Source organism: Bacillus sp. FJAT-42376 (assembly GCF_003816055.1).
Taxonomy (GTDB): Bacteria; Bacillota; Bacilli; order Bacillales; family Bacillaceae; genus Metabacillus_B.
Window position 1 is genome coordinate 3,723,801 of sequence record NZ_CP033906.1, and the last position, 113,007, is coordinate 3,836,807.

The window sequence follows — 113,007 nt, forward strand, 5'->3', positions numbered from 1 at the left end:
TTACTTTACCATCTTTAATTGCGGTTCCTACTCCAATGTACGGGTAATTATAATTAATATATGAAAAGTAAAAAGTCATTAAGAAACTAATACCCACTATAAGTAGAAACAACTTGTTGTAACTTCTATTCATATCTACACCCTTTATTTATTATAGCCAGTACAGATTGAGAGTCCTTCCAGAGTTAATTAAACCTTCCACTAAGCCTAAAGCCTCATCAAGCTTATCCAACCCTATAACACTGGCCTCTCCGTTTACAACCTTTTCCAATACATCTGGATTCTCTATTAAATAGTTTACGATTTCTTGCATTCTTTTTCATCTCCTAAATGACTTATTTTATCAAATGAGATTTAATTATCTCAATTCGATCAGCTGATAACGGCAGCCTGTTCATAGTTGTAATCGCTTTTTGGATGGCTATTTGTTTAATAACATTTAAGTAGTGGATAACCCCCGATTTAAAGAGGATATCTTTATACATCTTCATATCGCTATATTGTTCTTCGAAAGGTATACCTTTATCAATAAACTGAAGGATTTCTTGCGAAGCTTCATTAAATTCTCTCTTAAGGTATAAAAGTGCAAGAGTGTTTTTCTTAGTGGTTAAATCACTTTTATGTAATTGAAATAAGTCTCGGAAATCATTCTCAGTCTGCGCAGCAATTCCAATTTGCAGGGTATATTCATGCACTTCAGGTACTTTGCTTCCATATGAATGCACCGTTCCTAACATAGAAGACATCGCAAGCATTGAGCCGGATTTTCTCTTCATCATTTCCAAGCAAGCTTCTTCCGTAACGGCCGAACCCGTTAAGTCCTCATGCTGCCCTTCCATTGCGCGAATGGAGTAGTCATTTACCATCCTGGTGAGTTCGCCGCTGCGGTCCATTTCGGCAATCATTTGCAGACTGATGCTGTACATCATGGTAGCCAGGTTCAAGGCTTCTCCCATCGGAATCTGCATCCATGGTTCCGAAAGATTGTCCTGATCTTCCAGATCATCGAAAATGTCAAATGATAGCGCATAAAGTTCAACTGCGGCCGCAAGTTTATGCAGTTCGTCACTTAGATGCTCTGTTCGGTTATCCGGATCTGCAAAAATCATCCCATGCAAATAGGTCAGCTGCCCGAAAAAGGCCTGCTCCTTCGTACTGATAAACGACATAATTCGACCTCTTGCGTTTTCGTTTATTACTTTAGAGGTTACCGATTGCGTGGATGCCTTTCTTACTGCGTCTAAGTTCAAGTGTAATTGGTCACTAATTGCAATCACCCCTTTAAAAGTAATATTACTATATATGCATTTTTTTTAATAGATAATTATAAAATTTTTACATTCCTATAAAATAACTTCATATTTTTTCAAAAAAAAGCAGCCCCTATTCTCGGAGGCTGCTCTCTGTCTCATTCTATTATTTATACTGTCTGCAAAGAAAAAAGCTCTATTGGGTAAGAGCTCAAGAAACCTTTACATAAGCGTATTTGTCATATTTATCAATGCTTTTGTTAATGGACTGCAAGGATTGTTTGGTTTCCCGAATTTCCTTTTCAAGCTGGTGAAGAATCTGTGTCAGTTCCTCGATCTTGTGCTGTGTCATCGCTTCCACACTCCTTCTTTTGTAAAAGACCGGTACAAATGAAACCGTATGTCCTTTGTTAATTTCATTCTATAGGAGTGCAGACTGTTTGTAACCGAAAATAAGGCGAAATTCTTAGTGCGTGATACCGCAATTGTTTCAATAGTCCATTATGTTTATATTTTCCTGAAATCGAATAAGATTTTTATCCTATAAAAAATGCTTTTTTGACATTGATTCCCCGTTTTACTCTGTTTTATTAGTTATATGGTCCTTGATGAGCTCATTGGCATATATTTCGGCTTTCGAACGAACCAATGCTAATTCAGCAGGACCTTTGTATCGAACGGCTAAATCCTCTATCAGGTTTTCCGTGCAAACAAATTCTGCTTCTACCGCACTTCCTTCATAATGGAAGACAAAGAGGAACACCAGCTTATTCTCCAATTCAAAGATTTTCGGTTTAAGCAAAATTGACCCCTCCTAAAATTTGTATAATTCATAAAATTCGCTATTTTACAGCAAAATTCCTTTTTAATCAGCTAAAGGAATTTTCTCTAAAAGGATAACGGACAAATTCTATGACATATACATCATTGATAAAGATCGGAGGTGAAGCTGCTTGCCACTGCAGCCCCCTATTTCAGTGACCGGCTACACAGATATGTTTCACTTAAGCGCAAGAGAGGCACTTTCTTTATTTGGAGATATGCAAAAAGTGCTCACCGCTATTTCTTCCTCATCCCAGTACGCTTATCAAATTCGAAGGAATGCTGAACATTCAAATACAAAGGAAGTTACAAGGCTAATCCGCCAATCGGGACTTTCCTCTGCTTTTGAGGTCACTTATACACCTGATGGAATTAATCTATCTCTTATAAAACCACACGGACATCTAACAGCACACCTCAGATGGTGATGGATCTATTTTTACCTTGGAGATCTATGTGTGACCCTGTTCATTTCCGGTGAGTTTCTTCTATTATTGTTCCCGCATGATAGGTTCTGGCACAGTTTCCTTTCCTCGAAAGGAGAGTATACCGTTTTTGCAAAAATAAAAAAACCGGCTCCTCAGAACCGGTTTTTTTGTTTAAGGTACTTCATGCCCCATTGAAGCATGAAGAATGTCAAACCATTCCTGTCTATCGATTTTTAAATCCAGGGCGTTTACCGCTGACTGAATGCGGTTCACTTTTCCTGAACCGACGATTGGCATAATGTTTGAAGGGTGCGCCAGCAGCCAGGCATATAGTACTTCATCAATGCCCTTCGCTCCAATTTGTTCGCCGATTTTGTCCAGGACCGGATGGAGACGTTTTGCTTTCTCATCTTCGCCTTTAAAAATCTGGCCTCCTGCAAGAGGTGACCATGCCATTGGAGGTATTCTCATTTCCTGGCATAAATCCAGCGTACCGTCTTCAAAATTTTCAAGCTGGTAGGCAGACAGTTCAATTTGATTCGTTACAAGCGGAAAGTCAAGATAGGACTGAAGCATATGGAACTGGGAATGCTTAAAGTTCGAAACACCGAAGTGACGGACTTTTCCTTCCTGTTTCAGTTTCGTAAATGCCTCCGCAACTTCTGCCGGATCCATAAATGGATCTGGACGGTGAATTAAAAGGACATCTATGTAATCGGTTTGGAGATTTTTCAGAGACTGCTCTGCTGATGCTACAATGTGTTTCTTGCTCGTATCGTAGTGTTTAATACGATTTTCAGGACGGTTCTCCGAAATAAGGGCAATGCCTGCTTTCGTAACAATCTCCATTTTATCTCTCAAGGAAGGTTTGAGCGCGAGCCCTTCCCCAAATAAAATATCACTTGTATAAGAACCATAAATGTCTGCGTGGTCAAAAGTTGTAATACCAAGCTCAAGACATTGTTCGATTAGTTCTAAACGTTCTTCCTTACTCATATTCCAGTCTGCAAGACGCCATAATCCATGGATAATGCGCGTAAAGGATAAGTCTTCTGCGATTTGTATGCGTTCCATTGATCATTCTCCTTTCATCGTATATTGTACTTCAATTTTGAGCGCTTTCACAGAACTTTGCTTATAGTCGCTTATTCTGTGCCCTCCATTAAATTCTCTGCCCAATGAATCGAATTTATGTAGCAATCATAAGCTTCTTCCTCTGAAAGACCGCTTTCAGGAAGATCATATTCCCCAAGCTCGATTTTTCTTGACCATTTAAAGACAGCCAGCAAATCGTTTTCTGTTCCGGACAGGGCATCTTTTATAGGCTGTGTGAGAGGAAGATCATCAAGAATATCCTTCATCTCCCGGTGAAGAAGCGTATCAATCATCGAAAACATTCCGGTAAGCATGTAGGAAGAAGAGTGGCTTCTATCGGTTTGAACAGCAATCTGTTCACAAATTTTGGCCCGAATCAGCGATAATTTAATGACTTCATTCATCATTGGATCGTTTTTCCTGTAAAAGCTTCTTACGGACATAATATAAATCCATTTTCTGATTTCTGTCAGTCCTAATAGGACAATTGCCTGCTGAATCGATTGTATGGACAGTGATGGGCGAAACGCGGGAGAGTTCATAAGTTTAAGGAGTTTATAGGAGAGAGATAAGTCCTGCTCTATATGATGAGCAACATAATCAATCCTCGGCTCTTCCTCATTTAATTCTTTAATAATTTTAAAATAAGACAGGAGATTAAGCGGCATATCATGGCTCAACAGGATGACCGGCTTACTGAAAAAATAGCCCTGAAATAGTTCGCAGCCCAATTCCTTCGTTTCCATAAACTGTTCTTGAGTTTCTACTTTTTCCGCAATATATTTGAGATTGTACTTTTTTAAATAGTTCATCATTTCTCTCAGCTCTGACAGACTGGTTTTCTGCAAATCTACTTTTATGTAATCAGCCAAATACAAAATCTCCTGCGCTTCGCGGTTGATCAGTTCCTGATGAATAAAAAAGTCATCCAGCGCAACGGTGTAGCCCTTGCCTTTTAAGCTTTTGCAAATCTCGGCAAGCTCAGCTGAAACAGGAATATTTTCTAAAATTTCAATGACCACCGATTTCGGATCCAGATAATCAGGAATCCCCAGCCGGAGAAGATCTTCGGTAAAATTGATGAAACACGGCTTTCCTTCTGATAACTCGTTTATCCCCATATTTAAAAAGCTATCCAATATTAAGTTCAATGTTGCTTCGTTTCCGTCTATGTCCGGAAAATAATTATTTTTGCTGTTTCGATACAGCAGCTCGTACCCTTCCAAATTCCCCTTGCGGTCAAAAATCGGCTGCCTTCCAATAAATACTTTCATTTTACACTTTCCACCCCTGAACACGTGACTATTTTCCCTTACTATATTACCTCAAAAAGCCTCATGTTAATGTCGAAATTTGTAAAAAATTAAAGAATCTTTTATTTCCCTCCAGATTGTTCACTCAGCCAGGCTTCACCCTGCCTCTGCTCAGCAGGATGAAGTCAGCAGGAAAAATGCTGCAGAAATAAAGAGAAGATGGTCAAGCTTTTATAACGTGCAAAATCAGCTTGATCCATCCATACAGGGCCACCCACAGCGGAACACTTAAGAGAGTTGCCCAGAGCATTCCTTTAAAAAAATTCCCTTCCCGGTTCATGGAAATACCTCCCTTATAACCGTTAAAGGATAGCCATTCTATCCGTTTTTTATACTCTTATTATTCCTTTTCTCATTTCATGACAAAAGACTACATGATGACTCCTGCGCTGCCCCCTCACGTTCTTTTATGCACTGCATATAGTGAAAAGGGATTTAGGTATTTTCGTTCGATCAAACCTCTGTCGGGAGTGAAAACATTGCCGGTCATTACTGGAAAACAATACATCGATCGGTTGAATCAGCTGCATCCTGCAATATGGTACAAAGGAGAAAAAATGAAAAGCCCCGTTTCTGAGCACCCGGCTTATAAGGGCGCGATCCGGACAAAAGCGGAGTTATATGATTTGCAGCATCAGCCTGATCTAACAGACAGAATGACATACACTTGTCCGGATACGAAAGAAAAAACGGGTATGTCCTATTTAACACCAAAGACAAAGGAAGATTTGATCAGACGCCGGCTCATGATGACGGAGTGGGCGCGAAAAACACACGGGATGATGGGGCGCACTCCAGATTATATGAACACGGCTGTAATGGCTCTTACAGCTTCTTCTTCCATTCTAAAGGACCAGGATGAAGAATTTTCCCAAAATCTCATCCGGCACTACAACCGGGCTAAACAGGAGGATTTATCCTTCACGCACAGTTTTATTAATCCGCAAATGAACCGAGCTTCTTCCTATTATGACTCTAATCATCAGCCTGTCGCAGCGAAAGTCGTAAAGAAGACTTCCAGTGGCTTAGTGATAAAGGGAGCCAGGCTCCTCGCGACTGAAGGCGGCATGACAGATGAAGTTCTTGTCTTCCCGTCAGGGGGAGGAGCCCAGTCAAAAGAGTTCGCTTTTTCATTCTCCATCCCAAGCAATACAAAAGGATTGTCCTTTTTATGCCGGGAATCCTTCAGTCAGGGAGAATCTTCCTTTAATTACCCTTTGTCCTCCCGGTTTGAGGAAATGGACACCGTCATTATGTTTGATAATGTGCTTGTTCCATGGGACCGGGTCTTCTTTTATCACCGCCCGGATCTGGCAGGGAAAATGTTTAGTGAGAGTTCCTTCGCCCCTCAGGCTTTGCATCAAGTGATTAACCGGCAGCTGGTCAAACTTGAGTTTTTGCTTGGTCTTGCGCAGCTTCTCGTTTCCACGCTGAACGTGAGCGAATATCAGCATATTCAAGAGAAAATCGCAGACTTGATTATCGGAGTGGAAGTGCTGGAGGCCCTTCACCGGAAGTCGGAGAACACTGCTGAATTGGACCGGTGGGGAACCATGTGCCCTAACCTTCAGCCTCTTTATGCAGCCATCTGTCTTCATTCAAAGCTCTATCCCCGTTTTATTGAAATTCTCCAGCTGATTGGAGCGGGAGGGTTTATGACCATTGCTTCCGAAGAGGATTTTCATTCTGAAATCGGTGAACAGGCAGAACACTATTTGCAGGGAACCGCGGTAGACGGAAAGATGAAGACCGCTCTATTCCGGCTTGCCTGGGACGCAACGATGAGCTCGTTTGGCGGAAGACAAACCCAATATGAGCGATTCTTTTTCGGTGATCCAGTCCGCCTTAAATCAAACCTTTATTCTTTTTATCCGCGCCAGCATATGATGGACGAAGTGTTAAACTTTTTGGATTACAGGAATTAAAACAGGCGCTCATGCAGAGCGCCTGTTTTACATTTCAGTTCTCCATTGCCTGATTTTACCCGCAAGCAGACTCGCCTCTTCCGGATCCGCCGCTTTTTGCAGAGATTGAAGAATCCTCTCGTCCACTTTTTCAAAAGGTTCGTCATAGCCTATCTTAATCGACCAATGGTTATCCGGTATCGCAATCAAGTGATATTCTTCTTTTTTATTCTCATAGATATAAACTTTATCTGTATTCGCCATATGGGCTCTTCTAATTTTCATGCCAGATCCTTTCCGGTAAAGGTCTTCGCTTGTTCTTAAAAATTATTACTCCTTCAAAGCAGAGATGGGTTTCAATGTTTCTGCAGCCTGTAGGATTTTTAAAGTCACCTGATTTTTTTCGGGAGATTTTCTTTTCGAATGAAGCACTTTTTTCACTTCATCCTCATGGACACCGGCAAGCTTTGCGATACATATCGTATCATGCATTCCGAATCACCTCTCTCCTCTAAATCGTACAAAAAATTCAGTATGGAATCAATCGATATGCTGTACAATCACCATGGCTCACCGTCTATTTTCTTTTTCTCTTTACATGTTCAGCCAGCAGCAAACGCGCCTTGCCAAAGGCAAGACGCACAATAATTCAAGTCAGGCATTTAAAGCATCTGATTGATCATTTACATCCGAATCATAATCATTGGTTATGTTCCGGCTGTTGTAAACTTGATTTCCGTCTCCATTCGAAAGAGCACCGGACCCCACCGCTGACTTTGACACACTTTTTGGAGAAATAGTGAAGGTATCTCCGACTTTAAATACTCCCGTCACACTTTCAATTTCCATTGGACCGACAAATGCAGGCATCTGCTCACCCCTTTTTGCTGATAGCCTATGCGTATTCCCTCTAAACGGTTCTAATGAACAATTGGGCTTGAGCGGGCATACACTGTAAAAGCGAACGGAAGAAGGTGACAACGTGCCGACGACGATCAACTTGTTTAATCTCAAAGTCAACAGCATCTCATGCAACGGTTCAGTCAACATCGGGGAGACCGTGCATAACAGCCACGTGGCCAGTTCAAAATCCACTGGTATGAACTCTTCCTTCGGCGATTTCTCACCTACTGATTCACTTATGGAAAACATTTATATTGATCCAGACCAAAATGATCAAGCGAATATTGCCAACCTTGACGAATTTATCGCCAGCCAGACATGAGGAGGTTCTTTCATGCCCTATCAAATTAACATATTTAATATAAAGGTTAATGGAGTCGCTCAAAATGCCAATATCGATTTTGGAAACATCACGCAAAACAGCCATACGGCAAATATTAAGTCCGTTGGAGCAAGCTTTACAGCAGGAGACTTTTCACCCAACGCCTCTATAATGGGAAATGCGAACGCAGACCCGGATATTAGTGACCAGGATCAGATTGCGAACCCGTCTCTTCCGGTAACTACACAAATTTGATCCCTTCCCCGCTGCCTAAGGCGGGGTACGGAATTTTAAGGGAGGGATAAAAAGATGGACAAAGAAAAAATTCAAAAATGGCTCGACATGACGGAGAAATGTCAAAAAAATGATTTTTGGAAATCGATTTTCGAGACGGATTCAGACAATGGTTCGGCTTCCGGCCAGTCCCGCAGCAGCGAAACTTCTCTTTTCCCGAAGTATGATCTTTATTCCCATGAAGGGATCCTGTCGGTTCTGATTGAAATACCGGGTTTCAAGAAAGAAGATTTTTCAGTTACCCTCGACTCAACTAAAACCAAAATTTTATTTAAAGGAGCCCTTCATCCTCCCTATTCCTTTCAGTACCGGGTCTCCCATGAGAGGCATTATGGAGAAGTGGAACGGGTGATTCCGCTTCCCTTCCAAGTCGAAAAAGAAACGGTCAAAAGCCAGTATGCATTCGGAGTCCTCGAACTGACCTTTAATAAGGCAGCAGAAGAGGCGGCTGTTTCCATAAATTTTGATGAAAGTCATACAGACGGGCAATAGTTCCATATACTTAAGTAACTTCTCAATTGTGTGGGATCAGCCATGAAATTCTGGAAAAAAAAACAAAAAGCTAAAGACAAAGCTTTTCAGGAAAGACTGCTTAAATTGGACGAATCCATCCGGAACATGAAGGAAATCCTGACAAACATGGAGAGCCGCCCGGAACCAAAATCCCCCTTCCATTCTGATTCAAGCATCATAAAGAAAAAACAGGCAGAACTGGGCAACACTCTATCCGTTTTGCAAAACGAGCTCTCCTTTATTAAACATCATTTGCTTCATCATAAAGAAGACAGTCCCCCCTCATCGTCCGGACACATCCCTGTCATTTATATTCAAAGTCTTCATATTGAAAACGTGGATATGAAGGAAGTGGATTTAAGCAACAATCTTGGACAGCTCGGAATAAAGGACCTGCCTGGGCAGTTGAATATCGGAACGGTCTACGGGAAGACCAAACCGGAAGAAACGAAAGAACCTGAAGACGAAAAGAAAAAAGACCATAAAGACAATCCCACGATCTTTATCCAGCGCAAAAAGGACTGACTCGATGAGCCAGTCCTTTCTTTAATCTTTCCGATTTCGGTTCTTTTCCTCCCTTTTTTCTGCCTGATACCTCATTCTGAGACGAATCAGCCTGGTGAGATTTAAAATCGTCGCCTTCAGCACGGCATACGTCGGGACAGCAAGAATCATCCCGATCACTCCGCCAAAGCTTCCTGCTCCAATTAAGAGCAGGATAATCGTGAGCGGATGGGTATTAATTCTTTTTCCGATAATGAGCGGCGACAGAAGGTTTCCGTCTATTTGCTGGACGACCAGGACAACCAGCCCTGCTAGCAGTCCTTTTGTCGGGGTTTCAAGCATTCCGATCACGACAGCAGGCGCAGCTCCTAAAAATGGACCCAGGTAAGGGATGATGTTGGAAACCGATACGATAATTCCGAGTATCAGCGCATAATCAAGCCCGATAATGGAAAATCCGATAAAACAGCCGGTTCCCACAAAAATGGAGACAAGCAGCTGTCCTTGAATATACGCAGCGAGCGTATCATATAAATCATGGAAAATTTTAATGCCTTCATGACGGTATGTATTCGGAAGCACCTTAACGGCCTGAACGGGAAACCTATGGCCATCCTTAAGCATGAAGAAAAGAATAAAAGGAACCGTTACAATGGTCAGGGTAATATTTGTTACAACCCCAAGGACCGCGGTCACACTGGCCGTTACATTTTGTGGAATCTGAGTGGTGAAATCCGTCAGCGCCTGTTCAATTTTATTAATGGAAACATACTCCTGCGTCATGATCCATTTAAACCAGCCGGATTGGGAGAGATTTTGAATAAACTGTGTAAGCTCTGTGACATAATTCGGGAAGTTGTTGAATAGGTCGGTAATCTGCTGAGAAAGCATAGGACCGGCTATTGCGCCAAGCATGACAATCAAACCAATGAAAATCAAATAAATGATTAAAATGGCAAGCGTTCTCGGCACCCGGTTTTTCTCTAAGAAACGGACAATCGGACTGAAGATAAAGAACAGCACACCCGCAATCAGCATCGGAAAAAAGAGGGTTGTCGTAAATGATACAATCGGTGCAAACAGGAAGGAAACTTTTGTACAAACGTAGATAATTAAAAGAATTAATAATACTTCGAGTGTCCAGAAATGCACTTTAGACTTCAGCAACGCGCACCTGCCTCCTAAACCATATTCTTTACCTTCAACCTACTACCCCTCTCCACCTATGTCAATGAAATTTACAAAATTAAAACGTGGCGGTCCAAGAAGTATTCACAGATGTCCCACTTGCTATTTAACTTAGATACATGGCTGATTTCCGCTTAGTGCTCCCTTATCCACGGGCTCGCGGGTATCTTCAATTAAAAACAGAGAAACGCATAGCATGCATTTCCCTGTCTTTAATCTATGTGACCCAAGAAAGCCACACTTTGTCTTCAGCTATTGACGGGTTCTTCTTGTACCTTGTTTGAATGCACCTTTAAGACCTCGACGGATCTGATTAAATGCCCTTCAATTTCCCGGACGGTGAATTCATACCCTTCATGAAACACCGTTTCCCCTTCCTTTATATCAATATTTCTCGTCAAGAGCCATCCCCCGACTGTATCAATATCTTCTTCTTCAATCTCAAGGTGAAGCAAATTATTTACCTGGTGAAGAAGAACCTTTCCGTCAAAAATATAATGATGCTCTGCTTTCCTTTGAATCTCCGGAACTTCATCCTGATCAAACTCGTCTCTGATTTCCCCGACAATTTCTTCAACAATATCCTCTACCGTAACAAGACCCGCGGTTCCGCCGTACTCATCTACTAAAACAGCTAAATGGACCCGCTCCTTTTGCATTTTAATTAACAAATCATGAATCGGAATCGATTCAATGACTTCAATCACCGGACGAATGTACTTTTCGAGGGAAAGATTCCTTCGCATATCTTCCTCGTGCGCGAAAAGATCTGTGAAAATTTCTTTGCTGTTTACCAATCCTAAAATATGATCCTTGTCCCCATTTACAACAGGATAGCGCGTATATTTCTCTCTGCTCATCACACCAAGGTTTTCTTCAAACGAATCCTCCGAGTCGAGCGCAGCAATTTCTGTTCTCGGCACCATAATTTCCTTCGCTACACGGTCATCAAACTCAAAAATACGATTGACATATTTATATTCTGATTGATTGATTTCACCGTTTTCATAGCTTTCGGATAAGATAATTCTCAGCTCTTCTTCAGAATGGGCCATTTCATGCTCGGAAGCAGGCTTCAGCCCAAAAATACCCGTCACGAATCTGGCTGACGTATTCAATGCCCATATAAACGGAAAAGCCACCTTGTAAAACAGGATGAGTGGCCTTGCAAATGCAAGAGCGACCATTTCTGTTTTTTGAATCGCAACCGTCTTAGGGGCCAGTTCTCCGACCACTACATGCACGAACGTGATCACTGCAAAAGCAATCGTGACGGATATGATATGCGAAATGGATTCGCTTAACGGAAGCTGCTCAAAAAGGGGCTTAAGCAAATGAGCGACAGTCGGTTCCCCAAGCCACCCAAGGCCGAGTGCCGTTACGGTAATCCCCAGCTGACAAGCTGATAAATATTCATCAAGACTTGAAGTGACCTTTTTTGCTGCAATGGCATTTTTATTGCCTTCAGCAATAAGCTGATCAAGCCTTGAACTTCTGATTTTAACAATGGCAAACTCCGAGGTTACAAAAAATGCAGTTAAAGCAATAAGTATGGCGACAAGCACCAAGTTCACTATATCCAAAATTCCCTTATCCAAAAAAGGATAAGGAGTCACCTCCCATGGCTGCAGGTTAATGTTTAATTGCTTTCCCCTATCCGGGTACTTGCACAGCATTCTACTCTATACCCCATTTTCAGCAGGTTCTCACATGTATATATCTCACAATTAAGGAACAAAAAAGCCAGGTTCGCAGATGAACCGGCTTCCGGGGTCTAATCCTGTACAGGCATAATGGAAACGATTTGCTGAATGCGGATAAAAAACACAGCCTCTCCGCTTGCTTTCAAAACAATGTGATCCGGTTTTACATCTTCTAGTTTTCCTCTCACCGTATCCCTTACAGTCTGGATGACCAGATCCCTTCCAAGGACCGTTTGAAGTGTCTGATACACATAGGGGTCAATGATGGTAATCATCTGAGGAGCCTGGTTCTGCATGCGCGCGTTCATCTCCCTTATACAGTCTTCACACTTTTAAAGTATGAGACCGGACCCGGGGATATAACACTTTACCTGTACTTCCCCTTATACGGTTCTTTTTAAGGGATGATTCCTCTTTTCAATCTGCCGGTCCAGAGCCTGGATCTTCTTTCTGGCGGTCTGGTTGGAAATTTTCCGGTAATGATGCTTCCCATTTGGTTCTTCATCCAGTTCATCCGCCATTTTCACTACTTTTTGCAAAGGGTTCTGTGCCAATTTCCCATCCGGCAAATAGGAATCGGTATGAAGAAGAATGGCAAGGGCGATTTCTTTCGCTGCTACCCGGTCCTCTCCGAGCCGGACAAGCAGTTTATGAGCACGTTCGGCCCCTTTAATGGCATGAATATCATTTTTCTTATATTGTTCGAAGTCCCATTCACCGTCTGTATACCATTCATAGTGGCCAATATCATGAAGCAGGGCTGCTTTGGCAGCCAGGTCCGGATTGACGCCTTCTTTGGAAGCGAGTCTGTATGCGTGATAGGCTGCGGACACCGCATGGGCGAGTCCCGAACGCTGCAAATATTTCTGGGCAATTGGATGGTCAAAGATCTCAGTCAGGGTAACATTCCTCATCGATGAACCCTCCTTAACTCAATAATTTTCTTACCAAAATAGCATATCTAAAAAGCAATTTCAAATGAAACGTTATATTCTATGACAGACTTGCACACGCTGTCCATTTATATGTCCTAAGATTAAGAAAAAACGTTCATTCCGCAGGAGAACGTCTTAGACTGGAAAGTGAACATGAAAGGCCACTCCATTGTTTTCATTTTCGACGGTAATGCTTGCATGATGGAGGTCCGCAATCCTTTTGATAATCGCCAGACCAAGCCCGAAGTTCCCTTTCTCCCCTTTCACAAACGGCTGGAACATCTTAGACAGCAGCGTTTCGCTTAACGGGTCCCCATCGTTAAAACATCTGATATAGACAGAGTCCTGAGATGTTTTGACAGAGAGTTCAACGGTTGTTTCCGCAAATTTCAAGGCGTTTTCAAGCAAGTTTTCCAATAGCACCCTTATCTGCTCGCCGCTCCCGCTGACCGTTGCTTCTTCAAGATCTGTGCGGATTCTGACGGCTGGATTCGCCGCACTAAAACGAACAATGACATCTTCAGCCGTTTCATTAATAGAAACCGGTTTATTTTCCAGCTTCAGCTGCGAGATATAGTCGAGCTTTGTTAAATAAAGCAGATCTTTAATTTTCTTTTCAAGCAATAACGCTTCTTTTTCAATTATGTCAGCCGTTCCTTCAGGAGAACCGGTCGGATGAATTCCATCCTTCATCGCCTCAGAGTAGCTCCTGATCACCATAATAGGCGTTTTCAAATCATGGGAAACATTTTGAAGCATCGTTTGCTGAAATTCATCCTGCTTTTTCAGCTGATCTCTCATATCGTCAATCGATGCAGCCAATTTCCCGATCTCATCCTTCCGGTCAAGGAGAAGGGATTCATTAAGATTCCGTTTGGATATTTTGTTTACATGTGCGGTAATCAGATTGAGCGGCTTAACGAGCCATTTTGAAAAAATGAACGAGAGAATAATCCCGCCTACAATAATCAAGGCAAAAATAAAAAAGATCCGGGATAATAAAGTTTGAATGAGTTCGTTCCGGTAAGTGTCCTGGAGATAGGAAACAAGAATGACTTCACGGCCTGTTATAATATCACGGCCTTTTTTTATTACATATAAGTATTCATTTTTTCCAACGGACAGGGTATAGCGCTTGCTGCTCTCGTCCTGTGCTTTTGCCTGCATCCTGAAAAATTTAATAGTTTTATTCTGAAACCTTGATGCTTCGGAATTTCCATTTTCATAAATAAACACACTTTTCACCGTACGTGTTTGCTGATCGTTTACCGATTGTTCCAGGATATTATCCCGCGCTCCGAGTATAATTTGCTCCTGTCTTTCCTCAATTGTCCGAAAAAGCTCATTTGTAAAAAACGTCTTCAATGTGGAAGGGATGACAAGAAAAAATACAACGGCCATCACGACAATCAATCCCGTAAAAAGCGAAGCAATCTGTATAAAGAGCGGCTTATTTCTCAAGATATTTTACCGTCCGGTATCCGTAGCCGTAAATGGTTTCCACGTGAAGCTTCGGGCATTTTTTTCTCACCCTGCGCACCAAATCGTCTACTACACGGTCAGAGCCGAAATAATCCTCTCCCCAAACGTAAGCTAAAATCTGTTCACGGCTGAGCGCACTCCCGACATGTTTGACCAGATAGACAAACAAATCGAACTCTTTTGAAGTCAGCTGAATGATTTCATTATTTTCTGAGATCGTCCGCTCTCTCTCTTTAATTGTATAAGGACCGTAAATTAAGCTCGGCTCCTCTTGCTTTTCATACGTCCGTTTCATTATTTTTTTCGCCCGGATAATCAGTTCCTTCGGCAGAAACGGTTTCGATAAGTAATCATCCCCGCCAAGCTCGAGACCGATGATGCGGTCCAGATCCTCATCACGTGCACTGATAAAAATGACCGGCGTCTCTTCATTCATCTTTTTAATTTCTTTAATGACATCGTATCCATCAATATCCGGAAGCATAATATCGAGAATCCACAGATGCGGCTGTTCAGGAATGCTTTTGATAGCGTCCGAGCCGTTGTGGAAGCTTTTTACTTCCCAATTTTCCTGTTTCAGGTACGTCGTTAACACGGTATTTAAATGAGTTTCATCTTCTACTAAGTAAACTGTATAGGACATTTTACTCCTCCATTAATTTGCCATACGATGGCACGGCTTTCTCCATGCCCCGCTTTTTATAAGAAAAGGAGAGCCGGAATGCCCTCCTGATCCTTTTTATATTATTGTACCTTTTCGTTCAACCGGTTTTCCAGTTTTTCATATTCTTATTGTCTGCTCTTAAGAAGTTCATCCAGCAGCTTTTCAACTTGTGCTTCATTTTTATTTTCTATGGCTATTTTTAAAGCATGCCTCAAGTCTTGATGACCGCTTCGGCTTTCTTTCCTTTTTTCTTTCAATGCCCTGAATTTTGTTTTTTTCTCTTCGTTTGCTTCCTGACTTCTTCCCGGCTTCTGCTCACTCAAGCTTCTTTCTTTGAAATCAGTTTGTTGATTATCCATCCGTACAGAAGAATGCATACGGAGAACGGGCTTCCTGTTTGACCGCTGCTCTCCGCTTGATTGAGTTGCTCCTTGTTCGTATAAAACAGCGCCCTGCACCTTTTGTACATGTTTTTCTTCTGCACAGACCCATCCAGGTACGGCCGTCATAGCTGCTTCACTGGAAATCATCAGCTTTTTTCTCATTCATTATGCATCCTTTCCGCTCTATTCTGTGGTGGCTCGGTCCGATTTTTATTTTAGCGGGGAAATGACGCAGAAATATGAGAGATTTGAGGGGAATTGACTGAAAGACTCCATTTATTCGCTTAGGCGTTTCCTGATTTCTTCATTGCGGTTTTTGATTGTGATCAGCATCCTATTCAGCGAGTTTTTAATCTCTGCTTCATCTTTTGCGTTTAATACTCTTCGAAGTTCAATGACGAGCTGCTTTTTGTCCCTGGGCTGTGGATGTGTATTCCGCCTGCTACTTCTCCACTCCCTCATTTTCCTTTCCACTTCATCTTTTGATTGATTTTTATCCTTCAAATGCTTTTTTAACATGGACAGCTCTTGCCTGTCCTCTTCAAATTTCTGATGAAGCTTCACTCTCAGTTCTCTCCTCTCTTTAAGAGCAGCTTCCCACTCCCCTCCTTTTTCCGGGGTGTACGTTTTGACGAGCTGCAACAGCTCCTCCTGCCTGTCTATTCGAAATTTTTTTGATTGTGATTGGGGGTGTCCGCTTGTTTGTAAAGCGGACACTGTTGCACAGTCCGCCAGCAGGAGCAGAAGCAGGACACAAGATAAAAGGCATTTTTTCACGATGAACCATCCTTATCTCTTCAATTTGATTTCCTTATTAGAATGGCCTTTCTTTTAAAGAGAAATGATGCGGATTGAAAAAATCTTTACGTCCTGTGTTCCAAAATAGACGGACATTTCTCTTTCTTTTTGTTGATTTTTACAAAAAGGCTGCGCATACTTTTTTATAAAGCCCTTTACTATGACTGCGGATGGCAACCGCTCACTAAAACAACCGTATGCTGAAACATCCCTTTCTATAAAAGAACCGCCAGGAGTGACGATTATGACAGACCGGTATAAACATCCTTTTATCTACCATTTTGACCGGCTTGAGGACATTGCCGATAAAATTAGCGAAGTCTTATCCCTTCCTATTACAATTGAGGACGTCAATCATCGTCTGCTTGCCTATAGTACTCACGATGATTGCACGGATCCTGCCCGGATTTCCACCATTATAGGACGCAGAGTTCCAGAGAAGGTAATCAATAGCCTCTGGAAAGATGGAACCATACCAAGGCTGATGAAGACAAAAGACCCGATTCGTGTCAATCAGATTGAAGAAGTCGGCCTCGGAAGCAGGGTGGCCATTTCGATCTGGAAGAACGAAGAAGTGCTCGGTTTTGTCTGGGCGCTTGAGATTGAAAAAAAGCTGTCAGCCACTGAATTAGGGCTTCTAAAAGAAGCAGCGGAGGCGATTAAAAATAAGCTGTTGAACTTGCATGCCAGTAAAACAAAGAAGCAGGAGCACAGTCAGGAAATGTTTTGGAGGCTTTTAACGGGAAACGTCCAGTCCGCGGGAGAAATTGTGGAGGGTTTCGGGCAGCTCAATATTAAATTCCCTCATGCTTTTTCTGTTCTGCTGTTTACGTTCCCAGAGGAAATATCCCAAAATGCAGAAAAGCAGATTGACTACCTGCTGAAGACGACTCAGCAAGTTCATGTGTTATTGTCCACCACTGATTTTAAACAGCTCATTATTTTAGCGGAGCCCCGCGGAGACCAGGCTTTGACAGAGTTAAAGGACTTTTGCTCATCCACGCTGAAACAGCTGGATGAACGTTTTGGACTTCGTCATGTAGAAGCATGCATCGGGGGCGTATACAGCGAAATTTTGAACATTCACAAAAGCTACCGCGAGGCACTCGCAGTCGCAAAAATTAAACAGCGCTTCACTAAAGAAACAGCAGCTTTAACAAGTTTTTCTGAACTGGGGATCTACCAATACCTTGATATTCTGTTTGAGAAACGAAAACAGGATGGATTTGAGAACTATGCCCTGCAAAAGCTGAAGGATTACGATTCAGATCATAAAACTAATTTGACAGAGACCCTTGAGGTCTACATTGAATCGGACAGTTCTGTTCATGCAGCGTCTAAGATTCTGAACGTTCATGTCAACACCCTCAGCTACCGGCTAAAAAGGATTACACAAATAGCGGAAATCGACTTGTCCAATCCAAATGAAAAAATGACAATCTATTTGGATATAAAGCTTGACCGGATGTCTTTGTGAAATTTCACAAAACCTTGTAAACCCTTTCTATTTTTTAAACAAACCTTTTTTTTGGAGAAGCTATTATACTGAAAACATAACAAATCCAAGGAAAACCTGACTTTAAAAGGAGGAAGGGTTCATGATTATAGGGGTACCCAAAGAAATTAAAAACAACGAAAACCGAGTAGCTTTAACTCCGGGTGGCGCAGCTCAATTCATCGCAGCGGGCCACCGTGTCCTAGTAGAAAAAGGAGCAGGTCTCGGCAGCAGTTTTACAGATGAAGCCTACATTGAAGCAGGAGCTGAATCAATCGAGCGTGCTGCGGATGTATGGAATCAGGCTGAAATGATTATGAAAGTGAAAGAACCTTTAAAGGCGGAATACGGCTATTTCCGTGAAGAATTGGTGCTTTTCACGTACCTTCATCTTGCAGCAGAGCCCGATCTTGCCCTTGCGCTTAAAGAATCCGGAGTCATTTCCATTGCCTACGAAACCGTTTCAGCGGGCCGTACGCTTCCATTGCTCACTCCAATGAGTGAAGTGGCAGGTCGAATGTCTGCTCAAATTGGTGCACAATTCCTTGAGAAGCCAAAAGGAGGAAAAGGAATCCTGCTGGCCGGCGTTCCTGGTGTCGGCCGCGGAAAAGTGACCATCATAGGCGGCGGGGTTGTCGGGACAAACGCAGCAAAAATGGCGATTGGCCTTGGAGCTGATGTAACCATTATTGATTTAAGCGCAGACCGTCTCCGCGAACTTGATGACATTTTCGGCAATCAAATCAAGACGCTGATGTCGAATCCGATCAATATCGCTCAGGCAGTAGCTGAATCGGATCTACTAATCTGTGCGGTTCTAATTCCGGGTGCGAAGGCTCCGACACTTGTTACGGAGGAAATGGTAAAAAGCATGACGCCGGGTTCTGTTATCGTCGACGTAGCGATTGACCAGGGCGGTATTGTCGAAACCGTTGACCATATAACTACCCACGATCAGCCAACTTATGAAAAACACGGTGTCGTTCATTATGCGGTAGCCAATATGCCGGGGGCCGTTCCAAGAACCTCCACTATGGCGCTAACAAATGTTACGGTTCCTTATGCTCTTCAAATTGCCAATAAAGGTGTGTATAAAGCGATAGCTGAAAATGCTGCTCTTAAAGCCGGTTTGAATACAGCGAAGGGTGAAATCACCTATGCAGCTGTAGCAAGAGATCTCGGCTTCAATTACGTGCCGGCAGATGTTGCGCTTGATAAGGAAATGGCTGTATAAGTGATTTCAGCAAGGAAGGTGCCCTGTGAGCACCTTCCTTTTTGATTTGGGCAGAAATACGCTAAACTTGGATAAGGAGGCGATTTAATTGGCTGAGCATCGTTTTATTCTTCAGGCAAATTGGCCCGGCGGCAGAAACAGTACAGGCGACATCCAAGCCGGTCATTTAAAAACGGAAATATCCATTCCCCCGGAAATGGGCGGACCCGGAATCGGGACAAATCCGGATGAAATGCTCCTTGGAGCCGCCGCGACCTGCTATATCATTACACTTGCTGCGATGCTTGAGAGGAGTTCTATAGAAAAGGAGAGTCTGACGATGGAGTCAGAAGGAATTGTGGAGGAAATAAAAGGCGTCATCACTTATAAAAGAATCATTCACAAGCCTGTCCTCATCCTTCCCGCAGGAACAGACGAAAAGCATATTGAACTCTCACGGAAGCTTGCTGAAAAAGCGGAGAAGTCGTGTATGATATCACGTGCTTTACAAGGTAACGTAGTGATTGAGCTCGAACCCGCCATTTCCATCGGCACCAATTAAAAAGCGGCCATCCGGCCGCTTTTTATCTAAATCTTTTTTTAGCTTCTTCAATTGGATCGAGCGGGAGACGAATGGTGACCGTTGTTCCTTTACCCAATTCACTCTCAAATTGAATGCTGCCTCTGTGCTCCTCTTTTACAATTTTATAGCAGACAGTCAGTCCAAGACCGGTACCGCGCTCTTTTGTTGTAAAAAATGGTTCACCCAGCTTCTCAATCCGTTCTGGTTCAATCCCTGAACCCTCATCCTTTAATACGAACTGAGCGGCTCCATCTCCCGTCATGAAGCAGTCAATAGACATGGTTCCGCCGAACTCCATCGCTTCGATCGAGTTTTTAATTAAATTCATAAACACTTGTTTTAAATGATTTTTGTTGCACATGATTGACATTTCAGGGTCCGCTTGGACCATGAACTGAACATAGGAAGCTTTAGCGGATTCCTCCATCAGCAGGATGACATCCTCCAATATTTCTGCGGCTTTCTCTTCTTTAAACGATTTTCCCTGAGGCTTTGCAATGAGCAAAAGCTCATCGATTACCTCGTTAATCCGGTCAATCTCCTCCGCCATAACGCGGAGATGATTTTTATGCTTTGAATGATCATCTTCACCTAAAAACTGTACAAATCCTTTGAGAGAGGTAAGCGGATTTCGAATTTCGTGGGCCACTCCTGCTGCAAGCTCCCCCACAACACTCATCTTTTCCGCCTTTAGTATGAGTTCTTCATCGCGCTTTCTTTGACTGATATCTGTACCTATGCACAAGATCAGCTGCTTCCCGAGAAGTTTTACGGGGATTTTCAGCACCTCTATCCACCTTGTCTCACCTTTCAGATCTACAATTTTTTCAAGTTTTTCATATCTCGGCTTTATTCCGAGAAGCACCTTTTTCTCTTCCATCTCAATCTTTACAGCCTGAACACTTCGCGGATTTAACTCAAGGTCCGTTTTATAGAGGATTCCCTCCGCTTCTGTGTTATAAAGAGAGGCCATTGCATCATTTACGATTATAAATTGATGATCTTCATTTTTCACATAAATATAGTTGGGATTAAGGTTCATAATGGTATGAAGGAGGTTTTTCTGTTCCTTTAATCCCCGGTTCAAATTCTGGATTACTCCTATAAAGATAAGCAGAGAAAGCAGGACAGAAGAAAACCCCGAAATAAAAAGGGGGAGAATTTTATATCCGCTCAAAAGACCGATGCTGATTACCGTAAAAATGGTAATGCTCAAATAAAAACTGAATAGCCGATGTTCCTTCACTGTTAGAAAGAGGGATACAAAGATCAGAATAAAGGCCATCACAAGGGTGAACGACGTATTCAATAAAAACAGCCATTGCCCGTCTCCAAAGACGGGATAATAGTGGATTGGAAAATGCCTGCCCATTCTATATATTTCCAAACCTTTAATTCCCAGCTCTGTATTGCTTACCGCATATGCTGCGATGCTCACTAATAAGGAGAATGTAACTAAAAGCCGAAGCACCCAAACGGAATATTTGCCGGAGAGGAAATGGATTTTACTGTAGCGGGTAAGAAGAATATACAATAAATAACAAACGACTGGAAAGGTAAAGATCAGCCCGCATCGAAAGAGTGAAAAATAGCGTTGAGCTGTCTCGGGCGGAAACAGTCCCACTCCATATAGAATCGATAAATCAAATTGCCATATACCGAGCAGCAGCAGAAAACTGACAGCAACGGCAAATAGAGGAGTGCGATTGTGAAAAAGAATCACAACACCTAATACGAAAGGGATAATCGCAATAATGGCCAGTAACGTAAAATACATAGTTTACACTCCATGGAATCTTTAAGAATTAGATTGCTGGAAATATGCCAGCATAGTATTCATTATAACAATGTACGACATCTTTCGCGCCCTTTGAACAAAACTTTTTTAAAATTCAAGTATTAATTTTTACCAAATAAAAATCCGAATCATTAGTCCCAGGAAAACCTCTCTTCCTTCCATGGGTCTCCATTCATGTGATATCCATTCTTTTCCCAGAATCCCGGATGATTATGCTCTGTAAATTGAATTCCTCTCAGCCATTTGGCACTTTTCCAAAAATAAAGATGCGGGAAGACAGCCCGCAGCGGGTAGCCGTGCTCCGGAGTCAATGGCTTTCCATCATGCGAGAGAGCAAGCAAGCTTGTATCTTTTAAAAAATCTTCCAAGGGGAGATTAGCCGTCCAGCCTTCTTCAGCGTGAAGAATAACGAAACCTGCTTCCTTTTTCAATCCTGCCGCTTTTGCAACATCCCGTGTTCTTACACCTGTCCATAAATTATCCAATCTGGACCATCCGGTTACACAGTGAATGTCGTTTGCTGCTGTTGACTGCGGGAAATCCAGCAAATCCTGATAGGTGAGCAGCAATGGGGTGTCCACCAAGCCGTATACTTGCAGATTCCACTTTTCTATTTCCGGATAATAGGGTACCGAACCTGCGTGCAGCACTGGAAATGTTTTTGTTACATGCTGATTAGGGGGAATCCGGTCCGAATCAGCATGTACTTTAGGTTTTCCGAAATACATATTCCTCACCATCCTCTTATGTTAACCTTAAAATAAACATTGTTGACAATGATCTTTTCATCTATTAGTCTATATATAAAAGTCTATTGGTGTAAAGGAGATTGTTGGTATGGGTAGAAGATTTCAGACGGTTGATTTAGTTTATGCCGGTATGTTTGCCGCTTTAATGGCTGTTGGGGCAAACTTAACCTCATGGGTGCCTTTTCTGCAGGTTGCAGGAATTCCGCTTTCCATGGCTCCATTTTTCTGTGTCCTCGCAGGTCTTTTGCTCGGGAGCCGTCTCGGCGCTTTATCAATGACCGTTTATGCTTTAATTGGTGCAGCAGGGGCCCCGGTCTTTGCGGGATTTTCATCAGGATTGGGCGTACTATTTGGAAAATCCGGCGGATTTATTATTTCCTACATATTAGCGGCATATGCAGCAGGGAAAATTGTTGAATGGAATAAGAACCCGAAGCTTCCTGTCTTTATGGCCGCCGCTTTTGCTGGAATTGTTGTGATGTACGTTTTTGGAACGACTTATATGTATGCAATCATCAATTATGTCTTGGGAGCAAAACTTTCTTACCTGGCTTCATGGCAGATTATGGCGTGGTTTGCCGTAAAAGATATTGTATTTACGATTTTCGCTGCAATAATCACTCCCCGTATTTATCATCAGATTAAAAAAGGGTCAGGTCAAATAAAGCACAAGGCAGCATAAACCGGCAAGACTTTCAAAAAAGGGAGACGCATGCTAAGCGTTTCCCTTTTTACGTTTTGAAGTGTATGTCAAGCTAATGAAAACGGAATGAGGCGATCCTGCCGTAACCGGCAACAGGTGTGACCCCGCAGCTGGGAATCCAGGAGAAGGCTTACCGCCCGCAGCGCAGACTTAATAGAGCGCTGTCCAGAAATGAGGCTCATGACCCCTCTATCTCCCCCGATGTATTCAGAAGTGCATTTCATTCCTGAACTCTTCACCAGTGGAACTTGCTTTTGGCTGACTCACTTGAAAAACTCCCCCCCTACACTGATTAACAATGGCTCTATATAACGATTTGCTCTCCCCCCGCATAGAATAAAAAGACTTTCCCAAGCAAAATGGGTTGAATTACCTTGGAAATTGATGTACTCTATAAACTATTGCCGTGGAAGTATAAATAGATTTCCAACTTGGCATACTGCAAGTAAAGGATTAAAAAGAGGTGAAGATCATGTCTGGATTAGCGATTAAACGCTATTTTCTGAGTGAGCTGGACCGCGAACAATATGAAATTGAAGTATTAAATCACACCCCATCCGCAGCCGATTATTTGTTCGATTGGGACGACGCTGAACTCATCAGCGAATGGAAAAACATTCGCCCACAAGCACAATAATAAGATAGACTGCCGGAAATCCGGCAGTCTTTTATTTTGTCCATTTCCAAAATCAGCACAGGATCATCCGGCTTAAACAAAAGGCCCTGTTAAAGCCTGAAATTTTCTTTAACACCTGTCGATTAGAGCGGAAAGCGCGAGACTCCGGGCGATAGCAGCGGGACAGATGAAACCACGCAGGCCCGCCCAAGGATAAGCGAGTGCCTGCTAGCTGCAATCGACAGCCAAGTTTAACAAATGAAAAAAGAGCCCCTAGAGAAGGCTCTTTTTTCAACATGGCTTTACAGAGATTTATATAAAGTCTGGATGCCAGACCATATACCAAATTATAGAACCATGGCAGCGATCCATCCAAAGAGGATGAGTGGAACATTATATAAAATAAATGTCGGGACTACAGTATCCCAAATATGATCATGCTGCCCATCCGCATTGAGTCCGGATGTCGGTCCAAGCGTACTGTCCGATACCGGAGAACCGGCATCACCAAGTGCCCCTGCAGTACCAATAATCGCAATTGTTGCCAGAGGACTGAACCCAAGGCTAATGCATAGAGGTACGAAGAGCGAAGTAATAATGGGTACGGTAGAGAAAGAAGATCCTATTCCCATAGTGACCAGCAGACCGACTACTAACATAAGCAGCGCAGCCAAAGACTGATTATCACCGATTATTTCAGAGGCGCTTTTCACCATTGTTTCAATGTGCCCTGTCTTTTCCATTACACTGGCAAATCCAGAGGCAGCAAGCATGACGAATCCGATAAAGGCCATCATTTGCATTCCTTTTGTCAATACCTGATCCGCTTCTTTCCACTTCATTGCACCTGTTACATAAAGGACGGCTATTCCTGCAAGAGCCCCAAAAATCATACCGCCTTCAATTTCCAGCTTAGAAAGGTACAGCTGGACAGCAAGGGATATAACAATGGCTGCTGCAGCAAAGCTCAGCGTCTTTTTTGAATAAGCTACAGCCTCGGCTCCAGTTATTTCTTTATCCTCGTATACTCTTTTCTTTCGATAAATAATGAACGCAAGGATCAGACCCGTTACCATCCCTAAGGAAGGAATCATCATCGCCTCTGGAATCTGCGATAACTTAATAGAGAGACCTGCCTCCTTCATATTATCTCTCAAAATACCGTGGAAAATGGCACCGAATCCAGCTTGTACATACATATAAGGAGTGATTAATCCAAAGGTCATCACTGCCGCCACAAGCCTTCTGTCAATCTGCAGCTGGTTGAATATTTTTAATAATGGCGGTATCAGAACCGGTATAAAGGCAATGTGAACCGGCACTATATTTTGAGATGAGATTGAGATAAGCAAAATGATAAATAAGATCAAAACCTTGGATAATGTTTTTCGATTCGATTCGCCTTCTTTGCCGACAAGCTTGATCGCAAAATGCACCATGGCATCAGGCAGTCCTGTTTTCGTCAACGCCACCGCAAACGCTCCAAGAGAGGCATAGCTTAGAGCTACAGCAGCGTTTGCTCCCAATCCGCCGGTAAAGGCTTCCCCAATCGTTTTTATATCAAGCCCGCTTGCTAATCCGCCAGCCAGTGCTCCAATGATCAATGAAAAAACAACATTAACCCTGAACAGGCTTAACAGCAGCAGAACCACAACGGCTAAAATCACTGCATTCATTCCGTAAACCCCCAAAACACTTTAGTTTGCTAATATGGTAGAGCAATAAATAACATGCACTTAAATTATCACATTTTGACGAAACCTGTCAACGATTTGTTTTATCACATTAGCAGAGTAAAGTATTAATACACAGAAAAGGCTGAATCCCATTCGATTCAGCCTTTCCATTAATAATAGTAGGGGTATCCGTAATAGGGGTAATATGGATATCCATAACCATAACCATATCCATAATAAGGACTGAGAAGCGCTGAAGCAGCTAATCCGCCTGCCAATCCCAAGGGAAAGCCATAGCCATAGCCGAAAGGTCCAAATCCATAACCAAACGGTCTGCCAAACCCAAAGCCGAAGGGTCTGCCGAAACCAAATCCGAAAGGTCTCCCAAACCCTCCAAACCCAAATCCCGGTCTCCCGAATCCTCCAAATCCAAATCCCGGTCTCCCGAATCCTCCAAATCCAAAGGGCCGCCTCGTATCTTCATCTAAAATCAGCTGTTCACTCAATCACATAACCTCCATAACTCTTTCTGGGTATTCCTTCCTCCATATAAGTTATGCAGGCGGATCGTCCAGAGAGTTAGGCGGAAGTCCTGTTTTTATGCTTCAAAATTTTCCACAAATGTTGCAAGGGTTCTGGCCATAACGCCTGTGCCGCCTGAAGGCCCGAGGAGAGTTTCTTTCGCTGTAACGGATGTTCCTGCAATATCCAGGTGTACCCATGGAGTCTCCTCAGCAAATTCCTTTAAAAACGCAGCGGCCATAATGGCGTGTCCTTCTCTGCCGGGAGAATTGCTTAAATCGGCCATTTTACTGCTTTTTACCCTTTTCGTATCCTTTTCTGTAATCGGGAGCAGCCACATTGGTTCTCCACATTCTTTAGATGCTGATGATACTTGCTCAAAAAGCTTTTCGTTATTTGTCGTTGCTCCTGTCATCTCATTGCCAAGGGCGACGATGACTCCTCCTGTTAATGTTGCCACATCCACCAGATGAGTGGCTCCATGATGTTTCGCATATGTAATGGCATCTGCCAGTACCAGCCGGCCTTCTGCATCTGTATTCAGTATTTCAATGGTTTTTCCGTTCATGGACACAATCACATCATCTGGTTTGAAAGCCGTTCCTGAAATCACATTGTCGGTTGATGGAATAACGGCTACGACATTTTGTTCAGGCTTCAGCTCACCAATGATCTCCATTGCTCCTAAAACAGCTGCAGCTCCTCCCATATCGGTTTTCATTCCAACTATTCCTGATTTTGTTTTAATGGAATATCCGCCCGTGTCAAACGTGATTCCTTTTCCGACAAGACCAAGTGTTTCCTCGCGATCTTCACTCCCGGTGTACTTAAGGACAATCATTTTCGGCGGTTCAGCTGAACCCTGGCTGACCGCTAGCATGGCGCCCATCCCAAGCTTTTGCATCTCTTCTTTATCCAGTATTTCACATTCAAAGCCATACTGGTCTGAAAGACGTTTCGCATGCTCGGCAAGTTCAGTTGCTGTAAGAATGTTGGACGGCATATTAACGAGTGTCCTTGCCGAGTTTGTGCCTTTTCCATGCGCAGAACCGACAAACAATGCTGCCCTGATTTCTGCCGGATCTTCTTTGGTTATAATGGTCACCTGTGTAATGTTTTTCTCCGGTTCATTTGATTTGTGCTTATAGTCTTTAATCTTATAGGCTGCTAATTCAAGTGCTTCAGCAAGACTATGCGCAGCTTCCAGACTATTCAGATTTTCAGAGGTGAATGAATCTAAATCAACAGCTGCTTCCGTTTTTTTATCTGCAAGCAGACGTTTCACGATTTGGCCGAACGTTTCTCTTGCCGCTTCAAAGTTCCAGTCCTTCTCTCTGCCTAATCCTGAAATATACATCCTCTTCATGCCGGTTTTTCCAAGCGGGAAAATTTTAGAAAGAGACATAGCGTCTGAGCGGATGTCTCCCTCTTTAATAAGGGATGTAACTTGACCTTCAAGACTGCCGTCCAAGTCCGCAAGTGTCCCCTGCAAAGGCTGTGTTTTTTTAAATAAACCCGTAATGACGGTCTCTTCATTTCCTGTCAGTGCTTCATAAACGTTAAACATTCTGATTTCCTCCTTTAATGGTTTCCAAACATGTCATTCCAGGTATAAAAAGAGCATGGGAAGCCTGGGCAGACTATTCGTCATTTCAAACGGTATCTTATCAGGGACCTGTGGTATAATGAGTAAACAATTTTCCATGAAATGATGTACTTTTTCCAAATCCATTCCCCAGTGATGCGGACGGTAAGGCTGTATATATTGTCTGCCCGCAAGCATCATCGACCTTGTGCCTTTCAAATTGCCATAGCTGTAATGATAGAGGGCCACAGACATTTGCAGCAGTCCTTTTAAGAAAAGATTCGACTTGTCGGTCAGCCACATTTCCTCAAGGAGATCATGACAAGTGTAGTAATCACCTTCGTTAAAATGGATGAAGAACTGGTAGTACTCTTCCGGATAAGCATCCACAAAGCGATCCTCCTTCGCCTGATAGCTTTATTTTATCAGACCTGGGGAATTTAAACATAATGAAACCCTGATACATACGGAAGGCAGGAGAAGCCAATATGGATTTATTTTTTAATTTCCCCCTGATTGCAGCTCTGACCGCTATTTTCTTCGCACAGGTAGTCAAGGTCCCCATTCACTTTATAGCCATTAGAAAGTGGGATTGGTCTCTTGTCACCAGTACGGGCGGTATGCCCAGTTCGCATTCCGCTGCCGTCACTGCCCTAACAACCGCAGTTGCGATTGAAGACGGCCTTGGTTCCACTCTGTTTGCGGTCTCAGCCATCTTCGCCGTTATCACCATGTTTGATGCAACCGGAGTAAGGCGCCACGCAGGCGAACAGGCCACCGTTCTCAATAAACTGGTTATTGATTTTAACCGCTTTATGAAAGAAGCAAAAGACTGGCAGCAGACACAGGAGCAGGAGAAGCAGAAAAAACTGAAAGAATTGCTGGGCCACCAGCCGATTGAAGTATTTTTCGGAGGAATCACAGGAATCGTCCTTACACTTTTGATGCACTATCTTTTTTTCCAACTATAAACCGGAGGTGAACCGCGCTGAAGATTGTATCGATCTGTCCCAGCAATACAGAACTTGCTGTTTGCCTTGGCCTAACCGATCAATTAGCTGGAATTGATGACTTTTCAGATTGGCCGGAGGAAAAGATCAGCCACCTTCCGAGACTGGGTCCGGATTTATCCATTCGGATGGATGATTTGGAAAGGTGCGAACCGGATTTGGTGCTCGCTTCCCTAAGTGTTCCCGGCATGGAAAAAAACATCGAAGAATTAGAGCGGCGAAACTTGCCGTATATGATTTTTAATCCTCAGTCACTTGAAGAAATTAACGAAGATTTACTGAGGCTCGGAGCAAGAACGGGGCGTTTGGAACAGGCAGAGGAAAAAACGCATGCCTTCCGCTTGATTATGAAGAAATTCAAAATGAAATCAGATGAACTGTCTGTAAGGCCATCTGTATACTTTGAGTGGTGGCCGAAGCCGATTTTTACACCGGGCGGAATAAACTGGCTAACGGAAATGAGCCGCCTCGCCGGTGCTGAAAATATATTTGCCAAGACAAAGGATGCGAGCATTCAGACTAGCTGGGAAGAGGTCCTTTCAAGAGATCCTGACTACTTTTTTCTCGTGTGGGTTGGCGTAAAAGAGTCAAAAATGAGAATTGAATATGTCCAGAAGCGCAGCGGCTCTGCCAATCTGAAAGCATTAAGAAACGGGCGGGTTCTTTTGCTGAAAGAAGCACATTTTTGCAGACCCTCTCCAAGACTCTATGAAGGTCTTGCCGAACTTGCTTCCATTTTGCATCCGGCCTTCTTTAAAGAAGAAATCTCATACATACGGAATATATTCGATTAAAAAGGCAGCCGGATTGAACTCCAGCTGCCTTTTTCAATATTCCCGATTCGGATGGGTATACTGCTGCCTGAATACTTGAAGGGACTCGCTTTCATTCAGCTTGGCCAATTCTCGTTCAGTAAAGCTTCCATCCCCTTTTTTGACCACATAAACATCCAGTTCCTTCTTGCCCCAATGCTTATAAACATCCGCCACGGTATCAAAATATAAGTCAAGGCGATCTCCCTTAATCGCAGCCCCTTTATCGGTTACCACACCGTATCCATATTCAGGAATAAACAGCACAGTTCCAATTGGAAAAACAGTAAGGTCGGCGGCGATCGTAGAAAACAGATCTCTCTTTACTTTAACACCTGAGTATGTAATCCCATATTCCGGATGACCCGGATTTTTTCCTGTCGATTCGTAGCCTGCCGTATAGCCGGTAGCAACCACTTTATGCTTAGGATACTGTTCCCAGTTAAAAGCCGTTTCCAGCTTTTCATCTTTTTTCAATAACGAACCCGATATGGTCTGAACGGATGAAGCATGGCGGACAGGCAGCCATTTAAGTGACAATCCAAACAACCGGAAAGAATCGTTTTCTCCATTATGACTTGCATATGCATGATATAAATCCTGAGTCAGTTCTCTCGCTTTTACTCCAGACACAGCTTCAAACGTTGTTGCCAGGGCAGCTGCGAATAGCAGCGTCATCACCAAACGTCTTGCCCATATTCCAAAGAATCTCATTTTATGTTACACACTCCTCTCACTAAGCTATTTGTTCCCAATCAATGACAAAAGTATTCTTAAAGAGAGGAATTGAAATGTTTGTAACAAAAGACGGGTCGTGCGGACTTTACCCTGCCAAAATAAAAAAACTTCCGCATCAGCCGGAAGCTTCAGAACATCTGATATCCTTTTTTTCTTAATGCCTGTATGACAAATCCTGAACAGACCGCACCTGCAAGACCGCTTGCTAAAATGGTAATATCCACACCTTGAAGCGAGACGACCTTCTTTAAAAGTGCCGGAAAAGATTCTCCCGGTGCACTGAAATAAGAGGCGGCAGTTCCATCATCAATAATCAAAATACAAACGATCGGATAAATGACCGCCATGATCCATGACATTCTGAGCAGCATATTCAAGATAAATCCAATGCCAAAGAACAAGACAAAAAATAAGACAATGGAAATAATAAATACCGGCAATATCATATCTAAAACACCTCCAATACACCAATTTCAGTGTACTGAAAGCGCATTAGATACGTCAATATGAATTTCCCTGAATTTTCTATATTTCAAGACTTTTTTCCAGTTCCATTGCAGCAATCACATGTTTCTGTACCGCCAAGAAGCAACTGAAAATAACCTTTGCCTGAGCAATATGGACACTCTCTTTTTTCAGCTTTCAATGTCATCTGTGATCTCCCCTTTATGATCTGTTGTTAATTAAGATATCAGGTATCTTGTCAACAATAAAGGCAGATAAGATGACAAAAGAGCCAATGAAAGCGAATACATCAGGCTTAAACTCTTATTTTCTTTAATTTTCTTATTTTTTTGAAAATTATAAAAATAAGTTATATGCGGAGTAGTTAAATTGCTCCCCCGGATCAAGCTGGTCATATAACGTTAATTTAGGATCCATATCTTTGTCACCCAATGCGGTAATCAGCAAGGATGAGTCCGGATCAGCTTTTAACTGTTCATAAGGAATAAATGCCGCCTCAAAGAGCTCTTCTTCCTGAATCCGGATCACACTGCTTGCTGCTTTTAGCTTAAAAATAAGCATATTATCACTGACCTGGCCTTTTATAACGCCAGATCTCACCCCAACAATTCCATTGAGGACCGCCTTAATTCCCGTTTCTTCATATATTTCTCTGATTACTGCCTGATCAACTGTCTCATTTCCATCCACAAATCCAGCCGGCAGGGACCATTTGCCCTTCAGACCGCCATATTTCTTTTTTACAACAAGCCACCTATTTGATTCATCGGTTACAATCCCCGCAGCTGCCAGCCAGACATTTCCCCGTTTACTTGTCATGATGCCACTCCTCTACCTGTCATTCCATCAAATAATATAATGCTTTTATTATGTACCCAAAAATAAGAAAAGGCAAAAGCTATAAGCTTTTGCCTTTCCTTACTTATTGGTTCTGTTAAACTTTGCTGCTGATTTCCGCATCAAATGTTATAAATCAACAGCATGCTTTAACGCAGACTGCTTATTAAAAGAACTTGAATTTTCCTTTTTTCATGACCATACCAGGTCCGCCCACCATGTATAGTGCACGGTTATCGATCATCTTTTTCATGAATGATGCTTTCGTTCCAACAAGCTTTTTGCCGAAAACAGTTCCTACTGCATCATCTTCACCAAGAGAAGCAACTGTACCTTTAATGTCAGCTTTAAAGCCTTCCATTTCTCCCTGGCCTTTGATTAATACGGATAGGTTTTTCGCACAAGTCTCTCCCTGCTGCATCGCAATTTGTGCAGTTGGAGGGTATGGACGATTGATTTCTTCATTGATAATCAATGAGCAATCTCCAATGATGAATACATCTTTGTGGCCAGGTGCAAGAAGATCAGGAGTAACTTTAACGCGTCCGCGCATGTTCTCGAATCCAGCTTCTTCTACAACGCTGTTTCCGCGAACCCCTGCAGCCCATACAACTGTACCAGCTTTGATTTCTTCCATATGGTCATCTTTAGCAACGACGATTCCATCTTCCGTACATTCTTTAATCGCAGTACCGATTTTGAATTCTACACCTTTGCGCTCAAGATGGTTAACTGCATACTCAACAAGTTCCGGATCAAATCCTGGAAGAGCCGTCGGAGCAGCTTCCACACAGATGATGCGGACTTTCTTAGGATCAATATCATATTCGCGGCAAAGCTTCGGCACACGGTTGGAAAGTTCTCCAAGGAACTCGATACCTGTGAATCCGGCTCCACCGACAACAATTGTCAAACGGTCATCCTGCTTCACTTCTTCAGTCTGATACGTTGCGAACTGAAGTTCAATATGCTCACGCAATTGACGTGCAGCATTAATGTTCGTAATTCCGAAAGCATATTCCTTCAAGCCTTGAATTCCGAAGGTTTCCGGCTGAGATCCTAGAGATACAACAAGATAGTCATACTCAAGCTCGCCTTTTTCAAGAACGATTTTCTTTTCATCCGGCTTGATTGCTGTTACTGTATCCTGTACGAAGTTCACACGGCTGCTGATTACATCTTTAATTTGGTAACGGCATTTATCGTGATGAAGCGTACCGGCTGAAGCTTCATGCAGCCAAGTTGTTTCATAATGGTAATCGTTTTTGTTAACAAGCGTAATATCCGCATCGTTAACCCCTACTAATTTTGAAAGACGGTTAACTGTAATTAAACCGCCATAACCTGCACCTAAAACCACTACTTTTGGTTTTCTCAAGACGATCACATCACCTTTACTTAATTTGTCGGTAAAAGAACAAAAATGATACCTGTGTATATTTTCTGCTCTTTTCACCATTTTATTTTGTTTTTTGCCAAAAACTTTGTGAAATCCTTCACTATCTAGTGCGCAAAAAAATAAATCACCGAAAAAAAAATGGTTCACAAAAAATTAACAATTATGCCTATTACCCATATTAATCCTTTGTGAAGTGTTTTTCAAGCAATAATTAGCCTAAATCATCTGTTGCGAAAATTCAGAAAATAAGGTAGGATACTAAATTAAACTGCCCGCATCCCGCCCGATTTGCTCCATGAAAAAGCCGCTCTGATGCCGCTTAAGGAAAAACTTACCGTTTTTTATTGGAAGATGAGCTTCGAAAAGAAATATGATATGATATCAGTAAGAATAGTTATCATTTAGGGGGTTATATGGTGAAAGAAGATACAAAGGTTTATGACATAACCATTATAGGAGGAGGTCCTGTAGGACTGTTCACCGCTTTTTACGGAGGGATGAGACAAGCTAGTGTAAAGATCATCGAAAGTCTCCCTCAGCTCGGCGGTCAGCTATCTGCCCTCTATCCTGAAAAATACATATATGATGTAGCCGGTTTTCCAAAGGTACGTGCTCAAGAGTTAATCAATAACCTGAAAGAGCAAATGGCTATGTTTAATCCGGCAGTTGCCCTGGAACAGGCTGTAGAAGAAGTAGAGAAACAAGCGGACGGCGTATTCAAGCTGACCACCAACTCTGAAGTCCACTACACCAAAACGATTATCATTACGGCAGGAAATGGTGCATTCCAGCCCCGCCGCATTGAACTTGAAAATGCTGCACAATATGAAGGCAAAAACATGCACTATTTCATTGATGACCTGAATTCATTTGCGGGTAAGCGTGTCATGATCTGCGGAGGCGGAGATTCGGCTCTGGACTGGGCCCTCATGCTCGAGCCTATTGCGGAGAAAGTTACTCTTGTTCACCGCCGCGACAAATTCCGTGCCCACGAACACAGCGTTGAGCAGCTGATGAATTCAAAAGTAGAAGTCATGACACCATTTATTCCTGAGGAAATTATCGGCGAAGACCGCATCGAACAAGTCGTCCTTCAGGAAGTAAAAGGCGAGCGCAAAGAAGTCATCGACATTGATGACTTAATCGTCAACTTCGGATTCGTTTCATCTCTGGGACCAATCAAAAACTGGGATTTAAATATCGAAAAGAATAATATTGTGGTGAATTCAAAAATGGAAACAAACATCGAAGGCATCTACGCAGCCGGAGATATCTGTACGTATGACGGAAAAGTGAAGCTGATTGCCAGCGGATTCGGAGAAGCGCCGACTGCTGTCAATAACGCAAAAGCTTACATGGATCCTAAAGCGCGTGTACAGCCGCTTCACAGCACCAGTTTGTTTGAGAAATAAAAGATAAGGCCGGTCATGAGACTGGCCTCATTTTTTTACCCCATTTGTAAAAAAACAAATCCAAAACAAGCCGCCACAAGCAAAATGATGACTCCCGCTGCAATCAGCAGACCTTGCCCCACACGATTGTACCCGGCTCCAAAACTGACAAAAAGGGCGATTACGTGCAGAATGGGCCCTAAATATAAATTTTGAAATCCCATAATCGCAACAATATAGAAGAAAAAACTTAAGAAAAATCCTATCCCCGCATTATCCAGGACGCCTCTCTTCTTCTCTCCGCCCTTATGCTGATTTTCTTCACTCATAATCAGTCACCCCTATTAAAAAATCACCTCATAGCCTGACTCCCGTTTCAATCTCAGCCTGTATCTCTTTTAGCAATTGCTCCTTGTCATCCCTATAAAACAAATTGTATGTATCAAAAGGAATAATTCTCCCATCAGGATGCGCAATATGAACACAAGATTTCTTAACCGACCTGACATCAAAATCATATGCATCCAAAAATTGCATGATAATCACCCTGAAAACATTGTCATAACCGATCTGTCCGGGAAGCACGACCTTAGGCAGGCAGCACAGCAAATCTTTCAGTGACAGAGCAGTCGACTGAGGCGAATGATTTAAAGAAAACAATTTGTAAATCATATTCCGGATATTCTCATCCTGCTCAAACACAATCGTATTGCTCTCTCCCTGAAGCAAAATATCCGGATCAATCATCCCGGTAAGCGGTGTTACTTTTCCATTCAGCTTTAGCGCATATCCCATGGCCAGGGAATCCGGGTGGCACGGTACCGGAATAATATCCTCCTGATTAAACACTTCCGACTGATCAATTATCTGCCTGCGTACCTCACTGAGCGTCAGTCTGTCCGTTTCAGGGTTATACTGTTCCAGTCTTCCGGCAGCCTGAATTGGCTGAAACGTAACGCCCCTGACACAGCGCTGCTCAAGCCCATACTGAATCACCTTACCGATTTCATGATCATTCAGGCCCTTCTTCAGCGTCACCACCAAAGTCGTCGAAAGATTCCATGCATTCAAATGCTCAATGGCCTTCCGCCTTGTTTCCCTTAAATCCACCCCTCTTAGTTCCAAAAGAGCTTCTTCTTCAAAGCTGTCAAACTGAAGGTAAATTTCGAAACCAGGTGCATAGGAGGCAAGCCTCTCCGCAAAAGACGGATCATTCGCAATCCGCAGCCCATTTGTATTCAGCATAATGTGCTTAATCGGTTTGGATTTCACTAAATCCAAGATATCAAAAAACTGAGGATGAATCGTCGGTTCTCCGCCGCTGATCTGAACGATGTCAGGCTCCCGCTCATTTTTAATGATTGCATCCAGCATAAACTCGATCTCTTCCATAGAGCGAAAGCGCCCCTTATCAGGACCTGATTCCGCATAGCAAATCGGACACTTCAAATTGCACCGCTCCGTCACCTCAAGCACCGTCAAACAGCTGTGCTGCTCATGATCCGGACAAAGCCCGCAGTCATACGGACATCCATACTTAATCGGCGTATTCCAGCGATACGGCATTTCCGAAGGCTTTATAAATTCGCGGCACTTTTTGTAATACTCCACATCCGTTGAAATCAGCACTTTCTCCCGTCCATGCTTCATACAATGCTTCACCAGATACACCTTTTCATCTTGAATAATGACCTTTGCCTCTACTTTTCTTAAACATGTAGAACAAATACTGTTCGTCAAATCATAAAATAAATACGGCCTGTTAGGCATGAAACATTCCCCTCTCCGTCTGCGCCGATTTTCTCCTCATCAAGTTCGCATAATAAAGCATCCCGAAAAGACAAGCCCATTGCACATTGTTCATCATCAAAAACAAATCTGGCGTCGGTTTAATAAAATCAATCAAAAACCGGAATAGAAAGTACGAAAACATAAACACCTGAAAATAAAAACCTTCCCAATATCCGCCCCTCTTTTTTAAGGACCCATGCACACTAAGCAAAAGCAGCAAAAAAGCAATCTCATAAAGAGCCGTCGGATGGCGCCTGACCCCATCTCCCAAATCCATCCCTGTGATCCAAGACGTTTCCATTCCAAAAGTATGATCCTCCACCCCAGTCAGAAAGCAGCCAATCCGGCCAATCATCATCCCAACAATGAGAGGAAGAACAAAATCATCACCAGTCGAGGACTTCCATCCCACCAGCTTCTTTGTCAGCTCTACACCAATCAGTCCACCTATAAGCGCTCCCACGATCGTCTTCCCCTGTAAAAGGTATACAGGGTCATTCCAATGCTGGACAGTCGCTCCCGGGTCCTCCAGCCAATATAAAATTTTTGATCCGGCAGCAGCCCCCAAAACCACTCCCACTACAATCCACATCCCCGTATCCTTCGTCATCTCACTAGGACGCTTCGTCCAAAGATAAACCCGAAATCCGATAAAATATGCCAGACTCTCAAGGAGGAAATGAGGGTGAAGCCCAAATATGTATACCGGAAAATCCATAACGCCCTCCTTTGGATGATTCTGGTTTTATTATACTAGGTTTTATTGGTTAATTTGGTATTTTTTATAAAATAAGAGAAAGGCCGGGGGGTGATTCGGGACATCGCAGGATTTACTGGGGGTTTGGGGTATTGGAATATTTGGGGCGTTTCCGGACATCACCGGGTTTCCTGTGTCTTCCCGGACATCACAGGGTTGCGGCGGCCTTCCAGGACATTGTTCCTGGACATCCCAGGGTTGCGGCGGCCTTCCCGGACATCGCTGGGTTTCGCCGCCCTTCCCGGACATTGTTCCCGGACATCACCAGGTTTTGGGGCCTTCCCGGACATTGTTCCCGGACATCAAACGGTTTCGGGGCCTTCCCGGACATTGTTCCCGGACATCACCGGGTTGCGGCGGCCTTCCCGGACATTGTTCCCGGACATCACCGGGTTGCGGCGGCCTTCCCGGACATTGTTCCCGGACATCGCACGGTTTCGGCGGGCTTCCCGGACATTGTTCCCGGACATCACCGGGTTGCGGCGGCCTTCCCGGACATTGTTCCCGGACATCACCAGGTTTTGGGGCCTTCCCGGACATTGTTCCCGGACATCACACGGTTTCGGCGGCCTTCCCGGACATTGTTCCCGCACATCACACGGTTGCGGCGGGCTTCCCGGACATTGTTCCCGGACATCACCTGGTTTTGGGGCCTTCCCGGACATTGTTCCCGGACATCACAGGGTTGCGGCGGCCTTCCCGGACATTGTTCCCGGACATCACCGGGTTTCGGCGGCCTTCCCGGACATTGTTCCCGGACATCACAGGGTTGCGGCGGCCTTCCCGGACATTGTTCCCGGACATCACGGGGTTGCGGCGGCCTTCCCGGACATTGTTCCCGGACATCACCGGGTTGCGGCGGCCTTCCCGGACATTGTTCCCGGACATCACACGGTTTCGGGGCCTTCCCGGACATTGTTCCCGGACATCACAGGGTTTCGGCGGCCTTCCCGGACATTGTTCCCGGACATCACACGGTTTCGGGGCCTTCCCGGACATTGTTCCCGGGCATCACCTGGTTTTTGGGCCTTCCCAGACATTGTTCCCGCACATCACACGGATGCGGGGCCTTCCCGGACATTGTTCCCGGACATCAAACGGTTTCGGGGCCTTCCCGGACATTGTTCCCGGACATCACAGGGTTGCGGCGGCCTTCCCGGACATTGTTCCCGGACATCACAATGATTCCAGAGCGTTCCCTGCCATCGTTATGTTTCTAAGTTCGTTCAATTTTAATCGAAGCCGGGAAGGAGTTATCTTATTTTTGTAGAATTGTTGATGAGAATAATGCAGAAAGGTGGAGTTTTATGCCAAGAGCAAGAAATTGGAGTCAGTATAAGGATGGGACCTATCATATTATTTCAAGAGCTATTAGAAAATGGTCATTGTTTGAGGACTACCGTGATAAGGATCGCTATCTGACCATTTTGGAGGAAACTCAGCAGAAATATCCGTTCAAACTACATGCGTTTTGCTTAATGAAAAACCACGTTCATCTCCTCATTGAAGTAATGGATCACCAGCCAAATGTTATCATGAAGCAGATTAATTTCCGATATGCCCGGTACTTCAATTTCCGGCATAAGCACAAGGGGCATCTATTTGAAGGAAGGTATTTTGCTGAACCGATTAGTACCGTCTCTAAATTTTTAAACACTTCCCGATATATCCACTTAAATCCTTATAAAGCGCTGGCTGTTAAGCAGGCAGAAGATTATAAATGGAGCAGCTATCCTTATCTAGTAAAGAACCTTGTATGCCCCATCCTTTATAAAAACAAAACTCTAAGTCATTTTTCTCCTCCTTATGAAGAAAACTTCAAGCATTTCACAGAAGAATTAAAATGGCAGGATAAAGAAGAACTGCCTTCACTATGATCTCCCCATCCATTCCTTCCTCTTATCAGAAAACCTGCAAAGTGACCCTCCAACTTAAACACACTTTGAATCTTCCCATAAAAAAACCTTCTCATGTTCATGAGAAGGGAAAGTATTTGTTCAGCACTCTTCCGGAGTACCCTTATTCGTCGCGGTGACAAACGATGATCCGCAGCCGCAGCTTGCGATGGCGTTCGGGTTATCGATGGTGAACCCTCCGCCCATTAAGGATTGTTTGAAGTCGATGACTGTGCCCTTTAATGCCGGCGCGCTGTCTTTATCAATCAGAACAGGGATTCCGTAGAATTCAAGTTCTGTGTCGCCTTCTTGTTTTTCGTGGTCAAATCCCATGCCGTAGGAAAGGCCGCTGCAGCCTCCTCCTTTGATTCCGACGCGAAGGTAGGCATTTTCTTCTTCGTGTTCTTTCATCATATCTTTTATTTGAAAGGATGCTGCTTCTGTAATTGTGATAATGTCAGCCATGTGATCACTCCTTTGTAAAAGTGGCTATGGTTTCAGTATACATGGTCCGTCCGTTTCACTCAAATACCTGGTTCAGCGGATGTAGTAGGTGCCTTCTGCGATGACTTCTGCAGGGCCGGTCATGAGGACACTTCCGTGTTCTGTCCAGTTAATAATCAGATCCCCTCCTGCCAGGTGAACGGTTATGTCTTCTCCTCTCGGGGATTTGCCGTTTAGTACAGAAGCGACGGCAGCAGCGCATGCCCCGGTTCCGCATGCTTGTGTGATGCCGGATCCTCTTTCCCATACACGGAAGTTTAACTCTTTTTCCGTTAAAACCTCGATGAATTCTACGTTGATTCCATCATGGAATCTTGGATCTTTTTCAACGATGGGCCCGAGTGTTGTTAAAGGGGCTTTTTCTATATCTTCTATATAAAAAATGATATGAGGATTTCCCATGGAAAGTGCAGTAATTTCGTATTCGGTTCCCTGGAATTCCATTTGTTCCGCAATCGTTGTCTGTCCGGGATTTCCATCCATTGGAATATCCTTTTTGAACAGCCGCGGCTCCCCCATATCTATGGTAACTGCCTGTACTGTATTGTTTTCAACTTGGACTTTTGCTTCGACTAGTCCGGACAGGGTTTCAATTTTAAAAACCGGGTCTTTGACAAGCTGATGCTCGTATGCGTATTTTGCTACACACCTCAAGCCGTTTCCGCAGTTGAGCGCTTCCGATCCGTCATTATTAAAAATCCTCATTTTTACAGGGGCTTTTTCAGAAGGACAAATAAGGATCATCCCATCTGACCCTATTCCTGTAAAAGGATTGGCCACCTCTTTTGCAATTCGCGGAAGTTCGCCTTCTTTTAGACTTTCTTCAAACATATTTACATAGATATAATTATTCCCCAGACCATGCATCTTCGTGAATTTAAAGGTATTCATCCTGCAGCCTCCAAAAAAAAATGATTTCTATAAGTATAAAGTGTGCAAAGGCGGTCCACAATAGAAATATCCCCCGTTTGAATAGAACGTAAGAACTCCTTGCACATATGTAAGGAGTTTTTATTTTGTTCTTTTCTTATTCTCCTGTACATTTCATTTATAGATCGAATTTAATGGTATAATAGAACCATTAATTATCACCGATTTGGAGGAAGAGGAATGGAAACTCCATATTTATATGATAAAAATACTACGTGTACTCTTTGCAGTTTCCAGATTCGGACGAAAAAACTGCGTTCTTCTTTTATCAGAATCGATTACAGCGAATCAGACTTTTATTCTAAATACAAAGGGGATCACTGCAATCCGCTTTTATATTATGTTACCGTCTGCCCAAATTGCGGCTATTCTTTTTCCGATGAATTTACTCCTCGCTTGAGCGCGCCTGCCAGAAATCAGCTCATCAAGTACATTTGGGAGAAATGGTCAAAAAAGGATTATTGTCAGGAACGCACCCCCGAGATGGCCATCTCCGCTTATAAATTGGCGATTTACTGTGCAGGGCTGAAGAGCGAAAAGCATTCGGTAAAGGCCGGCCTGCACCACCGGCTTGCCTGGATGTACCGGGATGCAGAAAATAAGGAAGAGGAGCTCAGATTTTTAAAGCTTGCACTTGAGGAGTATTTGCAGTCTTATATGAAGGAAGATTATCTAGGAAGCAAACTGACGGAGATGAAGGTGCTGTATTTAATAGGAGAGCTTAGCCGGAGAACCGGTAAGGAAAACCAGGCCGTGCGTTATTTTTCCAGAATGATTGAAAACCAGAGCGTGACAAAGGAAAAGGGAATAATTGAAATGGCCAAAGACCGCTGGCAGGAAATGAGAGAGGAACGGGCTAAACAAAAGCTATTGATGTAAAAAGGATGACCATTTTTATACGGTCATCCCTTTTTATTAAAACATCGGGTTCTCTTCCAGATGCTGATAAATATTTTCAACGAGTTCGTCCGGAGTTTCTCCAGAAACCGCTTCTCCATTTACAAGTGCGTACATGGATTCAAAGCACTTTCCGCAATATCCAAGACAGCCGTATTCCACAATATCCAAATTCGGATCTTTTTCGAGTATTTCGAGTGCTCGCTGTGATCCGTTTGCCAGATTGCTTATGCAGAATTCAATGATCGGCTTCATCCTATCACCTCTCTAATTCTTTTTTATCCTACCCTTTTTCGATAAAAATCGTCAACGTTTATCGCTTATCCCCTTCCAAAAGCTCTGCTCATTTTGTTACAATTAACTTAACACATTTGTGTAATAAGGTTGTACTATTCAATGCTTTTACATATTAAGTGGATATTTTGAAGACATATATTGTGATTTTACAGCAAATTCGATATACTTTTTAGTGGCATTTTGAAAAGGTTTTCTTAAATTTTATCAGTTTAGAATACTATTTTTTTATTAATTCCCGTGGGGAGAAGGGGAAATCCGCATATGAAAAATCTAGTCATTCTTGGCGGCGGGTACGGGGGAATGAGAATTCTTCAAAGACTGCTTCCAAATAACCTTCCAAATGATGTTCAAATCACCCTGGTTGATAAAAATCCCTACCACTGCCTGAAAACGGAATATTACGCACTGGCAGCGGGAACGATTTCCGATCACCACATCCGGGTTGATTTTCCGGAACATGAAAAGCTGACACACAAGTATGGGGAAGTCGCTTCCATTAACCGGGACGGAAAAGAGATTGTTTTTACGAATGGGGAAACACTTGGATATGATGATCTTGTAGTGGGTCTTGGCTGTGAAGATAAGTATCACGCTGTGCCGGGTGCACAGGAATATTCCTACAGCATTCAAACGATTGACCAGTCCCGCAAAACGTATCGCGAGGTAAATGACCTGCCGGCAGGTGCAATTGTTTCCATAGTCGGTGCTGGATTAAGCGGCGTGGAACTTGCCAGTGAGCTTCGGGAAAGCCGCAAAGATTTAAAGATTAAATTGTTTGACCGGGGCGCTACCATTCTCTCTATGTTTCCTGAGCGGCTTAGCCGTTACGTGCAGAGCTGGTTTGAGGACCATGGAGTAGAGATTATCAACGGAGCGAACATAACGAAGGTTGAGCCGAATATCGTTTACAATCATGATGAACCTGTTCATAGTGATGTCATTGTCTGGACGGCTGGGATTCAGCCGAGTAAGATAGTCCGCGAAATGGATGTTGAAAAGGATACCCAAGGCCGGGTCGTGCTGACTCCGCAGCATTACCTTCCAAATGACAAGAGTGTTTTTGTGGTTGGAGATTGCGCCTCACTTCCGTATGCTCCAAGCGCTCAGCTTGCCGAAGCACAGGCTGAACAGATTGTTGTTGTTTTATTGAAACGGTGGAAAAATGAGCCGGAACCGGAATCATTCCCGCAGTTTAAGCTTAAAGGCATACTGGGATCTCTGGGCAAAAAGCACGGTTTCGGTCTGTTAAATGAGAAGCCGCTTATGGGCCGGGTACCGAGGCTTCTTAAATCGGGAATTTTATGGATGTACAAGTTTCATAGAGGATAAGGTTTGGGGCGGGAGTTCACTACCGCCTTTTTTATATGGGCTGATTGCTGCGGAGCAGACACAGAACTCTTTGCCTTCCCCTTGTAAAACAAAAAAAAGCACTCTTAACCAGAGTACTTCCTCAAGCTTCTATTCTGCTGCGAAGGAAGTACTGATTACATGCTCATCCATGTGTACTTCTTTATCGCTTTGCTGACTGCTTTTGATTTAGATGGATCTGCGGAACTTGTCTGAAAGATACCGCTATCGTCAGCTACGTATACTCTGTAGAGTAGCTTGCCTTTTCCATCCATTTCGAAATGAATGTCAATCATACAGTTGGTGTCATTAATTTTATACTCATACATGTGGTTTTTAATCACAGCATGTTTTTTGATGGTGCTTACCTTATTCATCCTATAGCCCCCTTTAGGAAACTATATCACGAAATAGGTCATTGTACTTAATATTTTTTCTAAATTAAGGTGTTTTCCTGATCATATTTTCCTCGTTCAACTAAACCTTAAGGCCTTCTTTAGGCGCCCTGCACCAATCCAAGTTTTTCGAGTTCTTCGCATATGGTTTTAAGGCGGGGGCTGCCTTCCCCGACAACTTTTCCATTCAGCACAACAAGAGGATAAAAGTATTCGTCATTGCGGACTTTTTCAGCGATCTCTTCTCTTTCCCCTTCCAGATTCGGAGCATCAATGTCTATATAATCCACATGAATGGGATGATTGGGAAATTTTCTTGCCAGTGCGGCACTCAGCCATTCCTGGGTTTCTTTTGATGATGGCATATTTACACAGCTTGGACACAATCTTTCAGCACCGTATACTTCAATGTTCATAATTTTCACCCTCCGCAGTCCGTTCTTTATTCCATTGTATTCGAACCAGGCTGTTTTTGCATTTGTTTTTAATGGGCATCATTTGCCGTATGTTTATCACAGCAAATATGGTACAATGGGAGAAAATATGGATATTTTCAAGTCTTGGCATTCGATTTTATTGTAGTGCCGGAATATAATAATAGCAGGAAGGAGACGATTGCTATGGAAGAAAATCAAAGAGAACAAGTACAGGAAGTACTAGATAAATTGCGACCTTTTTTACTTCGCGACGGCGGAGACTGTGAACTGGTGGATGTGGAGGACGGAATTGTAAAACTTCGTCTTTTAGGAGCTTGCGGAAGCTGCCCAAGTTCAACCATTACGCTTAAAGCCGGGATCGAGCGCGCTTTGCTTGAGGAAGTACCGGGAGTAGTGGAAGTAGAACAAGTATTTTAATGATACAGGAGCCCCCGGTTTTCACCGGAGGCTCTTTTTTTTGGCTGACTCCGAAAGCCCCGGTCGTTTTTCTGAACAGAGCTGTTCGCAGCAAAACCCTTACATATACTCGTTAAACCATTGGCGAATCGCATTCATTCTTTCAGCTCTCAGGAAAGGATGGCCGCTTCTGGACAGTTCATGATTTTGGTCGGGGAAACGGAGAAATTTGACAGTCTTTCCTTTCCTCTTCAGAACCATATAAAGCTGTTCTGCCTGTTCAATCGGGCATCTGTAGTCCTTTTCGCTGTGAAGGATAAGAAGCGGCGTTTCGATTTCATCCGCATATTTCAGCGGTGAGTGGTCCCAAAGCTTCATGGCGTCCTCCGGCATGGTTCCGCCTACTTCCCATTCTGTGAAGAAGGTGCCAATATCACTGACTCCGTAAAAGCTGAGCCAGTTGCTGATGGAGCGCTGGGTTACAGCTGCTTTAAACCGGTTTGTATGGCCGACCATCCAGTTTGTCATAAACCCGCCGTAGCTTCCTCCTGTTACACCAATTCTTTCCTCATCTATGAATGGATATTGTGCGATTGCCGCATCGACGGCACTCATTAAATCCTTATAATCACTTCCGCCATAATCACCCCGGTTGAGATTTGCAAAATCCTGTCCATACCCGTGGCTTCCTCTCGGGTTTACGTACAGAACGGCATACCCATCCGACGCGAGGACCTGGAATTCATGGAAATAAGTATTCGCATACATCATATGCGGCCCCCCATGAATTTCAAGGATTAAAGGGTACTTTTTCCCGTCCTCCATGGCGGCAGGCTTCATCAGCCACCCATGAATGGTCCAGCCATCTTCTGCTTCTGTTTCAATCGGTTCTGGTTCCGAAACCGTCACCTCTTCCAGCCAGCTCTGATTCAGTCGCGTAAGCTGATGGATCTCACCCGTCTGAAAGTTTACTTCGAACAGTTCAGATGGGGATACAGGAGTGCTGATGGAAAGAATTCCCCAGTGCTCTGATGGATGCATCGTTAAGCCATGGACATGCTCAGACTCCAATCGGACAGGATACATGAGTCCCTCAACAGATCCGTAATAGACACCTGTGCTTCCCCGGTCTGATACAAGCAGATAAAAGCCTTGTGAATCTGCTGTCCATTGGATTGATGGAGAAACGGCTCCATACAGAGAGTCGCTGACAGCCGCATCTCCTGCGTACATATCCCATTCAGCTGTCAGACATTGCAGTCTCTCAGTCTCCATTTCATAGATCCAAAGCTTTTGAAGGGTGGCGCTTTTATAATCTTTCTCATGTCCGAAGAATGCGAGAAAACGGCCGTCCGGAGAAAACTGCGGTTTGGAAAATTGCCCTTTTCCTGCTGTAAGGTTCTTCTCTTCCGCGGATTCTTTATTGATTAAAAGGACGTCTGAAACCAGTCCTTTTCCGGGTGATTCCGGAGGATAATGGATGCAGGCTATGTATTCACCTGATAACGCCGGACTTTCAGCACCGCCTTCACACGTTACCAGTTCTTTTGTTTCATTTGTCTTAAGATCAAGGAGAAAAAGCCTGCTTTTTCGGTTGCGTATAAATCCGTCCCGGTCTGATTTGTACTGCATTTCTGTTACTTCAAGCACTGCCGGCTGATCTGGTTTTTCCTTTGGAATATGCAGGGATTCGCCAGCCTGTAAATAAGATTGAAAGAGCAGCTGATCCTCGTTCACCCACACAGGATTCGCTGCCCCATGACCGGAAGAGGTGAGCTGTTTCGCCTCGCCCCCTCCAGACTTCATCAAATAAATCTGGGGGACGCCTGAACGGTCCGACACAAAGGCAAGATTTCCCGCTGGCGACCAGCGCGGTGTATGATTTTTACTTTCTCCAAATGTCCATTGTTCCACCGTATCATTTTGTCTGCTGATCACATGCAGGTGTGAATGGTATGTATAAGACGTTGCGTTAATGAAAGATTCTGTAAAAACAATCTGCTGGCCATCCGGTGATATACGCGGATCGGCCGGGATTTTTATATGATATAAATCGTTTGCGTCTATTTTCCTTTTCATATGCTGAACACTCCTCCTATCCCTATTATACTTAATTCGGCCACCGAGGTAATTTCCCTTTAATCTTTTAGCTCTTTTAGAGTTGTTCCGTTGCAGGCGCCCGCTTATCCTGCGGCGGGTTGTGAGCCTGCCATCCGCTTTGCGACTGCAGGGTCTAATCTGTACGCTCTAAGCAGGAGCCTCGCATTCTGCTCCAAGCAACAGGTATTAAAAAGCACCACCATGCATCAACTAGCCTTTTAATTTGGTGTTTTGCGCACGTGCAAAGGATACTCCCATCCTCTCCTTCTTCCCGCTTCTTCCGCCTAAGTGTCGTCCTTCCGGTTCAATCAGCTTGACTTGAAATTCAAACAAAAACAGGGAAACGCTTAGTATGCGTCTCCCTGTTTGAAATAAATAAGCCTTTTCAGATCGTCCCTTTTCCCATCATATACTCCCGGAATGATTATAGCTGGAAAACCGTTCGACTGTGCTGCCCTCGGCCGGAACATATAAAAGGTCAACTTGACAAGCTGTAAATTGGATACGGAGCCGTTCAGCAATCCTTGATCCGTCCCCTTGTTTTGCAAAACAGATAACAGCAGGGCCTGCTCCGCTCAGGGCTGTGCCGTATGCTCCGGCTTCCCTTGCAGCAGCTGCAACAAGTTCTAATTCTGGAGTCAGCGCGCCCCTATAAGGCTGGTGAAGGAGATCTTTCTCCATCATCTGTCCCGCCAGCGGCCAATTTGCTGTCATGAGGGCCGCAACTAGCATATTCCCAACAGCCCCTGCTTCTACGGCTGTTTTAAATGGCAATAACCCCGGCAGTACCTCTCTTGCATCCTTCGTAAAGATTTTATAAGAAGGGATGACGACTACCGGTTCCAATTTAAAATCAGGAACGCGGACAATATGGGTTTCATCTTTTTGATGGAGTCCAATAACCAGTCCCCCGTATACAGAGGCTCCAGCATTGTCAGGATGATCCTCTTCAAGACTCGCAAGCCTCGCCTTTTCCATCAATGTAAGAGAGAGGCCGCCTAATGCATCTGCAAGCTCCACTCCTGCCACAATAGCAGCAGCACTGCTCCCAAGTCCTCTTGCAACAGGAATGTCACTCCACACTTTTACATGACAGGGCGGAAGAACTGCGCCATATTTTGAAGCTGTCCGCACGGCAACCTGATAAATCAGATTCTCTTTTCCCTCCGGCAAACCGGCTGTCTCAGGACTTTCGGATTCAAAAAACCAGAAGTCTGACGGAGAAACAGTTAGAATAAGATACCGGCTGAGCGCCATGCCGATGGAGTCAAAACCCGGTCCAAGATTGGCCGTGCTGCCCGGAACTTTTATCTTCAGCATCTCCCCCTCTTTCATACCGGATGTACTCCTTCAAGACGCTCTAAAATGCTCATTTCATCGTTTGGCAGAAGGATTGGTTTCAATTCATTATAGTCAATGGCTGTATTCGGATCTTTGAGTCCATTTCCTGTCAGGACAGAAACGATTCGGATCCCTCCCGGAAGGTCCCCGTTCCGCAGCTGTTTAATGACTCCGGCAATGGAAGCGCAAGAGGCAGGCTCTGCAAAAATCCCTTCTTTTCGGGCAATCAGCTTATAAGCCTCAATAATTTCGTCATCGGTTACCTCATCTATTTTTCCGCCTGACTGCTTTGCAGCCTTAACAGCCAGTTCCCAGCTTGCCGGATTCCCGATTCGAATGGCTGTCGCAATGGTTTCGGGCTGATGAATAATCTGATTGCGCACGATAGCCGCTGACCCTTCCGCCTCAAATCCTCTCATTTGCGGCAATCCGGTTTGTTTTGCCTCGTGGTACTCGGTGAACCCTTTCCAATAGGCGGAGATATTGCCGGCATTGCCTACCGGAATCGATAATACATCCGGTGCGCTTCCAAGTGCATCACACACTTCAAAAGCAGCTGTCTTCTGGCCCTCCAGCCTGTAAGGGTTCACAGAGTTTACTAACGTAATAGGGAGCTTCGCACATACACTCCGCACCATTCTGAGCGCATCGTCAAAATTGCCGGCAATGGAGTATATTTCTGCTCCATACATGACTGCCTGCGCAAGTTTGCCAAATGCAATCTTCCCGTCAGGAATGACAACGATGCATTTCATTCCCGCTCTTGCCGCATAAGCAGCAGCCGCTGCGGATGTATTTCCTGTGGACGCACACATGATCACACGGCTTCCTTCTTCTTTCGCTTTCGCTGCAGCCATCACCATTCCCCGGTCTTTAAATGAGCCTGTCGGATTCGTTCCCTCCGTCTTCACATACCAGTCAACTCCAAACTCTTCGGACAGATTAGACAGGCGGATAAGCGGCGTGTTCCCCTCATTTAGGGAAAGAAAAGGTGTACGGTCATTAATCGGCAGGTACTCCTTATATTCCTTCAGCAGTCCGCCCCAGCTCATGCTCCGCCATTCCCTTCGACCCTGTATGTGCTTTTCACTTCGGAAACCACTTCCATGTGATCCAGCCTGTTCATAATTTCAGCAAAATCCTTTTGGGATGCGTGGTGTGTTACAATGACAATTTCCGCAAGTTCACTATTTTTAAGGGGCAGCTGGAGAATTTTCTCGAAGCTGACTCCGCGTTCTGAGAAAAGCCCTGTAATTTTTGCCAGCGCTCCTACCTGATCTTTCACATGGATACGGAGAAAATGCTGGGCAAAAATCTCCTCATCCAGCTTCAATTGTTTCTCGTATTGGGGGGCAACGGCACTTCGTCCGTTCACGCCAAGCCTCATATTTTTCATTACCCCAACTAAATCTGACACCACCGCAGTTGCTGTAGGCAAACTTCCTGCACCGGGACCGTAAAACATCGTTTCTCCCACCGCTTCTCCATATACATACACAGCGTTGTATTCATCGTTTACAGCAGCCAGGGGATGATGGTCAGGAAGCAGGGTCGGCTCGACGCTCACTTCAATTTTATTGTTGTGCCTGTGGGCAATTCCGATAAGCTTCATTGTATAGCCGAGCCTTTTGCTGTAATTGATGTCATCGTCTGAAATCGCTGAAATTCCCCGTACTTGAACATCTTTTAAGTCCACATTCATGGAAAAACCAAGGCGGGCGAGGATTGCCATTTTCCTTGCTGCATCCAGTCCTTCAACATCCGCAGTCGGGTCAGATTCAGCGTATCCCAAATCCTGCGCTTCTTTCAGCACTTCAGCATACGGACTGCCGTATTTGCTCATTTTCGTTAAAATAAAGTTCGTTGTTCCATTCACAATTCCCATCATTTTAGTAATCCGGTCAGAAGCTAGTCCATCTACAAGACTTCTGAGAATCGGGATACCGCCGGCTACACTTGCCTCATAAAATAAATCACAGCCATTTTTGGTTGCAGCCGCAAGCAGTTCAGAACCATATAAAGCCATTAAATCTTTATTGGCAGTCACAATCTGTTTCTTTTCGTTTAAAGCAGCAAGTAAGTATTCTTTAGTCTGTTCAATTCCGCCCATCACTTCTATTAATACATCCACCTCTTGATCATGGATCACTTCATAAGGATCTGTTGTCAGCAGGGATGAATCCACATCAATCATCCGCTGTTTATCTTTTTCGCGGACAAGTACTTTCCTGACTTCAACCGGACAGCCCACAAGATGGTTTAATTTGTCCTGGTGCTCGCGGATGATTTTTACGACCCCGCTCCCTACCGTGCCTAATCCAAGCAGTCCTACCTGTATTGCTTTCATCAGTGGTCTCCCCCTTCTGCAAACACAAATGTACTCCCTAAAAATACATTTGTACTTATGTAATAGACATTTGATATATAGTTGCATTATAAATCCCGTCATATTATTTTACAAGGCTGAATTTTCTGCTAAATTATCCTGTAAACGCTTTCTCTTAAGAGCAGCATGGAAACATTCTATATTAAAAATCCCCGAATCTCATTTCAGAAACGGGGATTTACGGGATTAGCCAAGCCAGTGCAAAACAGGAAGCTGTATTTTTCTTGTCCTCATGGATAGCATGGCAGAATAAGAAGTAAGAAACTGCTCGTATTCAGCTGACCGGCTGAGAAGTTGCTGCAGTTTTTTCTCATAAAAAGGTTTTCCGGACTCAGACGATAAATAGTAATCCTCAATGCATTCAAAATAATGGATCGGGAAAAGCAAACGGCTGTAAATCAGCCGCCAGCCAAATGAAGAAATTGGGGCTGTGCGGTCATAGTCTTCGAGAAAGCTGCCGCCTTCACTTCTTAGCTGCTCTGGATTCTCAATAAATTCATACCGCAGATATTCGGCAAGATCCCTTGCAGCATGATCAAACACCCAATCTGTCGGAAGTTTCATTGGAAATTCCTTATTCCATACTTGTGAATGAAAACGGTTATGGCATATGGTAGCTGAATCAGACGCAAGCGGCTCATCATCGAGTTCCGTATCCACCAGATACTGAATCCCATTTTCCGCCATCCCCAGATAATAAGGAAAGGATTCAATAAACAGTTTCTCGAAATGATCCAGCGGGTGCGCCTGCACTTTCCCTCTCCAGAACGCCTCCAGCTGATCGAGCCTTCTTTCCCAGAGATTTTTCCATTCCCCAATCCGCTTTGTTTTGTCTGCCTGGTATGGATAGCTTCGGGCACGCTGATGGAACTGTGCTAATTCTCTGCCGGGTGATTGGCTTCTGGACATGAGTTTATCAGGGCATTTAAGAATCGCGTATCTTCTCCCGTCTTTTTCTGCCGATAAGGCCCCCTGCAGACTCGGCCAGAAGGAGGCTACGTATGGTTCTCTTTTTTCCTGTAAATACTGACTCATATAATAGAGCTCATACAGCTCCTGTTCGTCCATATGCTGCACAGGGACAATGATGCCAAGCGTGCTTTGCACACGAAAGGCGTCGCGGTTTCCTGCTTTAAACGTTCCGGGTACATGGATACCGAATTGTTCTTTTAAAAAATCTTTCAGCGGAATCATCTCCGTTTCAGGCAGTCTTTACCCTATCCTAATCCCGGGTCCTCCTGAATATGCTATTTTTAGCACTGAATGCTTACACCAATTTTCCGGGATTGTATAAAATAAGAATAAAACAAGGTGCCTTTTTAAGGCCCGGCTTCTGGAATAATCGAAAGATCCTAAACAAGATAGGAAGATGCGGATGGAGAAGCGGAGTATGAATGCTGTTGAAAAAAAAGCCAGACAGAAATTAAAAGACCGTGGTGTTAAAATAGAAGATATTGCAGAGCTCGTTTATTATTTGCAAAAAAAGTATCATCCTGATTTGCAAATGGCGGATTGTACGGCCAATGTAGAAAGAGTCCTTGCCAAAAGGGAAGTGCAGAATGCCCTCCTCACAGGAATTCAGCTGGATGAACTGGCCGAAAAGAAAATGCTGGAGGAGCCTTTGCAGGGCATCATTGAAACAGATGAGGGTTTATACGGTGTCGATGAAATTATGGCCTTTTCAATCGTAAATATATATGGTTCCATCGGATTTACAAACTATGGGTATATCGATAAAGAAAAACCGGGGATTTTAGCTTTTTTAAACGATAAATCCACTGGCATGTGCCATACGTTTCTCGATGATATCGTTGGCGCAATAGCGGCGGCAGCTTCCAGCAGACTTGCGCACCGTGCTGCCCATACAGAATAATGCGGCTGTCACCGGATCCTGATTAGAGATAATCATGAAAATAGAAGATGTTGGGGCAAAAGGTTTCTGGCTAATAAAAACGTTCAGTTAAACTTGGCTATTGGTTTCCATTGCAGGCGCTCGCTTTCCGCGGGGCGGGCGGTGAGCTTCCTCGCCGCTTTGCGCCTGCCGGGTCTCACCTGTCCCGCTGCTCCCGCAGGAGTCTCACGCCTTCCGCTTCAATCAACAAGGTTTAAAAAATCAACAACATGCTTTAATTGAGCGAATAAAAAAAACCGAACGATTATTTGAAACTCTGATATAGAGCTTCCTAATAGTTCGGTTTTATTGTTTTTCATTCTTTTTTCAAAGGAAATATTCGGCTTAAGGACAACAATTTAATTATGTCCCATCCTCTTTTTGTAAACATCGGTTCGTTTTACAGAATGGGTCAGCCTGATGGGAGCGGAAGCCAACATGAACAAAAAGAAAAAAAGGAAAAGCGTTAGGTTAACAGCCCCTGTATTCCCTTAAATATTTTCAAACCAATCCTCTAAAGAGTGCACAGCATAAGTTGGCTGAATTTCTACCTTTTCAAGATGCTCTTTAAGCGTCACTCCAGTATGAACAATAAGCGTGTCCATTCCTGTTCTGATCCCTGCCATAATGTCCGTAGCATAGTTATCACCCACCATCAGTACGTCCGATTTAGGGATTCCGAGAACTTCAAGGGCCTGTTCCATAATGATTGGCTCTGGTTTCCCTATAAACACTGGTTCCACTTGCGTTGAGACGGTAATGACCGAGGTAAGAGACCCGTTTCCCGGAAGAAGTCCCCGTTCGGTTGGGATGGCAATGTCTCCATTCGTTGAAATGAATGCTGCCCCATTTCTGACAGCCAGGCATGCTCCCGATAGCTTTTCATATGTAATCCCGCGATCGATTCCCACAACGACAAAATCGGCCGTTTCTCCGCCTTCGGTAAACCCTTTTTCTTCAAGTGCCTGCCGTATGCCCTCTTCTCCAATGACGAAGACAGATCCGCCCGGCTTTTTACCGTGCATATAATTAGCCGTTGCCTGGGAGGTTGTAAAAACCTGGGACGGACTGGCCGCAATATCAAACGCATTCAGCTTTTCAGCCACTTTTTCCGGTGTGGCGGAGGAGTTGTTTGTCACGAATAAATAAGGAATTCCCTTTTCATTTAAAAGCCTGACAAAATCGCCTGCTTCTTCAATTTTCTCTGTACCCTTATACATCGTACCATCTAGATCAATTAAGTAGCCTTTATAGGATTTCAAAGCTCATTCCTCCTGCTGAACATTAATTTTTAAAAGCTGACACAGGACCTAATTCATCAGAAAGATAGGTTCTAACTTTTGGAGGAAATGCCTTCAGCACCTCAAAATGCGTGTTCATTAAGATTTCAAGCTGCTTTGTATCAGCAGATATATACTCCTGGATTAAAGACTTCCGGAAAAAGACAAGTTCTTTTAAACCGGCTTCATCTTCTTTCTCAATTACTTTTTCATCCAGTAAAATGTCGATAATGTCTTCGTAGCTTCCCGGGTCCCTCATGATAAAACCATCAATCAGTGCATTGCCTGTATCAAGAATGCATTCCATTATTAAATGGCCAAGTCTTTGGAGAGCAAGCTTCTCCATTTTTGTTTCAAAAGAATTGGTTTCAGAAAAAAAGCCCAGGAGTTCATCCATTAATTTCAGTGTTTCTTCTATTTTTTCCCGGTCCACAAAATACATGCAGTCATCCCCTTTTTAAAAAGCTACCCGTTCTTTTTGAAGCAATCCAGGCTTGGCATAAAAATACCCCTGGGCTAAGTCTACCCGATTTCTTGTCAGCACATCAGCTTCTTCTTTCTTTTCTATCCCTTCAGCCACAACGAGTGATCCCGTTTCCCTCGCAATTAGGAGAAGTCCTTTCAGCATGGACTCTTTAACCCGGTTTGTATCAATATTTTCAATAACGGACCGGTCAATTTTGATGATATCCGGAAGAACTTCGCTAATCGTATGAAGGCTCGCATAACCTGCTCCTGTATCATCCACCGCAATGCGGATTCCGAGATCTCTTAACGCCATGATGTTGGACTTAAAGAAAGCCATTCCTTCAATGGAATCCCGCTCTGTAATCTCCAGAATGATGTTTTGCGGACTGACACCCGGATGTCTTTCGAATGCCTTTTTTACGGAAGATACAAACCGTTTGTTTCCGAGTGTAAGCGGAGTAAAATTTATATAAATGTCTTCTTTTGTTTTACTCTCTTTAACGAGAAGCATAGCTTTTTCCAAGATCAGCATTTCAAGATCATAGACCATGTTCGTCTGTCTGGCGACAGAAAAAAGCTGAAGCGGATTTTCAAGAGGCGTGCCTTCAGGGCCTCTCGTTAATATTTCCCACGCTTTCACCTCATTGGTTTCCAGCTGAATAATCGGCTGGGCGAGAAGCCGTATGTCTTGCTTTTGAATAATTTCTCTCATATTCAGCAGCGTATCAATGTACTTGGAGTGGATTCGTTTTTCAGCCATTTCCGCTGCTTGCTGCTGAGCTTTTAAGATCGCCTGGTGAGTAGAACTGTTCTCTCTTTCGACAAACATATAGCCTGACTCGCTTGTAAAATGAAGGTAAGGATATTCTGCTGACAGAAAGCTTTGAAGCTTTTTAATAAAATAAGCGATGAATTGCTCAATATGGGGCACGCTTTGTCTGTTCTCATCAATTTTCAAGAAAACGGTCAAGCCTTTATTATTATAATCATGCACAACAAGTATATCATTCTGAAAGTCAGACGTCTCCAGTATGAATTTTGCCTCTTTCTTAAAGTTCAGGCAAAATTCTTTTTCCTGGGATGCTTCAAGCTGATTCATCAGTTCCTTCATATTGGTAAACTGAATGACAATTCCGGCTACCTTTTTCCCTTCCGATACAGCGCGATAGACCCCTTCAAGAAGAGGGTTTCTTAAGATAAATTGAGGAGGGAAGTATTTTAAATACGTATATGGAAGCAAAATTTTGCTCCACTTCATAATACGCTTAGCATTTATAGTACAAAATTCACAGAACATCGTCTCAACCCTTCTGGTTTCGCACCTCTATATAATCCTATTTTACCATATAGAAAGGAAAATCGAGTTTTTGATTAAGGTTTTTATGCTTTTATCAAGAAAATTCTTCTTATTTGGTATAATTTTACGAAAAGACACGGCTAAGGAGAGGAAATAATGGAGCGATTCTATTTATATGATGAAGTGGATCAAACGAAAACGAGGTTTGTAAGCTTTACAGGAGAGCATCAGCGCTTTGATCTGGCTTTGCTTCACACAAACCGGTACTTCGGGAAAGTGATCGTGCTGAATCTTCAGAGCAGCAGGTTTGCCATCATTGGAGAAGACGATCTCAATGAACCAGGCTATCTCGAACATGCTTTCCAGCTCTCAGAGGAAGAAGCGGCAGAGCTTAGAGAATTTCTGTACGAAACCGTTTAATGAATGGGATAGGCACCAGCAGACCACACTAATGTAAACTGAAGATGGGCTGGTGAAACGAAATGGATGACCTTCAAAACGAAGAATACCGGGATTTTTCCAATGTAGAAGCCATGAGAAATTATGTGACACCTGAAATAACTCCTGAAGGCCCGTATGGTGCTCCGAGGGGGAAAGATGAGCCAGTCGAGAATAAAAGCACCCCATGGACAAAAGGACAGCGTTATTACAGCGCTTTCAATTATGAAAATAAAGATCTTCATCAGGAACTGCCGCGGCGGGATCCGGGCGCCCATCCTACCCATGATGATCCTGACAGAAATGAGCAGTAAAAAAGAGCTTTCGCAAAGATGCGAAGCTCTTTTTATTTGCGGATCTTCTTTAAAACAAAATACGCACAGCCGAAATTACAGTATTCATAAAGATATTCATCCAGTGTACTGATTTTTGTATCATAAGAGGCCTTCTGGTTCTGATCCTCAAAAAAGCCTTTTAGGCGCAGCTGGCCGTAGCCCCAGTCCCCAACGATATAATCGTATTTATTTAAGATGTCTGAGTACCGTGCTTTAAACGCTTCTTCGTTAAAGCCGTCTCGTTCATCCCGGAAAAGCTCATAATGAATATTTTGTACGGTTACCAATGGACAGCGCTCCTTACAGCGGACGTTTATTTCCTTTATCATATCGGATTTTTGCTTCTCCATCAATTACTAGGGAAAATTTACTGAAAACAGGCAATGTTAGAAAGGGAAGTGACATTTCCTTCAGCAGGTTTTCTGATGTCAGGATTTTGGAACAGAACACGGTTTTGCAAAGACTGTTTAAGGTCTTCAGCAGCCAGGTGAACCACATGCATTTAAAATGTATGCGTGGTACGAAAAACAGGAGGTCAAATCAATGAAACGATTCAGAGCATTGTTCATCGCTGCCACGTTTCTTTCTGCTCCTGCCTGTCAAAAGGCAGAAGAAGGGCAAAATCTCACAGATCAAAATGGCAGTACCATTAACGTGAATGAAAAGACAGACATGTACAAAAAAACGAGCAGCGAGAGCAAGAAAGAACAAAGAACAGAGAATTACGGTTTTGTCCGGCATAAAAAAAGCAGCCTTACGGACAATGGACAACAAACCGAGTTTTACGGAATTAACAGGAAAGAGCTTGCGGATACGATCAGCGGATTAGCGGTTCAGCTTCCAGGCATTGAAGAGGCGGCTGCTCTTGTAACAGATGAAGAAGTACTTATTGCTTATAGGGGCAGCGGGAAAAATAGAAATGAAATGGCGGATATGGTCAGTAAAACAGCCATTTCAGTTGTTCCGCGTTATTACCATGTCTACATTTCCGATCAGCCCGCTTACTTTGATCAGCTTCAATCCTACAGCAAGATGGATGCTCAAAGCCCGGATGCGGATGCGATTATTTCCAAATTGATCCGCCAGATGCTGAACGATTCTCCTCAGGGCAAAAGCCTGAATAAAGGAGAAAATGCCAACGGGGAAGGCTACGGGGAGAAGAATGAAAAAATGGACGAGGATATGAAAGATTCTTATGAAAAGACGCGCTACAAATAAGAGGTCCTGTTAAAACAGGCCTAATCAAAAGAGTCTGTGGGGAATATTAGAATGATTTAGCCTAATTTCCGCCCCTGGGTTTTTAGGCGGTTGAACCTCATCCCACAATCCCGAGTGCGGGTCTTTGCCCCGCTGCTTTAGGCAGGAGTTCGCCTTTCCGCTTCAATCAGCCTGGCTTATCCGTAAACGAAAAAAGGAAACGCCTGGAATGCGTCTCCTTTTTTTCTTTAAACAGTTATGCATTTGCCTGGCGTTTTTTGGAAGCTTCATTTACCTGCTCATCCGCATGATAAGAAGAACGGACCATAGGACCCGCTTCACAGTGACTGAAGCCTTTGCTCATTGCAATTTCCTTTAGTTCTGCAAACTCATCGGGATGGTAATACTTTTGGACTTTCAAATGCTTTTTAGACGGCTGCAGATACTGGCCGATCGTCATAATGTCTACATGATTCGCACGCAGATCATCCATCGTTTGAAGAATTTCCTCTTTCGTTTCGCCGAGCCCTACCATTAGAGAGCTTTTCGTTGGAATATCAGGCTGCAGTTCTTTTGAACGGCGAAGCAGTTCAAGTGAGCGGTCATATTTCGCCCGGGCACGTACTCTTGGAGTCAGACGCTCAACCGTCTCGATATTGTGGTTTAAAATATCCGGACGGGCATCCATTAATGTTTTAAGGTTTTCATAAGATCCGCCCATATCGGATGGAAGTACTTCGACTGTTGTGAATGGACTTTTTCTGCGGATCGCCCGCACCGTTTCAGCAAATACCTGGGAGCCGCCATCTTTCAGATCATCCCTTGCAACGGCTGTTACAACCGCATGCTTCAGATTCATCAGAGCGACAGAATCTGCCACGCGTTCCGGCTCTTGAAGATCAAGCTCCGTTGGAAGGCCTGTTTTAACTGCACAAAACCGGCATGCACGGGTACAAACGGATCCAAGAATCATGAAGGTCGCTGTGCGTCTGACCGCCCAGCATTCATGAATATTTGGACATTTTGCTTCCTCACAGACTGTATGAAGGTTTTTTTCCCTCATTAATTTCTTTAAGCCTGTGTAGTTTTCGTTCGTATTCAATTTTATTTTTAACCATTCCGGTTTACGCAAATGTTCCTCTTGTTTTGCCAAAAAAATCATCTCCAGTATGTAGTCTCGTGAGTGAAAGAACTAAATGAAAACGTCACCACTAACGGGTAATCACCCTGCGCAAGATTTTTTCCTACAACCTCCACTTTAACATAGAAAAGGATTTAAGGACAAGAAAAAGGAAGGGGCTCGCTATTACTAACATTTACTACTAATGAAATTCCTGCTTCGTTTAAAACTAAGCCTATTAAAGAAGAGTTGAAAGGAGGCTCCTTATATTGCGTTCTTTATTAATCGCCGTCATGCTGTTTCTATTTTGCTTTCCGCCTCAAGCATCCGCAAAAGGCATGGACGGGGAGACAGCTGAAAATGCTAAACGAATGGCGCTGTTTAAAAAAATCGGAAAACAAACTCACATCTCCTGGGAACTTCTGGCCGCCGCAGACCTATTTGAGAGAAATGTAAGGCTTTCAAGAAGGGATCTTCCGAAACAGACCGGATTAATCGGGATATATATTTTACCTGAGCGCTGGAGCGGACCTTTAAATACCGCCGCCTCAGACCGCAGCCCGGAACGCATCCGCCTTTTCGGAGGTATAGGAAAAGATGGAAACGGAGATGGACTTGCAGATCCGGCAAACGATGAAGATGTTCTATACTCCTATGCCTCCTTCCTTTCTAATTATGGAAACGGCTTTGAAAACACGAAAATCGGCTTGTGGGATTATTATCAGCGTGATAAATCAGTCGGTATGATTCTTGGATATATGAAAATTATTAATAAGGCTGGCCATTTGAATTTAAGCGGCCGGTCATTCCCGGTTCCTCTCCGCTATAATTACAGTTACCGCAGTACGTGGGGAGATGCCCGCGGCTGGGGCGGCAGACGAATTCATGAAGGAACCGATGTTTTTGCCGATTATGGAGTCCCTGTGCTGTCTACTTCGTACGGAATTGTTGAGATGAAGGGCTGGAACCGCTTTGGAGGCTGGAGAGTCGGTATCCGGGACGTCCGGAACACCTATCATTACTATGGACATCTTAACGGATTCGCAAAAGGGCTGAGAGAAGGCATGGTGGTTAAGCCGGGGCAGGTCATCGGTTCTGTTGGCAGCTCCGGATACGGGCCGCCGGGAACGGCCGGGAAATTCCCTCCTCACTTGCATTACGGGATGTATAAAGATAATGGACGAACCGAATATTCCTTCGATCCCTATCCTTACCTGAGGATTTGGGAACGGGCCGATAAAAAGAAGAAAACCCAATAAAAAGAGCGCCGGCGGCGCTCTTTTTATTTCAGTTCAATTGCAGGAGGCTGTCCCCCTCCCCCATTATAATAATCCGGAACATCTCCGCTGAAAGTTTTGATATCCACCGGAATATTAGCTGAAACGGTTGTGCTTTTACTGGAAAAGGGGATAATCACCCTGAGATTCACTTTTACATCAATGATGACTTTAATCAGTGCGTTATTGATTCCGAAAGGTTCGGCCGTAATTTTTGAATCGGTCAGGGCATGGCCAACCATTTCAAAGCGCACCGGAATTTTGGGACCGACACTGCCGAGCAGAACGTTTCCGGTTGTTTGCCCAAGCGGGATTTCATAAATAAAATTTTCTTTCGAATCCTGCAGCTCCGGAATATTCAGAACGGCTAAGTTCCCCTTTTCTGCCAAAATAAGATTTCTTTGAATATGATCGGTGAAACTCGCCATCATTTTCCTGACTCCTGCTGCATTGAAATCAGTGAGTTTTCCCTTTTCATCCACGTTTTCTTGAACAAGACGGCTTGTATCTCCTTCTTCCTCCAGCTCTTTTTTCAGAGCATCATTTATAATCAGCGATGCAATTTTTTGTGTTTCCGTTTCCGCAATACTCATCAGGACCGGCTGAATCTCTTTATTCACGATATACAGTCCTGCTGCAGTAGAAAAAACAAAAAAAATAAAAGACAGCAGCAGCACATATCGGAAAGGCATAACTCCTTTTCCCGGGAGACGTCTTTGAAATTTAGCCAAAAAAATACCCCCTTTACATGCTAAATGTATGCACGCAAAAGAGGATGTACGCTATAAATTTCACTAAATCATCAGCAGAAGGGCATCCCTTCCTGACATTCCGGTATGAATGCCGCGATTCTTCGCTTCATACGTAACGGATTCAAGCGGAGCATCCAATAGCTGGTCGATGGTCCGGACACCGACCGCTCTTGCTGCCACAATTTCACGATCCTTAAGCTGACTATTTAATAAGGCTACATCCAGTGCACCGCAGGCAATATAGCCCTTGTCGCTGGAAATCGCCATGAAGCTGGTTTTTGGCAGCTGAACCGTCACGGCTGTGAACATATGACCGGCTATCACAATGGGGGAAATGGTCACCATTATTCCACACTCCTTCCTCCTATCAGCTTATGTGCCGAAAAGGATGAAATGAACGGGAATCAATTTTTGGCGCTGTTTTTATTAGAAAGTGACCATTCCAGCAAATCCCGCAGGAACTCCGGCATGAAATACTCTTTCTTTTCGGATTGCCCGATTACGGGATAAAGAGGACCAAGCGTAAACATGTCCGCTGTAGCGATCCTGTATGTCCTTTCAGAATCAAGAGGCAGCCCGTTTATCTTAACCGGCGGAATATATGCTTCATCAGCGGATTTTTCCTCAGCAACTTCAATCCCGTCATACAGCATTTTGCCCATAACCGTTCCCCTGAACCCAAGACCCTTCAGCTTCAGCTGTTCCATCTCTGCTGTGGATGCCTGCCTGATCACCTCAAGCAGCTGATCTCCTTTCAGCTCGACTATACAAGGGTTGATTGGATGAGGACATATCCGGTGAAGATCCTGCTTCGTGACCGGTCCCTCAGGCAGTGATTCAAGAAGCATGCCCGCATTGATCATGGAGGCTTCTCCGTCACACCATGTTCTTAAGGCTTTAGCCAGAAGGGCGCCAAAATCTGAGTCTTCAAACCAGCTGATTTTCAATTCTTTATCAAGTTCAGCAATGGGATCGGATAGCAAGGCAAGGCTTTCTTCCAAATGAAGAGCGAGCTTCCGCTCATCCTCCTTGTTTTCCCCCTCCGCTGTCATCGACCGGACCGAGGCCGTCTGACGGATAATTTCTTTCGTCTTTTCATCATATTGAATTTCAACCCGGCCGGTATACATTCCGTATTTTCCCGCTCCGCACAGCAGTGTATCATTGATCCATTTCCCATGCTCCAGCAAATGATGGGTATGCGCTCCTAAAATCAGGTGTAATTCCGGAAATTCCTCTGCAAGCCTTTCATCATCATACAGCCCCAAGTGAGAAAGAACGACAAGAAAATCGGCTTCCCCCGCCGCTTTTGGAAGCACCTCTCTCAGGCTTTCAAACGGATCCTGAATCAGCCAGTCCAATTTTTCGTAAAATGGTTTGTAGCTTACCGTTACACCGAGAATCCCTATTTTAAAGCCATCCGGTAAGGTAAGGATTTTATATGGCTCGGCCCAGTCCGGCCGCTCCCCGTTTTTCCTGTAAAGATTCGAGAGGATGACAGGAAAGGCTGCATTCTTGTAAAGCGTGTTCAGTTTATCATGTGGAAGCGTGATGCCTTCATTGTTTCCGATGGTTGCCGCATCATAATGCAGCTCATTCATCATTTCCACGTTTTTTTCCCCATAGGATGCTTCACTAATCGGATGAAACCTGTCTACATGGTCACCGATATCAAATAAAAAGCTCTGTTCCTGTTCTTTTTCATTCAGCTGCCTGCTGCGTTTCACATAGTGCGCGATTTTTGGCCAGTTTTCAAAATGGCTGTGAAGATCATTTGTATGGTAGATGTGCAGCTTCCTCATTGACGTTCCACTCCTTCAGCAGCCTTAGCTGATTCCTTGATAGATTAAGCGGATTCCCACTAGAACGAGAACCAGCCTAAGCAAAATCATAATGGTTTTGCTCTCCAGTTTATTGTTAATGTAGGCTCCAAGCTTTCCTCCTGCATAAGCGCCGGGAATAAGGGCTATGGCATAAAGCCAGTTTACGTTTCCCATAGCCGCATGAATGCCGGAGCTTGTGATGGATGACAGAAAAATAATAAACATTGAGGTTCCAATCGCTACATGCGGCGGGAACATGAACAGCATGACCATCACAGGAACCATAAGAGAGCCCCCGCCAATTCCGAACAGCCCCCCTAAAAATCCTACTGCAAAGGCAATAAGAATTCCCGCAAGAGGCTGATACGAATAAGTTATGACTGAGCCATCCGGCTGAGTATAAGTCCGCTGAATTCCTTTCGCAGCTTTCATTCCCGGCAGAGGAGCAGCACGTTCTTTAAACATAAGCACAATGGCCATGGCAATCATAAAAAGACCGAACCAGACGGAAAAAGAATCATCCGTAAACATCCTGTTTACCCAGGAGCCAGCGAGACTCCCGGGGCCGCTTCCAATAAAGAAAATCCAGCCGCTTTTGTAATCGACTCTTTTATATTTCATATAAGCAAGGGTGGAGGACAGGCCCGTAAAAATCAAAACAAATAACGATGTACCTACCGCTTCCTGGGGAGTGATTTCCGCCGGCAAAATACCTGACAGAAAAAGAAGAGCCGGCACGATGATAATGCCGCCGCCAAGCCCTACTATACTTCCAAGCGTTCCCGCGAATAAACCCAGTAAGATTAAAATGAACCATTCCATCAAAAATTCCTTCTCTCTTCCTTATTCAAAATCAAGCAGGCTCATCTGCCTTGGTGCAAGATTCTTGTATGTAACACCTAAAAGCTCAATCAGTTCCAAAGCATTTCCGGCCGCATCTCCTCCGGAATTATTATTAAACACCACAAAAAGCTCCTTCGTTTTGCTGCTCAGGTCTTTCAGCGCCTTCCCCCATTCTTCAAGTTCCGCCGTACTGTATTTATATAAGTATCGGACCTCTCTCCATTCCTGATCGCTGCCCGTTTTATTCCAGCCATGAACATTCCTGCCGTGAAAGCGGACGAGCGTTTTTTGCGGATTGGCTATTTCAAGTACAGCGGGAATGGAACTCATTCCTGCCTGAGGTTCGTCACATACACTGTGAATCCAATTCTCTTCCCTCATAAACAGCAAGGTCTTGTCCCTGACTGCCGGCTCGAACCACGTTTGATTCCTGAATTCAAGGGCACATGGGATTTCTTCCATCTGCTGCCTGCACCAGCGCAGGTAGTCGACATTTTCCTTTTTACAGTCGAACCATGGGGGGAATTGAAAGAGAACCATCGCCATCTTCCCCTCCTCGATCAAGGGAGACAAAGAAAGCTTAAACGCTTCAAACATCTCGGATTTTGTTTCAAAAGGAATCTCTCCCCGTTCATGGCCCGTCATTCCCTGATAGGCTTTAACGATGAACTGAAAATTCCCGGGCGTTTCATCAGCCCACTTCTTCATATTCCGTTCAGGCTGAACCGCATAAAAGCTCGCATCCAATTCAACTACCGGAAAATAGGCACTGTATTCTTTTAACTTGTCACCTGTCCGAACGGAGTCCGGATATAGGGAGTCATGATCTCCCCAGCCTGTCAGCCCGATCTGAATCAAATGCGATCTCTCCTCCCCAGCCATTCTTATAATTCCTTATTATATCAAATGATGGCTTCATCAAAAAATTTGAGAATTCATGGAGTAAGAACATGTTATACTAGGGGAAATAGGAGGATGAAAATGAAAAAACACCTGATTATATCAGATATTCTCTTTTATTTAGTATTGCCGTATGTCATCTGGGAATATGGGAAAGCTCCGCTTGGTGATTACTGGGCCATGCTGCTGTCTACTGTCCCCGGAATTATTTATACCGTCTATCGATTTTTTGCAGAAAAGCAATTCAATGTGACTGGCCTTTTTATCATGGCTTCACTCAGCATTAACACAATCATCGACCTGCTCTCCCAGAACGCTGAACGCATGCAGCAAAATAACGTCTGGGTATCTGTCGGATTCGGGCTCTTCTGGATCGCCACCATTCTTATAAAAAAGCCGTTTGGCCTTTATTTAATGGCGGATATCGCTTATTTGCAGGGACAAAAACGGGAAGACAGCCTGAAGCTGTACAAGCAGCCTAAATTGCTGCCGCTCTTTTACCTGGTCAGCTTCGTGTTCGCTATGCAAAATCTGCTGAATGCTGCTTTAAGAGCGTTTCTGCTCAACCAGTATGGGATTGCCCAGTATGATAAGATTCTATTTTATATGAAAATATACGGCTGGGTATTTACGGTGATTCTTATGATCACATTTGTATTTGTGGGAATGAAGATTAATGAGGCTTCTCCGGATGATTCGGATGACAGGAATCAATCGATTGTATAAGCAAAGCTTACTTTTCCGGTAGCATGTTATTGATTTTTTAATCCCTGTTGATTGAACCGGAAGGTGTAAGACTCCCTCTTAAAGCAGCGGGACAGGTTAGACCCCGCAGTCGCGAGGAGGCGCACCGCCCGCCCAAGGATAAGCGAACGACTGCAGCGGAAATCAACAACTAAGTTTAACAGAGATTAAAATTAAAAAAGCACCCCGGGATCACTCATTCAGTGTTCACGGGGTGCTTTTTTGCCTCATGTTTATTTAAAGACCGGGTCTGTTTTTCACTCCCCACTCACACAGTTCTTCTAATACTGGCAGCAGCGTCTCCGCTTTTTTGGAAAGACTGTATTCTACTTTAGGAGGGATTTGAGGATATTCTTTGCGGTGGATGAGACCATCTGCCTCCAGCTCCTTAAGATGTGAGCTTAACGTTTTGTAAGTAATCGTCCCGATTTGATTTTTTAATTCATTAAACCGAACAACCCCGTTTTCAGCAAGGAGATAAAGGATAACCATTTTCCACTTTCCGCCGATCACAGATATTGTATAGCCAAAAGGCGTATCCTGAATATGCTTTACTTTCCCCCTATACTCAGTCATCCCCATCCTAATCACTATCCTTTCTGATAGTATCTATCCATTAAGTGCGTACTTTTCTTTATTTTCGTACAGTGTAATCTAGACTTAATCGAAAGTAAAGGAGAGAGGAAAATGGACAAAAAAACAATTCGGCTTCTTATGCCGCAGTGGCAGGGCGGGAACAATCCTAATTATTCTTTTGGAGCAGAGCTGCTGGCATGGCTTGCCCCTGATCATGGCCAGCCCCTTATAGAGGTACCGGTTCAAGCCTATGGAGGCATCCCTCTGGAAAATGAAAACGGTGTCTATGGGAGAACTCAGCTGCTGGAACAATTAAAGGCTGCCCGCCATCTTATCAGTGCCCATCAGCCGGACCGCATTGTCATGTTTGGAGGAGATTGTTTAGTGGAGCAAGCTCCGTTTGCCTACCTGAATGAACGATACAGCGGGGATCTCGGATTGCTATGGATTGACGCCCACTCTGACTTGATGAGAATTCCCGGCTATGATTATGGTCATACTCTTCCCCTTGGAAATCTCCTCGGGGAGGGCGAAAAGGAGTTTGCAAGCTTCGTAACCACTCCCTTTAAACCTGAAAACGTCTTTATCGCAGGCCTGGCCGAACCTGCGCAGCAAGAAGCGGAAATCATCTCCAAGACGCTTGAGGAAAAAGGAATTGCGATACCGGATGATACGGAACTGGTAAACAGACTGGGGATCCGAACCGCGGGAGCTAAAGAGATTGCGGAAAGCATGGATTCGGTAAAATCATGGATAAAAGAGAGCGGCATTAAGTACCTGGCCATCCACCTTGACCTGGATGTGCTTGATCCGGCTGCCTTCCGTTCATTATTATTTGCCAATCCGGAAGCACCCTATCTTTATTCTCCTAAGGGAACGATGCAGATCCCCCGTCTCCTTGAATTAATGAACCTGGCGTCCAAGGAAGCAGAGGTTGTCGGATTAGGAATCACGGAGCATATGCCATGGGATGCTATTACATTGAAAAGCATGCTTAACTCGTTCCCATTGTTAGCGGATCCGATCTGATTGTTTGGCACAGGCAAGTAAGAAGAGTCCGCTGCTGCGGACTCTTCACTTGTTCACCTTATCTGAATGGATTGACCACATACTTCTTACTAAAGGTTCCCAGGCCGTCAAAATAGGCATCAGTCAGAGCTGCGGGATCCAATGCCATTGCTCCCCTTTCCTGGCTGTCATCCGAGTCATCCCACCCCCACGGAGCATTGGCTGCGTTATCTTTTCCGTTATCTCCTGCAAACGTTCCAAATGACGCGTACGTTTCACTGCTGCTTCGGCGTTCCCATAGTCCGCCCGGCTCTGTTACGGCAATCAGTTTATAGAAGGCATTTCGGTCATTTCCGCCGGAGGGTACGGTTCCTTCTGCAGCCGGTCTGTAAATCACTCCGTCATCGCCAGGGAATTCCTTCCCGTTCCATGCTTTCAGACCATGGCCTTTCGATTCCTGGAACGTTGCTGGTCTGCCATCCGACATCAGGATAGAACCGTCAATATTCTCTTCCCCGTTCGTGAGCGGGCTTCCAGCCGGTACAAATGAGTAAAAATGATTGTGTGCAACGGTAACCATTCCTTCAAGGATGCCTGTGGGGCTTCCATTTTTTCTGACAATCATCATGGCGCCTTCCATATCATTTTCATGAGTGTCCAGCCCGAAATCAGGATAGTCTGTCCAGTCTCTTGGATGATAAAAGCTGTAAATGATAAACCAGTGCGTTTCTGTCTCAGATACAGAATAGTAGGCACTCCCTTTTAGCCTGGCGGGATCCTTGGCCTGATTCTCCCAATTATTGCGCATGTTCCAGTCCCCGTCATAATTAGCGGCAGTCAGATAGTCAGCATCGTAATCGGTGCTGTCCGTATCCTGATAATGAACAGGTGCCCACTTCGTTGCAAGGTCCAGTTCGGATGCGTTCGCATGTCCTAATGCAAGAAAAGCAGCAATAAGTGAAATTAATATAGCTCCAGCGGTTTTCTTCACGGTTCATCTCCTCCTGATCTGTTATCCTTATAACCATAGCAAGGTTTTGTTAAGGCTGGATTACAGATTTTTGAAGGTTGGTAAATGAGCCGATAGACTTAGTGAGGGAGTCAGCAAATGCTTTCGGGAAGTCAGCAAATGCTTTCGGGAAGTCAGCAATTAATTGAAAAAAGTCAGCAATTAATTGAAAAAAATCAGCAATTAATTGAAAAAAATCAGCAATTATTCTTTGCAAGTCAGCAATTATTCAAAGAAGTCCGCCTTTCACCGCTCCGGTCTCCTTTAACTCAAGTCCTCTGCTTTAACCTGAATGAATAATCGGATTATCCTTCGACAGCATCCGTTTGCCAGCTGTTTTGGAGCTTACGGATAAAAATGATCTGTCCGATGTGATATGCATTATGTGTTGCTGCATTTCCAAGTATCTCCCACCATTTCGCAGGTACCGGAAATCCATTTACTTCACTTTCAACCTTCTCTTCCGATAATAGAACTTGCCATTTCAGCAAAACTTCCAAAAGACGCTCCTTTAAGTGGTTAAAGTTTTCATTTTCCGGAATGACAAAGCTCTTATTGTTATCACCTATAGATGGAACAGCCTTAACATTTGATTTTTCATACCTTGTTTGCCATGTTTCGTTCCAGTAAAGCAGATGCTGAACAATTTCAGCAATGCTATTACAATCTTCGTTTGGCTTCCAAAACGCATCTTCTTCTGAAAGATTTGCAACCGAATCAAAAAATGGAAGATACCAGCTGGGATCATTAGCATTAGCTAATAATTGATCGGATAATAAGGCTTTTGCATGGACCATGCTTTTCACACTCCTGATAAAGGTTCTTGAATCCAAAAATATATATAAATCCAAAATCATTCGATCTTTAGCTACATCACTAGTTCTCTTTAATAACGGCTTTCTCCTTCCTATGAAATGATGACATTAAGTCAGTTTGAAACTTACACTGATCATTTCGAGTTAGTTTCTTACCGCGTCTAATAAATATTAATGGCTTTAACCATACTCTATGTTCAACAAGTCTGATGCTTTTCTTGAGTAACATTCCGATGATAGTCATTTTCAGCAATGGCCCCCGAGCAGCGGGACATGGGAGACCCAGCAGGCGCAAAGAGGCAAGGAGGCTCACCTCCCGCCCAAAAATAAGGGAACACCTGCTAACTGCAATCAACAGACAAGTTTAGCAGAGCTGAAAAATAAAAAGCACTTATCTAATTACAGATATGCACCCGATTGCAGAAAATATTGAAAGAAATTTCGAATAAAAAAAACATAGGGAGAATTGAATCTTCCTATGCTGTCATTTCTATTATTTCTCTGTTTGTTTTTGCTTCTTTTTCAAATACTCCGCACGTATTTTTTCAAGTTGCTTTTTTTTATCAAATTTGGCAGGCGTGTTTTTTTCATGAAACTTTGTCACAGCTACCTGACTTTTGTGATCCAATTGATATTTCCCCACTTTGTTCACCTACTTTTCTTATCTTTAAAGCGAATCTATTCACCAAATATAATATACCTTATTTTACTGAACTAAACCTTATCACTTTATTCATGTCTGCTAACTTTGCATATATCAGTAAAAACATTAGAAACTTAGTTTAATTCATCTTTTTTTTAAAATTTATCCAAGGTTATTATTCCTCCTAATGTAAGAGATTTGGCTAAGCCTTTAATTAAAGAAAACGAAATTTAAAAAGCAAAAAAAATTCGAGTTGGTGCAAAGTTGGCACGACACTGATTTACAAAAAAAAACCCTTGGTATATGACTAATATACGAAGGCTTCTTGTAATTTATCCGAAGGAGCCTTTCATCTCGACTATCATTTAACGAAAACAGTACCTTAGGACAACAAATCAATGTTTATGCGGTTTAGAGTATATGATTGTTAAAGTTCTTTTTCATTTTTTCGGGAAAACGATATTAAATATGGTTTCATAAATAATAACAAAAGAGCACAGCGCGTATAAGTAGTGCTACCAACACTCTTATACCTTCCGCCTACTCCGAATATATACCCTCAGATGTAGTTTATTACATTCCACTAAGGGTTTCTTCGCAACGGTTTGCTTACACAGGGCCGTTGCTTTTTTGTTTCCAATGGGAGACAACATGATGAAAAAACGTATCGATGTGATTGCTAATGAAGAAGCATTTTACAACCTTCCCTCTTTTACCGAGGTTGAGAATTTTAACCGTTCCATTCGCTAATATAGAGATACAATAAATGCAGCTGTTAAACGCTCAGATGTAAAAACTAGACTAATTGTATTGCTGGAACTCCTGTACAAGCAAATCGGTGTGAGCTATATGTGCAAGAATACAATCGCCAAAAAGATGGAGCTTGCATACAAAACCGTTCAGCGTCTGGTAAAGAAATTAGAAGACCTGGGCATGATCCGCCAGGTAGCCATGGAGAGAAAGAATGATATGCTGCAGACAGCTAATGCCATCATCATTCAACCTCTAAGAGAAGAACTGTCCGACAAGACACCGGCCAATATGTCCGAGAAGTGTCCTACCAATAAAACAAATACTCTTCCCTTAAAACAATAGATTGATAATAAACGTAACAACGCCTCAATTTTAAATCATGTGGATATTGCTGTGGAATACCATTTTTCCAAATCTAGTTTTGTAGCCCCTTGGATACAGTAAAGTTTGCTAGCTTAAAAAGCTCATTTTTTTGAATACTGAGGTTATTCAGTAGTTTTGGAAAGTGGTAAGGCAGTGTAATCGAGTGATTGACTTCTGCAGAAATGAGAGAGCATTCATTCCTGCTCAGGAACTTCGTATTGGAATTATGGCTATTAAAGAATATGTTTTGAAGGTTAAGAAAGAAACTGAGATGAAAAAGGGGAAATTTGCTTATTTTAACGGCATTGTAAACAACTTTTGGACAAGCTTTACTTTGACCAAGATTTCACCCCGGCATATATAACATTGATCTGACAGCTGCTCTACTCTTTTGTTTACAAGCTGTTTAGCTGTTTAACTAATAAGATAAACTTATAAACTCCAATCGAATTAACCTAATTTTCCAGCAAATAAAAATGTGGTAGTCTAAAAATGATATGAAAGGGAGGAAAAAACATGAAAGCTATAATTCAAAATGAATTTGGTGATGCTAGTGTTCTTACCTACTCAGATGTTGATTTGCCTTTAATAGGGGAAAATGAAGTTTTGATAAAAGTGGCTTATACAAGTGTTAATTATGCAGATATAAAAAAACGTAATGGAAATAAAGGAAAAGGTAACTTTCCTTTAACCCTTGGATTGGATGTTTCAGGGACAATTGAAGAGGTTTCCCCTAAATCTAACTTTTCAAAAGGAGATCGGATTATAGCCTTCCCGAAATCTGGTTCCTATGCAGAGTATGTTGTAGCAAATGAGCAATTGGTATTTAAAATTCCAGATAATCTACCCTTTGAACAAGCCGCATCAATGCCAACAGTTTCTATTTTATCTTATATGCTTCTCTATGATATAGGCCAAGTAAAAAAAACGGATACGATTGTAATACATAGTGCAGCAGGAGGCGTAGGCTCAATGCTCGTACAATTAGCAAAATTAGCTGGGGTGCAAAAAATTATAGGTACTGTTGGGAATCCTAATAAAGAAAATTATGTAAAATCATTAGGAGCTAATATTGTCTGTACCTACGATACATTTGTTGAGGAAGTATTAAAGGAAACAAATAATTTTGGAGCTAATGTTATTTTTGATTCAGTTGCTGGGGATCTATCCGGTAAAAGTATTGAATGCTTAGGACTATATGGGACACTTGTTCAATTTGGCAATAGCAGTGGAAAAGCAGGTAACTTTAAAACCAGCGATGTCCATAGTAGTTGTAGAAACATTAAAGGTTTTAGCTTAGGAACGACGAGGAAACACTGTCCAGAACGATTAGCACCTGTGGCAGAAAAAGTTTTAGAAATGTTTGCTTCTAAAAAATTGACACTTCCTATTGCTCGACTCTTTAATTTATCTGAAGTAAATCTTGCTCACCAATTAATTGAAAGCCGTAATTATGAAGGGAAAGTATTAATTAAAGTATAAAGGATAGAAGACCGCTAGGGCCTTGAACTATTTCCGTTTTGAAGGGTGTAACAACTAAATATTATGTAAATACCGTATCATACAGCATACTATTTTGCATTAGAATGGGTAAGCTTTTATTGATTTATAAGGGCTTAATTGTAACTCCCATTCATATCGGATCTTAATAGCAATTAATTAAGAAAGTACGCAATCAAAGTCAGTAATTAATTGAAAAAACAGTAATCGATTGATTACCAAGGCCATATTTACACGTTCTGACAGATTTATTCTGCATTTAAGTTCTGTTTCTCCTATTTCAGCTTTGGAAATTAAATTCCAGACATAAAAAACCCCCCGGTTTAATACCGGGGGTTCATTTATTATCCGATGGAACCTTCCATCTCAAACTTGATCAGGCGGTTCATTTCAACGGCATATTCCATTGGAAGTTCTTTTGTAAATGGCTCGATGAAGCCCATTACGATCATTTCTGTTGCTTCTTCTTCAGAAATACCGCGGCTCATGAGATAGAACAATTGCTCTTCCGATACTTTTGAAACTTTCGCTTCATGCTCCAATGAGATGTTGTCATTTAAGATCTCATTATAAGGAATTGTATCGGAGGTTGATTTGTTATCCATGATGAGTGTATCACACTCAATGTTGGAACGTGCGCCTTCAGCTTTACGGCCGAAGTGAACGATTCCGCGGTATGTTACTTTACCGCCTTGCTTGGAAATAGACTTCGACACGATGGTAGAAGACGTATTCGGTGCAAGGTGAATCATTTTCGCACCTGCATCCTGGTGCTGGCCTTTTCCTGCAAGGGCAATGGAAAGAGTCATTCCGCGGGCGCCTTCGCCTTTTAGGACAACTGCCGGGTATTTCATTGTCAGCTTGGAGCCGATATTCCCGTCAATCCATTCCATTGTTGCCTGCGCGTCACATACCGCACGCTTCGTTACCAGGTTGAACACGTTGTTCGCCCAGTTTTGAATCGTTGTATAACGGCAGTAGCCGCCTTTTTTTACAATGATTTCAACAACGGCACTGTGAAGAGAGTTCGTTGTATAAACCGGAGCTGTACAGCCTTCTACGTAATGAACATGTGCACCTTCATCCACGATGATCAAAGTACGTTCGAACTGCCCCATGTTCTCAGAGTTAATACGGAAGTATGCTTGAAGCGGAGTATCCACTTTCACGCCTTTTGGTACATAGATGAAGGATCCGCCGGACCAAACCGCAGAGTTTAGCGCTGCGAACTTGTTGTCTGTCGGAGGAATCACTTTGCCCCAGTGCTCGCGGAAAATATCTTCATTTTCACGAAGTGCGCTGTCCGTGTCCTTGAACACGATACCCATGTCTTCCAAGTCTTCCTTCATGTTGTGATAAACTACTTCGGATTCGTACTGGGCAGAAACACCGGCAAGATATTTTTGCTCTGCTTCCGGAATTCCAAGTTTGTCAAACGTGCGTTTGATTTCTTCAGGAACTTCATCCCATGAACGCTCGGATTTTTCAGATGGTTTTACGTAGTACGTAATTTCATCAAAGTTTAAAGCATTCAAATCTCCGCCCCATTGAGGCATCGGCATATTATAAAAATGTTCAAGTGATTTCAAACGGAAATCGAGCATCCACTGAGGCTCATTTTTCATGCGCGAAATTTCTTCTACGATTTCTTTCGTTAATCCGCGCTTTGAACGGAATATGGAGACGTCTTTATCAGAAAAGCCGTACTTGTAATCCCCAATATCAGGCATTTTTTTAGCCATCCGTCTTCACTCCTTCTTTCAGATTTTATATTGACTGTCACTGCTCTTGGCTGTGCACACCTTTTTCCATCGCTTTCCAGGACAATGTAGCACATTTAATCCGTGCCGGAAACTTCGATACTCCTTGAAGGGCTTCAATATCCCCTAAGTCTATCGTATCATCGTATTCTTTGCCTTGCATCATATCTGAAAAGATTTCTGATAACTTAAGGGCCGTTTTAACATCCTGGCCTTTAATTGCCTGAGTCATCATGGAAGCAGATGCCATCGAAATGGAGCATCCCTCACCATCAAACTTAGCGTCAGACACTTTTCCATCTTCAATTTTCAAAGTTAAATGAATCCGGTCTCCGCATGTAGGATTATTCATATCAACCGTCAGGCTGTCTTCCAATGATCCTTTATTGCGGGGATTTTTATAATGATCCATAATCACTTGGCGATAAAGTGTATCCAGATTGTTATTAAAAGACATTTGAGAAGTACTCCTTCGTTTTGATTAGCCCGGCAACGAGCTGATCAATGTCTTCCTCTGTATTGTAGAGATAGAAGCTCGCGCGTGCTGTCGCTGATACATTCAGCCATTTCATAAGAGGCTGTGCACAGTGATGCCCTGCACGGACTGCGATTCCCTCTGCATCAAGAACGGTCGCTACATCGTGAGGATGAACATCCTCAATATTAAAGGTTACAAGACCTGCTCTTTCTTTAGGACCGTAAATCGTAATTCCGTCTATTTCAGACATTTTATCCATCGCATAGGCAGCAAGTCTGTGCTCGTGCTCCAGGATGTTATCAAGCCCGACTTCTTCAAGGAAATCAATGGCCGCACCGAGTCCGATTGCCCCCGCAATGATTGGTGTGCCAGCTTCAAATTTCCAGGGAAGCTCTTTCCACGTAGATTCATACAAACCAACGAAGTCAATCATTTCTCCGCCGAATTCGGCAGGCTCCATGTTTTCAAGAAGGGCTTTTTTTCCATACAGAACGCCCGTGCCGGTAGGGCCGCACATTTTATGGGCAGAGAATGCAAAGAAATCACAATCGAGATCCTGAACATCCACTCTCATATGAGGAGTGCTTTGGGCTCCGTCCACAACCATGATGGCACCATGCCTATGGGCAATCGCTCCTATTTCCTTAACAGGATTAATCGTACCAAGTACGTTTGATACCTGCATGACAGAAACGATTTTCGTCTGATCAGTAATCGTATCCTCCGCATCCTGAAGGGAAATCGTCCCGTCTGACTGAAGCGGAATATACTTTAACTGTGCTCCGGTTGCTTTTGCAGCCTGCTGCCACGGAATAATATTTGCATGATGTTCCATATAGGTGATGACAATCTCATCACCAGGCTGAAGATTGGCACGGGCATAGCTCAAGGCTACCGTATTCAAAGCCGTTGTAGCTCCTCTTGTAAAAATCACTTCTTCCGTTGAAGAGGCGTTAATAAACTTGCGAACTTTTTCGCGCGCCCCTTCATATCCGTCCGTAGCTTTTGTTCCAAGAGTATGGACACCGCGGTGAACATTGGAATTGTATTCCCGGTAGTAGGTGGACAGGGCGTCAATCACAGCCAGTGGCTTTTGAGAAGTCGCAGCACTGTCCAGGTAAACAAGATCCTTTCCATTGACCTGCTGATCAAGGATTGGAAATTGCTTTTGGATATATTTCATATCCATTATCTGACTTTCCTTTCAATCACTTCTACAAGCTGTTTCTTAACGCCTTCAATTGGCATTTTCCTTACCACCGGATCAAGGAAACCAAAGATGACGAGTCTTTCTGCCTCAGCCTGGGAAATTCCTCTGCTCATTAAATAGAACAGCTGAATAGGATCGACGCGGCCAACAGATGCGGCATGGCCTGCTGTTACATCGTCTTCATCGATTAAAAGAATCGGGTTCGCATCTCCGCGTGCTTTTTCACTCAGCATAAGAACTCTGGACTCTTGCTCTGCATTGGACTTTGTTGCGCCCAGTTCAATTTTTCCAATTCCGTTAAAAATGGAAGTCGCACTGTCCTTCATAACTCCGTGCTTCAAAATATAGCCTTCTGAATGTTTACCGAAGTGAACAACTTTTGTCGTGAAGTTTTGAGATTGCTCTCCGCGACCTACGACAACCGATTTTGTATCTCCGAATGAACCATCGCCTACAAGGTTCGTTACATTCTCAGAAACTGTATTCCCGTCATTCATCATACCAAGAGCCCATTCAATGCGTGCATCGCGTCCCGCAACACCGCGGCGATTCACATAAGATGTCACTTCTTTTGAAAGGGTATCAACCGCTCCGTAAGTAACACGTGCATTTGTATTGGCGAACACTTCTGTCACAATGTTAAAAATGGCTTCCTCATGATTAACTGAGATGTAGTTTTCCACATAAGTAACAGAGCTATTATCTTCTGCAACGACCAATACATGGTTAAAGACTGCCTTAGCTTTTTCATGAACAAATACAGCTTGAAGCGGTGCGCTGAGCTCCACGTTCTTTGGCACATATACGAAAATTCCGCCGTTCATAAGGGCAGCGTGCAACGCTGTCAGCTTATGCTCTTCGGTCTTCACTCCATCTTTCATGAAATACTTTTGAACAAGGTCGCCATGCTCGTTTACAGCCGTAAAGATATCGGTAACGATGACGCCTTTGGATTTTGCTTCTTCAGAAAGTGAAACAAATGCAGGAGTGTTGTCGCGCTGGATATATAAAGTCTGATCCTGATTTTCAGAATCCACTAAAATTTTCACGGCTTCGTCCAATTCGCTAAGGGAAGAATAGCCCTGGCTTTCTACCGTATGCTGAGCAAAATCGGTAAAGTTCCAGTTTTTAATGTTCGTTTTATCCGGTTTTGGCATCGGAAGATCTTCAGATTTCTCCATCGCCTGCAAGCGAAGGTCCTTTAGCCAATCCGGTTCGCCGTTCTTGCTAGAGAAGCCGGCTACATAATCTTTATCAAATTTGATTTGCGTTTCCAAATTGAGCCCTCCTAACGCTTACGCTTCTTGTCCGACAGTTTCGTCTTCAATCCCTAGCTCTTGCTTGATCCAATCATAGCCTTCTGCTTCAAGGCGCTGAGCAAGCTCAGGTCCGCCGGATTTTACAATACGCCCCTGCATCATGACGTGAATGTGATCAGGTGTGATGTAGTTAAGGAGACGCTGATAGTGAGTGATGATCAGGCAGCCGAAATCGTCGCTGCGCATTTGGTTGATTCCTTTAGAAACGACTTTAAGTGCATCAATATCAAGACCGGAGTCAATCTCATCAAGGATGGCGATCTTCGGCTTGATCATCATAAGCTGAAGAATTTCATTGCGTTTTTTCTCTCCGCCCGAGAACCCTTCGTTCAGGTAGCGCTGCGCCATATCTGGATCCATTTCAAGAAACTCCATGTTCTCATCCATTTGGCGGATGAATTTCATAAGGGAGATTTCTTGTCCTTCTTCACGGCGTGCATTGATTGAAGAACGAAGGAAGTCTGCGTTTGTTACCCCGCTGATTTCACTTGGATACTGCATAGCAAGGAATAGCCCTGCGCGTGCGCGCTCGTCTACTTCCATTTCAAGTACGTCTTCCCCGTCAAGCATAATGCTTCCTTTTGTTACTTCATATTTCGGGTGACCCATAATGGCTGAGGAAAGAGTTGATTTACCCGTTCCGTTCGGTCCCATGATTGCATGGAATTCACCGCTTTTTATTTCAAGGTTAACACCTTTTAAAATCTCTTTCCCATCGATCTCAACGTGTAAATCCTTAATAGTTAATGTTGAACCTGACATGATACTACCTCCATCAATAACGGATTTTATGCGTAAAGAATTGCTGCAACCTCCTGCTGTGCCTGTTCCTGCAAAAACAAAAAAAGACCGAAAATGCAGAATCAGCTAAGGCAGCACAAGAGGTATCTGCTTTTCTTTCCTGCGGTTTAAAAACAAATGATTCTCATTTTATTCTCATTCTAATCTTATAACAAATGAAATCTGAATACAACCGTTTCACCGTCTGCCGATGATCCTGCAGCTCAGGCTGGTTTTAACATAATATTCTTTTGGCTGTCCAGACTATTATCATACCATTAATTCAATGGAATTACAGGAGAGTGTGCATGTAATGAAAACAGGAAAAAAGGCCGTCTGCAAACGGCCCTTTTTTCCTCTTTATTAATGATGTGCTTTCCTCTGATGGGCAGCTGCCATCCTCATACTTTCACGATAGCTTTTCTCACGTTTCTCTTCTACCATTAGACGATTATCCAATTTACGGCCGTACTCTGCGTAGCTCATTCCATGGGATTTTTGCATCGCTTTTTCCATTTCTGCCGTATGTTGCAGTTCCAGCTTCTGCTGAGTAAGAATAACGAATCATCCTTTCAAATTTTTCAACAGTTTAATTTTATCAAACTGCTGATTGATTTCAAATTGGCTGACGGACTGTAAACTGCTTTCAATCATTAGTTAGCCCCATTGCTGTGAATATAAACCTTAAATTGCAGTTATCCTTCCAAATGCTTCTGTTTCATGAATATTGAAAAGGCGTCCAGAGAATCATTTAAAAATGTCCGCTTCCTGTGTGACTTAGAGTTCATAAGCTGATTTCTGCTTCAATCTTTCTGGCGATAACTTCAAACGAAAACAGGGAACCGTTTAAAATGCGGTTCCCTGTTTTCCCGGATGGGGCTTTTTAGAGCCGCCTTCCGGTTATTGCTTTAGCTGATTCAATTCTGTCATGCATTCCTGTACGAGTGTTACAGCCTGACTCATAGCAGCCCCGCCCCCAAATGCAGCGGTCACTCCAACAGCTTCTAAAATTTCCTGTTCCGATGCTCCTTGGTCAAGACAGCCCTTCGTATGGTAAATGATGCAATATTCATCCTGTGAATAAAGACTGATTCCGAGAGCAATGAGCTGCTTGTCTTTTTGGGACAGCTCTCCTGCCTGGAAACAAGCTTCTGTAAATGCATTATACTGATGGGCAAGTTCCGGCATTTTCTGAGTAAACGCACCCAGCCCCATTTTATATTGATGAAGAGCCGCTTCCGTTGAGTTGCGTGGTTCCATATGTTCCATTATTCCCACTCCCATTTGTAAAAGTCGGAATTAGTATGCCACCTTCAAAACCCAGTCATGCACATTATGCATCAAAATGCGCTTTCCCTTTTGAAGAGACAGCAGGCGGATGAAATTCATTTTCATTTTTAGAAATGACGACGGTTGCCACTCCATTTCCAATCAGGTTTGTAATGGCCCTTGCTTCTGACATAAAACGGTCCACTCCGATCAACAGGGCAAGGCCTTCAAGCGGAATCATTGGGAAAGCAGCGATTGTAGCCGCTAATGTAATAAAGCCGGAGCCCGTTACACCGGCCGCTCCTTTAGATGTCAGCATCAAAATACCAAGCAGTGTAAGCTCCTGCCAGATGGTTAAATCAATTCCATAGGCCTGTGCAATAAAAATTGCGGCCATTGAGAGATAAATGGAGGTTCCATCCAGATTAAATGAATAACCGGTCGGAATCACCAGTCCGACAACCGACTTGGAGCATCCGTATTTCTCTAACTTTTCCATCATTCTCGGCAAAGCCGATTCCGATGAAGAGGTTCCAAGAACAAGCAGAATTTCTTCTTTAATATAGGCAATAAATTTAAAAATACTAAATCCGTTGAGCTTTGCAATCGCCCCAAGGACGAAAATAATAAACAGGAACATGGTTAAGTATACGGACCCCATAAGCTTCCCGAGATTCCCTAATGATTCGACGCCGAACTCCCCAATCGTATAAGACATCGCTCCAAAGGCAGCAATGGGCGATACTTTCATAATCATATTGACGATTCTAAAAAAGATATCGGTAAACCGTTCAAACAGCTGGATTACAGGTTTTGACTTTTCTCCAAGCCCGGCAGCCGCAATTCCAAACAGAACGGCAAAAAACAAAATCGGCAGCAGTTCGCCTTCTGCCATCGCACCAATGGCATTCTCAGGAACAATATTGGTGATAAACCCTACAAAGCCATGATCTGTCTCCTTTGCCTGTTCAGCAAATGTACTGACCGTATCCTTACTGGCATTTTCCGTATTCACCCCGGCGCCCGGCTGCATGAAATTAACAACCAAAATCCCGATCGCTAATGCAAAGGTAGTGACAATCTCAAAATAGATCAGAGCTTTTCCGCCGATGCGACCGACCTTTTTCAAGTCACCCATTCCGCCAATCCCAATCACAATCGTTAAAAAGATGATCGGAGCAATGACCATTTTTATCATTTTAATAAAGACATCTGCCAATACTTTTAATTCTTTTGCAAAATCCGGATAGAAAAATCCCAATAAGACCCCTAAAATGATTCCGATGATAACCTGGACGGTTAAGTTTCGAAAATTAATTTTCACTCTTTTTCACCCCAGCCCTATGTATGTGATCGCTTACAATATAATTGTAGCGGAATATTCAGACAAAAATAACCCTAAAACCGCAGAAATCCGTTTTTTTCGAGTTTTTTTGAATCAAACAGTTTCTGTACACCTTTAATAAGAGGGCAGATTTTATTAGATTGCGCTTCGAGGGGATGTTCCGTTTTCCAAACCCGCTCATAAAAAAAGCCCCGGGAGCTGAACTCCTGAGGCTTTCAATCAATTATTCACTAACCGGAACGACCGCACCTTTGTATTCTTTCTTAATGAAGTCCTGGATTTCTTTAGAATGGAGAACTTCAACAAGCGTTTTAATCGCCTTTTTATTCTCATCACCTTTACGGACAACAATTAAGTTCGCGTATGGCGATTCAGATCCTTCAATTGCAATCGCATCTTTGGATGGCTCAAGACCTGCATCAATTGCATAGTTCGTATTGATTACCACCGCATCCCCTTCATCATTGTTATAAATCTGAGGAAGAAGACCTGGTTCTACATCTGCTTCAAATTTAATATTCTTAGGGTTTTCAGCGATATCCTTAAGCGTTGCGTTTGCTTTATCAACACCGCTTTTTAGTTTAATAAGCCCTTTGCTCTCAAGCAATGTCAGAATACGGCCATGCTCAGCAACAGAGTTGCTCAAAATAACTTTTGACCCTTCAGGTAATTCATCAAGGGATTTGTACTTTTTAGAGTACACGCCCATTGGCTCAATATGGATGGCTCCTGCGCTTACGAAGTCATAATCTTTATTCTCTTTCATTTGCAGATCAAGATAAGGCTTATGCTGGAAGTAGTTCGCATCCAATTCTTTGCTTGCCAGTGTTTTGTTTGGAAGAACATAATCCTGGAAAGTCTTGATTTCAAGATCGACTCCCTTTTTCTCCAGAAGAGGCTTTGCTTCTTCAAGGATTTCCGCATGCGGTGTATTGGAAGCACCGACTACAATTTTCTCTGTCTTTTCTCCGCTTCCGTTTGATCCTCCTGTTCCGCAAGCTGCAAGTGCAACAGCCGAAAAAGCAAAAACGGTACTTAATAATAATTTCTTCATTTCTTTTCCCCCTAGCGTTTGTCTATTTTTTTTGTTATGGCATCTCCGATAAATTGGAGAATAAACACGATAATTAAAATTAACAAGGTTGCAATGAAGGTGACATCGTTATGGCTTCGCTGGAATCCTTCTAAATAAGCAAGATTCCCAAGTCCCCCGGCTGAAATGGCCCCAGCCATTGCGGTATAGCCGACTACAGCGATAGCCGTTACGGTAATTCCGGAAGCAAGCGCAGGCATAGCCTCAGGAAGGAGAACCTTCCAAATGATTGTTCCTGTAGAAGCACCCATTGAGCGGGCTGCTTCAATGACTCCTTTATCAATCTCACGGAGCGCGATTTCGACCATCCTGGCATAGAACGGTGCAGCCCCGATGATCAATGCAGGCAAAGCTGCATTCGGACCGAGAATCGTATGAACGATTGCTTTCGTAAAAGGAATGAGCAGGATAATCAAGATAATAAACGGAATGGAACGGAACACATTAACAAAGGCTGATACAATCACGTTTATCGTTCTGTTGGACCAAACATTTCCTTTGGAAGTTAAAAAGAGCAAAAGCCCGAGCAGCAATCCCAAAATGAACGTCGCCACTACTGAAAATGCAGTCATATAGAGTGTTTCGGCAGTTGCTTCCCATACATCTGCCCAATCTACATTAGGTAGCCATTGTTCAAGCATGTGCAACCACCTCCACTTCTACTTGATTGTCGGCTAAAAATTGCAGAGCACGGTCCATTTCTGTTTCTTCTCCGTCAATGTAAAGGAATAGGGCTCCATAGGCGCCGCTTTGCGTTTGGGAGATTTTCCCCTGCAGAATATTAACCTTCACATCGTAATTCCGGATGAGGCTCGTAACAACCGGCTGCTCGGTCGAATCTCCTACAAATGTCAGCTGAATGATCCGGCCTGACGGATAGGAATCAATTAGGTGGGCAATTGTCTCTTTTGTTTCTTCAGGCTCTGTAACCTGCTGAACAAAACGTTTCGTAATCGGGGCCTGAGGTTTTCTGAATACATTCAGGACCTCTCCCTCTTCAACAATTTTCCCATCCTCCATTACGGCTACCTTATGGCAGATTTTACGGATTACATGCATCTCATGCGTAATCAGCACGATGGTCAATCCAAGTCTCTCATTAATATCAACAAGAAGCTCAAGGATGGAATCCGTCGTCTGGGGATCCAGCGCAGATGTTGCCTCGTCACACAGCAGCACTTTTGGATTATTGGCCAGGGCACGGGCAATTCCTACCCGCTGTTTTTGGCCTCCGCTCAGCTCGGAAGGATAGGCGTTCTCTCTTCCTTCTAACCCAACGAGCCTGACTAACTCTTTAACCCGTTCTTTACGCTTCGCTGCTGGAATCCCTGCAACTTCCAGCGGAAAAGCGATATTATCAGAAACCGTACGGGACCAAAGCAAATTAAAATGCTGGAAGATCATGCTGATTTCCTGCCTTGCCTTGCGAAGCTGACTCCCTTTAATTTCACCGATCCGGTTCCCTGCTACCTCAACGGTCCCTGACGTCGGGATTTCCAGTCCGTTTAACAGCCTGATTAAAGAGCTCTTTCCTGCACCGCTGTAGCCGATGATTCCAAAGATTTCGCCTTTTTGAACCTCAAGATTCACATCATCAACCGCTTTGATGCTTCCCGACTTAACCGAATATACTTTTGACACATTAGTTAGCGTAATCATGCCTTCACCTTCTCTCTCATACGATCTGAAAATTAAAAGCTCAAGAAGAAGTAAACCGTCCAATGTTGTAAAAACAAAAATGCCTTTCTGCACAGATGAGCAGAAAGGCATTAATATTCAGGATACCTTTCTCTCATTTTTCAAAACGCCTGGGCATTTTGAGTGAATTGGCACCATTTCAGTCCGCTGACTGACGGTTGCCGGGCTTCATAGGGCACGTCCCTCCACCTCTCTTAATAAGAGAACAATCTATTATTCAATTGGGATGGTTTGAAATTTTATAAATATTTCAGATCTGAGAGTGATTCTATCACGATAGAAAAGAGGTGTCAACAAAAAATGTATTATTATTTTGCACTGGCTGTTAGCGACCGTTTGCCTGTTGCAGCAAAGATGGCTTCCTCCAGATCTTCAAGCAGGTCATCGGCATGCTCTATACCGACAGACAGGCGAATCATGTCTTCCGGAACCCCAGCTTCAGCGAGTTCTTCTTTGCCAAGCTGCTGATGGGTCGTGCTGGCAGGGTGGATAATTAAACTCTTTGCATCTCCCACATTCGCTACATGTGACCATAATTTTGTATGATTGATGATGGCTTTTCCCTCTTCCAGACCGCCTTCAATTCCAAATACGATAACAGCCCCTGCCCCTTTAGGCAAATAATGGTCTGCCAGTGCTTTCGAAGAGTGTCCATCTGCTTCGGGATACAGCACCCACTTTACAGCAGGGTGGTTTTGCAGGTAGCCGACCACCTTTCTTGTATTATGAATATGCTCCTTCATACGGACATGGAGAGTCTCCAGACCGAGCGTAAATTGAAAAGCATTATACGGACTGAGCGCCGGACCGAAGTCTCTCAATAGCTGAACTCTTGCTTTCACAATATAGGCGAGTTCCCTAAGCGCTTCTGCAAAAACAATATTGTGATAGCTTGGATCAGGGGTTACAAAGGATGGAAACTTTCCGGTAGACCAGTCAAACTTTCCTCCATCAACAATGATCCCTCCCAGTGTGGTCCCATTCCCCAGAAGCCACTTAGTAGCAGAATGCACGACAATATCCGCACCATGTTCGATTGGCCTGCATAAATACGGGGTGGCAAAAGTATTATCGACAATGAGAGGGATACCGGCTTCGTGCGCGATGTCAGCCACTGCTTTTACATCCAGTACCTGCAGGCTCGGATTTCCGATGATTTCGCCAAAAATGGCTTTCGTTTTTTGAGTAATGGCTGCTTTGAAAGATTCCGGGCGGGAGGCATCTGCAAAAATGGTTTTAATTCCGTATTTGGGAAGTGTGTTTGCGAATAGATTGTATGTACCTCCATACAAGTTCGATGCAGCAACAATCTCATCCCCTGCTTCAGCAATATTCAGGATCGCGAGAGTGATGGCAGCCATTCCGCTTGAAACAGCTAAAGCTCCTGCTCCGCCTTCAAGCTGGGCTACCCGTTCTTCCAATACCGTAACCGTAGGGTTATGGATTCTTGTGTAAATATACCCCGGCTCCTTTAAAGCAAAGAGATCTGCTGCATGATCGGTATCTTTAAAAAGATACGCATTTGACTGGTAAATCGGAACAGCTCTGGCTCCTGTTACCGGGTCTTCTTTAAGGCCTCCGTGCACTGCTACCGTTTCCTGCCTGAAGATTTTTTCACTCACTCCAATTCCCCCTGTTTTCATAATAAAAACCCCTTCCGGAGAAGAGGTGGATAGCCGTCTCTTCTCATCTGCCAGAAGTTCTCCTTCTGCTGGATTTAGCACCGTATCCTAAAGACCGGTTGCTGCGCTTTTTCCGGGCCAGTACCCTCCAGCGCTCTTGATAAGAGTATTTGTTTGAATTTTCTTTATATTACCTTTATTTAAGATATTTGGCAACCATTTACTTATTTCCTGTGTGGAATATTTCCCGAGAAATATGATGATTGCCCCGGAAATTAGGAGGGTAAAAAGGAATTTTGTCAAAACAAAAATAAAAACGCCGCATTATGCGCCGTCTTTTAAAATCAGGTTGTATAAAAACTCTACTGATTGAAAAGCATATTGCTTCGTCTGAAGCTTTCCTTCTTCAAAAATCATCAGGCACGGGACGCTTTCGACTTCCCATTTTTCAGCAAACCCCGGTAAATAATTGAGGTTGGCCATGTACAGGTCGGTCGACGGCAATGTTTCATCCACAACTGTAAGCATACGTTTTGCAAGCTGGCATGTACCGCAAAATGGTGTATACAAATATAAAATAAACCGGTCGCTTTTTATCAGTGCCGGGATGTTTTCTGCATTTATTTCAATCATCGCCAAACCAGAACTCCTTGCTATAAATATTTCGCCTGAACATCAATGTTCGCACTAAGCAGTACAGAAGCAATATGATGCTCTGGAGCTGAAGCTACTTCCTTATACATTTTATCAATGTACAAATGGGAAGCCTCGGGAAATTCCCTTAAAAACTGCTTTCTAAGCTTCTCTCCTGCTTCATCTGTATCCACAAGCACATACACGTCATTGTCAAAGTATTCATCAATCAGTTCATCCATTTTGGAAAGACTGATCGTGCCGTTTGTACAAATAATCTCTACAGGCTCATTGATGACTTCCTGAATTTTAATTTTATCGGACTTGCCTTCAACAATAATGATTTTAGAAGCCTCTGACATGAGCATCACCTATTCATTTTGTCTTTCTTTACATTATTCTCTTTTCATTGAGATGTTTCCTGCTGAATCCATCCCGCCTTTTTTGAGAAGGAATCATTATACGGATCATTAGCTGTTCCGCTTAAGCAAGACCAGTTTCTTATTCAAAGAGTAAAGCAAATGGAAGAATGAAGATAAGGCAGTGGACGGCTCCACTGCCTTATTGTTAACACCAGCCGTTTTGATCGTCGCAGTCCACGTACTTTTCATCCCGTTTTTCGGGAACATCAGCCATTTGAAAAAAACGGTTCTCCGCTTGCTCAATTCCGCTTTTCAATTCAAATTTGCTGCCATTTTCACCGTAAGTCATGGTTCCGATCGGCTGATTGTCCAAATAAAGATTCATTTGACCATTAGAAAATTTGCCGGTTACTTTATCCGTTACATCAATGCGCTGTTTTTTAAATGTCAAAGTGAGCCCTCCTTTTTACATAGGATGGCCCAACTTAATTTATGAAATGCTGGTTAAATTAGTCTTCGTTGGTCATTTCTGTGTATTGTTCTGCTGTCATTAAGTTCTCAATCTCACTTGAATCAGACGGCTCAATTACGATCATCCATGCTTTTTCGTAAGGAGATTCATTTACATATTCAGGATTGTCATCCAGGTCTTCATTCACTTCCACAACTTTACCGCTGATCGGTGCATAAAGCTCAGAAACGGTTTTAACAGATTCAACAGAACCGAATGGCTCGTCTGCTTTAATCTCCGTACCTGCTTCCGGAAGCTCAACGAAAACAATGTCCCCAAGCTCTGATTGTGCGAAATGTGTTATGCCTACTCGTACTTTATCGCCTTCTACTTTTACCCACTCATGTTCTTCGGAATAGCGAAGTTCGTTTGGTGTATTCATTTTATTCCCTCCAAAGTTCTATTGTTTATGGAAAAGACAGAGTCTCTTCTTACTTCCACAGCTGCTCAAATTCATTTTCTTTAAAACCGACAGTGACCTTGCTTCCGCTCGCTGTAATCGGTCTTTTAATAAGCATTCCATCTGAAGATAAAACGGTTAGCATTTCGTCTTCACTCATGCTGCTCAAACGGTCTTTCAAGCCCAGCTCACGGTATTTCTGACCGCTTGTATTGAAAAACTTCTTCAGTTCCAGACCGCTTTTGGAATAAAGATCTTTTAATGTCTCTTTACTCGGCGGATTTTCCGCAATATGTATAGCGTTTAGTTCGTGGCCATGCTCTTCCAGCCATTTTTTCGCTTTCCGGCATGTACCGCATTTAGGATACCAGTAAAAGTCCAACGTAATCCTCCTTATTGTACCATGCAGCCTTCCCATTATGTAGAAATAAACGCTCCTCACCAATCAGGCTGACTGAAAAGTTATAGCCTTATTTTACTCACCTTTGCTGCTCGTTTGCAAGGAGGAGCATTTTTAAAAGAAAAGACGCTGCATTTTCAATCCCTTTACGCATCTTCAGCAATGGGTTTTAAAATCAGCAAGAGCATGCAGGCCGGCCTGCATGCTCTAATTAAATTATATTTAATTTACATAGCGGTTTGCATCAATGATTGCAGCCGCAATTTCACGTTTCTTTGCAATAACGTTAATTGGAGTATAGCGTGTAAATTTGCGCAATGCGGAAATCATCATGCGAAGTGAATCGCCCGTTTCGATAGCGATCAGGGATTCCTTGGCATGTGCTTCGATTTCGTTAAACGCCTCTTGGCAGTATACTTGTGTATAGAGAAGCTTTTGGCTGTTTTTAGACTCTCCTGTAGCAGCGATTGCTTTCTCCGTACGCAGAATCGCTGACTCCATTGCGTAAATATTGCTCACAATATCCGCGATATTCACAAGAACCTCTTGTTCCTTTTGTAATTCTTTACCGTATTTCTGTGCAGCCAAACCAGCAATCATAATACCGATTTTCTTTGCATTTTTAAGCAAATGCTTTTCTTGTTCAAGTGTGCCTTCTCCTACTTCTTCCGGCATAAGCATCATTAGCTCTTCCTGAAGAGCCTGTGCTTTTTGCAGAAGAGGAAGTTCGCCTTTCATTGCTTTTCGAAGGAATGTACCCGGTACAAGGAGACGGTTAATTTCATTCGTTCCTTCAAAAATCCGGTTAATACGGGAATCACGGTATGCTCTTTCCACTTCATATTCCTGCATGAAACCATAGCCGCCGTGAATTTGTACTCCTTCATCCGCTACATAATCAAGTGTTTCAGATCCCAAAACTTTATTTAATGAACACTCAATCGCATATTCAGCAATTGAGGCAGCAACAGCGCGGCCGTCCTTTGTCTCCTCTTCTGAAAGCAAGCTCATTCTCTCTTCAAAAAGACCTACCGTACGGTATACAGAGCTTTCCATAGCGTATGTTTTGGAAGCCATGTTCGCAAGCTTCTCTTGAATGAGCGAGAATTTTGAAATTGGTGTCTTAAACTGCTGGCGCTGGTTCGCGTATTGAACGGAAACGTCGATGACCCTTTTTGAGCCGCCAATTGTCCCAACAGCAAGCTTATAGCGGCCAATATTCAGAATGTTAAAGGCGATTACATGGCCCTTTCCAAGCTCTCCAAGAAGGTTTTCCTTTGGCACCATGGCATCTTCAAGGATCAGTGTACGTGTAGAAGAACCTTTGATTCCCATTTTCTTCTCTTCAGGCCCAGTTGAAACTCCCGGAAATTCTTTTTCAACGATGAACGCGGAGAAATGTTCACCGTCAACTTTTGCATACACAACAAACACATCAGCAAAAGCAGAATTCGTAATCCATTGTTTTTCACCATTCAATACATAATGAGTACCTTCTGCATTCAGTTTTGCAGTTGTTCTTGCTCCAAGTGCATCTGAACCGGAACCAGGCTCTGTCAAAGCATATGCAGCAAGTCTCTCACCAACGGCTAAGTCAGGAAGATACTGTTTTTTCTGTTCTTCATTACCGAAAAGAACGATTGGCAGAGACCCAATTCCTACGTGAGCTCCGAAGGAAAGCGCGAAGCTTCCTGCACGGGAGAATTTCTCTGTGATAAGAGCAGAGCTGATTTTATCAAGACCAAGTCCGCCGTATTCTTCAGGTACGTCCGCACCTAGCAGTCCCAGTTCTCCTGCTTGCTTTAAAAGCTTAACGGATTTATCAAATTCATGTTTTTCAATGTCTTCAAGCTGTGGAAGTACATCATTTACGACAAAATCCTCCGTCGTTTTTGCAATCATTTTATGCTCTTCCGTGAAATCCTCCGGTGTGAATACACGGTCAAAGGATGCATCCTCAATTAAAAAGCTTCCGCCCTTAGTTACGGTTTCCAATGATTTAGCCATTTTGAACCCTCCATTTTATTATTCTATTAAACTAGTTCGAATACGCCTGCAGCACCCATACCGCCGCCGATGCACATAGTTACAACACCAAACTGCTCATTTCTGCGTTTCATTTCATGAATAAGGGACAGCGTAAGCTTTGCGCCTGTACATCCAAGCGGATGACCGATTGCAATGGCTCCTCCGTTCACGTTCACCTTTTCTTCATCTAATCCAAGCTCACGGATCACCTGAAGAGACTGGGAAGCAAAGGCTTCATTTAATTCAAATAATCCCACATCTCCAACAGTCAGTCCGGCAAGCTTTAGTGCTTTCGGAATTGCGGCAACCGGACCGATTCCCATTACTTCCGGCGGTACTCCCGCAACAGCGAAGGATCTGAATTTCACCATAGGCGCAAGTCCAAGTGCATCCGCTTTTTCACGATCCATCACCATGACAGCGGCTGCACCATCGCTCGTTTGAGAGGAATTTCCTGCGGTTACGGATCCTCTCACATTAAATACAGGACGGAGTTTGGCAAGGACATCCTGCGTTGTTCCCGGTCGTACTCCTTCATCTCTGGAAAATAAGATGGACTTTTCTTTCAGCTTGTTGTCAGCTCCTACAGAACGAAGCGTAACCTCGACCGGTACGATTTCATCATCAAATTTCCCTGCTTCTATAGCAGCTGCAGCTCTCTGATGGCTTCTTACCGCAAATGCATCCTGATCTTCACGGCTGACTCCGTATTTCTGGGCCACTTGTTCTGCTGTATGTCCCATTCCCATGTAATATTCAGGCGCTTCTTCTGCAAGCCTTGCATTTGGACGAAGTGTATGTCCCATCATTGGCACGAGACTCATCGATTCCGCTCCGCCTGCTATAATCGTATCGGAATGTCCAAGCATAATTTTTTCTGCAGCATAGGCAATCGTCTGAAGTCCGGAAGAACAATAACGGTTGATCGTAACCGCAGGAACGGTATGCGGCAAACCTGCCAGCGCTCCGATATTTCTTGCCATATTCAATCCCTGCTCAGCTTCAGGCATTGCACAGCCGATAATCAAGTCATCAATATTGCCTTCATAATTGCCCGCACGCTTTAATGTTTCTTTTACAGCAAGTGCTCCCAGATCATCAGGGCGCACGCTTGCCAATGTTCCTTTTTTCGCTCTTCCTACAGGTGTTCTTGCACCTGCAACAATGACCGCTTCTCTCATCTTGTATCCCTCCTTAGTTACGTAACGGTTTTCCTTTTACAAGCATGTGCTGCATGCGCTGCTGTGATTTACCTTCAGAAACGAGACTCAGGAATGCCTCTCTTTCAAGATCAAGCAGATATTGTTCATCGACTTTTGTGCCAAATGAAACTTTTCCTCCGGCAATAACAAAAGCGAGTTTCTTCGCGATTTTCAAGTCATGCTCAGAAATGAAGCCAGAGAGATGCATGGTTTGAGCTGCAAGAAGCAGCGTTGCATAGCCGGTTTCCCCTACAACCGGAATTTTTTCTTTTGCAGGAGGACGGTAGCCATTCTCATGGAGCTGGAGCACAACCCGTTTCGCATCATGGAGAAGATGGTCACCATTCATGCTGATTCCATCCAGTGCATCAAGGAATTGTGAATCTCTTGCTTCCGCTGCGGAAGTAGATACCTTAGCCATAGCAACCGTTTCAAATACTTTATTGGCTACATTTTGAAGGTCAAAGTCCAGACCTTTAGGGATGCTGTTTAAATGTTTGATATAAAGCTCTTTGTTGCCTCCTCCGCCAGGAATAAGGCCTACTCCTGCTTCCACAAGCCCCATGTAGGTCTCGCTTGAAGCCTGAATTCTGGCAGCAGGCAGGCAGATCTCTGCTCCTCCGCCGAGCGTCATGCCGAATGGAGCTGCCACCACGGGTTTTGAACTGTACTTGATTTTTTGCATAGCCTGCTGAAAATGGCGGATAACCATGTCGATTTCAAAATAATTATCATCCTGCGCCTCCATCAGGATCATGGCAAGATTCGCTCCGACACAGAAATTCTTGCCCTGGTTTCCAATAACAAGGCCCTTGAAATTCAGAGAGACTTCATCAATCGCATAGTTAATCATTTGGATGATATCCATCCCGATTGCATTGCTCTGGGAATGAAACTCAAGGAGCGCTACTCCGTCCCCAAGATCAATCAGGCTTGCCCCGCTGTTTTTCTTAATGACACCGTTGGCTTCTTTTAACGATTTAAGCTGAATGGCTTTTTCACTTCTTTCGATGCGGCGGTATTCTCCGCTGCTGTAGAAAAAGCGGACTCCGTTTTCTTCAATGTAAAAAGAGGAATGGCCCTTCTCAATCATTTCCTGAATCCATGAAGGAAGCTCATATCCTTCTTCTTTTAATCTGGCTGCCGATTTTTCAAGGCCAATTGCATCCCATAACTCGAATGGTCCCTTATCCCAGCCGAATCCCCATTTCATAGCCTGATCAATCGAAACAATATCGTCCGCAATTTCACCAAGAAGCTTTGCAGAATAGACAAGAGTCGGTGCTGTGATTCCCCATAGAAGCTGCCCAGCCCTGTCGTCCGCATATATAAGCGCTTTCAATTTTGCTGAACCTTTTGCCTGTTTTGCCATTTCTATCGACGGGGCACTTAGTTTTTTTCTTGCTCCGTACTCCATAGTTGAAGGATTAAGCTCAAGAATTTCTTTTCCTTCTTTTTTAAAGAAACCTTGCCCTGTCTTAGCTCCGAGCCAGCCATTATCAAGCATCTGCTTCATGAAAGAAGGTACGTTGAAAACTTCCTTCTCCTTTTCTTCTACGTTTTCATAAACATTATTCGCAACGTGGACAAACGTATCTAATCCCACTACATCCAGTGTGCGGAAAGTCGCGCTTTTTGGCCGTCCGATCAAAGGTCCCGTAACGGAGTCCACTTCACCTACGCTATATCCTTTATCAAGCATTTCCTTAAGTGTAACAAGCAGCCCATATGTCCCGATTCTGTTTCCGATAAAGTTCGGCGTATCCTTTGCAGTAACGACGCCTTTACCGAGAACATCCTCCCCAAACTGTTTCATAAAAGCTAAAACCTGGTCGTCTGTATCTTTCGTAGGGATCACTTCAAGTAATTTCAAGTAGCGCGGAGGATTAAAAAAGTGCGTTCCTAGGAAGTGCTTTCGGAATTCCTCTGAACAATCCGACGCCATCGCTTCAATTGAAATACCGGATGTATTGGAGCTTACAATGCTTCCTTTCTTGCGGTACTGCTCTACTTGTGCAAAAACTTTTTTCTTCACTTCAAGATTTTCTACAACTACTTCTATAATCCAATCCGCTTCCGATAAACGCTCCATATGGTCTTCAAAGTTTCCTGCTTCGATTAAAGCCAGATTTTTCTTGGATGTTAACGGTGCAGGTTTTTGTTTTAAGAGTTTTTGAATGGAAACAGCTGATAAACGATTTCTTACAGCCAGATCGTCTAGCGTCAGCCCTTTCTTCTGTTCATCCCCTGTTAGCTCTTTAGGTACAATATCCAATAGCAATACAGGGATCCCGATGTTTGCTAAGTGTGCTGCAATTCCCGACCCCATGACGCCGGATCCAAGCACCGCAGCTTTATTAATTTGCTGGACCATAAGTTTTCCCCCTTGTTTGAATGAATGCTCATTCATTTTTTGCCCAAAAAATTTTATTCCCACTATTAATATAAAAGATTTAGAAAATTTCTTCAATACATTTGATGGAATTATTATGATTTTTTCTCTTTTCAAAGAGGAACGCTAAGACAAGGGAGGTGAAGAAAATGGCAAAGTTAAAAAAAGACCCGTCTAAAGCCGGAGTGAGCGCAGCCAGTGTAAAAGGAAACGCCGGTCCGGTGAATGAACATGATGGAGGCGGCAAGCACTCCAGTACCAATCAGCAATATAAAAAACAGAATATGGGCGAATCTTAAGAAAAGGATCCTCTTGCACGGTGCATGGAGGATCCGGTTTTTTATTTTTTTATTACTCCTTTAAGAACAAAGGCTACATTGGCAGGCCTTTCAGCAAGTCTTCTCATAAAATAGCCATACCAGTCATTCCCGTACGGTACATACACACGCATTTTGTATCCTTCGTTTACAAGTTCCAGCTGTCTTTCTGGACGGATTCCAAACAGCATCTGGAATTCAAATTGATCAAGGGGAATATTGTGCTCCTCGACTAGCTGCTTTGTATACTCAATGATGGCTTCATCATGTGTCGCAACTGCTGTGTAATTGCCATTAAGAAGATGTGTTTTAATTATTTTTTTAAAGTTATCATCCACATCGTTTTTATCCGGGAAAGCTACCTGCGGAGACTCTTTATAAGCTCCCTTAACCAGCCTCAGGTTGGGACTGTATTTATTCAGATCATTGATATCTTCTTCTGTCCTGTACAGGTACGCCTGAATGACGGTACCAATGTTATCATACTCTTCGCGGAGCTTTTTGAAAATCTCAATCGTTTTGCCGCATCTTGAGTAATCCTCCATATCAATTGTGACAAATACGTTATTTTTTTTCGCTGCTTCAAGAATTCTCCGCATGTTATTCATAACAAGGGCATCAGAAATATCAAGGCCCATAGAAGTCATTTTTAAAGACAGCTGGGATTGAAGCCTTTCCTTTCCAATTGCTTCAATCGCTTTGATCGAGTTATCTGCCATTTCATTGGCTTCAGCAGCATTATCGACAAATTCGCCCAGATAATCAATCGTTACATCCAGGCCTTTATTGTTTAATTGGCGAATTGCCTCTGCTGCCAGCTCAATCGTTTCACCTGCGACAAAACGGGAGGCTCCGAATTTCAGCCCATACCTTTTTGCCACTTTTGTAAGCCCTCTGTTTTTGGACAAAAACAGGAAAAAATTCCGCATCACTTGTTCCATATTCAATCCTCCTGTAACCGCATACATTATATTCAAAAAATAAAATGCGGTGAATCACGCAGCAAAAGTATCTATATATAAAAGCGCCTTTAATTATAAGTATTTTATCATCTTTCTGACTATTTGAATATCATTTTTTATCCAAAGATGTCGGTTGATGTCAGATGTATAAGAAGAACGTTTTCAGAGGAAGAATAAAGACGAAATGTTTATATGAGGGAGGAAAATAACCATGCAGCAGCAGCCCATGCAGAATCAGCAAAATGTTATGCCGCAGCCCCCGGAAGTTATTTCAACTAAAGACCATCTTTACTTACAGGATATGCTTTCCTGGAACCTTTTGGCCATGAAAAAAGCTCATTTTTTTGCGCAGGCCTGCCAAAATCAGGAGCTGAAAATGGAATTGGAAAAAGCGGGACAAATGCATAACCGCCATTATCAAACCGTCTTAAGCCATCTTCAGCCTCAGCAGGTTCAGTCCCGGCAGCCGCTTCAATAAATGATGCAAAGGAGATTGTAATGATGAACCAAAATCAGCCATCCAGTAAAATCGGCAATCAGGAAACCCAAGTTCCAAAAACACCTCAGATGAATGAACGCGACTTCGTGAATGATATGCTGGCAACGGAAAAATACGTGACTGATGCCTACTGCACGGCCATGAATGAAATGAGCCACGAAAGTTTATATAAAGATATCCAGTCCATCTTCAACGAAACCCAGGACTGCCAAAGACATCTGTATAATTTAATGTTTAAAAACGGCTGGTACAAAGTTGAAGCTGAACAAGCGCAGAAAATGCAGCAAACCTATCAGCAATTCTCAAACTACGCCCAACAGCAATCCCCCTACAACGGCATGCCGCAATAAAGAAAAGCGGATGGCGCTTGCTCAGCGCTGAGAGACGGTGGAGCTGGAACTGACAAAGTCGCTCTTTGACTTTGTCAGGGCCAGCGAAGCGGCCGAACGGCTAGCCGCCGGAGCTGGACACTGCTAAAAGCGGAGGCGGCTTGCTCAGCCGTGAGAGACGGTGGAGCTGGAACTGACAAAGTCGCCTTTGACTTTGACAGGGCCAGCGAAGCGGCCGAACGGCTAGCCGCCGGAGCTGGACACTGAGAAAAGCGGAGGCGGCTTGCTCAGCCGTGAGAGACGGTGGAGCTGGAACTGACAAAGTCGCTCTTTGACTTTGTCAGGGCCAGCGAAGCGGCCGAACGGCTAGCCGCCGGAGCTGGACACTGCGAAAAGCGGAGGGCGCTTGCTCATGTATCACAAGGCGCTTATTCTTTAAAACATGTAATGATAAACCTGCCGGCTCATCCTGATTAGTCCTCGTGAGCCGGTTTCAGCATAAAATTCAAAATTTCATCATAAATCTAAAAAATTCATCATAAGCATAGCAAAAGTCATCATAAATCAAAAAATTTCATCATAAACTAACATAAATTCATCATAAAACGGCAGACTTCTCTTTTTCATCCAAAATCCCCGGTTCATTTACCCTTTGATTAGTTAATCTAAATGTTATTCACCTGATTTTTCTGAAATCCCAAACATTTCCTTAAGGTGCTTAAGATTTTTTCTGCGTTTACGTCATTCATCCACCCCATTCATCCACCCGGCTTTCTCCAATAAATGACTCCAGCAGTCTGCACCTCTTCAAAATCAAAAAAGCACCTGGCTTAAATTCTGCCGGTGCTTAGTCGTCTTTTTTCTTTTGGCTATTTTCACGGTGCTGTTCGTTCATTTCTTTGACTTCAGTGCTCACTTGTTTCATCGCGTTCTTAAACTCAGGGTATTCTGCGTTCCAGTGTCTCAGCAGATTTGGCATCGTTTTGGCCATGTGGGTATAAAGTGCCCACATTTGTATTTTTTCCTGCTGGTCTGACGCAGATGACCCAACGAGCAGCTCGCAGTACTTTTCAAACAGGCCGTCAAATTGATCTTTAAACGTTTTATCCATCGTTATCCCCCGTATCCTTTAGGTGGTTTAACACATTTAACGGGACAAGTTTTGCAGCGGGCTCCGCGATCCGATGTTAAATAAAACAGACAGCATGTGCGTCTCATTCTGATTTCCTGCCCTGTCTCGGGCTGAATGGCCATTTGTCCATCATATCGCTTCAATGGATTTTGGTTGTAATCTCCAAAGAGGGACCCCTCTGCTTCCGCCACTGTAAATTGAAAGTCGTTTTCGATCTGGTCTTTATTTAATCCTGTAGGGACGGATGCTAGAAGGGTCTCATACATCCACTTAACATAGATGCAGACGTTCTCCCAAAGAATCCATTTAGAAATACTTGTATTTCTGCTTGCTGTTTTGATGAGCGGATAAATGTTTTCTGCGAAAAGCTGTTGGATGACTGAGCTTCTCCACTCTTCCCTGCTCTCAGTTTCTCCCGGCACGGACGCTTCCAAATCATGAAAATGAAAGGATGGAAGCCATAATGGATCCTGGTCATCCGTTTCCAGGGATAAATTGTCGGGTCTCACGTTAGGAACCTTATTAAAGACCGTCATGGAATACAGCGTTAAAGCTGCCAGAAAACCATAACGCTTCAAAAGCATGGACGCAGCTGTCTTCCGGTCAGGAGCTTCAATCTTTGGTTTCACTTTGTCCAGATACGTTTTTAAGGATTCAGGAGCCAGCAGATCTTCCACTTCAATAGAAAGAGCCGATGACCACCGCTTCCTTCCCAGACGGAATTTTTCAAGTTCTGCCAATTCTGATTCCAGGAATTTAGCCATTTTTCATGCTCACTTCTTTCAGAATACAGCGTCCCCTGCCATGAGGGATGCACAGTGGTGTGCCGAAAAGCGGGTCAACAGTGACCTCGCAATTCATCTGGAACACGTCCTGAACAAGACTGCAGCTGATTACTTCTTCCGGTTTTCCCTGATCATGGATCTTCCGGTCTTTGATGGCAACAAGATGATGTGCATACCGGCACGCCAAATTCAGGTCATGGAGAACCATAACAATTGTGCGGTTTTCACGTTCGTTCAGCTCAAAAAGCAAATCAAGAATCTCTATTTGATGAGTCATGTCAAGATAAGTCGTAGGCTCATCCAGCAAAATAATTTCCGTATCCTGTGCAAGCGTCATGGCAATCCATGCACGCTGGCGCTGACCTCCGGACAATGAGTCTACAGGACGGTCTGCAAAATCCAGCATTCCTGTTGATTCCAGGGCCCTGTAGACCGCCTCTTCATCTTCCTTTGACCACTGGCTCAGCCAATTTTGGTAGGGATAGCGTCCCTGTTTGACCAATTGAAGAACAGACAGTCCTTCCGGTGCCGCAGGTCCCTGGGGAAGGATCGCAAGCTTTTTGGCTACTTCTTTTGTCGGCAGCTTTGCTATAGAGCCGCCCTCTAAAAGCACAGAGCCCTGGCTTGGTTTCAAGAGTCTCGCAAGTGAACGGAGCAAGGTCGATTTTCCGCAGCCGTTGCTTCCAATAAAAACGGTAATTTCACCTTTTGGAAGAGTCAGATCCAATTCATCTATAATAATGGAATCCCCGTACGAAAGCGTCAGGGATTTCGTTTCAATTGCACTCATCATATCTCGCTCCTTTTCAAATTCGAGCCTGTTGTTTCTATTTACGTATTTCTCGTTTTATACAGCAGGTAAATAAAATACGGCGCCCCGATTGCTGCAGTAAATACACCTGCAGGAACCTCAAGCGGTGAAAATACCGTTCTTCCGATCAGGTCAGCAATCAGTACAAGAATGGCACCGGCCAGTGCCGATACAGGAAGCATTGCACCGTAGGATGAACCGACAAGTCTCCGTGCAATATGAGGAGCCATTAATCCGACAAAGCCGATTCCTCCTGCAAAAGCTACTGATACGCCCGTCAGTGCTGTACTTAATAGAAGGAGCAGCATTCTGTTTCTCTGTACGGCGCTGCCGGCTCCTGTACCAAGTTCATCTCCCAAGCCTTGGAGGTTAATGATCCGGATTGCCACAACGGTAATAATAAGCAGTACAGCCGTAATCGGAAACATGATTTTCACTTGCTCCCACGTTGCTCCGTAAACAGTACCGGTAATCCATGTATTCGCTTGGGAAGCACGGTAAATCGGTCCTTTAATCATCATCATGGTCGTCATAGACTGTGCAAGCATTGAAAACCCGATTCCTACAAGAACCAGTCTAAACGATGAAGAACCGCCTTTCCAGGATAGCGCATAGACGATAAAACCTACTGTTACCGCTCCGGCAAAAGCCGCAGCCGGCATCCACTGAATGCTTACCGTCAGCGCATTATTTTTATCGCTGAAAAGAGCAAGAAAGGTTACAACAGCAAATGAAGCCCCGCCTGTTATTCCAATAATATCAGGGGATGCCAGCGGATTTCTGATGATCCCCTGTAAAATTCCTCCGGCTACAGCAAGGCACACTCCTACCAGAATGGCGATTAAAATTCTCGGCATCCTGAAGGAAGAGATAATAAGCCGATTCATTTCCGAACCAAATCCCGTCAAGGTTTGGATCACTTCAAGAGGATTCATCATGACTTCCCCTGCACCGGTGCTGATGAAAAACGCAATCAGCAGAAGGGCTGCAAGAACTAAAGAAACTTTGAACGCCTTTTTATCTATCAGAAAAGAGATGGATTTTCCAAGTCGAACTGTCCAGTGTGTCTTCATACCCGGTCAAACCCCTTTCTGGCAATGTAAATGAAGAAGGGGGTTCCAATCAGAGCGGTCATAACCCCGACAGGCACTTCTTCGGGCATAACCACATACCGGGCAGCTATATCAGAGACCGTCAGCAAAATGCCTCCAAGCACTGCAGAATATGGCAAGATCCAGCGGTGATCATTTCCGATCAAAAAGCGGGCAAGATGCGGGATAACAATTCCGATAAAGCCAATGGGTCCTGATACAGCAACTGCACCGCCGGCAAGCAGGATGACTGCGACAGCGGCAAATATCTTGACCATGCCTGTTTTCTGTCCGAGTCCCTTTGCCACATCTTCTCCCATTGTGAGTACATTAATTTTCCCGGCAAGAAAACCGCATATGATAAAAGCTGCAGCAAGGTAAGGCAACACGGCAGCTAGGGAATCAAGCTTTCTTCCTTGTATGGAACCGGCAAGCCAAAACAGAACCTGGTCAAGAGCGGCTTCATTTACAACGAGCAAGCCCTGGGTCAGTGAACTGAAAAGCGCGGCCATCGCAGCACCGGCCAAAGTCAGTTTGACAGGGGTTAGTCCCTCCCGCCCCATCGAACCGATAAAGTACACCGCAAAAGCAGCTGCAGCGGCGCCGAGAAACGACAGCCACGTAAACGCCTGCAGGGATGATATACTAAAGACCGATACAGCTATTACTACAAAAAATCCTGCCCCGGCATTGATCCCGAACACTCCCGGGGAGGCGAGCGGGTTTTTAGTGAGTGCCTGCATAATGACTCCAGCCATAGCCAGGCTTGCTCCTACCAGCGCAGCAATAAGTGCTCTGGGGAGTCTGACGGTTGTTAAAATAATGTGCTCATTGGAGCCGTCAAAATCCGTGAAAGCTTTATAAGCAGCATTCCAGTTTGTCTGGGCATATCCATACACGACACTTGCACTCATGACAGCGAGAAGGATTAGAAACAGCCCTATTAATAGAATGAATTTTTTTGTACCAGACTTAACTACCATATATTTTCTCCGTTTGAAATCATCAAGTTTTGACTTTTTCAGTCTGTCATTATTGTATCAAATGCAAATGAATTTGAAAATCATTTTCAATTAGTGTTGACATCGCATACAAATCCGCCTTATTATTTTAATGTAATTGAAAATCATTATCAAATGGGGGTCAATAGAATGAGAAATACATATAAGAAGTCATGGTTAAGCGCAGCCGCCTTGCTCCTTAGCCTTACCCTTCTGCTCGCGGCATGCGGCGGCAAAACGGAAACTAAAAAGGAAGAGGCAAATCCGGAAGAGGCTTATCAAATAAAGCATGCGATGGGCGAAGCAAAAATTCCGAAAAAGCCTGAACGGGTAGTCGTGCTAACAAATGAGGGAACGGAAGCGGTACTGGCAATGGGAGTTAAGCCTGTCGGAGCTGTTCAATCTTGGCTCGGTGATCCATGGTATGACCATATTAAGAAAGACATGAAAGACGTAAAAACAGTGGGTACAGAGAGCGAAGTCAATTTAGAAGCGATTGCTGCCCTTAAGCCTGATTTGATTATAGGGAACAAAATGCGCCAGGAAGCGGTCTACGAAAAATTAAACGCAATCGCTCCAACGGTATTTTCTGAAACGCTGCGCGGCGACTGGAAAGAAAACTTTTCCCTCTATTCAAAAGCATTAGACCGTGAAGAAGAAGGAAAAAAAGTCATTGGTGATTTTGATAAGAGAATTGACTCGATTAAAGAACAAGCCGGGGACAAGCTTTCACAAAAAGTTTCCGTTGTCCGTTTTATGGCCGGTAAAACCCGTGTGTATTACGATGATTCATTCTCAGGGGTTATCTTTAAACAGCTTGGGATTAAGCATCCGGAAGGAACAGATAAATTGTTTGCTGCAGACCAAAAAGATCAATTCATGAGAGAAGTTGGGAAAGAAGCCATTCCTCAAATGGATGGAGACATGATCTTCTACTTCACTTATGCTCCACCAGGAGATACAGAGGCAGTGAAAACAGAAGAAGAATTTACGAAAGATCCTTTATGGCAAAACCTTAACGCTGTGAAAAACAATAAAGTTTATAAAGTGGATGATGCCATTTGGAACACAGCAGGCGGCGTTATGGCTGCCAATAAGATGCTCGATGAAGTTGAAAAATACATCGTTCAAAAATAAAAACCAAGCTGAAGGAGCCTTCCTTCGGCTTTTTTCTTTTAGAAGGAATACAGTGTTTCTCCATAGGGTAAGGATAAAATAGAAACGTGAAGAAACGGCAGGTGAAAATATGGGGCAGGCAGCTTTATGGGGAGCTTTTGCAGGATCTTCCATCCTGATTGGCGCGCTGCTTGGATTGCTGCAGCGTATTCCGGCGAGAATGGTTGGCTGGATTATGTCATTTGGAACAGGAGTATTAATAGGAGCTGCATCATTTGATTTATTGGAAGAATCTTTAGACGGCGGCGGAATACTCGGTACAGCAATTGGTTTTCTTGGAGGCGCTCTGCTGTTTACGATCTGTGAAGTCATGATTGCTAGAAAAGGCGGCCATCAGCGGAAGAGATCAAAAGAAAACCCTGAAAATCATTCAGGCGTCTCTATTTTTATCGGAACCATCATTGATGCCGTTCCTGAATCTGTCATTATCGGTGTAAGCATTCTTCAGCAGGGTTCTGTGAGCGTCTTGATGGTTATCGCGGTTTTCATCAGTAACTTTCCTGAAGGTTTATCCAGTACAACAGGACTAGTGAAGGATGGGTATTCCAAAAAGAAAATTTTGTTTATGTGGTTTACTGTGGTCCTGCTGGCAACCATCAGTTCTCTTCTCGGCTACTCACTTCTCCAGAATGCCTCCCCTGCTTTCACTGCTTCAATAGGGGCATTTGCAGCCGGAGGAATCATTGCAATGGTCGCATCCACCATGATGCCGGAGGCCTATGAAGAAGGAGGTCCCATTGTCGGGATGATTACTTCTTTAGGTGTTCTCTGCTCCATGATCCTATCCCAGCTGTAAAATTGAGCATAAAAGAAGGGCCGTTTCCAGGCCCTTCTTTTGTTTATAACTGCAAATAAAACTGGCCTGGCTGATTGCTAAATCCGGTCCCTCTCTATCCGGCCGGACGACTGCATTTTTTCTTCATTCAGATTAAACTGTCCGGTGAGACCCCGCAGTGGCGAAGCCAGGAGGAGGTTCACCACCCGCCCAATGATAAGCGAACGCCTGAATCGGAAATCAACAGCCAAGTTTAACAATGTTTTTTAGACTATATTAGTGCCCAGTGTTGATATTTATCACCTGTTGACTGGAGCGGAAGGCGTGAGACTTCTGCGGGAGAAGTTGAAAGGTGAGACCCCACAGTGGCGAAGCCAGGAGGAGGTTCACCACCCGCCTAAGGATAAGCGCACGACTGAAGCGGAAATCAACAGCCAAGAATATTACCCTGTTAATATATCCTCTTTCGGGTACCGTACCATTTGTTTTCCGGATGGAGTGGCAAGAGAGTAAATGAGAGTGAGCGGGCCTAGTTTTCCAAGAAACATGATGAAGACGAGAACAATTTTCCCAAACGCTGTAAATTTTGCTGTAACGCCCATAGAAAGCCCTACAGTGCCGAAAGCTGATACGACTTCAAAAAGGATTTCCAAAAAAGATTCATTTTCGGTGATTGTCATTAGAAAAACGGCTCCTATTATAAACAAAATCGATACGATGGAGATGGATAAAGCTCTCACAATGTAGCCGCTGTCAAGGGCCCTTCTGCCGAGGTTAATCTCTTTTTTTCCTTTTAAAAACGTGAGGGTTGCCAAAAGGATGACCATCGCTGTCGTAAGCTTGATCCCCCCTCCTGTTGAAGCACTCCCGGCACCGATAAACATTAAAATAATAATGTAGAAAAGCGATGCTTCATGCATGGCACCGATATCAAGAGTATTGAACCCCGCCGTACGCGGTGAAACAGCCTGGAACCAGGATGCCCATAATTTATCCCCTAAAGAAAGTCCCCCTAACGTACCGGGGTTTCCATACTCCAGGACAAAGAGAATCAGCATGGATACAAGGTTAATAATGAGCGTGGCGACCAGCATAATTTTGGTATGCAGACTGAATTTTTTAAATTTTTTCTTCTGCCATATATCGACCAAAACCGTGAATCCGATTCCTCCAATGATGAAAAGCAAGCTGATGACGATATTTACAATGGGATTTCCCACATAGTCCATTAAATTATTAGAAAAAAGCCCGAATCCTGCATTGTTAAAGGCTGAAATTGCGTGAAAGAAGCTATAAAACAGTCCTTTCCCCCAGCCAAACTCAGGAACCCAGACAAAAGATAAGAAAATCATGGCAAAAAGCTCAATTCCGAATGCGAATATAAACATATATTTAACGAGCCTGATTACTCCGCCAATATTCGTTTGATTTAATGCCTGCTGCATCACAATCCGGTCTTTAATTCCGACTTTTCTGCCGAGCATCAAATAAATGAGGACAGCGAAGGACATAATTCCAAGTCCTCCAAGCTGAATTAACAGGGCAATAACCGTTTGGCCGAACATCGTAAAAGCTTGACTTGGATCGACGGATGAGAGCCCTGTTACCGTCATTGCGGACGTTGTGACAAATAGCGAATCCACCCAGGAAATTCCATTCGTTGTGGAAATCGGCAGCTTTAACAGACATGTTCCCGCTATAATGCCAATAGCAAATGTCAGGACAAGCAGCTGTGACGGTTTAAGCTTGATAACTTTCGGCATATTCATTCGCTACATTCCTTCCTCCTCAAACCGGGAGATCTCTTTGTTTTTCCCAATAACAAATAAAATATCACCTTTGACCACCATTTCTTCCGGGTGTGGAGAAACAATCAGGTCATCATTTCGCTGAATGCCTACAATGCTGCAGCCGAATTTTGCGCGTGTATTCAAATCCATTAATGTTTTCCGATTGATTTTAGCTGTGGCGACCAATTCGGCCATGCTATGTTTTTTAGATAACTCAATGTAATCAATCATTTTTTCCGAACTGATATGGCGGGCAATCCTCTTTGCCATATCTCTTTCCGGATGAATGACCCGGTTTACTCCGATTTTGTCCAGCACACGCTGATGGTAATCGTTTTGAGCTTTTGTCCAAACCTCTTTGATGCCAAGTTCTTTCAAAAGAAGAGAGGTTAAGATACTGCCCTCGATATCGTCTCCAAGGGATACGAAAGCATGGTCCACATTCCGGACGCCAAGCTGTTTGAGGGCTTCCTCATCCATAGAATTGGCTTGAACAGAGTGGGTTGCATATTCAGAGTATTCTTGAACCCTCGCTGAATTTTGATCAACAGCGAGAACTTCTCTCCCCAGACTATAAAATTCTTTTACCAGGCTTCCGCCAAAACGCCCTAAACCGAAAACGGCAAATTGTTTACTCACAGATGAAGACTCCCTCTAAGAAGATTAATCAGGTTAGTATGTATCGGCTGCGGCAGCTGATTACAGACTTTCCGCAACAGGTCGAAATCAGGAAAAAATCAGGAAGCACAAAAAAACACAGAGGAATCTCCCTGTGCCTGATCTCAACACAAGTTTCATGAGCCTCTCCAATACGCTTACGAGGTTAGCTGTCGGGTTAGGGCGCCGAAGTAGCCCCTTCTAATAAAAGAATTCACCCCAAGTGAAGGCAAGTGCCTTCACATCATCATGGATCCCCCGCTTCCATAAGAATTAAGCGATATAGGTTTTGAAACATTCCATTTTATTTACGTGATTACGGATGTATCTTACTCCTGTTGCGGTTTATAGTAAAGAGGAAAAAAGAAGTTTTTTTGCCCTTCTCCTGTTATTTTCCCCTGTTTACACTCCTTAACCCTATAAATACTTAACCAGGCTCTAATTATCTTCATTTATCTTTCATTTACAACGAAAAAAAGAGGCTGGGACAAATGGTTTACGGCTAATAAAAAAACCGAACTATAATTTGAAACTCTTGTATAGAGCTTCGTAATCGTTCGGTTTTACTGTTTTTCATGTTTATTAAAAGACTAAGTTAAAGCATGTTATTGATTTTTAACACCTGTTGATTGGAGCGGAAGGCGTGAAACTCCTGCGGGAGCAGCGGGACAGGTGAGACCCCGCAGTGGCGAAGCCAGGAGGAGGCTCACCGCCCGCCCCGCGGAAAGCGAACGACTGCTGCGGAAATCAACAGCCAAGTTTAACAGTGCTTTTTCAAAAGAAATATTCGGTTATAAGGACAACAATTTTAGTTATGTCTCAGCCTCTAAACCGTTTTCCTTTTCTTTGAACTCTTCGCGAAGAGATAAACTGCTATCACCAGAATGAAAATGATGATGAGCGGAATCATATAAGGCTGGGCAACTTCTTTGATGTGCATCCAGTTGCTGCCGAGCTGTATTCCAAGATAGAGAAAAAGGACTGTCCATGGAATAATAGCGGCGACAGTAAAAAGGGTAAACTTCCATGCCGGCATTTTAGCAATCCCTGCAGGAATAGAAATAGCATGCCTTACAACGGGAATAAAGCGCGCTGAAAAAATAACCCCTGTTCCATATTTCTCAAACCACTGTTCAGATAAATCAAGATGCTTTTTCTTAATCAAAAGATACTTTCCGTATTTCTCGAGAAGCGGCCGCCCTCCATAATAGCCAAGCCAGTACAGAAAAAGCTGAGCAAGCGTTCCGCCAATTACGCCCGCTGCCAGTGCACCTGCAAATCCTATTCGATCCAATGAAATTAAATATCCTCCATATCCAAGAACAATTTCACTGGGGATGATTTCAATCATTAATCCAATAGCAATTCCGAAATAACCTAAATCAGCCAATGCCTGCAATATCGTAAAAATGAAATCTTTCATAACGAACTCCTTTGTCCTCAACGACCTATAGTCTACTATACGTCGTTAGCAGACAAGTATTCAACCATTTATTGCGAAACTTTAAAACCAAAATAAAAGTGCCTGCAGCGGATTAAACTGCAGGCATTTTCACTATCTATTACATACTTCCTGCCATTTTTTGATCTGGAGGCAGGCTTCCATTCTTTTTCTCGGACTCGGCTACAATAACAGCACAAGCAGCATCACCAGTAATGTTAACGGTTGTACGTGCCATATCCAAAAGACGGTCGATCCCAAGAATCAGGGCAATTCCCTCTACCGGCAAGTTGACTGAGTTTAAAACAAGAGCAAGCATAATCAAACCTACTCCCGGAACACCTGCTGTCCCAATACTCGCAAGCACGGCTGTGAGCACAACGGTCAGCAGCTGGGTGAGGGTAAGGTTTTGCCCGTATACCTGGGCAATAAATACAGTGGCTACCCCTTGCATAATCGCTGTGCCATCCATATTAATTGTTGCGCCAAGCGGCTGGACAAAGCCGCTGATCTGTTTCGGAACCCCCAGATTTTTTTGCGCTGTCTCCATTGACACCGGCAGAGTCGCATTACTGCTCGAAGTACTAAATCCAACGGTCATAGCCGGAGAGAATCCCTTAAAGAACCAAATCGGACTCTTTTTAGCTAAAAACATAATGCTTGAGCCATACGTGAGGAACGCATGAATGACAAGGGCCAGGACGACAACGATGAAATATAGCCCCATCGCTTTAATTGCATCAAACCCCTGGCTTCCAACTGCAGTCGCAATTAATCCGAATGTTCCGTATGGAGCGAACTTCATAACAATGCCTACAAGGTACATCATTAAATCATTTCCCTGCTCCAGCACTTTCTTTAGAGCAGCCGTTTTTTCGCCAAGCATGGCAATTCCAAATCCTACAAAGACGGAGAAAGCAATAATTTGAAGCATATCACCGCTTGCCATGGCCTCAATCGGGTTCTTAGGGAAAATGTTTAGCAGGGTATCAGCTACAGAAGGAGCCTTCTCTGCCTTATACTCAGCGTTTTGTGTATTAAACTCTCCCACATTTCCCGGCTGAATAACCAATGCAAGTACAAGACCGATAACGATTGCGATCGCAGTAGTAGACAGGAAATAAGCAATGGTCTTACCCCCGATTCTTCCCAGCTTTTTCGGGTCACCCAATCCGGCCACTCCTAATGTAATAGAGAAAAAGACGATTGGCACGACGAGCATATTGATTAAATTAAGAAAGATTTTGCCAAGCGGAGTAAAAAGATACAGATCCAGCTGCTTGAACAATTCGGGGGATGTAATATTCAAGATAATTCCGACAATTCCACCTGCGATTAAACCAATAATAATTTTAGTAGCCAGTTTCATAGATTACCTCCTGTTGTTCGAATAGTTTGAATTTATTATAGCTCCCTATCTTTTCCCAAAATAAGTTAACAGCAAACGCATGCTCTAAATCAGCTTTTGCCGTCATCCAATGATGCAGATGTCTATTAAATAGGAAAGCGCGCAAAAAAGCCGTGAGAAGAGTTCTCTCACGGCCTATAAGGTCACAATGCCTAAAAACAGGATTTTCCTGTTAAGAATCTCTTCTCGCTTACGAGGTTAGCTGTCGGATTCGGACGAAGAGAAATGTCCTACCTTTAAAAAGGATTCACCCCTAGTGCCGCTGCACTGTATGGTTCCCCCGCTCCCTATTGGGATTAAGCGCTTATATGGACTTGTATTTTCATTATATACAAATCGTTTGTTATTTTGCAATTATTAATTTTTTCCTAAATCATGAGCCTTTTTACTGGCATATTCCCCATTAATAGAATTTTTTATCATAAATCCGGGACTTCCGGTAGTTTCATCCATTATTTGTTAGGGTAAGAAAATTCTAGTGAATTGATTTTTTTAAAAACTGAATTGGAGAGTGGAATGATTGAGAACAACGGCAAAATTATTAGGTCTATTCATGGTGCTTTCCCTTGCTTTATTCGGCTGCGGAACCCAAGGCAGCGAGAAGTCAGAGAAGACTGAAGGGGCTGAAACGGAAGAAGGCAGCAAATCAGAGGCAACTGAAAATAAGGAAGCTGAAAGCAAAGAGGCCGAGGACGAGGCGCCTGCCGCCACAGAGGCAAAGGATGAAAAATTGGATGCGGATCAAGTATTGGAAAAATCCATTGCCGCTTATGATGAGGTTAAAAGCTATTCTAGTGCGATGAACGTCAATCAGAAAATTGATGATGGCGAAACAAAATTGGATGTAACCGGTACATTAATGACTGAAAGCAATTACGAGCCTTTTGTCATGCATTCAACAGATACCTTTAAATCAAACGGCCAGACGATTAAGTCAGAAACATATATGACCGAAGACGCTACTTACACGTCTGAAAACGGGGCGGGCTGGATGATGCAGGATTCACCTGGCTCCTTAATGACAGGCCAGCCTAAGCCGACAGATGAACTTATGTCTTTAAAAGAAGTGGCTAAGGATCTGAATATGACCGAAAACGAGAATGAATATATTATTTCCATAGATGGAGCAAAAGAGGAAGTCTTAAGTCTATATAGCGATATGGTCAACGAAGCGGCGGCGGCTCTCGGAACAAATAGTGAATCCGTCAAAATTACCGGCTTAAAAATGTCTTACACCATTGATAAAAAAACGTTTCTGCAAAAAGCATCCGTGGTTGATCTGAATATGACCACGAATCTGGATGGAAAAACAGTCACGATGAACCAGTCAATGAATGGGACGTATGACAAATTCAACGAATTAAACAGCTTGTCTGTTCCAAAGGAAGTAATGGATACTGCTAAAAAACAGCAATAAGAATGGGGCTGTCTGGAGGCTCTCAAAAACAGGGTGACGACAGCGTCTCCCTGTTTTTGTTTGCAGAAGCGGATGGGCAGCACAGTGGGAAATCCCGGCGCTAGACCAAGCCCTATTCGGGAATGTTTAAGATAACCGGGTGGAAGAAAAGGTCCCGGGCGGAAAGAAAAAATAAAAGCAGCGTGCAAAAAAACAGCCTGCATATGCAAGCTGCTGAATTTATGGCCGCGCCCGTTCTTCTGTTTTTTTGGCTGCCTTCTCATCATCTTCGTCCATCATACCCCGTGTAGCATTTTTAAACTCGCGCAGGGTCCTTCCTGCCGCCTTACCAAGCTCCGGCAGCTTTTTCGGACCAAATAGCAGCAGCGCCACTACTAAAATCAGTAAAATTTCTCCAAACCCCAAACTGCCCATCTATAAAACCCCTTTGTGTTACAGTTTGTCACTCTTGCCTAAATTATAGGCGATTTCCTTAAGAATTCCAAGTTAATTCTAAGAAAAATCTGACGGTTCACTCAATTAAAGGGAATTCAAGGAATTTATCTTTACCTGTTGACGCTTGGATTAAAATGCATTATCATACTCAAGAATCGCAATTAAATAAGTCAAAATCCTCACTCCATATCTCGGTGAGGTAGAGGTTGCACCGATTAATAGTAACCAGTCTGAAGCCGTTGGGGCTAGTGATGACTGCTGAAAGGAAAAGGTGCCGAAGCAATTTTGAAACCAACATTCATTTTTGCTGGGCCTGTATTAAAAAAATACAGGACTGCCGCAGTCATCACCCGCGGAGCGCTATCAGGAGATAGGTTGAGGCGACTATGTATATAAAACGCATGGATTGCTCCATGCGTTTTTATTTATGTACATAATCTCATCCATCTTCCTCAAGTATAAGAAATAGAACAAACTAGGAGGATTTTAATATGGAAGAAAAAAAATGGGGCTTCTGGCTTCTGTCTGCTTTCGTTATCGGAAATATGGTGGGCTCCGGTATTTTCATGCTTCCAAGCACATTAGCCCAAATGGCCAGTCCGCTGGGAGTCGCCGCTGCCTGGCTCGTTACAGGTTTTGGCGTTCTGATGATCGCTCTTGTATTCGGTAATCTTTCCATAAGGAAACCGGAACTTACCGGTGGCCCGCAAAGTTACGCAAAAGCTATGTTCAGATCTGAAAAGGCCGGAAAAATGGCCGGATTCAGCATGGTATGGGGCTATTGGGTGGCAAACTGGATCAGCAACGTGGCCATTATTACAAGCTTTGCAGGCTATTTATCCACATTTTTGCCCATTATGAAGGATTCAACCGTTCTTTTCACCATCGGACCGCAGGATTTTGAAAAAGGAAGACTGCTTACATTTGCCGTATGTACCATTTTACTTTGGGGCACTCATACCATTCTTGTTAACAACTTAAACGCAGCCGGCCGCCTTAACTTCGCAGCCACTGCTTCAAAAGTGATTGGGTTCATGCTTTTTATCGGAGCTGCATTGTTTGCTTTTCAAGGAGCATCTACAGGCCAATGGTATTTTGATGTACAATCAGCTTCCGGGGAACCTCAGGGACTATTCAAGCAAGTTCAGCTGGCAGCCGTATCCACCCTCTGGGCTTTCGTAGGGATTGAATCAGCAGTTATTCTTTCAGGCCGTGCCCGTTCACAGGCGGATGTGAAGAAGGCAACAATTTTCGGACTGATTGTGGCTTTATCTATTTACATGATTACAACATTGCTGACAATGGGTGTTATTCCAAAAGACGAATTGATGCAATCCGATAAACCGTTTGTGGATGTATTGGCTCTATTTCTTGGAAACGGCGGCGGAATTGCAATGGCGATTCTTGCGTTAATCTCTTTGTTTGGCTCCACTTTAGGTTGGATTCTCATGAGTTCTGAAGTGGCTTACCAGGCTGCAAAATCAGGCATCTTCCCAAAGGTATTCGGAAAAAACAATAAAAAAGGCAGCCCTGTAGTTTCACTAACCATTACAAACATCATGTCGCAGCTTTTCATTTTTTCGGTTATTTCCGGAACGATCAGTGAAGCCTATACATTCTTAACAACTTCGGCCACACTTGCCTATTTAATCCCTTATCTCGTCTCGTCCGTCTATTATTTGAAACTTGTACTAAAAGGCGAGTCATTCAATGAAATAAAGGGGTCAAGAGTAAAAGAGGGAATCATTGCTTCTCTTGCTCTGCTGTACAGTATCTACGTGATTGTGTCAGGAACATCCGACCTTACTACATTCTTCCTCGGAATTGGGTTATTCCTTGTAGGATTTATCGTTTACCCGCTGCTAAACCGCGGAAAAGCAAACAGGCCTCTTAAGACGGATTCATGACAAGTAAAAGAATAAAGGAGCTGTCCAGGAGTCTCACGCCTTCCGCTTCAATCGACAGGGATTAAAAATTCAACAACATGCTTTAACATAGCGAAGAAAAAAACCGAACGATTATTTGAAACTTTGGTATAGAGCTTCGTAATCGTTCGGTTTTATTGTTTTTTATGCTTTTTTCAAAAGCGCTGTTAAACTTGGCTGTTGATTGCAGCTAGCAGTCGTTCGCTTATCCTTAGGCTGGCGGTGAGCCTCCTCCTGGCTTCGCCGCTGCGGGGTCTCACCTGTCCCGCTGCTCTAAGCAGGAGTCTCACGCCTTCCGCTCCTTAAAAATTAACAACATGCTTTAACATCGCCTTTTCAAAAGAAATATTCGGCTTAAAGACAACAATTTTAGTTATGTCCCAGCCTCTTCCTTTATCTGATTTCCGGAGAAAAACGTTTTGACAAGGGTAGGGGTTAAGCCAAAGACCCGGAAATTTTAAAAAACAGGCAGCCATTCATGAAGCAAATGGCTGCCTGTTTTGTATGTTGTGCAAAAACCGAATCTGTAATTTTTATGCTGTTCTTTTTGCTTCTTCCAAAGGAACAGGCTTATATTCGCCTTCCCATTTTGAAATAACAACAGCGGCTAAAGAGTTTCCGATAATATTGACCACTGTCCGCCCCATATCCAGAAGACGGTCAATCCCAGCGATAAAGGCCAGTCCTTCTACAGGGATGCCCACGGTTCCCAGAGTCGCAAGAAGAACAACGAATGAAACTCCCGGAACGCCGGCAATTCCCTTCGAAGTGACCATTAACACAAGCATGAGTGTAAGCTGCTGTGTAATCGTTAAATCGATGCCGTACATCTGAGCGATGAACAAGGCTGCAAGTGCCTGGTAGAGCGTGGAGCCGTCCAAGTTAAAGGAATATCCAGTCGGAATGACGAAAGAAGTGATGGCTTTCGGACAGCCGAAGCGCTCCATCTTCTCCATAATACGGGGAAGAACCGTTTCAGAGCTCGACGTAGAGAAGCCCAATATTAATTCATCTTTTAGTAAACGTATGATATGGAAAATGTTCACTCCGACAATTTTCGCCGTAATTCCAAGAACAACAAGTACAAAGAAAATCATCGTTGCATAAACCAAAATCATCAGCTTGCCCAGCGGAATCAAAGAATCAAGTCCGAATTTGGAAACGGTAATCCCGATCAGCGCAAACACGCCGAACGGAGCAAATTTCATTACTTGGTTTGTTACATAAAACATGGTGTCAGCTGCTCCCTGGAAAAAGGCGAGCACTGGTTTGCCGCGTTCTCCTACTGCTGCTACCCCTAATCCGAACATAACGGAGAAGAAAATAATCGCAAGCATGTCTCCTTCTACGAAGGCTTTAAATATATTGGAAGGGACAATATTGACAAATGTATCGGCAAATCCATGGCTTTCTACCCCTTCAGCTGTATCCACGTAACTCGAAATATCGGTTTTTTCAAGCCCGTTTTTGTCAACTCCCGCTCCGGGCTGAAAAATATTGGCTGAAAGCAATCCTATAACAATCGCAATGGTTGTAATGATTTCAAAATATATAATCGTTTTACCGCCAAGCTTTCCGAGCTTTTTTGTGTCTCCAACGCTTGCAACACCAACGATAATGCTCGAGATCACGATTGGAATCACGATCATTTTAATTAATCGAAGAAAAATATCTCCAATAGGCTGCAAATAGCTTACAATAGCCGGATTTCCATAGAATATGGCCCCTACCGCTATCCCAAGTGCAAGTCCTATTAATATTTGCCATGCTAAACTGATTTTTTTCACATAGAACAACCCCTTTACTATGATAATTAATCCAAAAAAAGAAGAAAATGGGAAATAAGGGTTTAGATTCGGACAAAAAGATTAGTGCACGCTGATAGTACACTATCTTATATGATAATTTGTTTTTTTACAATACAAATTTCGACATAATTTTCACAATTCAGAAAGAGAAACCGAGATTATCAGGTTTCCTTACTTGTATTCAGAAATAATTTTGAAAAGCGGATCCCCTTCCTGCCTTCACTGCCATTTCTTCGTCTGCAGAAAAACCGCTCCTCCGACTCCGATTACAAGAAGAAAGGCCATTAGAACCGCGATAAAAAAATGACCTTTCATGAGCGCTTCATCTTTTTCCATTTCATCCCGCTTTAGCGCCGGGGTTATCCCCTGACCATCGGGTACCGCTGATTCCAGTTTAGCGGAGGCCAGCTTCCTTCCGTCTTCTCCTTTAACAAAGAGTTCATTTGCCTTGCTTACCTCTGAAGTAATATGCTCCCCTTTATGCTTTGTATAGTACACCGCATGATTCAGCTGAAGAGGCTGCTGCCGGTCATTTTTCAGCGTAGCGGTTGGCCGGATTTCTCCTGTTTCAAAACGGCCGAAACCAAAATCAAGAAGCTTTTTCGTGTCATCATACGTTCCCTGGTCATTCGGGGACTTCATTGTAACCGTAATCAGACTAAGGCCATTCCGTTCTGCGGCCGTCACCAGCGTATACCCTGCTTGAGAAACAAACCCGTTTTTGCCGCCGGTTACCCCATCATAACGCTGCTGCATCATCATTTTGTGATGAGTAAAAATGGTCGTATTCCACGTTTCTCCTTCCCACTTTAACGATTTCGTGCCAAATATTTTAGCAAATTCTCTATTTTTCAACGCGTATTTTGTAATTTTAGCCATATCTTCCGCCGTTGTCCGGTGTTCAGGATCGAAAAGGCCATTCGGATTTTTAAAATTTGTGTTAGACGTCCCTATTTCTGTTTGCAAATAACGATTAAGGTCATGAGAAAATCCGCTCACACTGCCGCTTAGATGCTCTGCAATCGCTACAGCCGCATCATTTCCCGAATTAATCAGCATTCCCTGAATGAGCCGCTCCAGCGTCACTTTTTCCCCTTCTTCAAGAAAAACCTTTGTTCCATCCGTATTCCGGGCATTTTTACTGACTGTCACTTCTCCATTTAAATCCCCATGTTCGATTGCATAAATGGCCGTGGCAATTTTGGTAATACTTGCCGGGTACATAGAGGACTGACTATTTTTCTGATACAAGATTTGACCTGTTTTAGCGTCTATTAATACGGCCGAATCGCTGTTCAAAAGCAAATCATCTTTTTCTTTCCCGTTTGCTTTTGCCGGATGAGCTATAACAGATAAAGTAAAAATGGCAATGATCAAATGCAGAAACCGCTTCATGACTTATTCTCCTTGTCTATACCGTTCGCTTTTTCTCCAGTAGAATATCAGCTTACTTTTTTGAAAACAATGTAAATATATAGAACAGAATGCATATTCTTTCACGCAGAATCAATATATGGAAATAGTTCTAACGAACGAAATAGGAACCGCACTTAAAAAAGCCGAGTTCCTATTCCAATAAAATATTCAAGTTTTATTCAAATTTCCGTCCTGCATTCTGCCCTTGTATATATCGGATTGCCTCACCGTCAGTGGCTGCAGGCAATTCAAAGGTTTGCTGATAGGCTTCCGCCCCTTTTCCAGTTACTACAATCCAATCCTCCGGAGTCGAAAGACTCATCATGTGCTGAATAGCCAGTGTACGGTCCCGCATAACAGAGCCCTTTTCATTGCCGAACTGGTTCTGGAGATTTTCTAGTTCAGCCGTCATATCCTCCTCTTTTGTCCCATTCAAATCATCCAGAGTCAGAATATACCGGTCGCTTAATTCAGAGGACAGTTTCACCATCTCCCACCGTTTTGATTCATCTCTTCCCCCCCTGAATCCAAAAACGTGATAGACGTTTACTGCTCCGCATTCTCTTGCCGTTTTCAGACAGTGAAGCAAAGCATCTGCCGTATGGGCGTAATCCACCACAAATGTAGGCTGATGATCTTTTTTATATATTTCATTCCTTCCGGGAACTCCGGGAAATGTCATAAGGGCGTCCTGAATCCCTCTTTCATCGAGTCCCATTTTCAAGGCGCTCA

General features: G+C 43.5%; 126 protein-coding genes, 1 pseudogene and 5 riboswitches (2 of these 132 running past the window's edge). Of the genes and pseudogenes, 35 read left to right on the forward strand and 92 right to left on the reverse strand.

Annotated features, from left to right (window positions below; genetic code table 11):
* The 5 genes from CEF21_RS18730 to CEF21_RS18750 form a co-directional block, all read right to left on the reverse strand.
* Positions 1–133 carry the 5' end (the start) of a histidine kinase gene (locus tag CEF21_RS18730; protein WP_123918991.1) on the reverse strand. 2,204 nt of this gene lie to the left of the window's left edge, so 133 of the gene's 2,337 nt are visible here — the first part of the coding sequence; it begins with the start codon at positions 131–133; the stop codon falls past the left edge of the window.
* An 18-nt stretch (positions 134–151) separates the two neighbouring features.
* Positions 152–313, reverse strand: coding sequence for a competence pheromone ComX (comX, locus tag CEF21_RS18735; RefSeq protein ID WP_123918993.1), 162 nt, complete (start codon positions 311–313; stop codon positions 152–154).
* Positions 314–335: 22 nt separating this feature from the next.
* Positions 336–1,169, reverse strand: a complete 834-nt coding sequence (locus tag CEF21_RS18740) for a polyprenyl synthetase family protein (protein WP_123918995.1) — start codon at positions 1,167–1,169, stop codon at positions 336–338.
* Between the two features lie 292 nt (positions 1,170–1,461).
* The gene (gene degQ / locus CEF21_RS18745; protein ID WP_035411014.1) at positions 1,462–1,602 is read right to left on the reverse strand and encodes a degradation enzyme regulation protein DegQ; all 141 of its coding nucleotides are present in this window, start codon (positions 1,600–1,602) and stop codon (positions 1,462–1,464) included.
* A gap of 225 nt (positions 1,603–1,827) precedes the next feature.
* On the reverse strand, positions 1,828–2,052 hold the full coding sequence (locus CEF21_RS18750) for a hypothetical protein (RefSeq protein ID WP_123918997.1): 225 nt from the start codon (positions 2,050–2,052) through the stop codon (positions 1,828–1,830).
* Between the two features lie 193 nt (positions 2,053–2,245).
* Between CEF21_RS18750 and CEF21_RS21975 the strand changes: the two genes are divergently transcribed.
* Positions 2,246–2,500, forward strand: a complete 255-nt coding sequence (locus CEF21_RS21975) for a YuzC family spore coat inner layer protein (protein ID WP_481747684.1) — start codon at positions 2,246–2,248, stop codon at positions 2,498–2,500.
* A 171-nt stretch (positions 2,501–2,671) separates the two neighbouring features.
* Here CEF21_RS21975 and CEF21_RS18755 read toward each other — a convergent pair whose 3' ends face one another.
* Together CEF21_RS18755 and CEF21_RS18760 are read right to left on the reverse strand one after the other, a co-directional pair.
* Positions 2,672–3,574 carry an aldo/keto reductase gene (locus tag CEF21_RS18755; protein ID WP_123918999.1) on the reverse strand — a complete coding sequence of 301 codons (903 nt, stop codon included), beginning with the start codon at positions 3,572–3,574 and terminating at the stop codon, positions 2,672–2,674.
* 71 nt (positions 3,575–3,645) lie between these two features.
* Positions 3,646–4,869 carry an EAL and HDOD domain-containing protein gene (locus tag CEF21_RS18760; protein ID WP_123919001.1) on the reverse strand — a complete coding sequence of 408 codons (1,224 nt, stop codon included), beginning with the start codon at positions 4,867–4,869 and terminating at the stop codon, positions 3,646–3,648.
* 518 nt (positions 4,870–5,387) lie between these two features.
* Here CEF21_RS18760 and hpaB point away from each other — a divergent pair.
* On the forward strand, positions 5,388–6,833 hold the full coding sequence (hpaB, locus tag CEF21_RS18765) for a 4-hydroxyphenylacetate 3-monooxygenase, oxygenase component (protein WP_123919003.1): 1,446 nt from the start codon (positions 5,388–5,390) through the stop codon (positions 6,831–6,833).
* A gap of 27 nt (positions 6,834–6,860) precedes the next feature.
* Here hpaB and CEF21_RS18770 read toward each other — a convergent pair whose 3' ends face one another.
* The 3 genes from CEF21_RS18770 to CEF21_RS18775 form a co-directional block, all read right to left on the reverse strand.
* Entirely contained in the window at positions 6,861–7,097 is a 237-nt protein-coding gene (locus CEF21_RS18770) for a YueH family protein (protein ID WP_123919005.1), read from the reverse strand.
* A gap of 45 nt (positions 7,098–7,142) precedes the next feature.
* On the reverse strand, positions 7,143–7,304 hold the full coding sequence (locus CEF21_RS21410) for a hypothetical protein (protein ID WP_164462244.1): 162 nt from the start codon (positions 7,302–7,304) through the stop codon (positions 7,143–7,145).
* A 162-nt stretch (positions 7,305–7,466) separates the two neighbouring features.
* Positions 7,467–7,682, reverse strand: coding sequence for a spore germination protein (locus CEF21_RS18775; protein WP_123919007.1), 216 nt, complete (start codon positions 7,680–7,682; stop codon positions 7,467–7,469).
* Between the two features lie 112 nt (positions 7,683–7,794).
* On the opposite strand from CEF21_RS18775, the gene CEF21_RS18780 reads away from it, so the two are divergent.
* From CEF21_RS18780 to CEF21_RS18795, 4 genes are read left to right on the forward strand one after another with little or no spacing between them, the layout of a single operon-like run.
* On the forward strand, positions 7,795–8,037 hold the full coding sequence (locus tag CEF21_RS18780; protein ID WP_123919009.1) for a spore germination protein: 243 nt from the start codon (positions 7,795–7,797) through the stop codon (positions 8,035–8,037).
* Positions 8,038–8,049: 12 nt separating this feature from the next.
* On the forward strand, positions 8,050–8,292 hold the full coding sequence (locus CEF21_RS18785) for a spore germination protein (RefSeq protein ID WP_123919011.1): 243 nt from the start codon (positions 8,050–8,052) through the stop codon (positions 8,290–8,292).
* Between the two features lie 54 nt (positions 8,293–8,346).
* Positions 8,347–8,823, forward strand: a complete 477-nt coding sequence (locus CEF21_RS18790; RefSeq protein WP_123919013.1) for an Hsp20/alpha crystallin family protein — start codon at positions 8,347–8,349, stop codon at positions 8,821–8,823.
* 42 nt (positions 8,824–8,865) lie between these two features.
* Positions 8,866–9,369, forward strand: coding sequence for a hypothetical protein (locus tag CEF21_RS18795; protein WP_123919015.1), 504 nt, complete (start codon positions 8,866–8,868; stop codon positions 9,367–9,369).
* 21 nt (positions 9,370–9,390) lie between these two features.
* On the opposite strand, the gene CEF21_RS18800 is transcribed toward CEF21_RS18795, so the two are convergent.
* The 8 genes from CEF21_RS18800 to CEF21_RS18835 all read right to left on the reverse strand — a co-directional run bounded on the left by CEF21_RS18800 (position 9,391) and on the right by CEF21_RS18835 (position 16,345).
* Positions 9,391–10,515 (reverse strand): AI-2E family transporter, encoded by a 1,125-nt coding sequence (locus tag CEF21_RS18800; protein WP_123919017.1) that lies wholly within the window; start codon positions 10,513–10,515, stop codon positions 9,391–9,393.
* 269 nt (positions 10,516–10,784) lie between these two features.
* On the reverse strand, positions 10,785–12,119 hold the full coding sequence (locus CEF21_RS18805) for a hemolysin family protein (protein ID WP_123920405.1): 1,335 nt from the start codon (positions 12,117–12,119) through the stop codon (positions 10,785–10,787).
* Between the two features lie 191 nt (positions 12,120–12,310).
* Complete coding sequence (locus CEF21_RS18810) at positions 12,311–12,535, reverse strand: YuzF family protein (RefSeq protein WP_123919019.1); 225 nt, start codon at positions 12,533–12,535, stop codon at positions 12,311–12,313.
* 87 nt (positions 12,536–12,622) lie between these two features.
* Positions 12,623–13,153: an HD domain-containing protein gene (locus tag CEF21_RS18815; protein WP_123919021.1), complete on the reverse strand. Its 531-nt coding sequence runs from the start codon at positions 13,151–13,153 to the stop codon at positions 12,623–12,625.
* 156 nt (positions 13,154–13,309) lie between these two features.
* The gene (locus CEF21_RS18820) at positions 13,310–14,635 is read right to left on the reverse strand and encodes a HAMP domain-containing sensor histidine kinase (protein WP_123919023.1); all 1,326 of its coding nucleotides are present in this window, start codon (positions 14,633–14,635) and stop codon (positions 13,310–13,312) included.
* A complete protein-coding gene (locus CEF21_RS18825) occupies positions 14,625–15,299 on the reverse strand; it encodes a response regulator transcription factor (RefSeq protein WP_123919025.1) in 675 nt (224 codons plus the stop codon). The genes CEF21_RS18820 and CEF21_RS18825 overlap by 11 nt, the downstream gene beginning before the upstream one ends.
* Positions 15,300–15,445: 146 nt before the next feature.
* A complete protein-coding gene (locus CEF21_RS18830) occupies positions 15,446–15,865 on the reverse strand; it encodes a hypothetical protein (RefSeq protein WP_123919027.1) in 420 nt (139 codons plus the stop codon).
* 114 nt (positions 15,866–15,979) lie between these two features.
* Entirely contained in the window at positions 15,980–16,345 is a 366-nt protein-coding gene (locus tag CEF21_RS18835) for a hypothetical protein (RefSeq protein WP_123919029.1), read from the reverse strand.
* Between the two features lie 400 nt (positions 16,346–16,745).
* Here CEF21_RS18835 and CEF21_RS18840 point away from each other — a divergent pair, with 400 nt between their 5' ends.
* From CEF21_RS18840 to CEF21_RS18850, 3 genes are all read left to right on the forward strand, one after another.
* The gene (locus CEF21_RS18840; RefSeq protein ID WP_123919031.1) at positions 16,746–17,978 is read left to right on the forward strand and encodes a sporulation transcriptional activator AdeR; all 1,233 of its coding nucleotides are present in this window, start codon (positions 16,746–16,748) and stop codon (positions 17,976–17,978) included.
* 121 nt (positions 17,979–18,099) lie between these two features.
* Positions 18,100–19,230 carry an alanine dehydrogenase gene (ald, locus tag CEF21_RS18845; protein ID WP_123919033.1) on the forward strand — a complete coding sequence of 377 codons (1,131 nt, stop codon included), beginning with the start codon at positions 18,100–18,102 and terminating at the stop codon, positions 19,228–19,230.
* An 88-nt stretch (positions 19,231–19,318) separates the two neighbouring features.
* A complete protein-coding gene (locus CEF21_RS18850) occupies positions 19,319–19,771 on the forward strand; it encodes an OsmC family protein (protein ID WP_123919035.1) in 453 nt (150 codons plus the stop codon).
* A gap of 22 nt (positions 19,772–19,793) precedes the next feature.
* On the opposite strand, the gene CEF21_RS18855 is transcribed toward CEF21_RS18850, so the two are convergent.
* The gene (locus tag CEF21_RS18855) at positions 19,794–21,569 is read right to left on the reverse strand and encodes an ATP-binding protein (protein ID WP_123919037.1); all 1,776 of its coding nucleotides are present in this window, start codon (positions 21,567–21,569) and stop codon (positions 19,794–19,796) included.
* Positions 21,570–21,721: 152 nt separating this feature from the next.
* A complete protein-coding gene (locus CEF21_RS18860; RefSeq protein WP_123919039.1) occupies positions 21,722–22,318 on the reverse strand; it encodes a sulfite oxidase-like oxidoreductase in 597 nt (198 codons plus the stop codon).
* Between the two features lie 109 nt (positions 22,319–22,427).
* On the opposite strand from CEF21_RS18860, the gene CEF21_RS18865 reads away from it, so the two are divergent.
* Positions 22,428–23,021 carry a biotin transporter BioY gene (locus CEF21_RS18865; protein ID WP_123919041.1) on the forward strand — a complete coding sequence of 198 codons (594 nt, stop codon included), beginning with the start codon at positions 22,428–22,430 and terminating at the stop codon, positions 23,019–23,021.
* A 493-nt stretch (positions 23,022–23,514) separates the two neighbouring features.
* A complete protein-coding gene (locus CEF21_RS21415) occupies positions 23,515–23,679 on the forward strand; it encodes a hypothetical protein (protein WP_164462245.1) in 165 nt (54 codons plus the stop codon).
* 326 nt (positions 23,680–24,005) lie between these two features.
* On the opposite strand, the gene CEF21_RS18870 is transcribed toward CEF21_RS21415, so the two are convergent.
* The 4 genes from CEF21_RS18870 to CEF21_RS18885 form a co-directional block, all read right to left on the reverse strand.
* Positions 24,006–25,334: a Na+/H+ antiporter family protein gene (locus CEF21_RS18870; RefSeq protein ID WP_123919043.1), complete on the reverse strand. Its 1,329-nt coding sequence runs from the start codon at positions 25,332–25,334 to the stop codon at positions 24,006–24,008.
* A 170-nt stretch (positions 25,335–25,504) separates the two neighbouring features.
* Positions 25,505–25,840, reverse strand: coding sequence for a hypothetical protein (locus CEF21_RS18875; protein WP_206427787.1), 336 nt, complete (start codon positions 25,838–25,840; stop codon positions 25,505–25,507).
* A 92-nt stretch (positions 25,841–25,932) separates the two neighbouring features.
* Positions 25,933–27,423 (reverse strand): leucyl aminopeptidase, encoded by a 1,491-nt coding sequence (locus tag CEF21_RS18880; protein ID WP_123919045.1) that lies wholly within the window; start codon positions 27,421–27,423, stop codon positions 25,933–25,935.
* 33 nt (positions 27,424–27,456) lie between these two features.
* Positions 27,457–27,831 (reverse strand): DUF309 domain-containing protein, encoded by a 375-nt coding sequence (locus CEF21_RS18885; RefSeq protein ID WP_123919047.1) that lies wholly within the window; start codon positions 27,829–27,831, stop codon positions 27,457–27,459.
* 98 nt (positions 27,832–27,929) lie between these two features.
* Here CEF21_RS18885 and CEF21_RS18890 point away from each other — a divergent pair, with 98 nt between their 5' ends.
* Entirely contained in the window at positions 27,930–28,412 is a 483-nt protein-coding gene (locus tag CEF21_RS18890; RefSeq protein ID WP_123919049.1) for a divergent PAP2 family protein, read from the forward strand.
* A 32-nt stretch (positions 28,413–28,444) separates the two neighbouring features.
* Positions 28,445–29,245: an ABC transporter substrate-binding protein gene (locus tag CEF21_RS18895; protein WP_346773376.1), complete on the forward strand. Its 801-nt coding sequence runs from the start codon at positions 28,445–28,447 to the stop codon at positions 29,243–29,245.
* 33 nt (positions 29,246–29,278) lie between these two features.
* Here CEF21_RS18895 and CEF21_RS18900 read toward each other — a convergent pair whose 3' ends face one another.
* The 5 genes from CEF21_RS18900 to CEF21_RS18915 all read right to left on the reverse strand — a co-directional run bounded on the left by CEF21_RS18900 (position 29,279) and on the right by CEF21_RS18915 (position 32,687).
* A complete protein-coding gene (locus tag CEF21_RS18900) occupies positions 29,279–29,977 on the reverse strand; it encodes a 3D domain-containing protein (RefSeq protein WP_123919053.1) in 699 nt (232 codons plus the stop codon).
* A gap of 152 nt (positions 29,978–30,129) precedes the next feature.
* Entirely contained in the window at positions 30,130–30,447 is a 318-nt protein-coding gene (locus tag CEF21_RS18905) for a YuiB family protein (protein ID WP_123919055.1), read from the reverse strand.
* Between the two features lie 86 nt (positions 30,448–30,533).
* Positions 30,534–30,653 carry a YuiA family protein gene (locus tag CEF21_RS21420; RefSeq protein ID WP_164462246.1) on the reverse strand — a complete coding sequence of 40 codons (120 nt, stop codon included), beginning with the start codon at positions 30,651–30,653 and terminating at the stop codon, positions 30,534–30,536.
* Between the two features lie 149 nt (positions 30,654–30,802).
* Positions 30,803–31,285, reverse strand: coding sequence for an NUDIX domain-containing protein (locus tag CEF21_RS18910; RefSeq protein WP_123919057.1), 483 nt, complete (start codon positions 31,283–31,285; stop codon positions 30,803–30,805).
* 184 nt (positions 31,286–31,469) lie between these two features.
* Positions 31,470–32,687 carry an NAD(P)/FAD-dependent oxidoreductase gene (locus CEF21_RS18915; protein WP_481747685.1) on the reverse strand — a complete coding sequence of 406 codons (1,218 nt, stop codon included), beginning with the start codon at positions 32,685–32,687 and terminating at the stop codon, positions 31,470–31,472.
* A gap of 431 nt (positions 32,688–33,118) precedes the next feature.
* Here CEF21_RS18915 and yumC point away from each other — a divergent pair, with 431 nt between their 5' ends.
* Positions 33,119–34,114 carry a ferredoxin--NADP reductase 2 gene (gene yumC, locus CEF21_RS18920; RefSeq protein ID WP_123920409.1) on the forward strand — a complete coding sequence of 332 codons (996 nt, stop codon included), beginning with the start codon at positions 33,119–33,121 and terminating at the stop codon, positions 34,112–34,114.
* Positions 34,115–34,149: 35 nt separating this feature from the next.
* Here the strand turns inward: yumC and CEF21_RS18925 are convergent, their stop codons facing one another.
* The 5 genes from CEF21_RS18925 to CEF21_RS18945 form a co-directional block, all read right to left on the reverse strand.
* Positions 34,150–34,422, reverse strand: coding sequence for a hypothetical protein (locus tag CEF21_RS18925; RefSeq protein ID WP_123919061.1), 273 nt, complete (start codon positions 34,420–34,422; stop codon positions 34,150–34,152).
* Between the two features lie 28 nt (positions 34,423–34,450).
* The gene (locus CEF21_RS18930) at positions 34,451–35,863 is read right to left on the reverse strand and encodes a radical SAM protein (RefSeq protein ID WP_123919063.1); all 1,413 of its coding nucleotides are present in this window, start codon (positions 35,861–35,863) and stop codon (positions 34,451–34,453) included.
* Positions 35,856–36,602: a prolipoprotein diacylglyceryl transferase gene (locus CEF21_RS18935; RefSeq protein ID WP_123919065.1), complete on the reverse strand. Its 747-nt coding sequence runs from the start codon at positions 36,600–36,602 to the stop codon at positions 35,856–35,858. The genes CEF21_RS18930 and CEF21_RS18935 overlap by 8 nt, the downstream gene beginning before the upstream one ends.
* A 341-nt stretch (positions 36,603–36,943) precedes the next feature.
* On the reverse strand, positions 36,944–37,306 hold the full coding sequence (locus CEF21_RS21425; protein WP_164462247.1) for a hypothetical protein: 363 nt from the start codon (positions 37,304–37,306) through the stop codon (positions 36,944–36,946).
* Positions 37,278–37,640 carry a hypothetical protein gene (locus CEF21_RS18945; protein ID WP_123919069.1) on the reverse strand — a complete coding sequence of 121 codons (363 nt, stop codon included), beginning with the start codon at positions 37,638–37,640 and terminating at the stop codon, positions 37,278–37,280. Before CEF21_RS18945 ends, CEF21_RS21425 begins: the two co-directional genes overlap by 29 nt.
* A 308-nt stretch (positions 37,641–37,948) precedes the next feature.
* On the opposite strand from CEF21_RS18945, the gene CEF21_RS18950 reads away from it, so the two are divergent.
* Positions 37,949–38,518, forward strand: a complete 570-nt coding sequence (locus CEF21_RS18950) for a transposase (RefSeq protein ID WP_123919071.1) — start codon at positions 37,949–37,951, stop codon at positions 38,516–38,518.
* Between the two features lie 120 nt (positions 38,519–38,638).
* Here CEF21_RS18950 and CEF21_RS18955 read toward each other — a convergent pair whose 3' ends face one another.
* Both CEF21_RS18955 and dapF read right to left on the reverse strand, forming a co-directional pair.
* A complete protein-coding gene (locus CEF21_RS18955) occupies positions 38,639–39,001 on the reverse strand; it encodes a HesB/IscA family protein (protein ID WP_123919074.1) in 363 nt (120 codons plus the stop codon).
* A gap of 72 nt (positions 39,002–39,073) precedes the next feature.
* A complete protein-coding gene (gene dapF, locus CEF21_RS18960) occupies positions 39,074–39,931 on the reverse strand; it encodes a diaminopimelate epimerase (protein WP_123919076.1) in 858 nt (285 codons plus the stop codon).
* Between the two features lie 219 nt (positions 39,932–40,150).
* Here dapF and CEF21_RS18965 point away from each other — a divergent pair, with 219 nt between their 5' ends.
* The gene (locus CEF21_RS18965) at positions 40,151–40,849 is read left to right on the forward strand and encodes a DUF2225 domain-containing protein (RefSeq protein ID WP_123919078.1); all 699 of its coding nucleotides are present in this window, start codon (positions 40,151–40,153) and stop codon (positions 40,847–40,849) included.
* Positions 40,850–40,885: 36 nt separating this feature from the next.
* Here CEF21_RS18965 and CEF21_RS18970 read toward each other — a convergent pair whose 3' ends face one another.
* Positions 40,886–41,122, reverse strand: a complete 237-nt coding sequence (locus CEF21_RS18970; protein WP_123919080.1) for a YuzB family protein — start codon at positions 41,120–41,122, stop codon at positions 40,886–40,888.
* A gap of 303 nt (positions 41,123–41,425) precedes the next feature.
* Here CEF21_RS18970 and CEF21_RS18975 point away from each other — a divergent pair, with 303 nt between their 5' ends.
* Positions 41,426–42,493, forward strand: coding sequence for an NAD(P)/FAD-dependent oxidoreductase (locus CEF21_RS18975; protein WP_123919082.1), 1,068 nt, complete (start codon positions 41,426–41,428; stop codon positions 42,491–42,493).
* A gap of 155 nt (positions 42,494–42,648) precedes the next feature.
* Here the strand turns inward: CEF21_RS18975 and CEF21_RS18980 are convergent, their stop codons facing one another.
* Positions 42,649–42,888: a hypothetical protein gene (locus CEF21_RS18980; RefSeq protein ID WP_123919084.1), complete on the reverse strand. Its 240-nt coding sequence runs from the start codon at positions 42,886–42,888 to the stop codon at positions 42,649–42,651.
* Positions 42,889–43,007: 119 nt separating this feature from the next.
* Positions 43,008–43,322, reverse strand: a complete 315-nt coding sequence (locus tag CEF21_RS18985) for a YuzD family protein (protein WP_123919086.1) — start codon at positions 43,320–43,322, stop codon at positions 43,008–43,010.
* 204 nt (positions 43,323–43,526) lie between these two features.
* Between CEF21_RS18985 and CEF21_RS18990 the strand changes: the two genes are divergently transcribed.
* On the forward strand, positions 43,527–43,760 hold the full coding sequence (locus CEF21_RS18990) for a NifU family protein (protein ID WP_123919089.1): 234 nt from the start codon (positions 43,527–43,529) through the stop codon (positions 43,758–43,760).
* A gap of 99 nt (positions 43,761–43,859) precedes the next feature.
* Here the strand turns inward: CEF21_RS18990 and CEF21_RS18995 are convergent, their stop codons facing one another.
* The 5 genes from CEF21_RS18995 to yutH form a co-directional block, all read right to left on the reverse strand.
* Positions 43,860–45,818: a S9 family peptidase gene (locus CEF21_RS18995; RefSeq protein WP_123919092.1), complete on the reverse strand. Its 1,959-nt coding sequence runs from the start codon at positions 45,816–45,818 to the stop codon at positions 43,860–43,862.
* Between the two features lie 426 nt (positions 45,819–46,244).
* Entirely contained in the window at positions 46,245–47,174 is a 930-nt protein-coding gene (gene thrB / locus CEF21_RS19000) for a homoserine kinase (RefSeq protein WP_123919095.1), read from the reverse strand.
* Complete coding sequence (gene thrC, locus CEF21_RS19005; protein WP_123919097.1) at positions 47,171–48,232, reverse strand: threonine synthase; 1,062 nt, start codon at positions 48,230–48,232, stop codon at positions 47,171–47,173. The genes thrB and thrC overlap by 4 nt, the downstream gene beginning before the upstream one ends.
* A complete protein-coding gene (locus CEF21_RS19010; protein ID WP_164462248.1) occupies positions 48,229–49,527 on the reverse strand; it encodes a homoserine dehydrogenase in 1,299 nt (432 codons plus the stop codon). Before CEF21_RS19010 ends, thrC begins: the two co-directional genes overlap by 4 nt.
* A 225-nt stretch (positions 49,528–49,752) precedes the next feature.
* Entirely contained in the window at positions 49,753–50,760 is a 1,008-nt protein-coding gene (yutH, locus tag CEF21_RS19015; RefSeq protein WP_123919099.1) for a spore coat putative kinase YutH, read from the reverse strand.
* A gap of 181 nt (positions 50,761–50,941) precedes the next feature.
* Here yutH and CEF21_RS19020 point away from each other — a divergent pair, with 181 nt between their 5' ends.
* Positions 50,942–51,439, forward strand: coding sequence for a phosphatidylglycerophosphatase A family protein (locus CEF21_RS19020; protein WP_123919101.1), 498 nt, complete (start codon positions 50,942–50,944; stop codon positions 51,437–51,439).
* Positions 51,440–51,948: 509 nt separating this feature from the next.
* Here the strand turns inward: CEF21_RS19020 and CEF21_RS19025 are convergent.
* From CEF21_RS19025 to CEF21_RS19035, 3 genes are read right to left on the reverse strand one after another with little or no spacing between them, the layout of a single operon-like run.
* The gene (locus tag CEF21_RS19025; RefSeq protein WP_123919103.1) at positions 51,949–52,719 is read right to left on the reverse strand and encodes a TIGR01457 family HAD-type hydrolase; all 771 of its coding nucleotides are present in this window, start codon (positions 52,717–52,719) and stop codon (positions 51,949–51,951) included.
* A 22-nt stretch (positions 52,720–52,741) separates the two neighbouring features.
* Positions 52,742–53,179, reverse strand: coding sequence for a DUF86 domain-containing protein (locus CEF21_RS19030; protein WP_123919105.1), 438 nt, complete (start codon positions 53,177–53,179; stop codon positions 52,742–52,744).
* 15 nt (positions 53,180–53,194) lie between these two features.
* Positions 53,195–54,445: an EAL domain-containing protein gene (locus tag CEF21_RS19035; protein WP_241156712.1), complete on the reverse strand. Its 1,251-nt coding sequence runs from the start codon at positions 54,443–54,445 to the stop codon at positions 53,195–53,197.
* Positions 54,446–54,655: 210 nt separating this feature from the next.
* On the opposite strand from CEF21_RS19035, the gene CEF21_RS19040 reads away from it, so the two are divergent.
* Complete coding sequence (locus CEF21_RS19040; protein ID WP_123919109.1) at positions 54,656–54,922, forward strand: DUF3055 domain-containing protein; 267 nt, start codon at positions 54,656–54,658, stop codon at positions 54,920–54,922.
* Positions 54,923–54,984: 62 nt separating this feature from the next.
* Positions 54,985–55,254 carry a cytosolic protein gene (locus CEF21_RS19045; protein WP_123919111.1) on the forward strand — a complete coding sequence of 90 codons (270 nt, stop codon included), beginning with the start codon at positions 54,985–54,987 and terminating at the stop codon, positions 55,252–55,254.
* A gap of 32 nt (positions 55,255–55,286) precedes the next feature.
* On the opposite strand, the gene CEF21_RS19050 is transcribed toward CEF21_RS19045, so the two are convergent.
* The gene (locus CEF21_RS19050) at positions 55,287–55,562 is read right to left on the reverse strand and encodes a YutD family protein (RefSeq protein WP_123919113.1); all 276 of its coding nucleotides are present in this window, start codon (positions 55,560–55,562) and stop codon (positions 55,287–55,289) included.
* 256 nt (positions 55,563–55,818) lie between these two features.
* On the opposite strand from CEF21_RS19050, the gene CEF21_RS19055 reads away from it, so the two are divergent.
* On the forward strand, positions 55,819–56,493 hold the full coding sequence (locus tag CEF21_RS19055) for a YhcN/YlaJ family sporulation lipoprotein (RefSeq protein ID WP_164462249.1): 675 nt from the start codon (positions 55,819–55,821) through the stop codon (positions 56,491–56,493).
* Between the two features lie 235 nt (positions 56,494–56,728).
* Here the strand turns inward: CEF21_RS19055 and lipA are convergent, their stop codons facing one another.
* Positions 56,729–57,625 carry a lipoyl synthase gene (gene lipA / locus CEF21_RS19060; RefSeq protein ID WP_123919117.1) on the reverse strand — a complete coding sequence of 299 codons (897 nt, stop codon included), beginning with the start codon at positions 57,623–57,625 and terminating at the stop codon, positions 56,729–56,731.
* A 260-nt stretch (positions 57,626–57,885) separates the two neighbouring features.
* Between lipA and CEF21_RS19065 the strand changes: the two genes are divergently transcribed.
* Positions 57,886–58,851 carry a M23 family metallopeptidase gene (locus tag CEF21_RS19065; RefSeq protein ID WP_123920413.1) on the forward strand — a complete coding sequence of 322 codons (966 nt, stop codon included), beginning with the start codon at positions 57,886–57,888 and terminating at the stop codon, positions 58,849–58,851.
* A gap of 23 nt (positions 58,852–58,874) precedes the next feature.
* Here CEF21_RS19065 and yunB read toward each other — a convergent pair whose 3' ends face one another.
* From yunB to CEF21_RS19090, 5 genes are all read right to left on the reverse strand, one after another.
* Positions 58,875–59,600: a sporulation protein YunB gene (yunB, locus tag CEF21_RS19070; RefSeq protein ID WP_123919119.1), complete on the reverse strand. Its 726-nt coding sequence runs from the start codon at positions 59,598–59,600 to the stop codon at positions 58,875–58,877.
* Positions 59,601–59,663: 63 nt separating this feature from the next.
* Positions 59,664–59,966, reverse strand: coding sequence for a YunC family protein (locus CEF21_RS19075; protein WP_123919121.1), 303 nt, complete (start codon positions 59,964–59,966; stop codon positions 59,664–59,666).
* Positions 59,967–60,025: 59 nt separating this feature from the next.
* Positions 60,026–61,423, reverse strand: coding sequence for a bifunctional metallophosphatase/5'-nucleotidase (locus CEF21_RS19080; RefSeq protein ID WP_123919123.1), 1,398 nt, complete (start codon positions 61,421–61,423; stop codon positions 60,026–60,028).
* A gap of 24 nt (positions 61,424–61,447) precedes the next feature.
* Entirely contained in the window at positions 61,448–62,266 is an 819-nt protein-coding gene (locus CEF21_RS19085) for a sulfite exporter TauE/SafE family protein (protein WP_123919125.1), read from the reverse strand.
* A 21-nt stretch (positions 62,267–62,287) separates the two neighbouring features.
* Positions 62,288–63,145 carry a DUF72 domain-containing protein gene (locus CEF21_RS19090; RefSeq protein ID WP_123919127.1) on the reverse strand — a complete coding sequence of 286 codons (858 nt, stop codon included), beginning with the start codon at positions 63,143–63,145 and terminating at the stop codon, positions 62,288–62,290.
* Between the two features lie 123 nt (positions 63,146–63,268).
* Between CEF21_RS19090 and CEF21_RS19095 the strand changes: the two genes are divergently transcribed.
* On the forward strand, positions 63,269–63,913 hold the full coding sequence (locus CEF21_RS19095) for a VC0807 family protein (RefSeq protein WP_123919129.1): 645 nt from the start codon (positions 63,269–63,271) through the stop codon (positions 63,911–63,913).
* Between the two features lie 255 nt (positions 63,914–64,168).
* Here the strand turns inward: CEF21_RS19095 and CEF21_RS19105 are convergent, their stop codons facing one another.
* Positions 64,169–64,513, reverse strand: coding sequence for a winged helix-turn-helix transcriptional regulator (locus tag CEF21_RS19105; protein ID WP_123919134.1), 345 nt, complete (start codon positions 64,511–64,513; stop codon positions 64,169–64,171).
* Positions 64,514–64,618: 105 nt separating this feature from the next.
* On the opposite strand from CEF21_RS19105, the gene CEF21_RS19110 reads away from it, so the two are divergent.
* Positions 64,619–65,536 (forward strand): arginase family protein, encoded by a 918-nt coding sequence (locus tag CEF21_RS19110; protein WP_123919136.1) that lies wholly within the window; start codon positions 64,619–64,621, stop codon positions 65,534–65,536.
* Positions 65,537–65,594: 58 nt separating this feature from the next.
* On the opposite strand, the gene CEF21_RS19115 is transcribed toward CEF21_RS19110, so the two are convergent.
* Positions 65,595–66,506, reverse strand: a complete 912-nt coding sequence (locus tag CEF21_RS19115; RefSeq protein WP_123919138.1) for a hypothetical protein — start codon at positions 66,504–66,506, stop codon at positions 65,595–65,597.
* 117 nt (positions 66,507–66,623) lie between these two features.
* Here CEF21_RS19115 and CEF21_RS19120 point away from each other — a divergent pair, with 117 nt between their 5' ends.
* On the forward strand, positions 66,624–66,824 hold the full coding sequence (locus CEF21_RS19120; protein ID WP_123919140.1) for a hypothetical protein: 201 nt from the start codon (positions 66,624–66,626) through the stop codon (positions 66,822–66,824).
* 5 nt (positions 66,825–66,829) lie between these two features.
* Here the strand turns inward: CEF21_RS19120 and CEF21_RS19125 are convergent, their stop codons facing one another.
* Together CEF21_RS19125 and CEF21_RS21430 are read right to left on the reverse strand one after the other, a co-directional pair.
* Positions 66,830–67,321, reverse strand: coding sequence for a DinB family protein (locus tag CEF21_RS19125; RefSeq protein WP_123919142.1), 492 nt, complete (start codon positions 67,319–67,321; stop codon positions 66,830–66,832).
* A gap of 511 nt (positions 67,322–67,832) precedes the next feature.
* Positions 67,833–67,982: a hypothetical protein gene (locus tag CEF21_RS21430; RefSeq protein WP_164462250.1), complete on the reverse strand. Its 150-nt coding sequence runs from the start codon at positions 67,980–67,982 to the stop codon at positions 67,833–67,835.
* A gap of 651 nt (positions 67,983–68,633) precedes the next feature.
* On the opposite strand from CEF21_RS21430, the pseudogene CEF21_RS21980 reads away from it, so the two are divergent.
* Both CEF21_RS21980 and CEF21_RS19135 read left to right on the forward strand, forming a co-directional pair.
* A pseudogene (locus CEF21_RS21980) lies at positions 68,634–69,473 on the forward strand (helix-turn-helix domain-containing protein).
* A 141-nt stretch (positions 69,474–69,614) separates the two neighbouring features.
* On the forward strand, positions 69,615–70,580 hold the full coding sequence (locus CEF21_RS19135; RefSeq protein WP_123919144.1) for a quinone oxidoreductase family protein: 966 nt from the start codon (positions 69,615–69,617) through the stop codon (positions 70,578–70,580).
* Positions 70,581–70,942: 362 nt separating this feature from the next.
* Here the strand turns inward: CEF21_RS19135 and sufB are convergent, their stop codons facing one another.
* From sufB to CEF21_RS19230, 20 genes are all read right to left on the reverse strand, one after another.
* Positions 70,943–72,340 (reverse strand): Fe-S cluster assembly protein SufB, encoded by a 1,398-nt coding sequence (sufB, locus tag CEF21_RS19140; protein WP_123919146.1) that lies wholly within the window; start codon positions 72,338–72,340, stop codon positions 70,943–70,945.
* A 37-nt stretch (positions 72,341–72,377) separates the two neighbouring features.
* Positions 72,378–72,815, reverse strand: a complete 438-nt coding sequence (gene sufU, locus CEF21_RS19145; RefSeq protein WP_123919148.1) for a Fe-S cluster assembly sulfur transfer protein SufU — start codon at positions 72,813–72,815, stop codon at positions 72,378–72,380.
* Complete coding sequence (locus CEF21_RS19150; RefSeq protein WP_123919150.1) at positions 72,805–74,025, reverse strand: cysteine desulfurase; 1,221 nt, start codon at positions 74,023–74,025, stop codon at positions 72,805–72,807. The genes sufU and CEF21_RS19150 overlap by 11 nt, the downstream gene beginning before the upstream one ends.
* Positions 74,025–75,323: a Fe-S cluster assembly protein SufD gene (sufD, locus tag CEF21_RS19155; RefSeq protein WP_123919152.1), complete on the reverse strand. Its 1,299-nt coding sequence runs from the start codon at positions 75,321–75,323 to the stop codon at positions 74,025–74,027. Before sufD ends, CEF21_RS19150 begins: the two co-directional genes overlap by 1 nt.
* An 18-nt stretch (positions 75,324–75,341) precedes the next feature.
* Positions 75,342–76,127 carry a Fe-S cluster assembly ATPase SufC gene (sufC, locus tag CEF21_RS19160; protein ID WP_123919154.1) on the reverse strand — a complete coding sequence of 262 codons (786 nt, stop codon included), beginning with the start codon at positions 76,125–76,127 and terminating at the stop codon, positions 75,342–75,344.
* Positions 76,128–76,508: 381 nt separating this feature from the next.
* On the reverse strand, positions 76,509–76,661 hold the full coding sequence (locus CEF21_RS21435; protein WP_164462251.1) for a YuzK family famiily protein: 153 nt from the start codon (positions 76,659–76,661) through the stop codon (positions 76,509–76,511).
* Positions 76,662–77,045: 384 nt separating this feature from the next.
* Positions 77,046–77,414: a carboxymuconolactone decarboxylase family protein gene (locus CEF21_RS19165; RefSeq protein ID WP_123919156.1), complete on the reverse strand. Its 369-nt coding sequence runs from the start codon at positions 77,412–77,414 to the stop codon at positions 77,046–77,048.
* Positions 77,415–77,478: 64 nt separating this feature from the next.
* Positions 77,479–78,738: a dicarboxylate/amino acid:cation symporter gene (locus tag CEF21_RS19170; protein WP_123919158.1), complete on the reverse strand. Its 1,260-nt coding sequence runs from the start codon at positions 78,736–78,738 to the stop codon at positions 77,479–77,481.
* Between the two features lie 244 nt (positions 78,739–78,982).
* On the reverse strand, positions 78,983–79,813 hold the full coding sequence (gene metQ, locus CEF21_RS19175; RefSeq protein WP_123919160.1) for a methionine ABC transporter substrate-binding lipoprotein MetQ: 831 nt from the start codon (positions 79,811–79,813) through the stop codon (positions 78,983–78,985).
* An 11-nt stretch (positions 79,814–79,824) separates the two neighbouring features.
* A complete protein-coding gene (locus CEF21_RS19180; RefSeq protein WP_123919162.1) occupies positions 79,825–80,493 on the reverse strand; it encodes a methionine ABC transporter permease in 669 nt (222 codons plus the stop codon).
* Complete coding sequence (locus CEF21_RS19185) at positions 80,486–81,511, reverse strand: methionine ABC transporter ATP-binding protein (protein ID WP_123919164.1); 1,026 nt, start codon at positions 81,509–81,511, stop codon at positions 80,486–80,488. Before CEF21_RS19185 ends, CEF21_RS19180 begins: the two co-directional genes overlap by 8 nt.
* A gap of 130 nt (positions 81,512–81,641) precedes the next feature.
* Positions 81,642–81,754, reverse strand: a riboswitch (SAM riboswitch).
* Between the two features lie 104 nt (positions 81,755–81,858).
* Positions 81,859–83,193 carry an O-acetylhomoserine aminocarboxypropyltransferase/cysteine synthase family protein gene (locus tag CEF21_RS19190; protein WP_123919166.1) on the reverse strand — a complete coding sequence of 445 codons (1,335 nt, stop codon included), beginning with the start codon at positions 83,191–83,193 and terminating at the stop codon, positions 81,859–81,861.
* A 40-nt stretch (positions 83,194–83,233) separates the two neighbouring features.
* Positions 83,234–83,339: riboswitch (SAM riboswitch) on the reverse strand.
* Between the two features lie 157 nt (positions 83,340–83,496).
* Positions 83,497–83,805: a thioredoxin family protein gene (locus CEF21_RS19195; protein WP_123920415.1), complete on the reverse strand. Its 309-nt coding sequence runs from the start codon at positions 83,803–83,805 to the stop codon at positions 83,497–83,499.
* A gap of 20 nt (positions 83,806–83,825) precedes the next feature.
* Positions 83,826–84,173, reverse strand: coding sequence for a toprim domain-containing protein (locus CEF21_RS19200; RefSeq protein ID WP_123919168.1), 348 nt, complete (start codon positions 84,171–84,173; stop codon positions 83,826–83,828).
* Positions 84,174–84,372: 199 nt separating this feature from the next.
* Positions 84,373–84,618, reverse strand: coding sequence for a YusG family protein (locus CEF21_RS19205; RefSeq protein ID WP_123919170.1), 246 nt, complete (start codon positions 84,616–84,618; stop codon positions 84,373–84,375).
* Positions 84,619–84,676: 58 nt separating this feature from the next.
* A complete protein-coding gene (gene gcvH / locus CEF21_RS19210) occupies positions 84,677–85,060 on the reverse strand; it encodes a glycine cleavage system protein GcvH (protein ID WP_035413819.1) in 384 nt (127 codons plus the stop codon).
* A 49-nt stretch (positions 85,061–85,109) separates the two neighbouring features.
* Positions 85,110–85,466: an arsenate reductase family protein gene (locus tag CEF21_RS19215; protein WP_123920417.1), complete on the reverse strand. Its 357-nt coding sequence runs from the start codon at positions 85,464–85,466 to the stop codon at positions 85,110–85,112.
* Positions 85,467–85,700: 234 nt separating this feature from the next.
* The gene (locus tag CEF21_RS19220; RefSeq protein WP_123919172.1) at positions 85,701–87,485 is read right to left on the reverse strand and encodes an acyl-CoA dehydrogenase family protein; all 1,785 of its coding nucleotides are present in this window, start codon (positions 87,483–87,485) and stop codon (positions 85,701–85,703) included.
* 26 nt (positions 87,486–87,511) lie between these two features.
* Positions 87,512–88,687, reverse strand: coding sequence for an acetyl-CoA C-acetyltransferase (locus CEF21_RS19225; RefSeq protein WP_123919174.1), 1,176 nt, complete (start codon positions 88,685–88,687; stop codon positions 87,512–87,514).
* A gap of 13 nt (positions 88,688–88,700) precedes the next feature.
* Positions 88,701–91,082 carry a 3-hydroxyacyl-CoA dehydrogenase/enoyl-CoA hydratase family protein gene (locus CEF21_RS19230; protein ID WP_123919176.1) on the reverse strand — a complete coding sequence of 794 codons (2,382 nt, stop codon included), beginning with the start codon at positions 91,080–91,082 and terminating at the stop codon, positions 88,701–88,703.
* A 167-nt stretch (positions 91,083–91,249) separates the two neighbouring features.
* Between CEF21_RS19230 and CEF21_RS19235 the strand changes: the two genes are divergently transcribed.
* Complete coding sequence (locus CEF21_RS19235) at positions 91,250–91,399, forward strand: YuzL family protein (RefSeq protein ID WP_123919178.1); 150 nt, start codon at positions 91,250–91,252, stop codon at positions 91,397–91,399.
* 41 nt (positions 91,400–91,440) lie between these two features.
* On the opposite strand, the gene CEF21_RS19240 is transcribed toward CEF21_RS19235, so the two are convergent.
* Positions 91,441–92,358 carry a proline dehydrogenase family protein gene (locus CEF21_RS19240; protein ID WP_123919180.1) on the reverse strand — a complete coding sequence of 306 codons (918 nt, stop codon included), beginning with the start codon at positions 92,356–92,358 and terminating at the stop codon, positions 91,441–91,443.
* 232 nt (positions 92,359–92,590) lie between these two features.
* Between CEF21_RS19240 and CEF21_RS19245 the strand changes: the two genes are divergently transcribed.
* Both CEF21_RS19245 and CEF21_RS19250 read left to right on the forward strand, forming a co-directional pair.
* Positions 92,591–92,857: a hypothetical protein gene (locus CEF21_RS19245; RefSeq protein WP_123919182.1), complete on the forward strand. Its 267-nt coding sequence runs from the start codon at positions 92,591–92,593 to the stop codon at positions 92,855–92,857.
* Between the two features lie 23 nt (positions 92,858–92,880).
* Entirely contained in the window at positions 92,881–93,228 is a 348-nt protein-coding gene (locus CEF21_RS19250) for a spore coat protein (RefSeq protein WP_123920419.1), read from the forward strand.
* An 826-nt stretch (positions 93,229–94,054) separates the two neighbouring features.
* Here the strand turns inward: CEF21_RS19250 and CEF21_RS19255 are convergent.
* Genes CEF21_RS19255 through CEF21_RS19275 form a run of 5 tightly spaced genes read right to left on the reverse strand, consistent with a single transcriptional unit; the run spans position 94,055 to position 98,009 of the window.
* Positions 94,055–94,318 carry a DUF2573 family protein gene (locus CEF21_RS19255; RefSeq protein ID WP_123919184.1) on the reverse strand — a complete coding sequence of 88 codons (264 nt, stop codon included), beginning with the start codon at positions 94,316–94,318 and terminating at the stop codon, positions 94,055–94,057.
* A 2-nt stretch (positions 94,319–94,320) separates the two neighbouring features.
* A complete protein-coding gene (locus tag CEF21_RS19260; protein ID WP_123920421.1) occupies positions 94,321–95,103 on the reverse strand; it encodes an IucA/IucC family C-terminal-domain containing protein in 783 nt (260 codons plus the stop codon).
* Entirely contained in the window at positions 95,096–95,914 is an 819-nt protein-coding gene (locus CEF21_RS19265; RefSeq protein ID WP_123920423.1) for an ABC transporter ATP-binding protein, read from the reverse strand. Before CEF21_RS19265 ends, CEF21_RS19260 begins: the two co-directional genes overlap by 8 nt.
* Before the next feature lie 41 nt (positions 95,915–95,955).
* Positions 95,956–97,008 (reverse strand): FecCD family ABC transporter permease, encoded by a 1,053-nt coding sequence (locus CEF21_RS19270; RefSeq protein WP_123919186.1) that lies wholly within the window; start codon positions 97,006–97,008, stop codon positions 95,956–95,958.
* Positions 97,005–98,009 (reverse strand): FecCD family ABC transporter permease, encoded by a 1,005-nt coding sequence (locus tag CEF21_RS19275; protein WP_123919188.1) that lies wholly within the window; start codon positions 98,007–98,009, stop codon positions 97,005–97,007. The genes CEF21_RS19270 and CEF21_RS19275 overlap by 4 nt, the downstream gene beginning before the upstream one ends.
* A 168-nt stretch (positions 98,010–98,177) precedes the next feature.
* Between CEF21_RS19275 and CEF21_RS19280 the strand changes: the two genes are divergently transcribed.
* Both CEF21_RS19280 and CEF21_RS19285 read left to right on the forward strand, forming a co-directional pair.
* Positions 98,178–99,164, forward strand: coding sequence for an ABC transporter substrate-binding protein (locus CEF21_RS19280; RefSeq protein WP_123919190.1), 987 nt, complete (start codon positions 98,178–98,180; stop codon positions 99,162–99,164).
* A gap of 109 nt (positions 99,165–99,273) precedes the next feature.
* Positions 99,274–99,999: a ZIP family metal transporter gene (locus CEF21_RS19285; protein ID WP_123919192.1), complete on the forward strand. Its 726-nt coding sequence runs from the start codon at positions 99,274–99,276 to the stop codon at positions 99,997–99,999.
* Between the two features lie 422 nt (positions 100,000–100,421).
* On the opposite strand, the gene CEF21_RS19290 is transcribed toward CEF21_RS19285, so the two are convergent.
* From CEF21_RS19290 to CEF21_RS19305, 4 genes are all read right to left on the reverse strand, one after another.
* Complete coding sequence (locus CEF21_RS19290) at positions 100,422–101,747, reverse strand: TrkH family potassium uptake protein (protein ID WP_481747606.1); 1,326 nt, start codon at positions 101,745–101,747, stop codon at positions 100,422–100,424.
* Between the two features lie 3 nt (positions 101,748–101,750).
* Positions 101,751–102,407 (reverse strand): potassium channel family protein, encoded by a 657-nt coding sequence (locus CEF21_RS19295; protein ID WP_123919194.1) that lies wholly within the window; start codon positions 102,405–102,407, stop codon positions 101,751–101,753.
* A gap of 158 nt (positions 102,408–102,565) precedes the next feature.
* A riboswitch (cyclic di-AMP (ydaO/yuaA leader) is annotated at positions 102,566–102,715 on the reverse strand.
* 536 nt (positions 102,716–103,251) lie between these two features.
* Positions 103,252–103,848 (reverse strand): undecaprenyl phosphate transporter UptA, encoded by a 597-nt coding sequence (gene uptA, locus CEF21_RS19300; RefSeq protein WP_123919196.1) that lies wholly within the window; start codon positions 103,846–103,848, stop codon positions 103,252–103,254.
* 139 nt (positions 103,849–103,987) lie between these two features.
* Positions 103,988–105,235 (reverse strand): dicarboxylate/amino acid:cation symporter, encoded by a 1,248-nt coding sequence (locus CEF21_RS19305; protein ID WP_123919198.1) that lies wholly within the window; start codon positions 105,233–105,235, stop codon positions 103,988–103,990.
* A 212-nt stretch (positions 105,236–105,447) separates the two neighbouring features.
* Positions 105,448–105,587: riboswitch (cyclic di-AMP (ydaO/yuaA leader) on the reverse strand.
* 207 nt (positions 105,588–105,794) lie between these two features.
* Between CEF21_RS19305 and CEF21_RS19310 the strand changes: the two genes are divergently transcribed.
* Positions 105,795–106,691 (forward strand): DUF6612 family protein, encoded by an 897-nt coding sequence (locus tag CEF21_RS19310; RefSeq protein WP_123919200.1) that lies wholly within the window; start codon positions 105,795–105,797, stop codon positions 106,689–106,691.
* A gap of 219 nt (positions 106,692–106,910) precedes the next feature.
* On the opposite strand, the gene CEF21_RS19315 is transcribed toward CEF21_RS19310, so the two are convergent.
* On the reverse strand, positions 106,911–107,105 hold the full coding sequence (locus tag CEF21_RS19315; RefSeq protein ID WP_123919202.1) for a twin-arginine translocase TatA/TatE family subunit: 195 nt from the start codon (positions 107,103–107,105) through the stop codon (positions 106,911–106,913).
* Positions 107,106–107,318: 213 nt separating this feature from the next.
* A riboswitch (Lysine riboswitch) is annotated at positions 107,319–107,497 on the forward strand.
* Positions 107,498–107,617: 120 nt separating this feature from the next.
* Here CEF21_RS19315 and CEF21_RS19320 point away from each other — a divergent pair.
* Positions 107,618–109,033 carry an amino acid permease gene (locus CEF21_RS19320; RefSeq protein WP_123919204.1) on the forward strand — a complete coding sequence of 472 codons (1,416 nt, stop codon included), beginning with the start codon at positions 107,618–107,620 and terminating at the stop codon, positions 109,031–109,033.
* A gap of 551 nt (positions 109,034–109,584) precedes the next feature.
* On the opposite strand, the gene CEF21_RS19325 is transcribed toward CEF21_RS19320, so the two are convergent.
* The 3 genes from CEF21_RS19325 to CEF21_RS19335 all read right to left on the reverse strand — a co-directional run.
* Entirely contained in the window at positions 109,585–110,838 is a 1,254-nt protein-coding gene (locus tag CEF21_RS19325) for a cation:dicarboxylate symporter family transporter (protein ID WP_123919206.1), read from the reverse strand.
* 240 nt (positions 110,839–111,078) lie between these two features.
* A complete protein-coding gene (locus CEF21_RS19330) occupies positions 111,079–112,254 on the reverse strand; it encodes a D-alanyl-D-alanine carboxypeptidase family protein (protein WP_123919208.1) in 1,176 nt (391 codons plus the stop codon).
* A 196-nt stretch (positions 112,255–112,450) separates the two neighbouring features.
* Positions 112,451–113,007, reverse strand: partial view of a UDP-N-acetylmuramoyl-L-alanyl-D-glutamate--2,6-diaminopimelate ligase gene (locus CEF21_RS19335; RefSeq protein WP_123919210.1) — the end only. 922 nt of this gene lie beyond the right edge of the window; the window shows 557 of its 1,479 coding nt (coding positions 923–1,479); its start codon lies off the right edge, out of view; it ends in the stop codon at positions 112,451–112,453.

Excerpts from the sequence above, each read along its gene's own strand:
- comX (WP_123918993.1), bottom strand. The coding sequence starts at position 313 with ATGCAAGAAATCGTAAACTATTTAATAGAGAATCCAGATGTATTGGAA.
- CEF21_RS18740 (WP_123918995.1), bottom strand. The coding sequence starts at position 1,169 with ATGTCGTTTATCAGTACGAAGGAGCAGGCCTTTTTCGGGCAGCTGACC.
- degQ (WP_035411014.1), bottom strand. The coding sequence starts at position 1,602 with ATGACACAGCACAAGATCGAGGAACTGACACAGATTCTTCACCAGCTT.
- CEF21_RS21975 (WP_481747684.1), top strand. The coding sequence starts at position 2,246 with ATGTTTCACTTAAGCGCAAGAGAGGCACTTTCTTTATTTGGAGATATG.
- CEF21_RS18755 (WP_123918999.1), bottom strand. The coding sequence starts at position 3,574 with ATGGAACGCATACAAATCGCAGAAGACTTATCCTTTACGCGCATTATC.
- CEF21_RS18760 (WP_123919001.1), bottom strand. The coding sequence starts at position 4,869 with ATGAAAGTATTTATTGGAAGGCAGCCGATTTTTGACCGCAAGGGGAAT.
- CEF21_RS18770 (WP_123919005.1), bottom strand. The coding sequence starts at position 7,097 with ATGAAAATTAGAAGAGCCCATATGGCGAATACAGATAAAGTTTATATC.
- CEF21_RS21410 (WP_164462244.1), bottom strand. The coding sequence starts at position 7,304 with ATGCATGATACGATATGTATCGCAAAGCTTGCCGGTGTCCATGAGGAT.
- CEF21_RS18775 (WP_123919007.1), bottom strand. The coding sequence starts at position 7,682 with ATGCCTGCATTTGTCGGTCCAATGGAAATTGAAAGTGTGACGGGAGTA.
- CEF21_RS18785 (WP_123919011.1), top strand. The coding sequence starts at position 8,050 with ATGCCCTATCAAATTAACATATTTAATATAAAGGTTAATGGAGTCGCT.
- CEF21_RS18790 (WP_123919013.1), top strand. The coding sequence starts at position 8,347 with ATGGACAAAGAAAAAATTCAAAAATGGCTCGACATGACGGAGAAATGT.
- CEF21_RS18795 (WP_123919015.1), top strand. The coding sequence starts at position 8,866 with ATGAAATTCTGGAAAAAAAAACAAAAAGCTAAAGACAAAGCTTTTCAG.
- CEF21_RS18810 (WP_123919019.1), bottom strand. The coding sequence starts at position 12,535 with ATGCAGAACCAGGCTCCTCAGATGATTACCATCATTGACCCCTATGTG.
- CEF21_RS18815 (WP_123919021.1), bottom strand. The coding sequence starts at position 13,153 with ATGAGGAATGTTACCCTGACTGAGATCTTTGACCATCCAATTGCCCAG.
- CEF21_RS18825 (WP_123919025.1), bottom strand. The coding sequence starts at position 15,299 with ATGTCCTATACAGTTTACTTAGTAGAAGATGAAACTCATTTAAATACC.
- CEF21_RS18830 (WP_123919027.1), bottom strand. The coding sequence starts at position 15,865 with ATGAGAAAAAAGCTGATGATTTCCAGTGAAGCAGCTATGACGGCCGTA.
- CEF21_RS18840 (WP_123919031.1), top strand. The coding sequence starts at position 16,746 with ATGACAGACCGGTATAAACATCCTTTTATCTACCATTTTGACCGGCTT.
- ald (WP_123919033.1), top strand. The coding sequence starts at position 18,100 with ATGATTATAGGGGTACCCAAAGAAATTAAAAACAACGAAAACCGAGTA.
- CEF21_RS18855 (WP_123919037.1), bottom strand. The coding sequence starts at position 21,569 with ATGTATTTTACGTTACTGGCCATTATTGCGATTATCCCTTTCGTATTA.
- CEF21_RS18860 (WP_123919039.1), bottom strand. The coding sequence starts at position 22,318 with ATGTATTTCGGAAAACCTAAAGTACATGCTGATTCGGACCGGATTCCC.
- CEF21_RS18865 (WP_123919041.1), top strand. The coding sequence starts at position 22,428 with ATGGGTAGAAGATTTCAGACGGTTGATTTAGTTTATGCCGGTATGTTT.
- CEF21_RS21415 (WP_164462245.1), top strand. The coding sequence starts at position 23,515 with ATGTCTGGATTAGCGATTAAACGCTATTTTCTGAGTGAGCTGGACCGC.
- CEF21_RS18870 (WP_123919043.1), bottom strand. The coding sequence starts at position 25,334 with ATGAATGCAGTGATTTTAGCCGTTGTGGTTCTGCTGCTGTTAAGCCTG.
- CEF21_RS18880 (WP_123919045.1), bottom strand. The coding sequence starts at position 27,423 with ATGTTTAACGTTTATGAAGCACTGACAGGAAATGAAGAGACCGTCATT.
- CEF21_RS18890 (WP_123919049.1), top strand. The coding sequence starts at position 27,930 with ATGGATTTATTTTTTAATTTCCCCCTGATTGCAGCTCTGACCGCTATT.
- CEF21_RS18900 (WP_123919053.1), bottom strand. The coding sequence starts at position 29,977 with ATGAGATTCTTTGGAATATGGGCAAGACGTTTGGTGATGACGCTGCTA.
- CEF21_RS18905 (WP_123919055.1), bottom strand. The coding sequence starts at position 30,447 with ATGATATTGCCGGTATTTATTATTTCCATTGTCTTATTTTTTGTCTTG.
- CEF21_RS21420 (WP_164462246.1), bottom strand. The coding sequence starts at position 30,653 with ATGACATTGAAAGCTGAAAAAAGAGAGTGTCCATATTGCTCAGGCAAA.
- CEF21_RS18910 (WP_123919057.1), bottom strand. The coding sequence starts at position 31,285 with ATGACAAGTAAACGGGGAAATGTCTGGCTGGCAGCTGCGGGGATTGTA.
- CEF21_RS18925 (WP_123919061.1), bottom strand. The coding sequence starts at position 34,422 with ATGAGTGAAGAAAATCAGCATAAGGGCGGAGAGAAGAAGAGAGGCGTC.
- CEF21_RS18930 (WP_123919063.1), bottom strand. The coding sequence starts at position 35,863 with ATGCCTAACAGGCCGTATTTATTTTATGATTTGACGAACAGTATTTGT.
- CEF21_RS18935 (WP_123919065.1), bottom strand. The coding sequence starts at position 36,602 with ATGGATTTTCCGGTATACATATTTGGGCTTCACCCTCATTTCCTCCTT.
- CEF21_RS21425 (WP_164462247.1), bottom strand. The coding sequence starts at position 37,306 with ATGTCCGGGAAGGCCCCAAAACCAGGTGATGTCCGGGAACAATGTCCG.
- CEF21_RS18945 (WP_123919069.1), bottom strand. The coding sequence starts at position 37,640 with ATGTCCGGGAAGGCCCCGAAACCGTGTGATGTCCGGGAACAATGTCCG.
- CEF21_RS18950 (WP_123919071.1), top strand. The coding sequence starts at position 37,949 with ATGCCAAGAGCAAGAAATTGGAGTCAGTATAAGGATGGGACCTATCAT.
- CEF21_RS18955 (WP_123919074.1), bottom strand. The coding sequence starts at position 39,001 with ATGGCTGACATTATCACAATTACAGAAGCAGCATCCTTTCAAATAAAA.
- dapF (WP_123919076.1), bottom strand. The coding sequence starts at position 39,931 with ATGAATACCTTTAAATTCACGAAGATGCATGGTCTGGGGAATAATTAT.
- CEF21_RS18965 (WP_123919078.1), top strand. The coding sequence starts at position 40,151 with ATGGAAACTCCATATTTATATGATAAAAATACTACGTGTACTCTTTGC.
- CEF21_RS18970 (WP_123919080.1), bottom strand. The coding sequence starts at position 41,122 with ATGAAGCCGATCATTGAATTCTGCATAAGCAATCTGGCAAACGGATCA.
- CEF21_RS18975 (WP_123919082.1), top strand. The coding sequence starts at position 41,426 with ATGAAAAATCTAGTCATTCTTGGCGGCGGGTACGGGGGAATGAGAATT.
- CEF21_RS18980 (WP_123919084.1), bottom strand. The coding sequence starts at position 42,888 with ATGAATAAGGTAAGCACCATCAAAAAACATGCTGTGATTAAAAACCAC.
- CEF21_RS18985 (WP_123919086.1), bottom strand. The coding sequence starts at position 43,322 with ATGAACATTGAAGTATACGGTGCTGAAAGATTGTGTCCAAGCTGTGTA.
- CEF21_RS18990 (WP_123919089.1), top strand. The coding sequence starts at position 43,527 with ATGGAAGAAAATCAAAGAGAACAAGTACAGGAAGTACTAGATAAATTG.
- CEF21_RS18995 (WP_123919092.1), bottom strand. The coding sequence starts at position 45,818 with ATGAAAAGGAAAATAGACGCAAACGATTTATATCATATAAAAATCCCG.
- thrB (WP_123919095.1), bottom strand. The coding sequence starts at position 47,174 with ATGAAAGAGGGGGAGATGCTGAAGATAAAAGTTCCGGGCAGCACGGCC.
- thrC (WP_123919097.1), bottom strand. The coding sequence starts at position 48,232 with ATGAGCTGGGGCGGACTGCTGAAGGAATATAAGGAGTACCTGCCGATT.
- CEF21_RS19010 (WP_164462248.1), bottom strand. The coding sequence starts at position 49,527 with ATGAAAGCAATACAGGTAGGACTGCTTGGATTAGGCACGGTAGGGAGC.
- yutH (WP_123919099.1), bottom strand. The coding sequence starts at position 50,760 with ATGATTCCGCTGAAAGATTTTTTAAAAGAACAATTCGGTATCCATGTA.
- CEF21_RS19020 (WP_123919101.1), top strand. The coding sequence starts at position 50,942 with ATGGAGAAGCGGAGTATGAATGCTGTTGAAAAAAAAGCCAGACAGAAA.
- CEF21_RS19030 (WP_123919105.1), bottom strand. The coding sequence starts at position 53,179 with ATGTATTTTGTGGACCGGGAAAAAATAGAAGAAACACTGAAATTAATG.
- CEF21_RS19045 (WP_123919111.1), top strand. The coding sequence starts at position 54,985 with ATGGATGACCTTCAAAACGAAGAATACCGGGATTTTTCCAATGTAGAA.
- CEF21_RS19055 (WP_164462249.1), top strand. The coding sequence starts at position 55,819 with ATGAAACGATTCAGAGCATTGTTCATCGCTGCCACGTTTCTTTCTGCT.
- CEF21_RS19065 (WP_123920413.1), top strand. The coding sequence starts at position 57,886 with ATGCTGTTTCTATTTTGCTTTCCGCCTCAAGCATCCGCAAAAGGCATG.
- CEF21_RS19075 (WP_123919121.1), bottom strand. The coding sequence starts at position 59,966 with ATGGTGACCATTTCCCCCATTGTGATAGCCGGTCATATGTTCACAGCC.
- CEF21_RS19080 (WP_123919123.1), bottom strand. The coding sequence starts at position 61,423 with ATGAGGAAGCTGCACATCTACCATACAAATGATCTTCACAGCCATTTT.
- CEF21_RS19085 (WP_123919125.1), bottom strand. The coding sequence starts at position 62,266 with ATGGAATGGTTCATTTTAATCTTACTGGGTTTATTCGCGGGAACGCTT.
- CEF21_RS19095 (WP_123919129.1), top strand. The coding sequence starts at position 63,269 with ATGAAAAAACACCTGATTATATCAGATATTCTCTTTTATTTAGTATTG.
- CEF21_RS19105 (WP_123919134.1), bottom strand. The coding sequence starts at position 64,513 with ATGGGGATGACTGAGTATAGGGGGAAAGTAAAGCATATTCAGGATACG.
- CEF21_RS19110 (WP_123919136.1), top strand. The coding sequence starts at position 64,619 with ATGGACAAAAAAACAATTCGGCTTCTTATGCCGCAGTGGCAGGGCGGG.
- CEF21_RS19120 (WP_123919140.1), top strand. The coding sequence starts at position 66,624 with ATGCTTTCGGGAAGTCAGCAAATGCTTTCGGGAAGTCAGCAATTAATT.
- CEF21_RS19125 (WP_123919142.1), bottom strand. The coding sequence starts at position 67,321 with ATGGTCCATGCAAAAGCCTTATTATCCGATCAATTATTAGCTAATGCT.
- CEF21_RS19135 (WP_123919144.1), top strand. The coding sequence starts at position 69,615 with ATGAAAGCTATAATTCAAAATGAATTTGGTGATGCTAGTGTTCTTACC.
- sufB (WP_123919146.1), bottom strand. The coding sequence starts at position 72,340 with ATGGCTAAAAAAATGCCTGATATTGGGGATTACAAGTACGGCTTTTCT.
- sufU (WP_123919148.1), bottom strand. The coding sequence starts at position 72,815 with ATGTCTTTTAATAACAATCTGGATACACTTTATCGCCAAGTGATTATG.
- CEF21_RS19150 (WP_123919150.1), bottom strand. The coding sequence starts at position 74,025 with ATGGATATGAAATATATCCAAAAGCAATTTCCAATCCTTGATCAGCAG.
- sufC (WP_123919154.1), bottom strand. The coding sequence starts at position 76,127 with ATGTCAGGTTCAACATTAACTATTAAGGATTTACACGTTGAGATCGAT.
- CEF21_RS21435 (WP_164462251.1), bottom strand. The coding sequence starts at position 76,661 with ATGGAAAAAGCGATGCAAAAATCCCATGGAATGAGCTACGCAGAGTAC.
- CEF21_RS19165 (WP_123919156.1), bottom strand. The coding sequence starts at position 77,414 with ATGGAACATATGGAACCACGCAACTCAACGGAAGCGGCTCTTCATCAA.
- metQ (WP_123919160.1), bottom strand. The coding sequence starts at position 79,813 with ATGAAGAAATTATTATTAAGTACCGTTTTTGCTTTTTCGGCTGTTGCA.
- CEF21_RS19180 (WP_123919162.1), bottom strand. The coding sequence starts at position 80,493 with ATGCTTGAACAATGGCTACCTAATGTAGATTGGGCAGATGTATGGGAA.
- CEF21_RS19185 (WP_123919164.1), bottom strand. The coding sequence starts at position 81,511 with ATGATTACGCTAACTAATGTGTCAAAAGTATATTCGGTTAAGTCGGGA.
- CEF21_RS19190 (WP_123919166.1), bottom strand. The coding sequence starts at position 83,193 with ATGAAAACAGGGGGAATTGGAGTGAGTGAAAAAATCTTCAGGCAGGAA.
- CEF21_RS19195 (WP_123920415.1), bottom strand. The coding sequence starts at position 83,805 with ATGATTGAAATAAATGCAGAAAACATCCCGGCACTGATAAAAAGCGAC.
- CEF21_RS19200 (WP_123919168.1), bottom strand. The coding sequence starts at position 84,173 with ATGCTCATGTCAGAGGCTTCTAAAATCATTATTGTTGAAGGCAAGTCC.
- gcvH (WP_035413819.1), bottom strand. The coding sequence starts at position 85,060 with ATGAATACACCAAACGAACTTCGCTATTCCGAAGAACATGAGTGGGTA.
- CEF21_RS19220 (WP_123919172.1), bottom strand. The coding sequence starts at position 87,485 with ATGGCTAAATCATTGGAAACCGTAACTAAGGGCGGAAGCTTTTTAATT.
- CEF21_RS19225 (WP_123919174.1), bottom strand. The coding sequence starts at position 88,687 with ATGAGAGAAGCGGTCATTGTTGCAGGTGCAAGAACACCTGTAGGAAGA.
- CEF21_RS19230 (WP_123919176.1), bottom strand. The coding sequence starts at position 91,082 with ATGGTCCAGCAAATTAATAAAGCTGCGGTGCTTGGATCCGGCGTCATG.
- CEF21_RS19235 (WP_123919178.1), top strand. The coding sequence starts at position 91,250 with ATGGCAAAGTTAAAAAAAGACCCGTCTAAAGCCGGAGTGAGCGCAGCC.
- CEF21_RS19240 (WP_123919180.1), bottom strand. The coding sequence starts at position 92,358 with ATGGAACAAGTGATGCGGAATTTTTTCCTGTTTTTGTCCAAAAACAGA.
- CEF21_RS19245 (WP_123919182.1), top strand. The coding sequence starts at position 92,591 with ATGCAGCAGCAGCCCATGCAGAATCAGCAAAATGTTATGCCGCAGCCC.
- CEF21_RS19250 (WP_123920419.1), top strand. The coding sequence starts at position 92,881 with ATGAACCAAAATCAGCCATCCAGTAAAATCGGCAATCAGGAAACCCAA.
- CEF21_RS19255 (WP_123919184.1), bottom strand. The coding sequence starts at position 94,318 with ATGGATAAAACGTTTAAAGATCAATTTGACGGCCTGTTTGAAAAGTAC.
- CEF21_RS19260 (WP_123920421.1), bottom strand. The coding sequence starts at position 95,103 with ATGGCTAAATTCCTGGAATCAGAATTGGCAGAACTTGAAAAATTCCGT.
- CEF21_RS19265 (WP_123920423.1), bottom strand. The coding sequence starts at position 95,914 with ATGAGTGCAATTGAAACGAAATCCCTGACGCTTTCGTACGGGGATTCC.
- CEF21_RS19270 (WP_123919186.1), bottom strand. The coding sequence starts at position 97,008 with ATGAAGACACACTGGACAGTTCGACTTGGAAAATCCATCTCTTTTCTG.
- CEF21_RS19275 (WP_123919188.1), bottom strand. The coding sequence starts at position 98,009 with ATGGTAGTTAAGTCTGGTACAAAAAAATTCATTCTATTAATAGGGCTG.
- CEF21_RS19280 (WP_123919190.1), top strand. The coding sequence starts at position 98,178 with ATGAGAAATACATATAAGAAGTCATGGTTAAGCGCAGCCGCCTTGCTC.
- CEF21_RS19285 (WP_123919192.1), top strand. The coding sequence starts at position 99,274 with ATGGGGCAGGCAGCTTTATGGGGAGCTTTTGCAGGATCTTCCATCCTG.
- CEF21_RS19290 (WP_481747606.1), bottom strand. The coding sequence starts at position 101,747 with ATGAATATGCCGAAAGTTATCAAGCTTAAACCGTCACAGCTGCTTGTC.
- uptA (WP_123919196.1), bottom strand. The coding sequence starts at position 103,848 with ATGAAAGATTTCATTTTTACGATATTGCAGGCATTGGCTGATTTAGGT.
- CEF21_RS19305 (WP_123919198.1), bottom strand. The coding sequence starts at position 105,235 with ATGAAACTGGCTACTAAAATTATTATTGGTTTAATCGCAGGTGGAATT.
- CEF21_RS19315 (WP_123919202.1), bottom strand. The coding sequence starts at position 107,105 with ATGGGCAGTTTGGGGTTTGGAGAAATTTTACTGATTTTAGTAGTGGCG.
- CEF21_RS19320 (WP_123919204.1), top strand. The coding sequence starts at position 107,618 with ATGGAAGAAAAAAAATGGGGCTTCTGGCTTCTGTCTGCTTTCGTTATC.
- CEF21_RS19330 (WP_123919208.1), bottom strand. The coding sequence starts at position 112,254 with ATGAAGCGGTTTCTGCATTTGATCATTGCCATTTTTACTTTATCTGTT.